Annotated in this window: 130 protein-coding genes, 1 pseudogene, 1 riboswitch and 1 other annotated feature (1 of these 133 cut by a window edge); of the genes and pseudogenes, 110 read left to right on the plus strand and 21 right to left on the minus strand. The window is 42.1% G+C overall.

Going from position 1 to position 114860, the window contains the following annotated elements; genetic code table 11:
* Positions 1-232: 232 nt before the first annotated feature.
* The 25 genes from C6347_RS10170 to C6347_RS10295 all read left to right on the plus strand — a co-directional run bounded on the left by C6347_RS10170 (position 233) and on the right by C6347_RS10295 (position 22663).
* A complete protein-coding gene (locus C6347_RS10170) occupies positions 233-517 on the plus strand; it encodes a YqhV family protein (RefSeq protein ID WP_066030673.1) in 285 nt (94 codons plus the stop codon).
* A 66-nt stretch (positions 518-583) separates the two neighbouring features.
* Positions 584-1507, plus strand: a complete 924-nt coding sequence (gene spoIIIAA, locus C6347_RS10175) for a stage III sporulation protein AA (RefSeq protein WP_066030674.1) — start codon at positions 584-586, stop codon at positions 1505-1507.
* Positions 1501-2016, plus strand: a complete 516-nt coding sequence (spoIIIAB, locus tag C6347_RS10180) for a stage III sporulation protein SpoIIIAB (protein WP_034661265.1) — start codon at positions 1501-1503, stop codon at positions 2014-2016. Before spoIIIAA ends, spoIIIAB begins: the two co-directional genes overlap by 7 nt.
* A gap of 19 nt (positions 2017-2035) precedes the next feature.
* Positions 2036-2242 (plus strand): stage III sporulation protein AC, encoded by a 207-nt coding sequence (gene spoIIIAC / locus C6347_RS10185; RefSeq protein ID WP_003153142.1) that lies wholly within the window; start codon positions 2036-2038, stop codon positions 2240-2242.
* A complete protein-coding gene (gene spoIIIAD, locus C6347_RS10190; protein WP_087978339.1) occupies positions 2239-2652 on the plus strand; it encodes a stage III sporulation protein AD in 414 nt (137 codons plus the stop codon). Before spoIIIAC ends, spoIIIAD begins: the two co-directional genes overlap by 4 nt.
* A gap of 19 nt (positions 2653-2671) precedes the next feature.
* Positions 2672-3865: a stage III sporulation protein AE gene (gene spoIIIAE / locus C6347_RS10195; protein WP_034661263.1), complete on the plus strand. Its 1194-nt coding sequence runs from the start codon at positions 2672-2674 to the stop codon at positions 3863-3865.
* A 13-nt stretch (positions 3866-3878) separates the two neighbouring features.
* On the plus strand, positions 3879-4511 hold the full coding sequence (spoIIIAF, locus tag C6347_RS10200) for a stage III sporulation protein AF (RefSeq protein WP_060596824.1): 633 nt from the start codon (positions 3879-3881) through the stop codon (positions 4509-4511).
* The gene (spoIIIAG, locus tag C6347_RS10205) at positions 4504-5175 is read left to right on the plus strand and encodes a stage III sporulation protein AG (RefSeq protein WP_034661260.1); all 672 of its coding nucleotides are present in this window, start codon (positions 4504-4506) and stop codon (positions 5173-5175) included. The genes spoIIIAF and spoIIIAG overlap by 8 nt, the downstream gene beginning before the upstream one ends.
* Positions 5175-5807, plus strand: a complete 633-nt coding sequence (locus C6347_RS10210; protein WP_034661997.1) for a SpoIIIAH-like family protein — start codon at positions 5175-5177, stop codon at positions 5805-5807. The genes spoIIIAG and C6347_RS10210 overlap by 1 nt, the downstream gene beginning before the upstream one ends.
* 194 nt (positions 5808-6001) lie before the next feature.
* Positions 6002-6478, plus strand: a complete 477-nt coding sequence (gene accB / locus C6347_RS10215; RefSeq protein ID WP_034661259.1) for an acetyl-CoA carboxylase biotin carboxyl carrier protein — start codon at positions 6002-6004, stop codon at positions 6476-6478.
* Between the two features lie 11 nt (positions 6479-6489).
* Positions 6490-7839, plus strand: coding sequence for an acetyl-CoA carboxylase biotin carboxylase subunit (gene accC / locus C6347_RS10220; RefSeq protein WP_034661258.1), 1350 nt, complete (start codon positions 6490-6492; stop codon positions 7837-7839).
* 25 nt (positions 7840-7864) lie between these two features.
* Complete coding sequence (locus tag C6347_RS10225) at positions 7865-8272, plus strand: Asp23/Gls24 family envelope stress response protein (RefSeq protein ID WP_034661256.1); 408 nt, start codon at positions 7865-7867, stop codon at positions 8270-8272.
* A gap of 211 nt (positions 8273-8483) precedes the next feature.
* The gene (gene nusB, locus C6347_RS10230) at positions 8484-8879 is read left to right on the plus strand and encodes a transcription antitermination factor NusB (RefSeq protein WP_034661255.1); all 396 of its coding nucleotides are present in this window, start codon (positions 8484-8486) and stop codon (positions 8877-8879) included.
* Between the two features lie 11 nt (positions 8880-8890).
* The gene (gene folD / locus C6347_RS10235) at positions 8891-9742 is read left to right on the plus strand and encodes a bifunctional methylenetetrahydrofolate dehydrogenase/methenyltetrahydrofolate cyclohydrolase FolD (RefSeq protein WP_060596823.1); all 852 of its coding nucleotides are present in this window, start codon (positions 8891-8893) and stop codon (positions 9740-9742) included.
* Between the two features lie 70 nt (positions 9743-9812).
* Positions 9813-11159: an exodeoxyribonuclease VII large subunit gene (gene xseA / locus C6347_RS10240; protein ID WP_106061666.1), complete on the plus strand. Its 1347-nt coding sequence runs from the start codon at positions 9813-9815 to the stop codon at positions 11157-11159.
* Positions 11156-11416: an exodeoxyribonuclease VII small subunit gene (locus tag C6347_RS10245; protein ID WP_003215880.1), complete on the plus strand. Its 261-nt coding sequence runs from the start codon at positions 11156-11158 to the stop codon at positions 11414-11416. Before xseA ends, C6347_RS10245 begins: the two co-directional genes overlap by 4 nt.
* Complete coding sequence (locus C6347_RS10250) at positions 11400-12296, plus strand: polyprenyl synthetase family protein (RefSeq protein ID WP_374955735.1); 897 nt, start codon at positions 11400-11402, stop codon at positions 12294-12296. The genes C6347_RS10245 and C6347_RS10250 overlap by 17 nt, the downstream gene beginning before the upstream one ends.
* Positions 12297-12446: 150 nt before the next feature.
* A complete protein-coding gene (gene dxs / locus C6347_RS10255; protein ID WP_060596820.1) occupies positions 12447-14348 on the plus strand; it encodes a 1-deoxy-D-xylulose-5-phosphate synthase in 1902 nt (633 codons plus the stop codon).
* Positions 14345-15199, plus strand: coding sequence for a TlyA family RNA methyltransferase (locus C6347_RS10260; RefSeq protein WP_060596819.1), 855 nt, complete (start codon positions 14345-14347; stop codon positions 15197-15199). The genes dxs and C6347_RS10260 overlap by 4 nt, the downstream gene beginning before the upstream one ends.
* Positions 15200-15361: 162 nt before the next feature.
* A complete protein-coding gene (ahrC, locus tag C6347_RS10265; RefSeq protein WP_034661246.1) occupies positions 15362-15811 on the plus strand; it encodes a transcriptional regulator AhrC/ArgR in 450 nt (149 codons plus the stop codon).
* Between the two features lie 33 nt (positions 15812-15844).
* Entirely contained in the window at positions 15845-17578 is a 1734-nt protein-coding gene (gene recN, locus C6347_RS10270; protein ID WP_060596818.1) for a DNA repair protein RecN, read from the plus strand.
* A 198-nt stretch (positions 17579-17776) separates the two neighbouring features.
* On the plus strand, positions 17777-19054 hold the full coding sequence (gene spoIVB, locus C6347_RS10275; RefSeq protein WP_034661244.1) for a SpoIVB peptidase: 1278 nt from the start codon (positions 17777-17779) through the stop codon (positions 19052-19054).
* A gap of 285 nt (positions 19055-19339) precedes the next feature.
* Positions 19340-20143, plus strand: a complete 804-nt coding sequence (spo0A, locus tag C6347_RS10280; protein ID WP_012010520.1) for a sporulation transcription factor Spo0A — start codon at positions 19340-19342, stop codon at positions 20141-20143.
* A gap of 455 nt (positions 20144-20598) precedes the next feature.
* Positions 20599-21699 carry a Rap family tetratricopeptide repeat protein gene (locus tag C6347_RS10290; RefSeq protein ID WP_066030680.1) on the plus strand — a complete coding sequence of 367 codons (1101 nt, stop codon included), beginning with the start codon at positions 20599-20601 and terminating at the stop codon, positions 21697-21699.
* Between the two features lie 226 nt (positions 21700-21925).
* Positions 21926-22663, plus strand: a complete 738-nt coding sequence (locus C6347_RS10295; RefSeq protein WP_060596816.1) for a glycerophosphodiester phosphodiesterase — start codon at positions 21926-21928, stop codon at positions 22661-22663.
* 34 nt (positions 22664-22697) lie between these two features.
* Here C6347_RS10295 and C6347_RS10300 read toward each other — a convergent pair whose 3' ends face one another.
* Positions 22698-22934: a DUF2627 domain-containing protein gene (locus tag C6347_RS10300; RefSeq protein ID WP_034661240.1), complete on the minus strand. Its 237-nt coding sequence runs from the start codon at positions 22932-22934 to the stop codon at positions 22698-22700.
* A 149-nt stretch (positions 22935-23083) separates the two neighbouring features.
* Here C6347_RS10300 and C6347_RS10305 point away from each other — a divergent pair, with 149 nt between their 5' ends.
* From C6347_RS10305 to C6347_RS10345, 9 genes are all read left to right on the plus strand, one after another.
* Positions 23084-25156, plus strand: a complete 2073-nt coding sequence (locus tag C6347_RS10305) for a sigma-54 interaction domain-containing protein (protein WP_034661239.1) — start codon at positions 23084-23086, stop codon at positions 25154-25156.
* 125 nt (positions 25157-25281) lie between these two features.
* A complete protein-coding gene (gene yqiS, locus C6347_RS10310; protein WP_034661238.1) occupies positions 25282-26175 on the plus strand; it encodes a phosphate butyryltransferase in 894 nt (297 codons plus the stop codon).
* 25 nt (positions 26176-26200) lie between these two features.
* Positions 26201-27295 (plus strand): branched-chain amino acid dehydrogenase, encoded by a 1095-nt coding sequence (gene bcd, locus C6347_RS10315; RefSeq protein ID WP_003215658.1) that lies wholly within the window; start codon positions 26201-26203, stop codon positions 27293-27295.
* Between the two features lie 33 nt (positions 27296-27328).
* Entirely contained in the window at positions 27329-28450 is a 1122-nt protein-coding gene (gene buk / locus C6347_RS10320) for a butyrate kinase (protein WP_060596815.1), read from the plus strand.
* Positions 28440-29864 (plus strand): dihydrolipoyl dehydrogenase, encoded by a 1425-nt coding sequence (gene lpdA / locus C6347_RS10325; RefSeq protein WP_060596814.1) that lies wholly within the window; start codon positions 28440-28442, stop codon positions 29862-29864. Before buk ends, lpdA begins: the two co-directional genes overlap by 11 nt.
* Positions 29865-29881: 17 nt before the next feature.
* Complete coding sequence (locus C6347_RS10330) at positions 29882-30874, plus strand: thiamine pyrophosphate-dependent dehydrogenase E1 component subunit alpha (RefSeq protein ID WP_060596813.1); 993 nt, start codon at positions 29882-29884, stop codon at positions 30872-30874.
* 12 nt (positions 30875-30886) lie between these two features.
* Complete coding sequence (locus C6347_RS10335; RefSeq protein ID WP_034661229.1) at positions 30887-31870, plus strand: alpha-ketoacid dehydrogenase subunit beta; 984 nt, start codon at positions 30887-30889, stop codon at positions 31868-31870.
* 18 nt (positions 31871-31888) lie between these two features.
* A complete protein-coding gene (locus C6347_RS10340; RefSeq protein WP_106036850.1) occupies positions 31889-33145 on the plus strand; it encodes a dihydrolipoamide acetyltransferase family protein in 1257 nt (418 codons plus the stop codon).
* 65 nt (positions 33146-33210) lie between these two features.
* Positions 33211-33504, plus strand: a complete 294-nt coding sequence (locus C6347_RS10345) for a YesK family protein (protein ID WP_034661226.1) — start codon at positions 33211-33213, stop codon at positions 33502-33504.
* A 15-nt stretch (positions 33505-33519) separates the two neighbouring features.
* Here the strand turns inward: C6347_RS10345 and C6347_RS10350 are convergent, their stop codons facing one another.
* Entirely contained in the window at positions 33520-34413 is an 894-nt protein-coding gene (locus tag C6347_RS10350) for a YegS/Rv2252/BmrU family lipid kinase (RefSeq protein WP_060596809.1), read from the minus strand.
* 171 nt (positions 34414-34584) lie between these two features.
* Between C6347_RS10350 and C6347_RS10355 the strand changes: the two genes are divergently transcribed.
* From C6347_RS10355 to C6347_RS10380, 6 genes are all read left to right on the plus strand, one after another.
* Entirely contained in the window at positions 34585-35022 is a 438-nt protein-coding gene (locus tag C6347_RS10355; RefSeq protein ID WP_034661224.1) for a BrxA/BrxB family bacilliredoxin, read from the plus strand.
* Positions 35023-35217: 195 nt separating this feature from the next.
* Entirely contained in the window at positions 35218-35982 is a 765-nt protein-coding gene (locus C6347_RS10360; RefSeq protein WP_012010505.1) for a transporter substrate-binding domain-containing protein, read from the plus strand.
* A gap of 126 nt (positions 35983-36108) precedes the next feature.
* Entirely contained in the window at positions 36109-36765 is a 657-nt protein-coding gene (artQ, locus tag C6347_RS10365; protein ID WP_003215691.1) for an arginine ABC transporter permease ArtQ, read from the plus strand.
* Positions 36758-37480, plus strand: a complete 723-nt coding sequence (artM, locus tag C6347_RS10370) for an arginine ABC transporter ATP-binding protein ArtM (protein ID WP_034661222.1) — start codon at positions 36758-36760, stop codon at positions 37478-37480. The genes artQ and artM overlap by 8 nt, the downstream gene beginning before the upstream one ends.
* Positions 37481-37600: 120 nt before the next feature.
* Positions 37601-38554: an aromatic acid exporter family protein gene (locus C6347_RS10375; RefSeq protein WP_034661221.1), complete on the plus strand. Its 954-nt coding sequence runs from the start codon at positions 37601-37603 to the stop codon at positions 38552-38554.
* A gap of 52 nt (positions 38555-38606) precedes the next feature.
* Positions 38607-39116: a L,D-transpeptidase gene (locus tag C6347_RS10380; protein ID WP_060596807.1), complete on the plus strand. Its 510-nt coding sequence runs from the start codon at positions 38607-38609 to the stop codon at positions 39114-39116.
* 38 nt (positions 39117-39154) lie between these two features.
* On the opposite strand, the gene prli42 is transcribed toward C6347_RS10380, so the two are convergent.
* Positions 39155-39247, minus strand: coding sequence for a stressosome-associated protein Prli42 (prli42, locus tag C6347_RS19250; protein WP_149865350.1), 93 nt, complete (start codon positions 39245-39247; stop codon positions 39155-39157).
* Between the two features lie 102 nt (positions 39248-39349).
* Here prli42 and mce point away from each other — a divergent pair, with 102 nt between their 5' ends.
* From mce to C6347_RS10400, 4 genes are read left to right on the plus strand one after another with little or no spacing between them, the layout of a single operon-like run.
* On the plus strand, positions 39350-39772 hold the full coding sequence (gene mce, locus C6347_RS10385; RefSeq protein ID WP_060596806.1) for a methylmalonyl-CoA epimerase: 423 nt from the start codon (positions 39350-39352) through the stop codon (positions 39770-39772).
* The gene (locus tag C6347_RS10390) at positions 39759-41228 is read left to right on the plus strand and encodes an acyl-CoA carboxylase subunit beta (protein ID WP_060596805.1); all 1470 of its coding nucleotides are present in this window, start codon (positions 39759-39761) and stop codon (positions 41226-41228) included. Before mce ends, C6347_RS10390 begins: the two co-directional genes overlap by 14 nt.
* Positions 41229-41244: 16 nt before the next feature.
* Positions 41245-42366: a M20/M25/M40 family metallo-hydrolase gene (locus C6347_RS10395; RefSeq protein WP_060596804.1), complete on the plus strand. Its 1122-nt coding sequence runs from the start codon at positions 41245-41247 to the stop codon at positions 42364-42366.
* Positions 42367-42380: 14 nt separating this feature from the next.
* The gene (locus C6347_RS10400) at positions 42381-42845 is read left to right on the plus strand and encodes a chemotaxis protein CheW (RefSeq protein WP_060596803.1); all 465 of its coding nucleotides are present in this window, start codon (positions 42381-42383) and stop codon (positions 42843-42845) included.
* Positions 42846-42881: 36 nt separating this feature from the next.
* Here C6347_RS10400 and C6347_RS10405 read toward each other — a convergent pair whose 3' ends face one another.
* Both C6347_RS10405 and C6347_RS10410 read right to left on the minus strand, forming a co-directional pair.
* Positions 42882-43700, minus strand: a complete 819-nt coding sequence (locus tag C6347_RS10405; protein ID WP_034661213.1) for a membrane protein insertase YidC — start codon at positions 43698-43700, stop codon at positions 42882-42884.
* A gap of 27 nt (positions 43701-43727) precedes the next feature.
* Positions 43728-44009: a hypothetical protein gene (locus tag C6347_RS10410; protein WP_003215677.1), complete on the minus strand. Its 282-nt coding sequence runs from the start codon at positions 44007-44009 to the stop codon at positions 43728-43730.
* 106 nt (positions 44010-44115) lie between these two features.
* On the opposite strand from C6347_RS10410, the gene C6347_RS10415 reads away from it, so the two are divergent.
* The 9 genes from C6347_RS10415 to C6347_RS10455 all read left to right on the plus strand — a co-directional run bounded on the left by C6347_RS10415 (position 44116) and on the right by C6347_RS10455 (position 53077).
* A complete protein-coding gene (locus C6347_RS10415) occupies positions 44116-45372 on the plus strand; it encodes a DNA polymerase IV (RefSeq protein ID WP_106042371.1) in 1257 nt (418 codons plus the stop codon).
* Between the two features lie 98 nt (positions 45373-45470).
* Positions 45471-46880: an NADP-dependent phosphogluconate dehydrogenase gene (gene gndA, locus C6347_RS10420; RefSeq protein WP_060596800.1), complete on the plus strand. Its 1410-nt coding sequence runs from the start codon at positions 45471-45473 to the stop codon at positions 46878-46880.
* A gap of 122 nt (positions 46881-47002) precedes the next feature.
* Positions 47003-47851, plus strand: coding sequence for a GRP family sugar transporter (locus C6347_RS10425; protein WP_181185461.1), 849 nt, complete (start codon positions 47003-47005; stop codon positions 47849-47851).
* 12 nt (positions 47852-47863) lie between these two features.
* Positions 47864-48649, plus strand: a complete 786-nt coding sequence (locus C6347_RS10430; RefSeq protein ID WP_034661209.1) for a glucose 1-dehydrogenase — start codon at positions 47864-47866, stop codon at positions 48647-48649.
* A 143-nt stretch (positions 48650-48792) separates the two neighbouring features.
* The gene (locus C6347_RS10435) at positions 48793-49104 is read left to right on the plus strand and encodes a PTS sugar transporter subunit IIB (RefSeq protein ID WP_003215713.1); all 312 of its coding nucleotides are present in this window, start codon (positions 48793-48795) and stop codon (positions 49102-49104) included.
* 3 nt (positions 49105-49107) lie between these two features.
* Positions 49108-49440, plus strand: coding sequence for a PTS sugar transporter subunit IIA (locus tag C6347_RS10440; RefSeq protein ID WP_060596797.1), 333 nt, complete (start codon positions 49108-49110; stop codon positions 49438-49440).
* A 25-nt stretch (positions 49441-49465) separates the two neighbouring features.
* Positions 49466-50812, plus strand: coding sequence for a PTS cellobiose transporter subunit IIC (gene celB, locus C6347_RS10445; protein ID WP_034661207.1), 1347 nt, complete (start codon positions 49466-49468; stop codon positions 50810-50812).
* Positions 50796-52202 carry a glycoside hydrolase family 1 protein gene (locus C6347_RS10450; protein ID WP_106056066.1) on the plus strand — a complete coding sequence of 469 codons (1407 nt, stop codon included), beginning with the start codon at positions 50796-50798 and terminating at the stop codon, positions 52200-52202. The genes celB and C6347_RS10450 overlap by 17 nt, the downstream gene beginning before the upstream one ends.
* Before the next feature lie 152 nt (positions 52203-52354).
* Positions 52355-53077, plus strand: coding sequence for a GntR family transcriptional regulator (locus C6347_RS10455; RefSeq protein ID WP_034661205.1), 723 nt, complete (start codon positions 52355-52357; stop codon positions 53075-53077).
* Positions 53078-53124: 47 nt separating this feature from the next.
* Here C6347_RS10455 and zwf read toward each other — a convergent pair whose 3' ends face one another.
* Positions 53125-54600, minus strand: coding sequence for a glucose-6-phosphate dehydrogenase (gene zwf / locus C6347_RS10460; protein ID WP_034661204.1), 1476 nt, complete (start codon positions 54598-54600; stop codon positions 53125-53127).
* A 221-nt stretch (positions 54601-54821) separates the two neighbouring features.
* Here zwf and rnz point away from each other — a divergent pair, with 221 nt between their 5' ends.
* Together rnz and C6347_RS10470 are read left to right on the plus strand one after the other, a co-directional pair.
* Positions 54822-55751, plus strand: a complete 930-nt coding sequence (gene rnz / locus C6347_RS10465; RefSeq protein ID WP_034661203.1) for a ribonuclease Z — start codon at positions 54822-54824, stop codon at positions 55749-55751.
* A gap of 139 nt (positions 55752-55890) precedes the next feature.
* On the plus strand, positions 55891-57198 hold the full coding sequence (locus tag C6347_RS10470; protein WP_066030694.1) for an aspartate aminotransferase type Ic: 1308 nt from the start codon (positions 55891-55893) through the stop codon (positions 57196-57198).
* Positions 57199-57245: 47 nt separating this feature from the next.
* Here the strand turns inward: C6347_RS10470 and C6347_RS10475 are convergent, their stop codons facing one another.
* Positions 57246-58010: an alpha/beta fold hydrolase gene (locus C6347_RS10475; protein ID WP_106048349.1), complete on the minus strand. Its 765-nt coding sequence runs from the start codon at positions 58008-58010 to the stop codon at positions 57246-57248.
* Between the two features lie 119 nt (positions 58011-58129).
* Positions 58130-59146, minus strand: a complete 1017-nt coding sequence (namA, locus tag C6347_RS10480; protein WP_106071630.1) for an NADPH dehydrogenase NamA — start codon at positions 59144-59146, stop codon at positions 58130-58132.
* 140 nt (positions 59147-59286) lie between these two features.
* Between namA and C6347_RS10485 the strand changes: the two genes are divergently transcribed.
* Together C6347_RS10485 and C6347_RS10490 are read left to right on the plus strand one after the other, a co-directional pair.
* The gene (locus C6347_RS10485; RefSeq protein WP_106071631.1) at positions 59287-60900 is read left to right on the plus strand and encodes a M20/M25/M40 family metallo-hydrolase; all 1614 of its coding nucleotides are present in this window, start codon (positions 59287-59289) and stop codon (positions 60898-60900) included.
* A 126-nt stretch (positions 60901-61026) separates the two neighbouring features.
* Entirely contained in the window at positions 61027-61509 is a 483-nt protein-coding gene (locus tag C6347_RS10490) for a DinB family protein (protein ID WP_060596791.1), read from the plus strand.
* Between the two features lie 46 nt (positions 61510-61555).
* Here the strand turns inward: C6347_RS10490 and proC are convergent, their stop codons facing one another.
* Positions 61556-62383: a pyrroline-5-carboxylate reductase gene (gene proC, locus C6347_RS10495; RefSeq protein ID WP_060596790.1), complete on the minus strand. Its 828-nt coding sequence runs from the start codon at positions 62381-62383 to the stop codon at positions 61556-61558.
* A gap of 41 nt (positions 62384-62424) precedes the next feature.
* Positions 62425-62636: a binding site (T-box leader), on the minus strand.
* Between the two features lie 169 nt (positions 62637-62805).
* On the opposite strand from proC, the gene C6347_RS10500 reads away from it, so the two are divergent.
* Both C6347_RS10500 and C6347_RS10505 read left to right on the plus strand, forming a co-directional pair.
* Complete coding sequence (locus tag C6347_RS10500; RefSeq protein ID WP_034661196.1) at positions 62806-63756, plus strand: MBL fold metallo-hydrolase; 951 nt, start codon at positions 62806-62808, stop codon at positions 63754-63756.
* Positions 63757-63768: 12 nt separating this feature from the next.
* On the plus strand, positions 63769-64545 hold the full coding sequence (locus C6347_RS10505) for an SDR family NAD(P)-dependent oxidoreductase (RefSeq protein ID WP_066030699.1): 777 nt from the start codon (positions 63769-63771) through the stop codon (positions 64543-64545).
* 65 nt (positions 64546-64610) lie between these two features.
* On the opposite strand, the gene C6347_RS10510 is transcribed toward C6347_RS10505, so the two are convergent.
* Positions 64611-65939, minus strand: coding sequence for a CoA-disulfide reductase (locus tag C6347_RS10510; RefSeq protein WP_060596787.1), 1329 nt, complete (start codon positions 65937-65939; stop codon positions 64611-64613).
* Between the two features lie 187 nt (positions 65940-66126).
* On the opposite strand from C6347_RS10510, the gene coaA reads away from it, so the two are divergent.
* A complete protein-coding gene (gene coaA / locus C6347_RS10515; RefSeq protein WP_034661193.1) occupies positions 66127-67086 on the plus strand; it encodes a type I pantothenate kinase in 960 nt (319 codons plus the stop codon).
* A gap of 30 nt (positions 67087-67116) precedes the next feature.
* Here coaA and C6347_RS10520 read toward each other — a convergent pair whose 3' ends face one another.
* From C6347_RS10520 to C6347_RS10535, 4 genes are all read right to left on the minus strand, one after another.
* Positions 67117-68352: an MDR family MFS transporter gene (locus tag C6347_RS10520; RefSeq protein ID WP_060596786.1), complete on the minus strand. Its 1236-nt coding sequence runs from the start codon at positions 68350-68352 to the stop codon at positions 67117-67119.
* Between the two features lie 188 nt (positions 68353-68540).
* Complete coding sequence (locus tag C6347_RS10525; protein WP_060596785.1) at positions 68541-68885, minus strand: YolD-like family protein; 345 nt, start codon at positions 68883-68885, stop codon at positions 68541-68543.
* Positions 68886-68900: 15 nt separating this feature from the next.
* On the minus strand, positions 68901-70133 hold the full coding sequence (locus C6347_RS10530; RefSeq protein WP_060596784.1) for a DNA polymerase IV: 1233 nt from the start codon (positions 70131-70133) through the stop codon (positions 68901-68903).
* 150 nt (positions 70134-70283) lie between these two features.
* Positions 70284-70733 carry a YfmQ family protein gene (locus C6347_RS10535; protein ID WP_060596783.1) on the minus strand — a complete coding sequence of 150 codons (450 nt, stop codon included), beginning with the start codon at positions 70731-70733 and terminating at the stop codon, positions 70284-70286.
* A gap of 278 nt (positions 70734-71011) precedes the next feature.
* Between C6347_RS10535 and C6347_RS10540 the strand changes: the two genes are divergently transcribed.
* Positions 71012-71491 (plus strand): GNAT family N-acetyltransferase, encoded by a 480-nt coding sequence (locus C6347_RS10540; protein WP_034661184.1) that lies wholly within the window; start codon positions 71012-71014, stop codon positions 71489-71491.
* Positions 71488-72462, plus strand: coding sequence for a GNAT family N-acetyltransferase (locus C6347_RS10545; RefSeq protein ID WP_106071632.1), 975 nt, complete (start codon positions 71488-71490; stop codon positions 72460-72462). The genes C6347_RS10540 and C6347_RS10545 overlap by 4 nt, the downstream gene beginning before the upstream one ends.
* A 17-nt stretch (positions 72463-72479) precedes the next feature.
* Here C6347_RS10545 and exlX read toward each other — a convergent pair whose 3' ends face one another.
* Positions 72480-73142: an expansin ExlX gene (gene exlX / locus C6347_RS10550; RefSeq protein ID WP_223251448.1), complete on the minus strand. Its 663-nt coding sequence runs from the start codon at positions 73140-73142 to the stop codon at positions 72480-72482.
* A gap of 257 nt (positions 73143-73399) precedes the next feature.
* Here exlX and C6347_RS10555 point away from each other — a divergent pair, with 257 nt between their 5' ends.
* From C6347_RS10555 to C6347_RS10565, 3 genes are all read left to right on the plus strand, one after another.
* The gene (locus tag C6347_RS10555; RefSeq protein ID WP_060596780.1) at positions 73400-73726 is read left to right on the plus strand and encodes an iron-sulfur cluster biosynthesis family protein; all 327 of its coding nucleotides are present in this window, start codon (positions 73400-73402) and stop codon (positions 73724-73726) included.
* A gap of 12 nt (positions 73727-73738) precedes the next feature.
* Positions 73739-73978 carry a YqkC family protein gene (locus C6347_RS10560; protein WP_003215790.1) on the plus strand — a complete coding sequence of 80 codons (240 nt, stop codon included), beginning with the start codon at positions 73739-73741 and terminating at the stop codon, positions 73976-73978.
* A gap of 275 nt (positions 73979-74253) precedes the next feature.
* Positions 74254-75516, plus strand: a complete 1263-nt coding sequence (locus tag C6347_RS10565) for a response regulator aspartate phosphatase (RefSeq protein ID WP_034661176.1) — start codon at positions 74254-74256, stop codon at positions 75514-75516.
* Between the two features lie 26 nt (positions 75517-75542).
* On the opposite strand, the gene C6347_RS10570 is transcribed toward C6347_RS10565, so the two are convergent.
* On the minus strand, positions 75543-76469 hold the full coding sequence (locus C6347_RS10570; RefSeq protein WP_106036838.1) for an alpha/beta hydrolase: 927 nt from the start codon (positions 76467-76469) through the stop codon (positions 75543-75545).
* 124 nt (positions 76470-76593) lie between these two features.
* On the opposite strand from C6347_RS10570, the gene C6347_RS10575 reads away from it, so the two are divergent.
* Positions 76594-76818, plus strand: coding sequence for a YqkE family protein (locus tag C6347_RS10575; RefSeq protein WP_060596778.1), 225 nt, complete (start codon positions 76594-76596; stop codon positions 76816-76818).
* Positions 76819-77140: 322 nt separating this feature from the next.
* On the plus strand, positions 77141-77425 hold the full coding sequence (locus C6347_RS10580) for an LCI fold-containing protein (protein ID WP_066030702.1): 285 nt from the start codon (positions 77141-77143) through the stop codon (positions 77423-77425).
* A gap of 85 nt (positions 77426-77510) precedes the next feature.
* Here the strand turns inward: C6347_RS10580 and C6347_RS10585 are convergent, their stop codons facing one another.
* Positions 77511-78434 (minus strand): aldo/keto reductase, encoded by a 924-nt coding sequence (locus C6347_RS10585; protein ID WP_060596776.1) that lies wholly within the window; start codon positions 78432-78434, stop codon positions 77511-77513.
* Positions 78435-78601: 167 nt separating this feature from the next.
* On the opposite strand from C6347_RS10585, the gene C6347_RS10590 reads away from it, so the two are divergent.
* The 23 genes from C6347_RS10590 (at position 78602) to lysA (ending at position 96565) form a co-directional block, all read left to right on the plus strand.
* Positions 78602-79159: an NUDIX hydrolase gene (locus tag C6347_RS10590; RefSeq protein WP_060596775.1), complete on the plus strand. Its 558-nt coding sequence runs from the start codon at positions 78602-78604 to the stop codon at positions 79157-79159.
* A complete protein-coding gene (locus C6347_RS10595) occupies positions 79156-80337 on the plus strand; it encodes a TIGR00375 family protein (protein WP_106071633.1) in 1182 nt (393 codons plus the stop codon). Before C6347_RS10590 ends, C6347_RS10595 begins: the two co-directional genes overlap by 4 nt.
* Complete coding sequence (locus C6347_RS10600) at positions 80324-80776, plus strand: GNAT family N-acetyltransferase (protein WP_034661163.1); 453 nt, start codon at positions 80324-80326, stop codon at positions 80774-80776. Before C6347_RS10595 ends, C6347_RS10600 begins: the two co-directional genes overlap by 14 nt.
* Positions 80777-80844: 68 nt before the next feature.
* Positions 80845-81066: a hypothetical protein gene (locus C6347_RS10605; protein ID WP_034661160.1), complete on the plus strand. Its 222-nt coding sequence runs from the start codon at positions 80845-80847 to the stop codon at positions 81064-81066.
* 109 nt (positions 81067-81175) lie between these two features.
* Positions 81176-82306: a S8 family peptidase gene (locus tag C6347_RS10610; RefSeq protein ID WP_081311399.1), complete on the plus strand. Its 1131-nt coding sequence runs from the start codon at positions 81176-81178 to the stop codon at positions 82304-82306.
* Between the two features lie 116 nt (positions 82307-82422).
* Complete coding sequence (gene spoIIM / locus C6347_RS10615; RefSeq protein WP_060596772.1) at positions 82423-83070, plus strand: stage II sporulation protein M; 648 nt, start codon at positions 82423-82425, stop codon at positions 83068-83070.
* A gap of 118 nt (positions 83071-83188) precedes the next feature.
* A complete protein-coding gene (gene fur / locus C6347_RS10620) occupies positions 83189-83641 on the plus strand; it encodes a ferric iron uptake transcriptional regulator (RefSeq protein ID WP_003215577.1) in 453 nt (150 codons plus the stop codon).
* A 118-nt stretch (positions 83642-83759) separates the two neighbouring features.
* A complete protein-coding gene (locus C6347_RS10625; protein WP_003215798.1) occupies positions 83760-83987 on the plus strand; it encodes a YqzK family protein in 228 nt (75 codons plus the stop codon).
* Between the two features lie 6 nt (positions 83988-83993).
* Positions 83994-84884 carry a site-specific tyrosine recombinase XerD gene (gene xerD / locus C6347_RS10630; RefSeq protein WP_106071634.1) on the plus strand — a complete coding sequence of 297 codons (891 nt, stop codon included), beginning with the start codon at positions 83994-83996 and terminating at the stop codon, positions 84882-84884.
* A gap of 151 nt (positions 84885-85035) precedes the next feature.
* A complete protein-coding gene (deoB, locus tag C6347_RS10635; protein WP_066030705.1) occupies positions 85036-86220 on the plus strand; it encodes a phosphopentomutase in 1185 nt (394 codons plus the stop codon).
* An 11-nt stretch (positions 86221-86231) separates the two neighbouring features.
* On the plus strand, positions 86232-87044 hold the full coding sequence (locus tag C6347_RS10640; RefSeq protein WP_034661149.1) for a purine-nucleoside phosphorylase: 813 nt from the start codon (positions 86232-86234) through the stop codon (positions 87042-87044).
* A gap of 157 nt (positions 87045-87201) precedes the next feature.
* Positions 87202-88356, plus strand: a complete 1155-nt coding sequence (locus tag C6347_RS10645) for a D-alanyl-D-alanine carboxypeptidase family protein (RefSeq protein WP_374955737.1) — start codon at positions 87202-87204, stop codon at positions 88354-88356.
* Between the two features lie 162 nt (positions 88357-88518).
* A complete protein-coding gene (gene spoIIAA / locus C6347_RS10650; RefSeq protein ID WP_034661146.1) occupies positions 88519-88872 on the plus strand; it encodes an anti-sigma F factor antagonist in 354 nt (117 codons plus the stop codon).
* Positions 88869-89309: an anti-sigma F factor gene (gene spoIIAB / locus C6347_RS10655; RefSeq protein ID WP_034661145.1), complete on the plus strand. Its 441-nt coding sequence runs from the start codon at positions 88869-88871 to the stop codon at positions 89307-89309. The genes spoIIAA and spoIIAB overlap by 4 nt, the downstream gene beginning before the upstream one ends.
* A gap of 13 nt (positions 89310-89322) precedes the next feature.
* Complete coding sequence (sigF, locus tag C6347_RS10660; protein WP_060596768.1) at positions 89323-90090, plus strand: RNA polymerase sporulation sigma factor SigF; 768 nt, start codon at positions 89323-89325, stop codon at positions 90088-90090.
* A gap of 114 nt (positions 90091-90204) precedes the next feature.
* A complete protein-coding gene (locus tag C6347_RS10665) occupies positions 90205-90825 on the plus strand; it encodes a stage V sporulation protein AA (RefSeq protein WP_060596767.1) in 621 nt (206 codons plus the stop codon).
* Positions 90815-91231, plus strand: a complete 417-nt coding sequence (locus C6347_RS10670; protein ID WP_034661142.1) for a stage V sporulation protein AB — start codon at positions 90815-90817, stop codon at positions 91229-91231. The genes C6347_RS10665 and C6347_RS10670 overlap by 11 nt, the downstream gene beginning before the upstream one ends.
* A 20-nt stretch (positions 91232-91251) precedes the next feature.
* A complete protein-coding gene (gene spoVAC / locus C6347_RS10675) occupies positions 91252-91704 on the plus strand; it encodes a stage V sporulation protein AC (RefSeq protein WP_034661140.1) in 453 nt (150 codons plus the stop codon).
* Between the two features lie 12 nt (positions 91705-91716).
* On the plus strand, positions 91717-92733 hold the full coding sequence (spoVAD, locus tag C6347_RS10680; RefSeq protein ID WP_060596766.1) for a stage V sporulation protein AD: 1017 nt from the start codon (positions 91717-91719) through the stop codon (positions 92731-92733).
* Positions 92733-93083 carry a stage V sporulation protein AE gene (spoVAE, locus tag C6347_RS10685; protein WP_007501045.1) on the plus strand — a complete coding sequence of 117 codons (351 nt, stop codon included), beginning with the start codon at positions 92733-92735 and terminating at the stop codon, positions 93081-93083. Before spoVAD ends, spoVAE begins: the two co-directional genes overlap by 1 nt.
* 6 nt (positions 93084-93089) lie before the next feature.
* Positions 93090-93698 (plus strand): stage V sporulation protein SpoVABEA, encoded by a 609-nt coding sequence (spoVAEA, locus tag C6347_RS10690; RefSeq protein WP_106036835.1) that lies wholly within the window; start codon positions 93090-93092, stop codon positions 93696-93698.
* Positions 93652-95124 carry a spore germination protein gene (locus C6347_RS10695; RefSeq protein ID WP_034661136.1) on the plus strand — a complete coding sequence of 491 codons (1473 nt, stop codon included), beginning with the start codon at positions 93652-93654 and terminating at the stop codon, positions 95122-95124. The genes spoVAEA and C6347_RS10695 overlap by 47 nt, the downstream gene beginning before the upstream one ends.
* A 115-nt stretch (positions 95125-95239) precedes the next feature.
* The gene (gene lysA / locus C6347_RS10700; protein WP_060596764.1) at positions 95240-96565 is read left to right on the plus strand and encodes a diaminopimelate decarboxylase; all 1326 of its coding nucleotides are present in this window, start codon (positions 95240-95242) and stop codon (positions 96563-96565) included.
* A 38-nt stretch (positions 96566-96603) separates the two neighbouring features.
* On the opposite strand, the gene C6347_RS10705 is transcribed toward lysA, so the two are convergent.
* A complete protein-coding gene (locus C6347_RS10705; RefSeq protein ID WP_106071635.1) occupies positions 96604-97488 on the minus strand; it encodes a DUF1002 domain-containing protein in 885 nt (294 codons plus the stop codon).
* A 322-nt stretch (positions 97489-97810) separates the two neighbouring features.
* On the opposite strand from C6347_RS10705, the gene C6347_RS10710 reads away from it, so the two are divergent.
* The gene (locus tag C6347_RS10710) at positions 97811-98248 is read left to right on the plus strand and encodes a peptidylprolyl isomerase (protein ID WP_008359679.1); all 438 of its coding nucleotides are present in this window, start codon (positions 97811-97813) and stop codon (positions 98246-98248) included.
* 30 nt (positions 98249-98278) lie between these two features.
* On the opposite strand, the gene C6347_RS10715 is transcribed toward C6347_RS10710, so the two are convergent.
* Positions 98279-99541 (minus strand): MFS transporter, encoded by a 1263-nt coding sequence (locus C6347_RS10715; RefSeq protein ID WP_106071636.1) that lies wholly within the window; start codon positions 99539-99541, stop codon positions 98279-98281.
* Between the two features lie 269 nt (positions 99542-99810).
* Here C6347_RS10715 and C6347_RS10720 point away from each other — a divergent pair, with 269 nt between their 5' ends.
* The 7 genes and pseudogenes from C6347_RS10720 to C6347_RS10755 all read left to right on the plus strand — a co-directional run bounded on the left by C6347_RS10720 (position 99811) and on the right by C6347_RS10755 (position 104163).
* Positions 99811-100392 carry a TetR/AcrR family transcriptional regulator gene (locus tag C6347_RS10720; protein ID WP_034661130.1) on the plus strand — a complete coding sequence of 194 codons (582 nt, stop codon included), beginning with the start codon at positions 99811-99813 and terminating at the stop codon, positions 100390-100392.
* Between the two features lie 220 nt (positions 100393-100612).
* On the plus strand, positions 100613-100846 hold the full coding sequence (locus tag C6347_RS10730) for a DUF2164 domain-containing protein (protein ID WP_003215556.1): 234 nt from the start codon (positions 100613-100615) through the stop codon (positions 100844-100846).
* Between the two features lie 224 nt (positions 100847-101070).
* A complete protein-coding gene (locus tag C6347_RS10735) occupies positions 101071-101415 on the plus strand; it encodes a hypothetical protein (protein ID WP_034318777.1) in 345 nt (114 codons plus the stop codon).
* Between the two features lie 105 nt (positions 101416-101520).
* Positions 101521-101662: riboswitch (FMN riboswitch) on the plus strand.
* A gap of 254 nt (positions 101663-101916) precedes the next feature.
* Positions 101917-102567: a riboflavin synthase gene (gene ribE, locus C6347_RS10740; protein ID WP_060596762.1), complete on the plus strand. Its 651-nt coding sequence runs from the start codon at positions 101917-101919 to the stop codon at positions 102565-102567.
* A gap of 11 nt (positions 102568-102578) precedes the next feature.
* A pseudogene (gene ribB, locus C6347_RS10745) lies at positions 102579-103184 on the plus strand (3,4-dihydroxy-2-butanone-4-phosphate synthase); the annotation flags it as partial.
* 47 nt (positions 103185-103231) lie between these two features.
* A complete protein-coding gene (ribH, locus tag C6347_RS10750) occupies positions 103232-103696 on the plus strand; it encodes a 6,7-dimethyl-8-ribityllumazine synthase (RefSeq protein WP_060596841.1) in 465 nt (154 codons plus the stop codon).
* Positions 103697-103809: 113 nt separating this feature from the next.
* Entirely contained in the window at positions 103810-104163 is a 354-nt protein-coding gene (locus C6347_RS10755) for a GNAT family N-acetyltransferase (protein WP_003215830.1), read from the plus strand.
* Between the two features lie 24 nt (positions 104164-104187).
* Here the strand turns inward: C6347_RS10755 and C6347_RS10760 are convergent, their stop codons facing one another.
* Together C6347_RS10760 and C6347_RS10765 are read right to left on the minus strand one after the other, a co-directional pair.
* Complete coding sequence (locus C6347_RS10760) at positions 104188-104712, minus strand: DUF309 domain-containing protein (protein WP_034661127.1); 525 nt, start codon at positions 104710-104712, stop codon at positions 104188-104190.
* Positions 104713-104800: 88 nt separating this feature from the next.
* Positions 104801-104893 carry a YjcZ family sporulation protein gene (locus tag C6347_RS10765; RefSeq protein ID WP_106048330.1) on the minus strand — a complete coding sequence of 31 codons (93 nt, stop codon included), beginning with the start codon at positions 104891-104893 and terminating at the stop codon, positions 104801-104803.
* Positions 104894-105103: 210 nt separating this feature from the next.
* Here C6347_RS10765 and C6347_RS10770 point away from each other — a divergent pair, with 210 nt between their 5' ends.
* The 12 genes from C6347_RS10770 to C6347_RS10825 form a co-directional block, all read left to right on the plus strand.
* Entirely contained in the window at positions 105104-105862 is a 759-nt protein-coding gene (locus tag C6347_RS10770) for a segregation/condensation protein A (protein ID WP_034661986.1), read from the plus strand.
* Positions 105852-106445 carry an SMC-Scp complex subunit ScpB gene (gene scpB / locus C6347_RS10775; protein WP_034661126.1) on the plus strand — a complete coding sequence of 198 codons (594 nt, stop codon included), beginning with the start codon at positions 105852-105854 and terminating at the stop codon, positions 106443-106445. Before C6347_RS10770 ends, scpB begins: the two co-directional genes overlap by 11 nt.
* A 113-nt stretch (positions 106446-106558) precedes the next feature.
* Positions 106559-107038 (plus strand): YpuI family protein, encoded by a 480-nt coding sequence (locus C6347_RS10780; protein WP_106071637.1) that lies wholly within the window; start codon positions 106559-106561, stop codon positions 107036-107038.
* Between the two features lie 111 nt (positions 107039-107149).
* A complete protein-coding gene (locus tag C6347_RS10785) occupies positions 107150-108301 on the plus strand; it encodes a D-alanyl-D-alanine carboxypeptidase family protein (RefSeq protein WP_060596760.1) in 1152 nt (383 codons plus the stop codon).
* The gene (locus C6347_RS10790) at positions 108289-108876 is read left to right on the plus strand and encodes a nucleoside recognition domain-containing protein (RefSeq protein ID WP_012010425.1); all 588 of its coding nucleotides are present in this window, start codon (positions 108289-108291) and stop codon (positions 108874-108876) included. The genes C6347_RS10785 and C6347_RS10790 overlap by 13 nt, the downstream gene beginning before the upstream one ends.
* Positions 108877-108880: 4 nt before the next feature.
* Positions 108881-109417, plus strand: a complete 537-nt coding sequence (locus C6347_RS10795; RefSeq protein ID WP_003216139.1) for a spore maturation protein — start codon at positions 108881-108883, stop codon at positions 109415-109417.
* Between the two features lie 135 nt (positions 109418-109552).
* The gene (rluB, locus tag C6347_RS10800; protein WP_034661122.1) at positions 109553-110287 is read left to right on the plus strand and encodes a 23S rRNA pseudouridine(2605) synthase RluB; all 735 of its coding nucleotides are present in this window, start codon (positions 109553-109555) and stop codon (positions 110285-110287) included.
* Between the two features lie 90 nt (positions 110288-110377).
* Positions 110378-110908 carry a thiol-disulfide oxidoreductase ResA gene (gene resA, locus C6347_RS10805; protein WP_060596759.1) on the plus strand — a complete coding sequence of 177 codons (531 nt, stop codon included), beginning with the start codon at positions 110378-110380 and terminating at the stop codon, positions 110906-110908.
* 1 nt (position 110909) lies between these two features.
* Positions 110910-112589, plus strand: coding sequence for a cytochrome c biogenesis protein ResB (resB, locus tag C6347_RS10810; RefSeq protein WP_060596758.1), 1680 nt, complete (start codon positions 110910-110912; stop codon positions 112587-112589).
* Positions 112573-113751 (plus strand): c-type cytochrome biogenesis protein CcsB, encoded by a 1179-nt coding sequence (gene ccsB, locus C6347_RS10815; RefSeq protein ID WP_050943828.1) that lies wholly within the window; start codon positions 112573-112575, stop codon positions 113749-113751. The genes resB and ccsB overlap by 17 nt, the downstream gene beginning before the upstream one ends.
* An 86-nt stretch (positions 113752-113837) precedes the next feature.
* Positions 113838-114560, plus strand: a complete 723-nt coding sequence (locus C6347_RS10820) for a response regulator transcription factor (RefSeq protein WP_003215596.1) — start codon at positions 113838-113840, stop codon at positions 114558-114560.
* On the plus strand, positions 114557-114860 hold the start of the coding sequence (locus C6347_RS10825) for an ATP-binding protein (protein ID WP_060596757.1). The gene runs 1478 nt beyond the window's last position; only the first 304 of its 1782 coding nucleotides appear in the window; the start codon lies at positions 114557-114559; the stop codon falls past the right edge of the window. Before C6347_RS10820 ends, C6347_RS10825 begins: the two co-directional genes overlap by 4 nt.

A 114860-nucleotide genomic window follows, 5' to 3' on the forward strand; every position in this document is an offset into this window, starting at 1 on the left:
AATTTGCCATTCGTGAGCATCGGCGCGCAGGACTGACACCGAATGCGAGGGTTTGTCTACACGCTTTGACTGTAAACGTCGTGTTTACAGTCTTTTTTTATTGTAAAACATGTAAGACTCCTCAAAAGGCAGACCTTCTCTCAATTCTCTCATTCATCTCTTTTCCTTTCTGAAAAACAAGACTACTTCCATCTAGACAAGCATATAGTGTAAAAAAAGCTGGAGGTTCTATATGAAACCATTTCTTTTCCCAGGCATCCATCCGTCAGTAGCTGCAATGGCCGGCATGAGGTTCTTATCGGCAGCGATTGAACTGACGGCCGCCATCCTCATTTTAGTCACAAATGACGTTCGAAAAGCGGTTGTCATCAATAGTATATTGGCGATCATTGGGCCGCTCATTTTTATTATCACGATGACGATTGGAATCTATCAAATTGCAGGGCAGTTATCCTATGCCAAGCTCGTCTTTATTTTCATTGGTGTCGTGTTTATTCTTGTTGGGATCTATAAGTGAAACGGCTTGGCATAATTAACGGCTCCCATCATACATTTTAGAGAAGAAAAAAAGGAGGGGAATTCGTTGCGGAGTTTGTTGGATATTCTCCCGCACTCGATTGGACAAGAACTTAGACTGCTAAAAGAAGCAGAATGGGATCAAATAGAAGAAATCCGCATTCGCACGGATCGTCCTATTGAATTGATGCAAAGAGGAAAACCGCGCTTTCTTTCTTATCGCACAACAGGAGAAGATGCGTCTCAGCTATTAGGCAGGCTGAGCAATTACAGCATGTACACACTTGAAGAGGAGCTAAAGCAAGGCTACATCACCATATCTGGCGGACACCGGGTGGGAATTGCAGGAAAGGTGATCGTTGAAAACGGCATTGTCAAAGGATTAAGAGATATCTCTTCATTTAATATCCGCATCGCAAAAGAAAAAATCGGGATTGCGCTTCCCTTTCTTCCTTATTTATATGACGAGCACTGGTGCAATACACTCATCATCGGTCCACCGCAAACAGGGAAAACGACATTATTGCGGGATGTAGCAAGACTGGCTAGTACTGGCACAAAAGCAATTCCTCCTAAAAAAACAGGCATTATAGATGAGCGTTCCGAAATCGCTGGGTGTATAAGAGGGGTGCCGCAGCACCAGTTTGGACACCGGGTTGATGTGCTCGATGCGTGTCCAAAGGCTGAAGGTTTGATGATGATGATTCGGTCTATGAGTCCAGAGGTCATGATTGTCGATGAAATCGGAAAAAGCGAGGATGTACAGGCACTTTTAGAAGCGATTCATGCCGGAGTCACCATTATCGTCTCAGTTCATGGCTATTCACTTGAAGATGTGTATAAACGTCCATCATTGAAGCCGTTATGGGAGCTTCGAGTATTTGAACGATATGTTGAATTAAATCGCAAGAATGGTCCCGGCACGATTAGGCGGATATATGACCAAGACGGACAAGAGATGAAATGGAGGCGGGGAGTGGACGTATGTTAAAGCTCATTGGCGCTATCTTGATTGTCGCGGCTACGACTTGGGGAGGGTTCGAGTTTGCCAAACGATATAGCGATCGGCCGAAACAAATTCGGCAGCTTCGGTTTGCGCTCCAGTCTCTTGAAGCTGAAATTATGTATGGGCAAACGCCTCTAGCGCGGGCTGCAGAGCAAATTGCGTCGCAAGTAGGTCCTCCTGTGAATCGGTTATTTGAACAATTTGCAGAAAAACTCAAAGTCGGAACTTTTTCGGCACGGCATGCATGGAATGAGAGTCTTGAGGATGTTTGGAAAAAAACCGTTTTGAAAAAAGGCGAATATGAGGCACTGAAGCACTTTGGAGAAACACTTGGTCAGCATGATGTCACTTCTCAGCAAAAGTATATCAAGCTTGCTTTAGGTCATTTGGAATCGGAGGAGAAGGAAGCTGAAATCGCCCAAGCAAAAAATGAAAAAATGGTCAGAAGCCTCGGATTTTTAAGCGGATTACTACTGATTCTTTTATTGATGTGAGAGGAAGGGAGTCGAGAGCATGGGCGTTGATGTAAACGTCATTTTTCAAATTGCGGGAGTAGGCATCGTTGTGGCATTCCTCCATACGATTTTAGATCAAATGGGGAAAAAGGAGTACGCTCAGTGGGTCACGCTGCTTGGGTTTATCTACATTTTGTTTATGGTGGCAACCATTGTAGATGATTTGTTTAAAAAGATTAAAGCCGTATTTCTATTTCAAGGATAGGGGAGGGCTTACAAATCGAAATCATACAAATTGTTGGACTTGGTTTAATCGCTACTTTTTTAGCATTAATCGTCAAAGAACAAAAGCCGACCTTCGCCTTTATGCTTGTTGTTTTTACAGGATGTGTGATTTTTCTTTATTTAATTGATCAAATCTATGCCATTATCTCGATGATTGAAAAAATTGCGGCAAGCGCCGGCGTCAATATGAAGTATGTTGAAACCATTTTAAAAATTATTGGCATTGCCTATATTGCAGAATTCGGCGCCCAGCTGACAAAAGATGCTGGACAAGGCGCCATTGCATCAAAAATAGAGCTTGGCGGCAAAATTCTCATCTTGGTCATGGCAGTCCCTATTTTAACAGTCATCATTGAGACCATCTTAGGTATGATCCCGTCCATGACGTAATTGAAAAGAGGTGATGACAATGAAACGGGTGACAGCTGTTATGGGACTGATGCTTTTCTTCTGGCTGATCGCTCCGCATGCAGGTGCAGAAGAGAAAGTACCTTTATCAAATGAAGAACCAGCAGCAGAGGAAGTGGCGAATGGACAGGCTGATGCACTAGAGCTTCAATCCATCAATGACTTTTGGGAAACCATATTGGACGAGTATGGCGGCTTTCTGCCAGAAAGCCAAAAAGGCACAGTGAAGGAAATGATTGATGGCGATAAAGAGCTGTCTCCCCAAACATGGCTGAAAGCCTTTGTTCATTATCTTTTTCACGAGGTCATAGCAAACGGAAAGCTCCTAGGTACACTGATTTTACTCACCATCTTTTGTTCGCTTTTGCAGCTTTTGCAGAATGCGTTTGAGCAAAGCACCGTCAGTAAAGTCGCATACGCTCTTGTTTATATGGTGCTGATCATTATTGCACTCAACAGCTTTCATGTGGCGATTTCTTATGCAACAGAAGCCATTCAAACGATGACCAGTTTTATTCTTGCTCTTATTCCTCTTTTATTAGCACTTATTGCTTCATCAGGCGGGCTTGTCTCAGCCGGATTCTTTCATCCCGTTATTTTATTTTTGATGAATACGAGCGGCGTTTTTATTCAATATGTCGTTCTTCCCCTTATCTTTTTATCTGCGATATTGAGCATTGTCAGTACGCTGACCGAACAATACAAGGTCACCCAGCTTGCCCAGCTGTTAAGAAATGTGGCGATAGGTGGGTTAGCCGTTTTTTTAACTGTCTTTCTTGGCGTCATTTCTGTGCAAGGTGCATCTGCTGCAATTACGGATGGAATCGCTCTTCGTACAGCCAAATTTATTACCGGAAATTTCATCCCTGTCCTTGGCAGAATGTTTACAGATGCGACGGATACCGTGATCAGTGCCTCTGTGTTACTCAAAAATACGGTCGGACTTGTTGGCGTCGCCATTCTCATTTCAATTGCCGCCTTCCCGGCGATTAAAGTGCTCTCACTAGCCCTTATATATAAGCTTGCCGCAGCCATTCTTCAGCCATTAGGAGGCGGACCGATCATCAGCTGTCTTGATGTCATTTCAAAAAGTGTTCTTTATATCTTTGCCGCACTTGCTGTCGTGTCGCTCATGTTCTTTTTAAGCATTACCGTCATTATCACTGCTGGCAACTTGACCATGATGATGAAGTAAGGAGGGACACCTTTTGAGTTTTCTCACGGAATGGATCACAAGTATTATTCTCTTTATCTTATTTGCGATTGTCATTGATCTTCTGCTTCCCAATTCAAGCATGCAAAAGTATGCCAAAATGGTCGTCAGCCTGCTATTGATTGTGGTGATGCTCAATCCGATCTTTGCTTTATTTCGGGCAGACCCTGACCAAATTTTTTCGGAATTGATGAAGGGGAAGGAAGAAGCACAGTCAGAAGAAATAAAAAATCAGATGAATTTAGAAAAAAAAGAAATACAAGCCTCTCAGCGTGCATATATTTTAAAGCAAATGGCTGTCCAACTAGAAAAAAGCGCAAAGGAGCCACTGGAGAAGGAGAGCTATGAAATGAAACACGTAGAAGTGCTGGCAGATGAGGAGCACCTGGATCAGAATATGGAGGCGGATCAATTTCGCATCAAAGCAGTTCTTTCCCCGCTCACAGGTGATGCTGTAGAAACGGTGGCAAAGGTGGACATTGATCTCTCCACGCAAAAGGAGGAAAGCGCTGAATCTTCTAGCAAAGAGATCACGAGGTTGAAAGAGACACTTGCTGATGTTTGGAATACGAGTCCTGAGCACATTGCGCTGAACATTGAGGGAGGTGACGCAGCAGATCATGAATAACAAGGACTGGAAACAAAAGCTGAAATCATTCTTGCAGCCGCCTGAAAAAGGTGAAGGGAAACCAAAATTAACGAAGCACCATTACTTGCTGCTTGTATTCATCATCGGCGTATCTTTCATGTTAGTCAGTCAGATCTTGTCACCGCCATCAAGCAAAGAACAGGCTGCTGTTCCTGCTTCTAAAAAAACATCCTCACAAGAGCAGGAGGTATTCAAGCCGGCATCGTCAAGTAAATCAAAGAATTCGATTGAGGATGTGGAGCAAGAATACGAAAATCAGCTGAAAGAAATTTTAGAGACCATCATTGGCGTTGAGGATGTATCGATTGTGGTCAATGTAGACGCAACTTCTTTAAAAGTGTTTGAAAAAAACAAATCCAATAAAAGCACAACGACCGAGGAAACAGATAAAGAAGGTGGCGTACGAAGTGTCACTGATCAAACAAAAGAAGAAGAAATTGTCATCATCAAAAATGGCAATGAAGAAACACCTGTAGTGGTTCAAACGAAAAAACCAGATATTCGCGGTGTCCTCGTTGTTGCTCAAGGAGTAGACAACGTTCAAATAAAGAAAACCATCATTGAAGCGGTTACACGAGTGCTTGATGTACCGAGCCATAGAGTGGCTGTTGCCCCTAAAAAAATCAAGGAGGATTCGGAATGATGTTAAAAAAACAAACGGTTTGGCTATTAACGATGCTAAGTTTAGTTGTCGTCTTAAGTGTGTACTATATCATGTCTCCACAAGGTGAAAATGCAGTGACAGTAGAAGATATGAAATCAAAAGGAACGGAAGAGAAAAAGACTGAAACAGAAAAAGGGACGGACAAAGGAACGGAAAAAGGCACTGATGAGAAGTCCACTGACAAAGAAACAAATGGCAAACAAGAGGATATCGAAACAAGCGGTGAAGAAGGAAAGGCTGTGTCGGAGCAAACAGACGATGAGCTTTTTACAACATACAGATTAGAGCTTGAAGATAAACGAAGCAAACAGCGCGAAGAGTTCAACGAAATCGTATCCAGTGATGATGCAACAGCACAAGAAAAAAGTGAAGCGTATGATCAAATGACAGCGCTTAGTGAGGCAGAAGGGACGGAGCGTCAGCTCGAAACCTTAATTAAAACAAAAGGATATAAAGATGCGCTAGTGAGTGCTGAAGGAGATAAAGTGAGCATCACGGTTCGTTCTGACAAAAAATCAAAGTCCCAAGCGGCCGATATTATTGATATGGTCACAAAAGAAATGAGAGGTCTTGATAACGTAGCTGTCACTTTTGAGCCCTCCAATCAATAAAAAATGAACAGGCGCCCTTGCCGAAAAGGGCGTTTTTTGATGCGGTTTGGCGCCCTCTCCAAGGTGCTTTCGCGAGGCGCTTCGCCACAATAGTAGTTGAATTCATTGAAATCCTCCTGTAAGATGGTTATAGTATGTACTTTTAGTACTAGCCTATAAGAAAAAGATAAATCCATACATAGGGGTGCAAATCCATGTTAAAAATTGAAGAAATTCATGAACTGATTAAATTAATTGACGAATCTACAATTGATGAATTTACGTACGAAAACGAAGGTGCAAAAATCAAACTGAAGAAAAATAAAGAAGTCGTTCAGCAAGTTGCGGCACCAGTGGCTCCTGTCCAAGCAGCTCCAGCTCAACAAGCTCCTAAAGCACAAGCTCCAGCTCAGACCGAAGCCCCTGCACAAGAGGCAGCTGCGTCTGAAAATCTGCATAAAATCACATCCCCAATGGTTGGCACATTTTATGCTTCATCTTCACCAGAAGCAGGTCCATACGTGACAACAGGTTCTAAGGTGAAGGAAAACACAGTTGTGTGCATCGTAGAAGCGATGAAACTGTTTAATGAAATCGAAGCAGAAGTAAAAGGTGAAATCGTCGAAGTATTAGCTGAGAACGGTCAGCTTGTAGAATTCGGACAACCCCTCTTTCTAGTGAAAGCAGAGTAAGGAGTACGATCATGATTAAAAAGCTATTAATTGCAAACAGAGGAGAAATCGCAGTTAGAATTATCCGCGCTTGTAAAGAGCTTGGAATTGAAACAGTTGCGGTATTTTCTGAAGCGGATCGCGATGCGCTTCATGTTCAAATGGCTGATGAAGCATATTGCATCGGACCGACTGCTTCAAAAGATAGTTATTTAAATGTCACGAATATTGTCAGTGTAGCAAAATTAACAGGGACAGATGCCATCCATCCAGGATACGGCTTCCTTGCTGAAAATGCAGACTTTGCAGAGCTTTGCGAGGAATGCAATGTCATCTTTGTTGGTCCAACTGCGTCAGCGATTTCCAAAATGGGAACGAAAGATGTCGCAAGGGAAACAATGAAAGATGCCGGGGTTCCGATTGTTCCTGGTTCTCAAGGAATTGTAAAAGATCTTGATGATGCTGTTTCAACAGCAGCAAGTATTGGGTATCCTGTCATTATTAAAGCAACTGCCGGCGGAGGCGGTAAAGGAATCCGTGTGGCTCGTACCGAAGAAGAGCTCATTAATGGTGTTACCATCACGCAGCAGGAAGCAGCGCAAAACTTTGGTAACCCTGGCGTCTATTTAGAGAAGTTCATTGAAGACTTTAGACACGTGGAAATCCAAGTGCTTGCAGATCAGCATGGCCATACCATTCACTTAGGAGAGCGTGATTGCTCGATCCAAAGAAGAATGCAAAAGCTTCTTGAAGAAACGCCATCACCAGCGCTGAATGCAGACATCCGTGAGCAAATGGGTGAAGCAGCCGTAAAAGCAGCAGAAGCTGTTGAATACACTGGTGCTGGAACAGTCGAATTCATTTATGATTATAATGAAGAGAAATTCTACTTCATGGAAATGAATACCCGTATTCAAGTAGAGCATCCTGTAACAGAAATGGTCACAGGTGTTGACTTGATCAAAGAACAAATTAAAGTTGCATCAGGTGAAAAACTTTCTCTTACACAAGAGGATGTCGTATATGCAGGATGGGCGATCGAATGCCGTATTAATGCAGAGAACCCAGAGAAAAACTTCATGCCATCAGCTGGTGAAATTAAAATGTATCTTCCGCCAGGCGGTCTAGGAGTACGTGTTGATTCTGCCGCTTATCCGGGCTATGTGATTCCGCCATATTACGATAGTATGATTGCAAAGGTGATCACATATGGTAAGACGAGAGAAGAAGCGATTGCGAGAATGAAACGCGCGCTTCAAGAATTCGTCATTGAAGGAGTCTACACAACGATCCCATTCCATCTAAGATTGCTTGAGCATGAAACATTTGTGAGCGGTAATTTTAATACGAAGTTTTTAGAAACATACCAAATCATGAAATAATCATAGCTTTCGGAGGTGAATGATCGTGTCAGAAAACAATTTGCTTGAAATGAACCTTGATGAAGATCAATTGGGAAAAGTGCAAATTGCACCAGAAGTGATTGAGGTCATTGCTGGGATCGCCGCTTCAGAAGTCGAAGGCATTGCCGAAATGCGCGGCAATTTCGCTGCTGATGTAGCAGAACGCTTTGGTAAGAAAAATCACCGTAAAGGTGTGAAAGTAGATGTCTCTGATGAAGGCATCACAATCGATGTATACTGTGTGGTTCAATTTGGCCTATCCATTCCAAAGGTATCCACTGCTGTCCAAGAAAATATCCGTCAAACTCTTTTGAACATGACTGCCTTGACGATTAATGAAATCAATATTCATGTCGTTGGTATTCAATTTGATACTAAAGCATCTGAGGCTGAAGTAGATCAAGAAATGTAAAAAAAGAGTTCAAGTGAAACCAAGGAGGCATTGCCTCTTTGGTTTTTTAAAGCCCATTTTTGGGTCATTTCCGAATAATAATGATCTCACGCGTTGATTGATTCGTTTTTCGTCACAGCTCGCATGGATCTTGGTGCGACCACGGGCAAAATATGTTATGATCTCTGTATGGCTTAACGACAAGCGGATAAAGTGGTTAAAGGAGTAAATAATGAAAAGAAGAACTGCAAGAGAAAAGGCGCTACAAACATTATTTCAAATTGATGTGAGCAATATTGATCCGAAAGAGGCCATTACACATGCGCTGGATGAACAAGAATCAGATCCTTTTTTCGAGGAACTGGTTTTCGGTGTGCTTGAACAAAAGGACAAGCTCGATGACATGATTTCACAGCATCTAGTGAATTGGAAACTCGATCGTATTGCAAACGTAGACAGAGCCATTTTAAGGCTGTCTGTGTACGAGATGGTGTATCAAGAAGATATCCCGCTTAGTGTTTCGATGAATGAAGCGATTGAATTGGCCAAATTATTCGGTGATGATAAAGCACCGAAATTTGTAAATGGTGTACTTTCAAACATTAAAAACGACCTAAAGCAGCAATAGGAGGATTCGACATGACAGCAACAATCATCGATGGGAAAGAAACAGCAAAAGAAAAGCGTGAGCAATTAGCAAAAGAAGTAGAAGAGCTAAAACAAAAAGGTGTCACACCTGGTCTTGCCGTTATTCTAATCGGTGATGATCCGGCTTCACTTTCTTACGTGCGCGGGAAGAAGAAAGCAGCAGAAGCAATGGGGATGCATTTCCAGCTTGACCATTTAGATGCTTCTTTAACAGAAGAAGAATTGCTTCAGCTGATTGATCAGTACAATGCGAACGACCAATTCCACGGGATTCTTGTTCAGCTTCCACTGCCAAAACATATTTCTGAAAAAGCCGTTATTGAACGTATTTCACCTGAAAAAGATGTTGATGGTTTCCATCCATTGAATATCGGGAAAATGCTGCTTGGGGAGGACACATTCCTTCCATGTACACCAGCAGGCATTGTTGAATTACTAAACAAAACGGGTGTTAATCTTTCTGGAAAAGAAGTCGTTGTTGTGGGACGCAGCAATATTGTCGGTAAACCAGTAGGGCAATTGCTGTTAAACGAAAACGCAACGGTTACTTATTGCCATTCAAGAACAGTGAATATTTCAGAACATACGTTGAAAGCGGACATTTTAGTTGTTGCCGTCGGTCGAGCAAACTTTATTAAAGCTGACCAAATTAAAGAAGGCGCTATTGTTATTGATGTAGGAGTCAATCGTTTAGATACTGGGAAGCTTGTTGGAGATGTTGATTTTGAAGAGGCAAAAGAAAAAGCTTCTTATATCACACCAGTCCCTGGCGGAGTCGGTCCAATGACGATTACGATGCTTGCACACAATACGGTTAAATCAGCAAAACGTACATTAGCATAAGCTTTATCCATTCATCCACCTGCATGCTGCTGGTGGATGAATGTGCGTTTTTGAAGAGGAGGAATACGTCATGAGTGAAAAAGCCTTTGTGACGGTCACAGCCCTTACAAAATACATAAAAAGAAAATTTGATGTTGATCCGCATTTAGAAGATATTTGGATCAAAGGTGAGCTATCCAATGTAAAGATTCATTCAAGAGGACATGTGTACTTCACCTTAAAAGACGAAAACGCACGCATGCAAGCTGTCATGTTCCAGCGCTCTGCGTCTAAGCTGCCTTTCTCTCCTAAGAGCGGAATGAAGGTGTTTGTACGCGGCGGGATTCAAGTATATGAACCAAGCGGCAACTATCAATTATATGCAAAAGAAATGCAGCCTGATGGTGTTGGTGCTCTTCATCTTGCTTATGAAGAGCTGAAGAAAAAGCTGGCAAGTGAAGGCTTATTTGATGCGCGCTATAAAAAAATGATTCCTGAATATCCAGAGGTTGTTGGTGTGATTACATCTCCAACAGGAGCGGCTGTTCGAGATGTCATTACGACCATCAACCGGCGCTATCAGCAGGCGAAAATCATTGTGCTTCCGGCGCTTGTCCAAGGTGAACATGCGACCCGTTCCATCGTAGAGCGGATCAAGGAAGCGAATGAAAAACAGCTCTGTGATGTCTTGATTGTCGGAAGAGGAGGCGGTTCGATTGAAGAGCTTTGGGCTTTTAATGAAGAAGCTGTCGCAAGGGCCATCTTCGCATCAGACATTCCAATCATATCTGCAGTTGGGCACGAAACAGACTTTACGATCAGTGATTTCACTGCAGACATGAGAGCACCCACACCAACAGGAGCAGCCGAACTTGCTGTTCCAAGCACGACCGATTTAATTGAACGAATCAAATCAATCGATATACGGCTGACAAGAGCGGTAAAGAATCAAACCTCACAAGCGAAAGACCGTCTTGTGGCGCTGCAATCCTCGTATGCCTTCCGTTTTCCAAAACGATTACAGGAGCAAAAAGAGCAGCAATTTGATTTGGTATTTGACCGTTTTCAAAAACAGCTGACGAGACAAATTGAGCAAAAACGCAGTCAACTAGACAGACAAACATACAGGCTGAAGCCGCTTCATCCTAAAGAGCAGCTGCTTCAGGCGAAAAAACGCCACGCCAATGAATCAGAACAGCTCATCCGCAGTATGAATGTGCAAATGAAAACAATTCATTCGCAGTTCCAATCGGTTCTTGGTAAACTAAATGCATTAAATCCACTTCAAGTGATGGAAAGAGGCTACAGCTTAGCCTATAAAGAAGAAGAACTGATAAAAAGTGTGAACCAAGTAGAGACGAAGGATCAGCTGACTATCACGATGAAAGATGGACGTCTGATTTGTGAGGTTATTGAGAAGGAGGGGCAATCATCATGACAGAATCCAATAAACAAAAAGAAGAACAAATGACATTTGAAGAGGCGATGAAAGGTCTTGAGGAGATTGTGGGAAAGCTCGAGGAAGGAGATGTACCACTTGAGCAGGCCATTCATTATTTCCAAGAAGGCATGACCCTTTCGAAGCTTTGTCATGAAAAATTACAGCATGTTGAAAAGCAAATGGATTTCATTTTAAAAGAGGACGGTGAGCTGGCTCCCTTCTCAGTGAAGGAGGCAGATGCTGGTGACAAGTAATTTAAATGAATTTTTAACAACACGAAAACAGGCCATTGAAGATTATTTATTTACATATGTTCAGGAATTGACGATTCCAGAAGACCTGAAATCTTCTATGCTCTATTCTCTTAAAGCGGGCGGGAAAAGGCTTCGACCTGTTCTCGTTCTTGCTCTATTACATGCCTACGGTAAAAACGAAGAAGACGGTATACCTGTCGGCTGTGCAGTTGAGATGATTCATACGTATTCATTGATACATGACGACCTTCCTTGCATGGACGACGATGACCTTCGCAGAGGAATACCGACAAATCATAAAGTGTACGGAGAAGCAACAGCGGTTCTCGCAGGTGATGCCCTTTTAACAGAAAGCTTCCGCCTGATTACATCACAGCTGTCTAGCAGCGTCTCAGCTGACAAAAAGCTCAGAATTGTAGAGGAGCTTGTAAAGTCAGCAGGTGCACTAGGAATGGTTGGCGGTCAATTTGACGACATGGAAGCAGAGCAAAAACAAGTATCGCTTGCTGAACTAGAATCCATTCACGCCCGTAAAACAGGAAAGCTTCTTACGTTCAGCGTCGCGGCAGGTGCAATGCTGGCAGGAGCATCAGATGACGATATCGAAAAGCTAAGGGAATTCAGCTATCATATTGGCATTGCGTTTCAAATCCGTGATGACATTTTAGATCTTGAAGGAAACGAAGAAAAAATCGGCAAACGGGTCGGCTCTGATACAGCAAATGAAAAGTCGACATATCCTTCTTTATTAACGCTTTCAGGAGCAAAAGAAAAACTGCATGAGCACATCACACGTGCAAAAGAAATTGTCTCAAATCTTCAATTAGAGCAGCAATTGCTGCATGATTTATGTGATCTAATTGCCTCAAGAGATCATTAAAAACAGCCTAGATTTGAGGGTCCTCGAGCAATTGTGGTAAACTGTAAACAGTTTATTATGATGAGACAACTCTTATTCCCTATTGGTTTTCAAAGGAATAAGGCATTATAGCTGTATATAGAAATTTTGTTGAAAGCGAGTTGATCCTAATTGGATCTTTTATCAATAAAAAATCCAACGTTTCTAAAAGGAATGTCAAATGCAGAATTAGAGGAGCTTAGCGCTGACATTCGCATGTTTTTAATTGAGTCCTTAGCTAACTCTGGCGGGCATATCGGTCCGAACCTGGGAGTCGTTGAACTGACTGTTGCGCTTCATAAAGTATTTGACAGCCCAAAAGACAAATTCCTCTGGGATGTTGGACATCAGTCTTACGTTCATAAGCTGTTAACGGGAAGAGGGTCGGAGTTTGATACACTTCGTCAATATAAAGGGCTTTGCGGTTTTCCTAAACGAAATGAAAGCGAACATGACGTTTGGGAGACAGGTCACAGTTCAACCTCGTTATCTGGTGCGATGGGTATGGCGGCAGCGCGTGATATTAAAGGGACAGATGAATATATCCTGCCGATTATCGGAGACGGTGCACTAACCGGAGGGATGGCGCTGGAAGCTTTGAATCATATCGGTGATGAAAAGAAAGATATGATTGTCATATTAAACGACAATGAAATGAGTATTGCACCAAACGTTGGTGCGATTCACACAATGCTTGGCAGATTACGTACAGCAGGCAAATACCAATGGGTAAAGGACGAGCTCGAATATTTATTCAAGCGCATTCCAGCTGTAGGCGGAAAGCTTGCTGCCACAGCAGAGCGTATCAAAGACAGCCTCAAATATTTACTTGTATCTGGCATGTTTTTTGAGGAAATGGGATTTACTTACTTAGGTCCTGTAGACGGACATTCGTATGAAGATCTTTTTGAAAATCTTGAATATGCAAAGAAAACAAAAGGTCCAGTTCTTCTGCATGTCATTACGAAAAAAGGAAAAGGCTATCAACCGGCAGAATCCGATAAAATCGGGACTTGGCACGGTACTGGTCCATACAAAATCGATACCGGTGATTTTGTAAAACCGGCAGCAGCAGCTCCGTCTTGGAGTGGTCTCGTCAGTGAAACGGTCAGAAAGCTGGCGCGGGAAGATGAGCGGATTGTTGCGATCACGCCTGCGATGCCTGTTGGTTCAAAGCTTGAAGGCTTTGCGAAGGAATTTCCAGAGCGGATGTTTGATGTAGGAATTGCCGAACAGCATGCAGCCACAATGGCAGCTGGGCTTGCGACGCAGGACATGAAGCCATTTTTAGCGATTTATTCAACGTTCCTGCAAAGAGCCTATGACCAAGTGCTGCACGATATTTGCCGTCAGAACCTCAACGTATTTATTGGCATTGATCGTGCGGGACTTGTCGGTGCAGATGGAGAAACCCATCAAGGTGTGTTTGATATTGCTTTTATGCGTCATATGCCGAATATGGTACTTATGATGCCAAAAGATGAAAATGAAGGACAGCACATGGTCAATACAGCCATTCAGTACGATGACGGTCCTATTGCTATGCGTTTCCCGCGCGGTAATGGGCTGGGCGTGAAAATGGATGAACAGCTGAAAACCATTCCGATTGGGTCCTGGGAGGTTCTTCGTCCAGGGAAGGACGCTGTCATTTTAACATTTGGTACTACGATTAAAATGGCGCTTCAAGCAGCAGAAGAACTTCAAAAAGAAGGGAAATCAATTCGTGTCGTCAATGCTCGTTTTATTAAGCCTCTTGATGAAGCGATGTTAAATGACATTCTTTCTGAAGGTATTCCGATTTTAACGATTGAAGAAGCTGTGCTCCAAGGCGGATTTGGCAGCAGCGTCTTAGAATATATACACGATAAGAAAGCATCTCATATCAAAGTAGAGCGTATGGGCATTCCAGATGAATTTATTGAGCATGGAAGTGTTGATGCCCTGCTTGAAGAAATTGGTCTGACGAAAGCACACGTTGCTGACTCTTTACGTGACCTGCTTCCCGCAGCACCAAGAAAAGGAATTGGATCATGACATCAAAGAAAGAACGACTTGACGTTTTATTAGTCGAACAAGGACTAATGGAAACGAGAGAGAAAGCAAAGCGTGCCATCATGGCAGGGATCGTTTACTCAAATGAAAACCGTTTGGATAAACCAGGAGAGAAAATCGCTCGTGATACTCCGCTCACTGTGAAGGGGAACCCTCTGAAATATGTGAGCCGCGGCGGGTTAAAGCTCGAAAAAGCACTCAAAGAATTCGACTTAACCGTTGAAGGGAAATTGCTAATCGATATTGGTTCATCAACAGGCGGATTTACAGATTGTGCTCTTCAAAATGGAGCGGTCAAATCATATGCTGTTGATGTTGGCTACAATCAGCTTGCGTGGAAATTAAGGCAGGATGACAGGGTAATCGTCATGGAGCGCACCAATTTCCGTCACTCCGTCCCAGCAGATTTTACTGAAGGGTTGCCAGAAGTAGCATCAATTGATGTCTCTTTTATTTCACTTAAACTCATCCTGCCGGCTTTAAAGCACATTCTTGTCCCAGGCGGAGACTGTATTGCACTCGTCAAGCCTCAATTTGAAGCAGGCAGAGAGCTTGTTGGGAAAAAAGGCATTGTGCGAGATCCGTCCGTCCACCTCGGTGTACTGGAAGAGATGAATCAGTTTGCTGCAAAAGAAGGCTATGATGTAAAGGATGTATCATTTTCGCCTATTACTGGTGGAGACGGGAATATTGAGTTCCTTCTTCATTTAGTGCTTCATTCCGATCAAGAAGAGAATGCGGCACTTCCGGCTTCAGAGCTTGAAAAGGTCGTCAAGGAAGCCCATTCTGTATTGAAAGAAAAGAAAAACAGCCCTGAGCCGGCTGACACATGAGATCATCGAAACAAAAGGAATAATAGCTCGCTATTATTCCTTTTTACATGGTCAAAAGACGAGAATTGACCGATTCTCACGTAATGCTTGTTTTTTGAACTGTGGTTCATATAACATAGAACGTAAAGACAAACTGAGATCAAACGCCTAGGGGGGTCAAACATGAATAAAGGTCAAAGGCATATTAAGATTAGGGAAATCATTGCGGGCCAAGAGATTGAAACACAGGATGAACTAGTCGATATTTTAAAAGCCGATGGATATAACATCACACAAGCGACCGTTTCAAGAGATATTAAAGAATTACATTTAGTGAAAGTGCCGACGAACAATGGAACATATAAATACAGTCTTCCTGCGGATCAGCGGTTTAACCCGCTGTCTAAACTGAAGCGATCCTTAATGGATGCATTTATCAAAATGGATGCTGCCAGTCATTTAATCGTCCTCAAAACCATGCCCGGTAATGCTCAGGCCATTGGGGCTTTAATGGATAATTTAGATTGGGAAGAAATCATGGGAACCATTTGCGGAGATGATACCATTTTGATCATTTGCCGCACACCAGATGATACGGAGACAGTTTCGAGCAAAATTTTAGAGCTTCTATAAAGAATCAGGTTTACAAAAAGAGGTGTCAAATGAGTGTTAGCAGAACTAACCATTAAAAACTTTGCAATCATTGAAGAGTTAACGGTTTCGTTTGAAAAAGGACTCACAGTCCTAACAGGGGAAACAGGTGCTGGAAAATCCATCATGATTGACGCAGTCTCACTTCTTGTAGGAGGGAGAGGGTCGTCTGAATTTGTTCGTTATGGTGAAAAAAAGGCAGAGCTGGAGGGGCTTTTTCTTGTGCCAGCCGATCACCCTGTATTTGCTTTATGCGAAGAGCAGGGAATTGACGCATCGGATGAAATGATGATTCTTCGCCGTGATATTAACAATAACGGAAAAAGCATCTGCCGCATCAATGGCAAACTTGTCACGATCTCACTTTTACGCGAGGTAGGACGCCTTTTGCTCGATATACATGGGCAGCACGATAACCAGTTATTGATGGAGGATGAAAATCATCTGCATTTGCTCGATCAATTTGGAGCAGAAGAAATTGCACCTGCTTTGTCACAATATCAAGAAGCATATGAGCAATATACAAAGACAGCCCAAAAGCTAAAACAGCTCTCTGAGAATGAGCAAGAGATGGTGCACCGGTTAGATTTACTGCAATTTCAGCTAGAGGAGATTGAAGCGGCACAATTAGAGCCGGGAGAAGATGAGAAGCTTCAAGAAGAGCGCCATCAGATCAGCAACTACGAAAAAATCTTTTCCTCACTTCAAAACGCATATAATGCCTTGCGCAATGAGCAGGGAGGACTTGATTGGGTTGGCATGTCATCAAGCGAGCTCGAGCAGGTTTCTGAGATCAACGACGATCTGAAAAAGCTATCCGAACAAGTGTCGAACTCCTATTACTTATTAGAGGATTCGACGTTCCAAATGCGAAGCATGTTGGATCAATTAGAGTTCGACCCAGCACGTCTTGATTTTATTGAATCTAGGCTGAATGAAATGAAGCAGTTAAAACGAAAATATGGGACAACGGTTGAGGAAATTTTGGAGTATGCGGCGAAGATAGAAGAAGAAATAGATCAAATTCAAAATCGAGACAGCCACCTGCAGACGCTTAAAAACAAACTGGATGCAATGAGCCGTGATGCCCTGCTTGAAGCACTTAACGTTTCAGAGCTTCGTAAAAAATGGGCGAAAAAACTAGCGAAGCAAATTCAAACAGAACTAAAAGATTTGTATATGGAGAAGTCAACGTTTGATACATCCTTTTCCATTCGGTATGCGCCTTTTAGCAGCACGGATAATCCGCTGCTAGATGGAAAGCCCGTCCAGCTTGGAAAAAACGGAATCGACCAAGCTCAATTTGTGATCTCTACTAATCCTGGCGAACCGATGAAATCTTTATCAAAAGTTGCCTCGGGTGGAGAAATTTCACGTGTCATGCTCGCCGTGAAAAGTATTTTCTCAGCCAAACAAGAAGTCACGTCCATTATTTTCGATGAGGTGGATACGGGCGTAAGCGGCAGAGTGGCACAGGCGATTGCCGAAAAAATTTACAAAGTGGCGGCTGGCTCACAAGTGCTCTGCATTACGCACCTCCCGCAAGTAGCAGCAATGGCTGACACGCATCTCTTCATTTCTAAACGCTCTAAAGCCGGCAGAACACTGACAAGCGTCAAACCATTAAGTCATGAAGAAAAAGTGAGTGAAATTGGCAGGATGATTGCGGGTGTGGAAGTCACTGAGCTGACAAAACAGCACGCAAAAGAATTGCTTCATCAAGCAAATGATGTCAAAACAACAGGGTAGCTGAAAAATCAGCTGCCTTTTTTATATTGTGTCAAAATCGCTGTATATACCCGTGAAATCGTCTTTTTCTTTTATCAATTTATCCAATCATTTTCTATAGGTGCCGGTTATAAATCCTAGCGAAGAAGGCAAAAGTAAAGATGTAGCCAAAACATGAGTGTTCTGGTGTGGGTAAGGAGCGAGGAGAGTGAAAAATGAATGCCCGAAAAGATGAGAAAAGCCATTGGTGTGATTCTCCTTGTTTCTTTAATAAGTACAGGGTTTATGAGCATAGTGAAGGAATACATCAGCATTCCAACAAATGTTGCTGTATTTGAAAAACAGAAGCACTCAATTGACACATCAATAGAAGCGTCAGCCAATGCTTCTTCACAAGCCTTTAGTCTTTCAGAGAAAAAGAATCAGCTTGAAGTGACAGGACAAAAGGCGGGAAAAGCCGAAATTGTTTATGATTTTAAAGGATTTCCTATTAAGAAAACAAAAGTCGACGTTCTCCCTGAATTAAAAGTAGTTCCTGGAGGACAATCCATTGGCGTCAAGCTCCACTCTGTAGGAGTTCTCGTTGTAGGTTTTCATCAAATCACAACAGCAGACGGCAAAAAATCACCAGGCGAAGCCGCAGGCATTCAATCAGGGGATATGATCATTGAAATCAATGGTCAAAAGATGGAGAAAATGAATGACCTCACCCCATTTATCCAGAAAGCAGGAAAAACAGGTGAAACGCTTCGTTTACTCATAAAAAGAGACCATAAAACCTTTCAAACAACATTAACACCCGCAAAAGATGCAAGTGAAGGCACCTATCGAATTGGTCTTTACATTCGAGATTCCGCAGCAGGAATCGGCACGATGACCTTCTTTGAACCATCTTCTAAAAAATATGGTGCCCTTGGGCATGTGATTTCTGACATGGATACAAAAAAACCAATCGTTGTCAACAATGGTGAAATTGTCAGATCAACCGTGACATCAATTGAAAAAGGCACAGGAGGCAACCCTGGAGAAAAATTGGCGAGATTCTCTTCCGAACGAAAAACGATAGGGGATATCTCCCGCAACAGCCCATTTGGTATCTTTGGTACGTTAACCGAAAAGCTTGAAAATCATGTATCAGACAAACCGCTTCCAGTCGCTTTATCAAATGAAGTAAAAGAAGGTCCAGCAGAAATTTTAACCGTTGTGGATCATGATAAAGTGGAGAAGTTTGATATTAAAATCGTCAGCACGACACCGCAGAAATTCCCGGCAACAAAAGGGATGGTATTGAAGATAACAGATGAACGTCTTTTAAGTAAAACGGGCGGTATCGTCCAAGGCATGAGCGGAAGCCCCATCATCCAAAACGGAAAGGTCATTGGAGCGGTCACACACGTATTTGTCAATGATCCGACAAGCGGGTACGGCGTACACATTGAATGGATGCTGTCAGAAGCAGGAATCGATCTTTATCAAAAAAACAAAAAAGCAAGCTGATCATCAAACTGCCGCGAATCTCCCGGCAGTTTTTTTCTCCCCTTTCTTTCTCTGCCATCATGTTATAAAATAAGGAAAAAGAGATTTTTCGACAAAATGGAAAATAGTATGTTGTCAAATTGCAATAATCGTCGATTCGTTAAGAAAAACGTAGAAAAAGCTAGATAATGCTCTATTATTCGGAAAATTAAAGTTTTTTAAAGGGGATAGCATGGTTTTGTCGAATTGAACACTCAGAAGAGAAATGCAAAAGACTAAAGGAATCGACATTGGGGAGGAAAGAACGTGGAGAAAATTAAAGTGTGTGTAGCTGATGACAATCGAGAGCTTGTTGGCCTTTTGACAGAGTATATTGAGGGACAGGAAGATATGGAAGTACTTGGCGTGGCGTATAATGGTCAGGAATGTCTGACATTATTTAAAGATAAAGAGCCCGACGTTCTCCTCTTAGATATTATCATGCCTCATTTAGACGGTCTTGCTGTACTGGAACGCCTCCGTGAAAACAATGACATGACCAAACAGCCAAGTGTGATTATGCTAACGGCGTTTGGACAAGAAGATGTCACGAAAAAAGCAGTTGATTTGGGCGCATCCTATTTCATCTTAAAGCCATTTGATATGGAAAACCTAGTCGGTCATATTCGTCAAGTCAGTGGAAACGGCACACAAGTCACACATCGATCTTCATCTATCCAAAACAGTGTCCTTCGGAACAAACCTGAACCGAAACGTAAAAACTTAGATGCGAGCATTACGACGATTATTCATGAGATTGGCGTACCCGCTCATATTAAAGGATATTTATACTTAAGAGAAGCGATTTCGATGGTGTACAATGACATTGAGCTTCTCGGAAGCATCACAAAAGTGTTGTACCCAGACATCGCGAAGAAATTTAACACGACTGCCAGCAGGGTAGAACGAGCGATTCGTCATGCGATTGAAGTTGCTTGGAGCAGAGGAAACATCGATTCCATTTCCTCACTCTTTGGTTATACAGTCAGCATGTCTAAAGCGAAACCAACCAATTCTGAATTTATTGCTATGGTGGCTGATCGTCTGCGCTTAGAGCATAGAGCTAGCTAGTTCATTCTCTTAAAAAAACGTTTCTGCAAAGAGGCGTTTTTTTATTTCGAAAAATATTGTTAAAAATTGGTTGTATTGATACAATCATCTTATTGTTTCATTTGGACAACTCGGCTTGCTTTATTTTCGGAATAAAATGAAAAATAAAGCATGAAAGAAATGGGTATGTCATAAATTAGTGGTAATCAGCTACGCCAATCAATTGTTTGGTCTTCAAATAGAAGAAGAAAAAGCTCATTCGTAAGGAAAAGGATGAGAGGAAAAGGTCTGATGGATTTGGTAAATAAAGCAAATAAGATCGAAAGTTCTATTTCTATTGACCTGATTGGTTGGCGTTTTAAAGTCACTGGCTTCTTAGAGATTGTGCCATTTGAACTGAATATTCCCATTGTCGAATTTAATAATTTTCACATTCTTTTACTATGCTATAATAATGAGAAGAAGAGGGTGAGGTTATGGGAAAGCTGAAAATCCACTCTGCTGAGGTAGCGAACGAAATTAGCAAGTGGACGAGGGTCATTTCTCAGAATGACCTAGAAAAATCTGCTGTCTATAAAGAGAAAATTCAGAATTTGCTAAAAAATACAGATGAAGACCGTGAAGTTCTCCTTTATTATCAGCTTGTTAATGGCAGACATGAAATGTTACTTGGAAATATTGAAAAAGCCAATCACATTATGAAGAGTGTCGGAACGCTCGATGAGAAAGCAGATGACATTATTAATTTTTATTTTTACTTTTACAAAGGCCAATATGCTGCATATGTGAAAAAGTATGATGAAGCCATCAGTTTTTACAAAATTGCAGAACAGCGCCTAAAACGTGTGAATGAAGACCTGGAAGTAGGAACTTTTCACCATAAGGTTGCTTCAATCTATTACGAACTGAAACAAAATTTCATATCCATTAATCATATTAAAAAAGCCATCGATACGTTCAAAGCGCATGAAGAGTATACAGCGCAGGCGATTGACAGTTTGATTTTACATGCAAGTAATTGTATTGATTTGTTTCAATTTGAAGAAGCAGAAGAAAAATACCAAGAAGCACTTGAGAAAAGTAAACGCATTAACAATGAAGTGCTGATTGGGAAATGCTATCACAATTTAGCCGTTCTTTATTATGCGAAGCCTGATTATGAAAAAAGCGCACAATATGCCAAAAAAGGGATGGGCATTCAAATTCACCGTGACAATAGCCATTATTACATCCAATCTTTATATGTTCTGGCAAATGCCTTGGTTCATCTAGGAGATCAAGAGGCGAAGGAATATATTAAAGAGGGTATTCAGTATAGCTGCGATATCCAAAATAATGAATATATAGTAAAATTTGAAATTTTGGATTTGATGTGCGAAAATAGTGGAGCAGCAGACGTATTCTCTGAAAAATTAGACTACATAGAAAAAAATAGATTATATGTGGAGCTTGAGGATTTGTCTGAACAAATATCGAAATACTTCAAGGAACGAAATGACTATCAAAACGCCATTCGTTTTCTTGAAAAGAAATTCGATGCACAAATACTTCAAAAGAAAGTGGAGGTTATCTTATGAAAAAGTTGTTGTTAGGTGTAACCGTCGTTACAGCAGTCGCAGTTGTTTCTTCCCTTTTTGCTCTTGACGCAGAGACGACAGAGCAAGCCATCAGAGCGATTACGTGATCGAATTTACCTGTGAGCCTCTTCGTACTAATCAGAAGAGGTTTTTTTATGTGCTCAAACTGGAAAAATGAAAAGAGACACGTCATAATGAAAGGAAGCATCATACTTAGAGGTGACCTATGACGAAAATTTTTGCACACAGAGGTTTTAAAGGAATCTACCCTGAAAATACCATGATAGCCTTTGAGCATGCACTCCATTCTGGAGCTGACGGAATTGAGCTCGATGTTCAGCTGACGAAAGATGGCAAGCTTGCTGTCATTCACGATGAGAAGCTGAACAGAACAACGAATATGAAGGGCTTAGTGAAAGACCATACATATGAAGAGTTAAAAGCAGGAGATGCGAGTCATTCTTTCTATGAAGAAACCGGTGCTGTATCCATTCCTCTTTTAGAGGAAGTATTGGAGTTAGTGACGCAGCAACCATCACTCATCATCAATATTGAACTGAAAAATTCCATTTATCGATATCCTGGTATTGAAGAGAAAGTAAAGGAGCAAATTGAACACTTTCAAATAGAAGATCGTGTACTTGTCTCATCGTTTCATCATGGGAGTTTAGCTCTTTTTCACAAGCTGATGCCGCATGTTGAGCTTGCTGTTCTCACAATGGATGTGATTCATCAGCCGGAGATGTACTTGAAAACAGTACCTGCAAGAGGTTATCATCCGAATATAAAGGGCGCAGGGGTGACAAAAGAAGTCGTGTCGGCTCTCCGTGCCGCTCAGCAAGTGATCAGGCCATTTACGGTAAACAGTGAAAAGCAGATGAAAAGCATGTTTTCCTTAGGTGTCGATGGAATTTTCACTGATTTTCCTGACAGAGCCGTCAAAATAAGAGAAGAAATGAAATAAAGACCTGCTATCAGAAGCGGGTCTTTTTTCATGTCTATCTCTGCTTAAAGCGGGTGGTCACTTTATTGCGTTTGCGGTCTCTATATAAAATAAAGCCAGCGACTACATAAAGACCTCCTCCTAAAAATAACAACCCTGCAATTCCTTGCAGCCATAAAAATGGAAATGGTGCAATGATGATGCCGAAAACCGTGTCACGCAGCAGCTTAATCCCAAGTGCAGCAAGCGCGCCAGGTATTAAAATAATCACTAATGCAAGTATTCTCCCCATCAAATGTCCCCTTAAACGTCATTTACTTCCATTGTCTAATTCAAAAAATATTTTGTCAAGAAAGGAAAACGTGGTAATATAAGAGTTGTGCAATTTTTTGCAACGGAAAAATATGGTGTGCAAATTTTTTCATATAAAGGGGTAACGGGATGCAGAGAGTCTTGATTGTCGGTGCAGGACACGGTGGATCAATATTGCTTGAAACATTGCTGAAAACAAATATGATTCAAATCGTTGCGATCGCCGACCTTGATCTTGGGGCACCGGGGATGGTAGAAGCGAAAAAGAATGGAATCGATACGACAACGGATTGGAAAGAATACATAAAAGATGACATTGATATCATCATTGAAACAACGGGCAGTTCAGCTGTGCTTAAAGAACTGATGAAAGAAAAACGAGAGCATGCTGTCATTGTTCCGAGTTCGATGGCATACGTCATATCAGAATTAATGTCAGAAAAGCATCAGCTCATTCAAATATTAAAGGAACAAACCTATAAACATGACCGCATTTTTAATGCAACGAACGATGGCATGATTTTTATTAATATGGATGAAGAAGTCGTCCTATTTAATCGGTCGGCTGCCAAAATGGTTGGATGTTCGCAAAAAGATGCGATTGGCCGTCACATACGTGAAGTCATTCCAAACACAAAGCTTCCCGATATTTTAAGATCGAGGGAGCCTGAATTTAATCAAAAACAATTTCTGAATCAGCAAATACAAATTGTCACAACGCGTTTGCCAATTATTGATGACGCAGGAAGAATGCTGGGCGCTTTATCGATCTTCAAAGATATTACAGATGCGGTGGAGCTTGCGGAGGAAGTCACAAACCTCAAAGAAGTGCGGACAATGCTTGAGGCTATTATTCAATCATCGGATGAAGCGATATCCGTCGTAGATGAGCAGGGGAAAGGAATTTTAATCAACCGAGCTTACACGAAAATGACGGGGTTAACAGACAAAGAAGTTGTGGGCAAACCAGCAGGTGCGGATATTTCTGAAGGCGAAAGCATGCATTTGAAGGTGCTTGAAACGAGAAGGCCGGTTCGAGGCGTTAGAATGAAAGTCGGACCAAATAAGAAGGATGTGATCGTCAACGTAGCGCCAGTGATCGTTGATGGCATTCTAAAAGGCAGTGTCGGCGTCATTCATGACGTATCAGAAATTCAATCACTCACCAATGAATTGAATAAAGCAAGACAGCTCATCCGGACACTTGAGGCAAAGTACACATTTGAAGACATTATTGGAGAAAGTGAGCAAATGCTTGTGGCACTTGAGCAGGCAAAGCTAGGGGCAAAAACACCAGCCACCATCTTACTCAGGGGAGAATCAGGTACTGGGAAAGAGCTGTTCGCGCACGCTATACACAATGAAAGTGACCGGAAATATAATCGCTTTGTAAGAGTCAACTGTGCGGCCTTATCGGAAACCCTTTTAGAGTCAGAGCTTTTTGGCTACGAGGAAGGAGCGTTTTCTGGTGCAAGGCGCGGCGGTAAAAAAGGGCTGTTTGAAGAGGCAAATCACGGCAGTATTTTTTTGGATGAAATTGGTGAAATGACGCCAAGTACACAAGCGAAATTATTACGCGTCATGCAGGAGAAAGAAATTGTCAGAGTAGGCGGAACAAAAGCCATCCCTGTTGATGTACGTGTGATCACCGCAACAAATGTCAATATTGAAAAAGCGATGGCGGAAGGAAAGTTCAGAGAGGACTTATATTATCGCATGAACAGATATCCGATCTCTATTCCGCCGCTAAGGCAGCGCCTTGAAGATATTGACTCCTTAAGCAAACGTCTCATCCAGAAGATCAATTTAGACTATGGACGAAATGTGAGCGGCTTAACGGAAGGGGCGCTCGATAGACTTCGATCCTACAGCTGGCCTGGAAACGTAAGAGAACTGGAAAATGTCCTTGGACGAGCCATGATCTTTTTGAACCCGCAAGAAGAATGGATCGATGAAGATCATATTTCCTTCATGGAGTCAGAAGAGCAGGAAGAAAAAGAGCAGCAGGAACTGGCTGTCAGTCAATTTGAGGGAGAGACACTTTCGGATGCTGTTGAGGCATTTGAAGCGCAGCTGATTAAACAAACCCTTGAAAAGCATCAATTCAACCGCACGAAAACAGCGAAAACGTTAGGGATTAGCATTCGAAACCTTTACTATAAAATGGATAAATATCAACTTGCAAAAGATAGCATGCAATAAAATGCATGTTACCTGCAAAAAATTGCATGTATTTCATGCGAAATGCCTTATGTCGCTGCATTTCAAGCTGGCACAGAACTTGCATATGAAAACCATGAACCGAGCATAAGGAAAGGTGGACATATATGAAGCTTGACGATCTGATTATGAAAGCCGCCCAGCTGCAAAATAAAACTGCTGCTGTGGCTCATGCAGAAGACGAAGAAGTGCTTCATGCCATCAAGATGGCAATTGAACGAAAGGTCGCTCGCTTCCTGCTGGTTGGGAACAAACGCAACCTGAAGGAGCTGGTGAAACAGCATGAGATCAATGAGGACTGGATAGATATTATTCATTCGGATTCTCCTGAAGAATCAGCCAAAATTGCCGTGCAGGCAGTGAGTGAGAAGCATGCAGATATATTGATGAAGGGGCATGTCCCGACAGCCGTTCTTTTAAAAGCGGTACTGAATAAAGAGTACGGGCTGCGGACAGCGAGTGTCCTATCACATGTCGCGGCATTCGAAGTGCCGGGCTTTGATCGTTTTATTTATGTCACGGATTCTGCGATGAACATCGCGCCCGATTTAAATATGCTCAAAGAGATCACGATCAATGCTGTTCAAGTAGCACAAGCTGTCGGAAACGACATGCCAAAGGTGGCAGTGTTATCTGCGGTAGAGGTCGTGAACCCGGCAATGGATTCAACTTTGACAGCGGCAAGTCTGGCACAAATGAATAGGCGAGGTCAAATTTCTGGCTGCCTCATTGATGGACCTCTTGCTTTAGACAATGCCATTTCTCAAACGGCAGCTTCTCATAAAAATATTACGAGTGATGTCGCCGGTCATGCAGATATTTTGCTTGTGCCAACGATTGAAGCAGGGAACATTCTTTATAAATCTCTCATCTACTTTGCACATGCAAAGGTGGGAGCTGTGGTGGCAGGAGCGAAGGCGCCGATTGCCTTAACAAGCCGATCGGATACAGCTGAAAGTAAGCTTTATTCAATTGCACTTGCCATCTGTACATCAAATTAAGCGGAAGTCATAGGAGGAATAAACAATGGAACTTTTTAAATATATGGAACGATACGATTATGAGCAGCTTGTGTTTTGTCAGGATGAACAGTCTGGCTTAAAAGCCATTATTGCTATTCATGATACAACACTTGGGCCAGCACTAGGCGGGACGAGAATGTGGACGTATGAAAACGAAGAAGCAGCGATCGAAGATGCGTTACGTCTAGCAAGAGGGATGACTTATAAAAACGCAGCAGCAGGCCTGAATCTTGGCGGCGGGAAAACAGTCATCATCGGTGACCCGAGAAAAGATAAAAATGAAGAAATGTTCCGTGCGTTTGGACGCTACATTCAAGGATTGAATGGCCGCTATATCACAGCGGAGGATGTCGGTACAACGGTAGAAGACATGGATCTTATTCATGAAGAAACAGACTTTGTGACAGGTATTTCTCCTGCATTTGGTTCTTCCGGAAATCCGTCTCCTGTTACGGCTTACGGTGTATATAAAGGGATGAAAGCTGCTGCCAAAGCTGCATTTGGGACCGATTCATTAGAAGGAAAAACAATTGCTGTCCAAGGTGTTGGGAATGTGGCCTACAATTTGTGTAAACACCTGCACGAAGAAGGTGCACAGCTAATTGTCACAGATATCAACAAAGACTCTGTAAAGCGAGCTGTTGAAGACTTTGGTGCAAAAGCAGTAGACCCTGACGATATTTATGATCAAGCATGTGATATTTATGCACCATGTGCACTTGGTGCAACGATTAACGATGTAACGATTCCTAAGTTGAAAGCAAAGGTCATCGCAGGTGCAGCCAATAACCAGCTGAGAGAAACGCATCACGGCGATCTTATCCATGAAATGGGCATTGTCTATGCACCTGATTATGTGATCAATGCAGGCGGCGTGATTAACGTTGCTGATGAGCTTTATGGCTATAATGCAGATCGTGCGATGAAAAAAGTGGAAGGTATTTACCAAAATATTGAACGTGTCATTGAAATTTCAAACCGTGATGCCATTCCAACTTATAAAGCGGCAGACCGATTGGCAGAGGAGCGAATTGAAAGAATGCGCAAATCAAGAAGCCAATTCCTGCAAAATGGTCAACATATTTTAAGTCGTCGCTAATTTGAAGAATGAGTTGAAACGGAGGTTTTGTTTTTGCTGACAAAAGAATGGCGTATTCTCACAATTAATCCTGGCTCTACTTCAACAAAAATCGGTGTGTTTCACAATGAACGATCTATTTTTGAAACGACACTCAGACATACAGATGAGGAATTAAAGCAATTCCCACATATCATTGATCAATTTTCATTTCGTAAAGAAACAATCCTGAAAACGCTGCATGAACAAGGGATGAACATCTCAAAGTTTGATGCAGTGTGCGCACGCGGCGGCCTTCTCCGGCCTATCGAAGGAGGCACATATGAAGTCAATGAGCAAATGGTGGAAGACCTGAAAGAAGGATATGCCGGCCAGCATGCATCAAATCTGGGCGGTATCATTGCACGAGAAATTGCACTTGGCCTGAACATCCCAGCTTTTATTGTCGATCCAGTTGTGGTGGATGAACTAAAACCAATTGCTCGTATTTCAGGGCTGCCAACGATTGAAAGAAAAAGCATCTTCCATGCATTAAATCAAAAAGCAGTCGCAAGAAAAACGGCTGCATCCTTTGGGAAGCGTTACGAAGATTTGAACATGATTATTACGCATATGGGCGGCGGCATCACCATTGGTGTACATGAAAAAGGAAAAGTCATTGATGTCAATAACGGACTGCATGGCGAAGGACCTTTCAGCCCGGAGCGAGCGGGGACCCTGCCAACAGGTGACCTCGTCAATCTTTGCTTTTCTGGTGAGTATAGCCAAGAGGAAATGCTGAAACGCATTATTGGTGAAGGCGGACTTGCGGGCTACCTTGGCACGACAGATGCTGTGAAAGTGGAGCGCATGATTGAAGCAGGCGATGAACGGGCGGCGCTGATTTATGAAGCGATGTGCTATCAAATTGCCAAGGAAATCGGTGCGGCTAGTGCTGTCTTAAAAGGAGCAGTTGACGTCATTGTGTTAACAGGCGGACTTGCGTACAGCAAACAAATTACATCAAGTATTAGAGGATACATTGACTGGATTTCAGATGTTGTCGTGTATCCAGGCGAAAATGAACTGCAATCCTTAGCAGAAGGTGCACTTCGTATTTTAAAAGAAGAAGAATCACCGAAAGAATACCCAAATGATCAACGAATGAAGAAAGGAGTGACAAGTCATGGCAACTGAATATGACCTCGTCATTCTTGGTGGAGGCACAGGCGGCTATGTAGCGGCCATCCGTGCCTCACAGCTTGGATTGAAAACAGCAGTTGTAGAAAAAGAAAAGCTTGGCGGAACATGTCTGCATAAAGGATGCATTCCGTCTAAAGCGCTGCTTAGAAGTGCAGAAGTCTATCAAACCGTCAAACGTGCTGCTGATTTTGGCGTTGAGGCAAACGGCATTGCCTTGCAATTTGCCAATGTGCAGAAAAGAAAAACAGAGATTGTAGAGAAACTAGCAGGCGGCGTCAAACACTTAATGAAACAAGGAAAAATTGATGTCTATGAAGGGATCGGCCGTATCCTTGGTCCATCTATCTTTTCGCCAATGCCAGGAACCATCTCCGTAGAAATGGCAAATGGAGATGAAAATGAAATGCTCATTCCAAAGCAGGTCATTATTGCGACAGGTTCAAGACCACGGGTGCTGCCTGGGCTTGAAGCAGATGGGACGCACATTCTTTCATCAGATGATGCACTTGAACTGCCAGAGCTTCCACAGTCAATGCTCATTGTCGGCGGCGGGGTGATCGGAATTGAGTGGGCTTCCATGCTCAATGATTTTGGTGTGAAGGTGACTGTGATTGAATTTGCAGATCGCATATTGCCAACAGAGGATCATGACATTTCTAAAGAAATGGAAAAGCTTTTATCTAAAAAAGGCATCACCTTTGTGAAAAATGCGAAAGTACTGCCAGATACCATCAAAAAGCAGGAGAATCTCGTGACGATTCAAGCAGAAAAGGATGGAGACATTCAGACTTTTGAAGCGGAAAAACTTCTTCTTTCAGTCGGCAGAGTACCAAATATTGAAGGCATTGGTCTTGAAAACACGGACATCCAAACAGAAAAACAAGGCATTGTCGTGAATGAACATTATCAAACGAAAGAATCGCATATTTACGCAATAGGAGATGTCATTGGCGGGCTTCAGCTGGCACATGTGGCTTCACACGAAGGCATGATTGCTGTGGAACATATGGCTGGGAAAGATCCAAAGCCGCTCGATGAAACGCTCGTATCTAAATGTGTCTACTCTCACCCAGAAACCGCTAGTGTTGGACTCACTGAACAGGCGGCAAAAGAGCAAGGCTTCGAAGTGAAAATGGGAAAATTTCCATTTATGGCGATCGGTAAAGCGCTTGTGTACGGGGAATCTGATGGATTCGTCAAAATCATTGCCGATCAAAAGACAGATGATATTTTAGGGATTCATATGATTGGTCCTCATGTAACAGATATGATATCTGAAGCTGGATTAGCCAAAGTACTTGATGCAACGCCGTGGGAAGTGGGGCAAACGATCCACCCGCATCCAACCTTATCAGAGGCGATTGGTGAGGCAGCTCTTGCTGTTGACGGGAAGGCGATCCATTTTTAATCAAGGAGGGAAATAGGATGAGTAACATGCGTCATCAGGAATTAGGATTATCAGATGAACAAGCAATTGATATATATAGAACAATGCTTCTAGCAAGGAAAATTGATGAACGGATGTGGCTTTTAAACCGTTCTGGTAAAATTCCATTCGTGATTTCTTGTCAAGGGCAGGAAGCGCAGCAAGTCGGTGCTGCTTTTGCTCTCAATAGAGAAGAGGATTACGTCTTACCTTACTACCGTGATATGGGGGTTGTCCTCGCATTTGGGATGACAGCCAAAGATTTAATGATGTCTGGTTTCGCAAAACAAGACGATCCAAACTCGGGCGGAAGACAGATGCCAGGTCATTTTGGACAAAAATCAAATCGAATTGTGACGGGATCTTCACCTGTCACAACGCAGGTTCCTCATGCAGTGGGGATTGCACTTGCTGGACGTCTGGAGCAGAAAAACTTTGTCAGCTTTGTCACGTTCGGTGAGGGCTCTTCAAACCAAGGTGATTTCCACGAAGGTGCTAACTTCGCTGCTGTGCATAAGCTGCCTGTTATTTTCATGTGTGAAAACAATAAGTACGCGATTTCCGTGCCGTATGACAAACAAGTGGCATGTGAACGCATTTCAGATCGTGCAATTGGGTACGGAATGCCTGGTGTAACCGTTGATGGCAATGATCCGCTTGAAGTATATGCCGCTGTCAAAGAAGCGAGAGACCGTGCGGCAAGAGGCGAAGGGCCAACGTTGATTGAAACGATCTCTTACCGTTTAACTGCGCATTCAAGTGATGATGATGATTCAAGCTATCGAGAAAAAGAAGAAGTGCTCGAAGCGAGAAAGAAAGATCCGCTCATCCAATATGAAACGTATTTAATTGAAGGAAACGTCATGACTTCTGAAATGAAAGAAGAGATGACAAAAGAAATCATGCAAATCGTAAACGAAGCGACTGATGAAGCGGAAAACGCTGCTTATGCTGATGCAGAAAGCGCACTTCGTTACGTGTATGCGGAGTAAGGGGGAAGAAAAATGCCTGTTATGTCATATATAGACGCCATTACACTGGCGATGAAAGAAGAAATGGAACGAGATCCAAAAGTGTTTGTGCTCGGAGAGGATGTCGGGAAAAAGGGCGGCGTATTTAAAGCGACAGCGGGTCTTTATGAGCAATTCGGAGAGGCGCGCGTCATGGATACACCTCTTGCAGAATCAGCCATTGCTGGTGTAGGTATTGGGGCAGCGATGTATGGAATGCGCCCAATTGCGGAGATGCAATTTGCGGATTTCATTATGCCTGCAATCAACCAAATCATTTCAGAGGCTGCGAAAATCAGATACCGCTCAAATAACGATTGGAGCTGTCCAATGGTCATCCGCGCACCTTACGGGGGCGGTGTACACGGGGCGCTTTATCATTCACAATCGGTTGAAGCGATTTTTGCCAATCAGCCTGGTTTGAAGATTGTCATGCCTTCTACACCTTATGATGTAAAAGGTCTTTTAAAGGCTGCGGTGCGTGATCCAGATCCTGTATTGTTCTTTGAACACAAACGTGCCTACCGTCTCATCAAAGGAGAAGTACCTGAGGAGGATTACACACTCCCTATTGGAAAAGCAGATGTGAAACGTGAAGGCGATGATATCACGGTCATTACATATGGCCTCTGTGTCCATTTTGCGCTGCAAGCAGCAGACCGCCTTGCGAAAGACGGCATTTCTGCGCATATTCTCGATTTGAGAACAGTGTACCCGCTCGATCAGGAAGCCATTATTGAAGCGGCATCAAAAACAGGCAAAGTGCTTCTTCTAACGGAAGATACAAAAGAGGGCAGCATCATGAGTGAGGTAGCGGCGATCATATCGGAGCATTGCTTATTTGATTTAGACGCACCAATCAAACGTCTAGCCGGACCAGAAATCCCGGCAATGCCTTATGCGCCGCCAATGGAAAAATTCTTCATGGTCAATCCAGATAAGGTAGAAGCTGAAATGAGAGAGCTAGCGGCGTTTTAAGAAAGAGGAGGGTTTCAAGTGGCAATTGAACAAATGAAAATGCCTCAGCTAGGTGAAAGTGTAACAGAAGGAACCATTAGCAAATGGCTCGTTTCACCTGGCGATCATGTGAATAAATACGATCCGATTGCGGAAGTCATGACGGATAAAGTGAACGCAGAAGTCCCGTCATCTTTTACAGGAACGATTACAAAGCTATCGGCTGAAGAAGGCGATACGCTGCAAGTAGGAGAAGTGTTCTGTGAAATTGAAGTAGAGGGCAGCTCGCAGCAGAGTGCGAAAGAAGAAGCGGCACCTGAGCAAAGTGAAGCACCTGAAGCAGATCAAACAAAAGAGAATCAAAGTCAAAAGAAACGCTACTCTCCAGCAGTCCTTCGTTTAGCAGATGAGCACAGCATTGATTTAGCGGCTGTTCAAGGAACCGGAGCAGGCGGACGAATCACAAGAAAAGATTTACTTCAGCTCATTGAAAACGGCGGCGTACAAGAGAAGGCAGCACCTGTTAATGAACAGGCGGTAAAGCCGGAGCCTGCGCAGCCATCAAAACCAAAAGCGGCCCCTTCCGTCTCTACAATGCCTGGTGATGTTGAACTGCCAGTCACGCCAATTAGGCAGGCGATTGCGGCAAATATGCTGAGAAGCAAACATGAAATTCCGCACGCATGGACGATGATGGAAGTCGATGTGACAAACCTTGTGACAAGAAGAAATCAGCTCAAGGACCAATTTAAAGCAAAAGAAGGCTTTAATTTGACGTTCTTTGCGTTCTTTGTCAAAGCAGTGGCTCAGGGCTTAAAGGAATTCCCAGAAATGAACAGCATGTGGGCTGGAGATAAAATTGTTCAAAAGAAAGCAATCAATGTCTCGATTGCTGTTGCGACTGATGACGCTCTTTTTGTTCCAGTCATTAAGGATGCGGATGAAAAAACGATTAAGGGCATCGCCAAAGAAATTCATGAGCTTGCTTCCAAGGTGAGACAAGGAACGCTGAAGCAAAGTGACATGGAAGGCGGCACCTTTACTGTAAACAACACGGGATCATTTGGTTCTATACAATCCATGGGAATCATTAATTACCCGCAAGCGGCGATTTTACAAGTAGAATCGATCGTGAAGCGTCCAATGATTGTAAACGGCATGATTGCAGCAAGAGACATGGTCAACCTTTGTCTTTCATTAGATCACAGAGTACTTGATGGTCTTGTATGCGGCAGATTCCTTCAACGAATAAAACAAATCCTTGAAGGCATTGACGAGCAGACATCTGTTTACTAAAACAAGAATGTCCCCCTCCCGATATGGAGAGGGGGATTTCTACATAATGAGAAAGGAGCGGTGATATGTCTGGATTAGACTTTTTTGCGTTTTTAACGGTTGGGCTCATGTTTATCACAGCAATTGCGTTCGCTTTTCTTCGATATATTTCTAAATCACGCAATCATCCTGAAAGATTACTACTCATCATATCAATCGTTTCAATGATTCAAATTGTGTATTGCTTGCTGATTGTCGGTGGATTTAAAGGAGCAGCAAATAGCCTCTTAGGAATTTCTCTTCTTGCTGGGACGCTGCTTGGCTATGCACTTGAATATTTATACAGACGCTATATCAAAAAAACGCCCGAAAAAGAATGATCTCGGGCGTTTTCTTTATTCTGCTGGAACAATAAAGGTCAAATGCTGTTTTAACGCTTCTAAAGAAGTTGGGGCTGTCATATACACTTCGCCATCTGTATCAGCATCCATTTCCTCCTTTGTATGGATCTGAATATTGGATGCTTGAATGAGGGAGAGGTCCCCGGTGAAATCCTCCAGTTCTTCCCGGTTCATAGAAAAGATTTCTTTTAGAGCAGAGAAGCTCGTATTTCTGCAAATTAAGATTTCTGCTTTCCCATCATCAATTGCTGCATTGGGCAAATCAATTTTATTTGTCCCGATGAAATGTCCATTCATGACAAGAACGATGACGGCTTCTTCTTCCCAGCTTTCCTCCTCTGTTTCAATTCGTACGTGAAAAGGATCTGTTTGCTGCAAGGTGCGCAGGGCACTTGTGAAGTAGCTGATTTTGCCGAGTACAGCTTTTTCCTTGTCATTAATATTGTTGGATGTGTCTGCAATCAGCCCGATGCCCCAAAAGTTTAACAAGTATCGATCTCCTGCTTTGATTAAGTCGACCTTCTTTTCTATGCCGTCTACAATTATTTGAGCGGCTTTTTGCATTTGTTGCGGAATACCAAGCGTTCGAGAAAAGTCATTGCATGTCCCGCCTGGTAATATCGCTACAGCCGGCCTTTTTTCTAAACCGCCGATGCCATTCATGCATTCATGCACGGTTCCATCTCCGCCTAATATGATCAGCAATTCTATCGTCTCATCAATTGCACGACAGAATTGATAAGCATCATTTGGCTGTTTTGTTGGTTTAAGAATGAGTTCATCAATATGTAGAGAAAGAAGAGGTACTGTTTGACCGAGAATTTTTTCCATGTTTTTTTGTCCAGCATTTCCATTATAAATGAGCATCGCTTTTTTGAATTGTGCCATCACGCAGTTCTCCCTTTCATCTCTTTATCATCACTTTTCCCCAATTTGACAGCTCATAAACGATGTTCGGAAAAAGTGGGGGGATGAAAAGACAACACATTTGCCCGCAGGCGTTTTCCTTGATATGATGTTGTTAAAATGGTTTTGGCATGCTAAAGGAGTGGACGGACAATGAATATTGATTTTAATTTATTTATGAATGATATTGTGAAACAAGCGAGAGAAGAGATCAAACAGGCAGGCTATACTGAGCTTACATCATCTGAAGAGGTAGATGAAGCACTGTCTAAAAAAGGCACAGCACTTGTGATGGTGAATTCAGTATGCGGATGTGCTGGCGGTATTGCAAGACCAGCTGCAGGCTATTCTGTTCATTACGATAAGCGTCCAGATCAATTGTTGACAGTGTTTGCTGGACAAGACAAAGAGGCAACAGCAAGAGCCCGTGAATACTTTGAAGGCTTCCCGCCATCTTCACCATCCTTTGCATTATTAAAAGATGGAAAGATCATTAAAATGGTCGAACGTCATGAAATTGAAGGACACGAGCCAATGGAAGTCGTGTCAAAGCTTCAAGCTGCATTCGATGAGCATTGCGAAGAAATTTAACGTGTGACGTTTGAATGATGAAATATAAAGCAGTCCGGTCTTTAGATCGGTCTGCTTTTTGTTTTATAAGACCATTGAATCAAAATAATTTTAGCAAAATACTATTGCATCTTAAAAAGAAAGTGTTTAAAATACATTATAGTGAATAAATATTCAAAACAATACATGATTTTAAAAACTGGGAGGCATTATCTTATGAAAAAGTGGTTATTATTACTTATGACAGCTGGTCTTGCAGCTGCACTCGCAGCTTGCGGAACTTCTTCTAATAATTCAAACGCATCAGGAGATGACAAAACACTCGTTATGGCGACATCGGCAGATTATCCGCCATTTGAATCAAAAGACGGAGATAAAATTGTCGGTTTTGATGTCGATCTTGCAACAGCACTAGCGAAAAAGAACGGCTACAAGCTAGAAATTCAAGATATGGATTTTGCAAGCCTTGTATCAGCCCTTAAAACAAATAAAGCTGATATTGTCCTTGCAGGCATGACCCCTACAGAAAAACGAAAAAAACAATTAGATTTCTCTGATGTTTATTACAATGCTAAAAACTTAGTTGTCTCAAAGAAATCTAGCGGAATGAAAACAGAGAAAGACTTAAAAGATAAAACAGTCGGCGTTCAATTAGGTTCAATCCAGCAGGATGAAGCAAACGGTTTGCAAAAGAAATATAACTTAAAAGTGGAAGACCGTAATAAAATCTCTGATATCATTCAAGAAATCAAAGCAGGTCGTTTTGATGCAGCCATTATTGAAGATAAAGTAGCTGCTGGTTATTTGAAAAAAGAAAAAGACTTCCAAGCATTTGGATTGAATAGTTCAAACGAAGGTTCAGCCATTGCATTCAAGAAAAATAGCGACTTAACAGCTAAATTTAATAAATCATTAAAAGAAATGCAAGACAATGGCGAACTTGATAAATTAATTAAAAAATGGTTTGCTGATGAAAAATAAGTCAGGAAAAGGATCAGCGTCATTCATGAAAATTCAGTAGAAAGCGCTGAAAAGTTCAACTTATGTTGAACTTTTTTCCTGTTTTATTTTTTGATTTCGTATGAAGGCATAAAAAAGGAGACTGTCATGTTAGATTTTAAAGATGTAATACCTCAGATGCCCTTTATTTTAGAAGGGCTTAAGGTCACACTTTCTATTGTTGTGGTATCACTTTTTCTTGGATTTATCTTAGGGATTTTATTAACGCTTTGCAAAATTAGTGTATTTAAGCCGCTCATTTGGCTTGCAGATTTTTATACATCCATCTTCCGAGGCACACCGCTTGTGCTTCAATTGCTCATTATTTATTTTGGTCTGCCTCAGCTTCTCGGGTTTCAAATCGATCAATACTGGGCTGCTGTAGCCGCATTTTCACTAAACTCTGCGGCATACGTATCTGAAATTATTCGTGCTGGTATTAATGCGATTGATAAAGGTCAAAAAGAAGCAGCCGTTGCTTTAGGCATCCCTTATGCTAAAATGATGAAGGACTTATTGCTTCCGCAGGCGTTTAAAAATATTTCACCTGCACTTGTGAATGAAACGATTACACTGACAAAAGAATCAGCAATTGTGACAGTTATTGGACTGGGAGATGTCATGAGACGAGCCTATCAAGCAGGTGCCGTCACGTATAATTATCTTGAACCGCTTATTTTTGCGGGTCTCATCTATTATGTCATCGTGCTTGTTCTCACCTTTGTCGGCAAATCGGTGGAAAGGAAGTTAAAATCAAATGATTAACATAGAGAAACTCACAAAATCTTTTGGCAAAAATGAAGTATTAAAAGGGATCGACACCACCATTAAAGAAGGGGAAGTTGTCGCAGTCATTGGACCATCTGGTTCAGGAAAATCGACGTTTCTTCGCTGCATCAACTTGCTTGAAAAGCCGACTTCTGGTGTCATTACAATTCAGGATACCGAAATCACAAACCCAAAAACCAATGCACTCAAAGTGCGTGAGAACATCGGAATGGTGTTTCAGCATTTCCACCTGTTCCCGCATAAAACCGTGCTGGAAAATATCACGTATGCGCCAATGAATGTGAAGAATCAATCGAAGGAAGACAGCATCAAACAAGCTGAAGATCTGCTGAAAAAGGTAGGGCTTTTAGAGAAAAAAGATGATTTTCCGAACCGTTTGTCAGGCGGTCAAAAGCAGCGTGTGGCAATTGCACGTGCGCTTGCGATGACTCCAGACATCATGCTGTTTGACGAACCAACTTCTGCACTAGATCCAGAAATGGTCAAGGAAGTCCTAGAGGTCATGAAAGAGCTTGCTCAATCTGGAATGACACTTGTGATCGTCACACATGAAATGGGCTTTGCAAAAGAAGTGGCTGACCGCGTGATCTTTATGGATGATGGGAAAATTGTAGAGGATGCAAACCCTGTGCAATTCTTTGAATCGCCGTCGTCACAGCGCGCGCAAGACTTCTTACAAAAAATATTATAAAGAAAAAAGAGAAGGCGACTTAACATCTCCTTCTTTTTTTGATTATAATGGGGAAAGTAAAAAAAGTTCATCATTTCACAAAAGTGAATGGAAACAAGACAGAAAAGAGTGAATCACATCATGTTTAAAATCGGCTACCGAACGCTGAAAACAGCACTAGGAACAGCGATCGCCATTTATATTGCACAACTGCTCGGCCTTCAAAATTATTCGGCTGCCGGGATTATTACGATTCTGTGTATTCAGGTGACAAAGAAAAGGTCCCTCTTAGCATCGGGAGCCCGCTTTGCAGCATGCAGTCTTGCCATTTTATTTTCTTATCTATTTTTCGATCTGATTGGGTATCATCCTTTTGTGATTGGTCTGATGCTGCTTGTCTTTATTCCGACAACCGTTTTGCTCCGCATTAAAGAAGGGATTGTCACAAGTTCAGTCATCATTCTCCATTTATACATGTCTGGCGGGATTACCCTTCACCTCATCTGGAATGAGCTGCTGCTGATAACAATTGGTGTTGGCGTAGCACTTATCATGAACTTGTATATGCCAAGTGTCGATAAAAAGCTCAAACGCTACAGCGAACAGATTGAAGCCAACTTTGCAAAAATCTTTGAGGAAATCGAGCAATACTTAATGACAGGGAAACAAGACTGGACAGGAAAAGAAATACCAGAGACACATCAATTGATCAAAGAAGCGAAAGCTCTCGCATATCGTGATGTTGAAAACCATGTCCTAAGACATGAAAACCTGTATTATCATTATTTTAATATGAGGCAAAAGCAATTCGAAATCATTGAGCGTGTGCTTCCGAAAATCACGTCCATTTCCATCACAACAGAGCATGGGCAAATGATTGCCGAATACGTCAGAGACTTACGCGAACATATTCACCCAGGGAACACGGCGCATAAATTTTTAAGACGTCTCATTGATATGAAAGAAGAGTTCGATAAGCTTCCGCTGCCGCAAACACGAGAAGAGTTTGAGGCAAGAGCTGCACTTTTTCATTTCCTCGGAGAAATGGAACAATATTTAGTACTGAAAAGCTATTTTAAAGGGATGAAAGAATAGAGACGCATGAGTTCCTCCTTCATTGGTCAATCTAATGAAAAAGGAGGAGCCTATGCGTCTTTTATTTTATACCGTATTGACCATGTCCCTTTCACCTATCTGGCCGCTCGGACAAAACCCGCTTCCAGGAGACCCGTATGTCATTATTAATAAACAAACAAATGAACTTGCCTATATTGATCAAGGACAAATCCAAAAAATATATCCTGCTTCTACAGGGAAAACAGCCGATTTAACACCAGAAGGGGAATTTACCATTATGATCAAAGCGAAAGATCCCTATTACAGAAAAAAGAATATTGAAGGCGGTGCGAAGAATAACCCTCTTGGCCGAAGGTGGATTGGATTTGATGCACGAGGAACAGATGGCAGAACGTACGGAATTCATGGGACGAGTGACGAAACATCGATTGGGAAATTTATCACGGCAGGCTGTGTGAGACTTCATAATCAAGATGTAGAGCTTCTATTTGACCAGCTTCCGGTTGGAACAAAAGTATGGATTACAACATCAAGCGATTCATTTGAAAAGCTTGCCAAAGACAAACAGGCCATTCGTTGATTGAACGAATCACCTGCTTGTCTGCTTTTATTGAAACCTTATAAAAAGGTTGCTGCTCCTGCTAAAAGTGAAGAAATTAACAGCAGGCTAATCATGAGCAATACCATGAATTTCATAAATTTCTGAGACATATCGCACCCCTATAACCGAAGATTTTTTGCGACGAACGCACCTTTCTTTATTCTAGCTGGTTTTTTCAAATGCGACAAGTGATCAACAAAGGAAGTGAACGGATGAATCAAATCGATCATATTGCCATTGCGGTCTTTTCTATTAAACAAACATCTCAACTTCTTCATCAGCTGTTTAACTGGCATTTTTCAGACATACAAGAGATTCCTGAGCAGGAGATTAAAGCGTCCTTCGCTTCACTTGATCATGTGCACATTGAATTAATTGAACCAATGTCAGACAGCAGTAAACTACATACCTTTTTAACAAAAAGAGGAGAGGGGCTCCATCATATTGCGTTAAAGTCAGGAGACATTCAGGCAGATCTTAACCATCTTGAACACCTTGGCGTGCAGCTTCTCCAAAAATCAGCACAGAAGGGCGCAAGCGGCAAGCAGATTGCATTTATTTCACCTAAAGAAACGTCTGGTGTGTTATTCGAATTGTGCGAGCCCTTGAAAGGAGAAAAACATGGCAATGAATGAATCGTTCAATGACTTGTCTAAATGGCGGGAAAAAGCGTTAATGGGCGGCGGTGAAAAACGAGCAGCCGCGCACAGAAACAAAGGAAAGCTATCGGTATGTCAGCGGCTGCATGAACTTCTTGACGTGGGCAGTTTCATGGAAATTCAGAGGTTTGCAACAGGCCGCATGTCAGAGCATGTCGGTGATGGCGTCGTCATTGGAACGGGACTTATTCATGGAAAGCCAGTATGTGTTTATGCACAAGATGCAACAGTGCATGGGGGCTCTTTAGGCGAAATACATGCCAAAAAAATTGCTTCTCTAATGGATCTCGCTGCTAAAAATCAGATGCCGGTCATCGGTCTAAAAGACTCAGGTGGTGCGAGAATTCAAGAGGGTGTGGTATCATTAGAAGGATACGGACAGATTTTTAAACGGAATGTGCTGTACTCTGGTCAAATCCCGCAAATATCCGTTATTTTAGGCTCATGTGCTGGAGGTGCAGTCTATTCTCCTGCTTTGACTGATTTTGTCTTCATGACAGAACAAACAGCTCATATGTTTTTAACAGGTCCGAAAGTAATAGAAAAGGCAACAGGAGAAACGGTCTGTCCTGACCGTCTTGGCGGTGCAAGTGTTCAGCATCAGACAAGCGGGAATGTGCACTATACTGGGAAAGATGAGCAGGACGTGTTAAAGGCGGTTCGAACACTTTTAACGTACATACCAACGACTAAACAGCCTGACATGCACACTGAAGTGCAAAAGCATGACGCCGTTGATCCAGGCAAAATCTTGCCAAAGGATCCATCACGCACCTATGATGTCAAACAAGTGGTGACAGCGATCATCGATCCAGGCTCATTCTTTGAGACCCAGCCTTGTTTCTCAAAAAATATCGTCACAGGGTTTGCCAGATTAAAAGGGGCTCCAATTGGCGTAGTTGCCAATCAGCCAAAGGTGTTGGCAGGAAGCCTTGACCTTGACGCTGCCGATAAAGCGGCCAGGTTTATTCGATTTTGCGATGCGTTTCATATTCCGATCTTAACGCTTGTCGACGTCCCTGGTTTTTTACCAGGGGAGAAAGCCGAGCATGCGGGAATTATCCGTCACGGCGCAAAGCTTTTATATGCGTACGCTGAAGCGACCGTTCCAAAAATCACGGTGATTTTAAGAAAGGCGTTTGGCGGTGCATATGTCGCGATGAATAGCAAGGGCTTAGGCGCTGACTTTGTTTATGCATGGCCAGCGGCAGAAATTGATGTCATGGGGAAAACGTTCGCAGACGAAATCGTTCATCCTGCTTCGCGCGAGGTTGAGACGGAACCAAGTGTATTAAAAGCGGCTCAGGCAGGGCTGATAGACGATATTTTCATGCCGGATGAAACGAGAGAGCGATTGATTCGCTCGTTTGATTTGCTTCGCAGGAAGGAAGAAGATAGACCGTTAAAAAAGCATGGCAACATGCCGCTATAAGAGGAGGAGCATCATCATGATCAATGAAAAACGTTTACTAGACGAATTTTTAGAACTGGTTCAGATCGATTCGGAAACAAAACACGAAGAGAAAATTGTGGAAGTCTTAAAAGAAAAATTCTCGCAGCTTGGTCTTAAAGTGGTGGAAGACGACTCAAAAGCGAAAACTGGCCACGGTGCAGGCAACCTCATCTGTACACTGGAAGGCAATCAAGAGGCTGATACTATCTATTTCACTTCTCATATGGACACAGTTGTTCCCGGCAATGGCGTAAAACCAGTCATTGAAGACGGCTATGTGAAGACAGATGGAACAACCATTCTTGGTGCTGACGATAAAACAGGGCTTGCGGCTATGTTTGAAGCCATCCGCGTGCTGAAAGAGAAGAATTTACCGCATGGAACGATTGAATTTGTCATCACAGCAGGTGAGGAATCAGGACTTGTTGGAGCAAAAGCGTTAGATCCAAAATTGATGACAGCAGCATACGGCTATGCCCTTGATTCAGATGGCAAGGTCGGGACAATTATCGTAGCTGCGCCAACACAGGCGAAAGTACGCGCAACCATTTACGGAAAAACAGCTCACGCAGGTGTGGCACCTGAAAAAGGCGTGTCTGCGATTACCATTGCATCAAAAGCCATTGCCAGCATGCCGCTTGGCCGAATTGATGAAGAAACAACGGCGAATATCGGGCGTTTTGAAGGTGGAACGCAAACGAATATTGTGTGCGATCAAGTCGATATCCTTGCTGAAGCACGCTCTTTAGAACCTGCAAAAATGGAAGCACAAGTAGCGAAGATGAAAGAAGCCTTTGAAAAAACCGCTAAAGAAATGGGCGGAAGTGCCGATGTACAAATTGACATCATGTATCCAGGCTTCAAATTCTCTCACGGCGATCAAGTCGTAGAAGTGGCGAAAAAAGCGGCTGCGAAAATTGGCCGTCCATCAGAACTACAGACGAGCGGCGGAGGCAGTGATGCAAACGTCATTGCAGGAAACGGCGTCCCAACTGTCAACCTAGCTGTTGGATATGAAGATATTCATACGAAAAATGAGAAAATGCCGATTGAAGAATTAGTCAAAACAGCTGAAATGGTTCTCGCCATTATCGAAGAAACGACAAATCTATCGTAAAGGCAGGAGACTCTGTGAGCACGCAAAAGATCATTATTTTCCAAGTGGGGCAAGAGGATTTTGGCATCAGTGTAGAGCATATTCGTTCGATTGAGAAGGTCCCTTATTTACAAGAAGTATCGAACCTTCCAAAAGAAATTAAAGGACTGATGTCATTAAGAGGAGAAGTCATCCCTGTAAGTGACACAGGCGTGATGCTTCACGGAAAGCCTCTTGATGTGAACGAACAGTCCAAGGTGTTGCTATTTGAATTAAACGATCAAATGATTGGCTGTCTTGTCTCAGATGCAAAAGATATTATCGATATCGAGCTAAGCGAGATCAAGCCATTTCATATGAACACGAAAGCCTCCGAATATTTCTTCGGCGTTGTGGAGAGAGAGAACAAGATGATTTTACAAGTGGACCCTAATAAGTTCCTTGGGAGAATTGATGACCTCGATCAACTGCCAAAGCGGTTAAAAGAAGAGTTGGCATAAAGAAAATCCCCCTATCTGATGATAAGGGGATTATTTTTATTCAGCAGCTGGGCTAGCTTGGTCGTTTGCCTCAGCTTTCGATTTTGATTTTTGGTACATAACATTCAAAATAATTGTTTGGATTGTGAGTAGTAATCCGCTTGTCATCCAGTATAAAGGAAGGGCAGCGGGTGCATTGATTGAAATAAACAGCATCATGATTGGGAAAATCATGCCCATGACTTTGGCTTGCTTCAGCGCAGCTTCTGTCTGGGTGCCTGATTGCTTCGCAAATCTTTGCGTAACATAAAATTGCAAGAAATACATGGCGCCTGCAAAGATCGCGACCAATAGATCGGTTTGTCCTAAGTTAAACCATAGGAACGAATGTGTTGCGATCTCAGGTGTTGAGCGGATCGCTGAGTAAAAGCCAAGAACAATTGGAATTTGAATCAGCATAGGCAGACAGCCCATTGCCAGCGGGTTCACATTGTTCTCTTTGTATACTTTCATCATTTCCATTTGTAGTTCTTTTTGTTTTTCAGGTTCTTTCGTTTTCTTCAATTTGCTTTGAATTTGGTCAATTTGAGGCTTCACCAGTGCCATTTTCTCCTGCATGACTCTTTGTTTCTTAAATTGGTTCGCAAAAAGAGGGAAAATCAGCAGGCGGACGATCAAGGTCACGAACATAATCGATAAACCATAATCATCATGGAAGAAGTTCGCAAGCCAAATGATCAGCTCCGAAAAAGGCTGGACAAAATAATGATGGAAAAACCCATCAGAGCTCGCATTCGTTTGCCCACTCGCTGCAAAAGCAGGTGAGGCAATCATCATTAAACATAAAGTCGTACAAATCGTCAATAAACGTTTCAATTCGTTTCCTCCTCATTTTTTAAAAAATTAATTAGAGAGAGGAAGCGAATGGTCTTCATCATCATTTGATGATCGTTTCATTCGAATGACTTTACTAATCCAAGTTGTAATGCGATCATATATGATAAACAGAAAGTCTGTTCGGTTCAATAAAGATGCGTCCAACTCTTCCAAACGATGTCCACCGAGGTGTTCGTTCATACGGCAGTCTTTTAATAAAAACGCAATGCCGATAGCCGTCAGCGCTGGAAGAATAATCGTAAAGAATTCAACAAGGAAAAAGACTTCATTGAATGTATCAATAATCATGATTATCACATCCATTTCATTACTCACAGTGTACTATACACTATATGAAATGTCTATTGGAACAAACATGAAGTAACAAGAGTCAATAAATGTAGGAGGCAGGCAAATGGGTGATTCTCAAAGGAAGGGTCGAATTATTTTTCATATTGATATGAATAGTTTTTATGCATCTGTCGAAATGGCGTATGATCCTTCTTTGAGAGGGAAACCTTTAGCCATTAGCGGAAATGCGAAAGAGCGTAAAGGGATTGTTGTGACGTGCAGCTACGAGGCAAGAGCACTAGGTGTAAAGCCCCCGATGCCGTTATGGGAAGCGAAGCGGCTTTGTCCGGGGCTGATTGTCCGTACACCTAACTTTGACCGGTACCGCAGCTCCTCACAAGAGATGTTTACGATACTAAGAGAATACAGCGATTTAGTCGAACCCGTATCCATTGACGAGGGCTATATTGATTTAACGCATACGCCTTATGCCGAGCACGCGGTGAAAACGGCTCATGATATTCAAACGAGGCTTGTAGAGGAGCTCATGCTTCCTTCAAGTATTGGCATTGCACCGAATAAATTTTTAGCGAAAATGGCGTCTAATTGGAAAAAACCAATGGGCATCACCATTTTACGTAAACGAGATGTGCCCCAAATGCTCTGGCCGCTGCCAGCGGGTGACATGCACGGAGTTGGACAGAAAACGGCAGATAAATTGAAAACGATTGGCATTCATACCATTGAAGATTTAGCGAAAGCAAATGAGTATACGCTAAAGGAATTACTGGGCATCAATGGACCGAGATTAAAGCAAAAGGCGAATGGTGAACATGACAGTATCGTGGACCCAGAAAGGATATACGAATTTAAATCCGTCGGTAATTCGTCAACCCTTCCTCATGATTCTGACGATCCAGATGAACTTGTCACGTTAATTGATAAGCTGTCACAATCTGTGAGTGCAAGATTAAGGAGAAAAGAAGTGATGGCAAATCGGCTTCTCATCATGATACGGTACGCAAGCTGGAAAAATATCACGCGAAGTGTCACACTCACGAATCCAACGGATCGAAAGGAAGACTTATTTGAGGCAGCAAAGCAGTTATTCCTTAAACATTGGAATGACCAGCCCGTGAGGCTCTTGGGTGTGACGGGGACAGACCTTGTAGAACGAAAAGCAGCTGTTAAACAGCTTGATTTATTTTCCTATACAGAAGATGCAAAAGAAGAGCCTCTCCAAACCGTTTTAGAAGGGCTGAAAGAAAAATATGGCAAATCACTCATTCAAAGAGGAATGACTATCAAGGAAAAAGAGAGCAAAACAAGCGGAACAAGTTTTAATAAAGACTTTTTTCAGGACGAAAAAGGAAATGACTAGCCTGAAAACTTGATAAAAGAGGTGGTGTTGTGGTAATTTCAAAGGGTACATCATTTCAGCAGTAATCAATATAGTGTGTTAGAAGGGACGTCAGAATTATGTCAAAACAACAAATCGGTGTGGTTGGACTAGCCGTTATGGGGAAAAACCTTGCCCTTAATATTGAAAGCCGCGGTTTCTCCGTGTCCGTTTATAACAGATCTAGCAGCAAAACGGAAGAGTTTCTCGAAGAATCAAAAGGAAAAAACGTTGTAGGCACATACAGCATTGAAGAATTTGTTCAGTCGCTTGAAACACCGCGTAAAATTCTTTTAATGGTAAAAGCTGGTGCAGCAACGGATGCAACCATTCAATCATTACTTCCTCACCTAGAGAAAGGTGACATCTTAATTGATGGTGGAAATACATATTACAAGGATACGCAAAGACGTAATCAAGAGCTTGCGGAAAGTGGTATCCACTTCATTGGTACAGGTGTTTCTGGCGGTGAAGAAGGTGCACTAAAAGGTCCATCTATCATGCCAGGCGGTCAAAAAGAAGCGCATGAGCTAGTGAAACCAATTTTAGAAGCGATCTCTGCGAAAGTAGATGGCGAGCCATGTACAACGTATATCGGCCCAGATGGAGCAGGACATTATGTCAAAATGGTCCATAACGGCATCGAGTACGGAGACATGCAATTGATCTCTGAATCATACTTTATCTTGAAGCATGTGGCTGGCTTATCAGCAGAGGAGCTTCATGAAGTATTCTCAGAGTGGAATAAAGGCGAGCTTGACAGCTATTTAATCGAAATTACAGCGGATATTTTCACAAAAGTGGATGAAGAAACAAACCAGCCGCTTGTGGATGTCATCTTAGATAAAGCTGGTCAAAAAGGAACTGGAAAATGGACGAGCCAAAGTTCTCTTGATCTAGGTGTCCCGCTTCCAATCATTACTGAGTCTGTTTTTGCGCGCTATATTTCAGCAATGAAAGATGAGCGTGTAGAAGCAAGTCAATCAATTCAAGGTCCTGAGCCAACGCAATCAGCTGAGAATAAACAAGAGCTGATCGAAGCTGTTAGAAAAGCCCTATTCATGAGTAAAATCTGCTCGTATGCTCAAGGTTTTGCGCAAATGAAAGCAGCATCTGATGAATATAACTGGGATTTAAAATACGGTGAAATTGCGATGATCTTCCGCGGTGGATGTATCATTCGTGCAGCCTTCTTACAACAAATTAAAGAAGCATATGACCGTAACCCTGAACTGAAAAACCTATTGCTAGATCCTTACTTTAAGGATATTGCTCAAAGCTATCAATCATCACTTCGTAAAGTCATTTCACTTGCAGTGGAGCAAGGAGTTCCTGTTCCTTCATTCTCAAGTGCACTTGCTTACTTTGATAGCTATCGCACAGCTGTCCTGCCAGCGAACTTAATTCAAGCGCAGCGTGACTATTTCGGTGCACATACGTATGAGCGCACAGATAAAGAAGGCGTCTTCCATACGGAATGGATGAAATAAAATAGAACGTCAGAAAAACCTTACCATTGGATTGGTAAGGTTTTTTTGTGTTTGCATCTTTTCGGCTAAAAATGCGAAAAAGAGGGATGCTATGTAAAAAAGAAAAGAAAGTAGGGATAGAAGTGGGCATCTTATATGCACTTCTCCCAGCAATATTTTGGGGAAGTATTGTTCTGATCAGTGTCAAACTTGGCGGGAATGCATACCAGCAAACGCTCGGCATTACGCTTGGCGCATTTTTATTTTCAATTGCAGCCTTCTTCATCAAAATGCCAGAGCTGACACCGTTTATTTTTGCGGTTTCTGTGATTTCAGGCATCTTTTGGAGCATTGGACAAATGAATCAGCTTTCAAGTGTTGCGTTTCTCGGAGTCTCGAAGGCGGTTCCTTTGTCAACAGGCATGCAGCTTGTGAGCACTACTTTATTTGGTGTCATGGTTTTTAAAGAATGGCAAACGATGACGGTCATACTCATTGGTTCTTGCGCCATTTTACTGATTATTGCAGGTGTTGTGATGACATCGCTCGGTCAAAAGAAGAATGGCGGCGGGAACGGTGGAGGCAATTTCAAAAAAGGGATCATTATTCTGCTCATCTCAACGGTTGGCTATGTCGGATATGTCGTCATTTTAAGATGGTTTCATATTGATGGGTGGTCTGCCCTCGTTCCGCAATCGGTCGGTATGCTGCTTTCATCCTTGGCGATTAGTCTAAAACAGAACCCGTTTAGTAAATATACGTTTAAAAATATCATTGCCGGTTTGGTTTGGTCGACAGGAAATCTTGGGCTTCTTTTGGCCATTCCGCTCATTGGCGTAGCCGTAAGCTTTTCGATGTCACAGACAGGGATTGTCATCTCAACATTAGGCGGCATTTACTTATTAAAAGAGAAAGCATCCAGAACAAGCTTTGTCATTGCAGGCTGCTTGATGATCATTGCAGGCGGCGTGCTGCTAGGCTTTACAAAATAGGAGGGTAAACGAATGTATCCAGATTTAGAAGGAAAAACAGTCCTGATTACAGGAGCCGGCACAGGAATAGGGCAAGCAATGGCGCGCCGGTTTGGACAAGAAAAAGCCAATGTGGTGATCAATTATTTCTCAGATCAAGAAAATCCGGATGACACCATTGCGGATATTCAAAAAAATGGCGGCCAGGCTGTGAAAATCAAGGGAGATGTATCAAAGGAAGAGGATATGCGGGCAATGATTGATAAAGCCATTCATACGTACGGCAGCCTTGATGTCATGATCAATAACGCAGGTATTGAAAACGAAGTGCCTTCCACAGAAATGACGCTGGATAATTGGAACAAAGTCATGTCGACTAATTTAACAGGTATGTTTCTCGGCTGCCGTGATGCACTGAAGTATATGACAGATCACGGGATAGAAGGATCGATCATCAATATGTCGTCGGTTCACCAGCAAATCCCTTGGCCTCATTTCGTTCATTATGCAGCAAGTAAAGGGGGCGCCAAGCTGCTGACAGAAACGCTGGCACTAGAATACGCCCCTAAAAAAATCCGTGTAAACAGCATTGCACCAGGCGCCATCGATACCCCGATCAATGCGGAAAAATTCGATGATCCCGCATTGAAAAAAGGCGTGATTGAATTGATCCCCATCGGCTATATTGGAAAGCCGGAAGAAGTGGCAGCATGTGCTGTCTGGCTGGCGTCAAAAGAGGCAAGCTATGTCACAGGCTTGACGCTCTATGTGGACGGCGGCATGACAAAGTATCCTGGCTTCCAGGCAGGAAAAGGATAGGGAGAAAGACAAAGAGCGTACACACATGACGCTCTTTTTTTATATAAAATACAGACAAATAAAATTAAATGTCTAGACATTTAAAAATAAAAATATATAATATTAAATGGAAGCGCTTTTATTACAACAATGGGGTGAGAGAAATGAAACGTATTTTATTAGCATGCAGTTCAGGAATGTCTACGAGTTTACTAGTTACAAAGATGAAGGCTCATGCCGACTCAATAGGGGACGAGGCAGAAATTTGGGCAGTTGGGCAAGATCAAGCGAGAAAAGAAATGGCGAATGCGGATGTTGTGTTAATTGGACCGCAAATGAGCTTTTTAAAAGGGGATCTTCAAAAAGAAGCAACAAAATACGGGATTGCAGTAGAGGTCATAGATATGCAGGCGTACGGGCTTGCCGATGGACAAAAAGCGTATGAACAAGCCGTTACATTGATGGAGGAATCGTAAAGAATGGAAAAGAAAACACTCGAAGGGCTCACAGAGGAACAAGTCAGTTTTCAATTGATCTTACACAGTGGAAATGCACGCAGCAAATTGCTTCAATCTCTTAAACAATTTCGAGAAGGTCAAGAAGATGAGGCATTTGGTCTCATGAAAGAAGCGGAAGAAGATTTACGTCATGCACATGGTATCCATTTTCAACTCGTGCAGCAAGAGGCAGGCGGGGAGAAAACGCCTTTCTCCTTATTGCTCATGCACGCCGAAGATCACTTAATGTCCACCATTACGATCAAGGAGCTTGTGGGAGAGCTCCTGCCGATTTTCCAATCGCTTAAACAATAAAGGGTGTAAACAAGGGGGGAAACCAATGTTTGATAAAATAAGTGCCATTTTGGTTCCGATTGCTGGGAGATTGAACAACAACCGCTATTTAGGCGTATTACGGGATGCTTTTATGCTTGCGTTCCCGCTCACCATTTTTGGTTCCATTATGGTTGTGCTAATGAATTTGCCATTTTTAGATAAAATCATGAGTCAAACCGCACTGGAAGGAGTCCAGTCTGCACTGAATATCGCGCCAAGTGCGACCATCAGCATTATGAGCGTGTTTGTTGTATTTGGGATTGGCTACTATTTATCGAAAAGCTATGATGTGGAAGCTGTATTTGGCGGCGTGATTGCTTTAGCCTCTTTCTTGCTTCTGACGCCATTTTTACTAGAACAAGAAGGCGGTGCATCTATTGCAGGTGTGATCCCAGTCGATCGTTTAGGAGCAAAGGGGATGTTCCTAGGAATGATCACAGGCTTTTTGTCTGCTGAAATTTATCGTTATTTTGTCCAAAAGAAATTTGTCATCAATATGCCGCAAGGGGTTCCGCCAGCTGTTTCAAAGTCTTTTGCTGCACTGATCCCGGCTACTTTGACACTCACAACCTTTTTACTGATCAATATCATCATTACACAAGGCTTCAAAACAAACATGCATGACCTGATTTATCATGCCATTCAGGCGCCGCTTGTTGGTCTTGGAAGCGGTATCATCCCGACCTTGATCGCTGTTTTCTTTATACAAATTCTTTGGTTCTTTGGGCTCCACGGCCAAATTATTATCAACTCTGTCATGGACCCGATTTGGAATACATTGTCCATTCAAAACCTAGAGAGCTACACAAAAACTGGTGAGGTTCCGAATATCATCAGCAAGCAGTTTATCGAAATCTATACGGTTGGCATGGGCGGAACCGGTATGACGCTGGCTGTTGTGTTTACGATTTTAATTTTCCTGAAAAGTAAGCAATTAAAACAAGTAGCAAAGCTCGGCTTAGGACCAGGATTATTTAACGTCAATGAACCGATTATTTTCGGTTTACCGATTGTCATGAATCCACTTATTCTCATTCCATGGATTTTGGCGCCAATGGTCATTACATGTATTTCTTATTTTGCGATGGCAACAGGCATTGTACCGCCGCCGACAGGCGTGAATATTCCATGGACGGTGCCGATCTTTATTAGCGGAATAATGGCAACAAATTCACTAGCGGGCGGTCTGCTTCAGCTGTTTAATCTGATGATTGTGTTTGTCATTTGGTTCCCGTTCCTGAAGTTTATTGACCGTATGAATGTGAAGAATGAAAAAATAACCCCAACGGAAAAAACGAAGACAACAAACATCAAAGGCGAAGGAGACTCAATACATGTCGATGGAAAATAACAAGCAATCATATACATTTCCAGAAGGTTTCTGGTGGGGATCTTCTGCCTCTGCCACGCAAACAGAAGGCAGTGTCCCTGGAGATGGTAAGGGACCGAATATTTGGGATCATTGGTTTGAACAAGAGCCGACTCGTTTTTTTGATGGTGTAGGCCCAAACGTGACATCCCAATTTTATCGAAAATATAAAGAGGATATCCGTCTGATGAAAGAAATTGGGCACAATTCATTTCGGCTGTCCATTTCATGGTCACGTCTTTTACCTGAAGGGAAAGGTGTGGTCAATGAAGAAGCAGTATCTTTTTACAATGATGTGATCAATGAACTGATTGCACATGATATTGAGCCGTTTGTGAACCTGTACCATTTCGATATGCCAATGGCGCTGCAGGAAAAAGGCGGATGGGTGAACAGACAGGTAGTAGATGATTATGTCAGCTATGCGGAATTGTGCTTTCAATTATTTGGCGACCGGGTGAAAAAATGGTTTACCCATAATGAACCGATAGTTCCTGTAGAGGGCGGGTATATGTATAGCTTTCATTATCCAAACGAAGTCGATTTCCAAAAGGCTGTACAGGTCGGTTTTCATGAACTTTTATCAAATGCTAAGGCGATTGCGGCTTATAAAAAGCTGCAGCAAGGCGGGAAGATTGGCATCATCCTAAATCTAACCCCATCTTATCCGAGAAGCCAGAATCCGTGCGATGTAGAAGCAGCTGAGATGGCTGATGCTTTCTTTAACCGTTCCTTCCTAGATCCTGCGGTGAAGGGACATTTCCCAGAAAAACTAGTAGAGGTCTTAAAGAAAGAAGGCTTTATGCCAAGTATTGAAGAAGGAGACCTTGAGCTCATTCAAGAGAATACCGTCGACCTCCTTGGGATCAACTATTATCAGCCAAGAAGAGTGAAAGCGAAAGAGCATATGCCGCATCCGAAAGCACCATTTATGCCAAATCATTATTTTGATGCGTTTGACATGCCGGGAAGAAAAATGAATGTGTATCGAGGCTGGGAAATCTATGAAAAAGGTATTTATGATATATTGAAAAAAGTTCAAACAGACTATGATAATATTGAATGCTTTATTTCTGAAAATGGAATGGGTGTCGAAGGAGAAGAGCGGTTTAAGGATGAAGAAGGAATGATTCATGACGATTACCGCATTGACTTTATTTCTGAGCATCTCAAATGGGTGCATCAAGCCATTCAAGAAGGAAGTAATGTAAAAGGCTATCATCTGTGGACGTTTATGGATAACTGGTCATGGTCGAATGCCTATAAGAATCGTTATGGATTTGTCTCAGTTGATCTTCAAGAAGACGGGAAACGAACCATCAAGAAAAGCGGATACTGGTTTCAATCGGTATCAGAGAATAACGGTTTTTAATCAAGATACTTGCTCTTTCCTGAAAAGGGCAAGTATTTTTCTTATGTGACGGTAAGTGGATGAAACAAAAATGGCTGGTACCTTTTAAGCTCACTAGGCTTAGTGTAGAATGAGAGGAAGCTATGAAAAAACAAGTCAGTTGGTGGTGTGAGATGAAAAAGTACGAACTCATTTCAGAAGAAATCAGAAAACGAATAGGAACAGCTTATTATCCAGAAGATCAACCCATTCCAGATGAAAACTCGCTTGCCGCTGAATTTCAATGCAGCCGAATGACGATGAAGCGTGCGCTCGATCTTCTCGTAGCAGAAGGTCTGCTCTTTAGAAAAAGAGGCCACGGCACATTTATTGTGAAGGCAGCGCTAAACCAAGGGGCTATTAATGTATCTGGTCATGAAAATAAAGGATTCACGAAAGTCATGGCGGACAAAAACGTCACGAGCCAAATCATTCGCTTTGATGTCCATTTTCCAAGCGAAGAAGTGGCAGCCCACCTATCCATTGACTTAACCACACCCGTTTATGACATCATCCGGCTCCGCCTCGTGGATGAGGAGCCATATGTATTAGAAAAAACGTTTATGCCGGTCAATGTCATTAAGGGCATAGATGAAGAGGTTTTATTGGGATCGATTTATGGCTACATATCAAATGAACTCCATTTAAAAGTGGCAGGAGCGCACAAGAAAATTAGAGCGGCTAAATCAGATGAGCTGGACCAGCAATATTTAGGCTGTGACCCAACGGATCCTGTGCTCGAAGTCGAGCAGGTTGCTTATTTAAACACAGGCCGCCCGTTTGAGTACTCCTTTAGTCATCACCGCTATGATAAGTTCGACTTTTCAACGGTTGAAATTACGAAAACAGGACGTTAAAAAAAGAGCAGAACCCCCGAGGGAGACTGCTCTTTTTTTATTTCATTTTATATATTCCACCAATGATATCCGTCTTTTTCTAGAAGCTGATCGGCTTCTTTTGGTCCCATTGAACCAGCAGGATAATTTGGTTTTAATGTTTTGTTTTCTGCCCATTTTTCAGAAATCGGATCAACAAAGTTCCAAGAAAGCGCCACTTCATCCCAGTGAGCAAAGTTCGTTGCATCGCCTAGCAAGCAGTCATGAATCAGCTTTTCATATGCTTCTGGTGTATTCATGATGTCGTTATAGTTTGTTTGGTAGTCGAGCTTAATCGGTTTCGCATACGTACCGCCATCAAGCTTGCGAGCGTTCAGGTGAAGGGTAATGCCTTCATCTGGCTGAATGTGAATGACGAGTAAGTTTGGATGCATGGAATTTCCGTTTCCATAGTACAGGTTCATTGGAATGTCTTTAAATTGAACAACGATTTGAGTAGATTTCTTTTCTAATCGTTTTCCTGTACGAATGTAAAATGGCACCCCGGCCCATCTAAAGTTATCAATGAGCAGCTTCCCTGCAACGAAGGTTTCTGTGTTTGAGTTCGGGTCTACATTTTGCTCTTCAAGATAGGAAGGAACCATGCTGCCATCAACCGTACCAGCATCATACTGTCCGCGGACAAAGAATTGATCGACCTCATCTTTAGAGAAAGGACGAAGAGCGCGTAATGCTTTCCGTTTTTCGCTGCGGATCTCCTCTGTATTCAGCTTAATTGGCGGCTCCATTGCTAAAAGTGCCACCATTTGAAGCATATGGTTTTGGACCATATCTCTTAGTGCACCTGAACTTTCGTAATAGCGAGCCCGGTCTTCAACCCCTAATGATTCACTAGATGTAATTTGAATGTTTGAGATATATCGGTTTGTCCAAAGTGGTTCAAAGATGGCATTCGCAAAACGGATGACCTCAATGTTTTGAACCATTTGTTTACCGAGATAGTGGTCAATACGATAAATTTGATCTTCAGAGAATGCATCTCGAATTTCTTCATTTAATGTTTTGGCACTTGGCAGGTCATGGCCAAATGGTTTTTCAATGACAAGTCTTGACCAGCCGGTTGTTTTTGATACGCCTTCACTTTTTAGGAACTTCGCAATCGTTCCGAAGAATTCCGGTGCCATCGCTAAATAGAACATCCGGTTATTTGGGATACTGTACGTATCTTCAAGGCCTGCTAAAAGTGTGTTAAGCGATTGATAGGAAGCAGGGCTTGATACGTCAAAGTCGTGATAATAAAAATGCGAACTGAATTCCTCTATTTTCGCTTCTGCATCATCAGAAGAAACAGATTCTTTCACCACAGCTCTGAGATCCTCATGAGACCACGGACGGCGTCCAACACCGACGACGGCGAATTGATCACCAAGCTTTCCGCTATGAAAAAGTCTATGTATAGAAGGGTAGAGCTTGCGTTTGGCAAGATCTCCTGTTGCGCCAAAAATGACAATGACTGCTTTTGGATTGTTAGTTTCTGTATTCACGAAAAGTACCTCACTTTATTCGTAGCATTGTTGTAAAAACCGAGATTGTATGTACATTTTCTTTATTTTAAAGGTTCATTGTTCGTAAAGCAAACATTTGATTCGACTTTTTCTGCTCTCGTTTGACTTTTTTCGAAAATTCCGCTGAATTCACATTTACCTTGTCTTCATGTATTCTATATGAATGAAGATATTGTATACCGGCTTTAGGAGGAAAAGTAATGGAACTGCTCTTTTTAGGAACAGGTGCAGGCATTCCTGCAAAAACTAGAAACGTCACTTGCACTGCGCTAAAGCTTTTAGAAGAAAGAAAAGCAGTGTGGCTTTTTGATTGCGGAGAAGCGACGCAACATCAAATATTACATACAACGATTAAACCGAGAAAGATCGAGAAAATATTTATCACTCATATGCATGGTGATCATGTATACGGTCTCCCAGGACTGCTTGGCAGCAGATCCTTTCAAGGCGGAGAGGATGAACTAACGATCTATGGGCCTAAGGGCATCAAAGCGTTTGTGAACGCAGCACTTTCAGCTACACAAACGCATTTGACATATCCGCTGCATATCATAGAGATAGATGAAGGGATCATATTTGAAGATGATACCTTTCAAGTAGAAGCAAGACGAGTATCTCACGGTATTCCAGCTTACGGCTATCGGGTAGTGGAAAAAGATGTACCAGGTGCATTAAAAGCCGAAGACCTGAAAGAAATCGGTGTAAAACCTGGACCTTTGTATCAGAAGTTAAAAAATGGGGAAACCGTGACACTCGAAGATGGAAGAATCATTGATGGAACCGATTATTTGGAACCCCCTAAAAAAGGGAGAATCGTTGCATTTTCAGGAGATACCCGTTTATGCGAGAATATAACAAGGCTTGCCAAAGATGCGGATGTGTTAGTCCATGAAGCAACATTCGGTAAAGAAGATGCTGATCTAGCCTACAATTATTATCACAGCACGACAGAACAAGCAGCGAAAACGGCGCAGGAAGCAGGCGCAAAAAGATTAATTTTGACCCATATTAGTGCACGTTACCAAGGAGAAGAGGCACTGAAACAACTATTGAAAGAAGCCCGCGATATATTCCCGCTGACAGAAGCTGCACATGATTTCTTTTCTTTTTCCATTGACCGCACGCTGTAAAAATTGGATGAATCGTCAAAAAAAGTTGTGTGATTTTTTTGATATTTATAATGACTCTCTTTTTCAGGTAGTGGTAAAATGGTGAAGAAAAAACAAATGACGAATGAAACTATGAAGAATACGGGAGGCACAATCAAAGATGAGCGGTTTTACAGCGTTAAGTGAAGCAGAATTAAATGACCTATATGCAGCACTACAAAATGAGTACGAAACTTATAAAAGTAAAAACTTACACTTAGACATGTCTAGAGGAAAACCTTCACCAAAACAGCTCGATTTGTCTATGGGCATGCTCGATGTTGTGACATCAAAGGATGCGATGACTGCTGAAGATGGCACAGATGTGCGAAACTATGGCGGCTTGACAGGGCTTCCTGAAACGAAGACATTTTTTGCAGATGTACTCAATCTGAAGCCAGAACAAATCATCATCGGCGGTAATTCCAGCCTTAATATGATGCACGATACCATTGCCCGTGCCATGACTCACGGCGTATATGACAGCAAAACACCTTGGGGAAAGCTGCCAAAAGTAAAATTCCTTGCACCAAGCCCAGGATATGACCGTCACTTTGCCATTTGTGAGCTATTTAACATAGAGATGATCACAGTCGATATGAAGGCTGATGGACCTGATATGGATCAGGTAGAAAAATTGGTCGCAGAAGATGAAGCGATTAAAGGCATTTGGTGTGTACCGAAATATAGCAACCCAGATGGCATTACGTATTCAGATGAGGTTGTTGACCGCCTCGCTTCTATGAAAACAAAAGCAGACGACTTCCGCATTTTTTGGGATGATGCATACGCAGTCCATCATCTAACTGATACGCCTGATACGTTAAAAGATATTTTTCAAGCAGTAGAGGAAGCAGGGCACCCAAATCGTGTGTTTATGTTTGCGTCTACTTCTAAAATTACATTCCCAGGATCAGGTATTGCACTGATGGCGTCTAGCCCGGACAATGTAAGCTTCACTCAAAAGCAATTATCGGTTCAAACGATCGGACCAGACAAAATCAATCAATTAAGACATCTTCGTTTCTTCAAGAATCCAGAAGGCTTGAAGGAACATATGAAAAAACATGCAGCGATCATTAAGCCAAAGTTTGACCTCGTTCTTTCCATTCTTGATGAAACACTTGGCGGGAAAGACATTGCTGAATGGCACAAGCCAAATGGCGGATATTTCATTAGTTTAAATACGCTCGATCATTGTGCAAAAGCTGTTGTGCAAAAGGCAAAAGAAGCAGGTGTTACAATGACAGGTGCAGGCGCGACATATCCTTATGGAAAAGACCCGCTTGATCGTAACATTCGCATTGCGCCAACGTTCCCAACACTTGAAGAGCTAGAGCAAGCGATTGACATCTTTACATTATGTGTTCAGCTTGTCAGCATTGAAAAGCTGCTTTCTAAAAAAAGTCAGTCTGCTCCAACGGCATAAAGAAAAGAAAACTCCTTGACTGATAACTAGTCAAGGAGTTTTTGTTTTTAATTGGCTGTTTGATAATAGGAAACAGGTTGTTTGGCTGCGCACCATACATCATAGATCGCAAGCTGCACAATATGCGGTTCATCATGATGAATATAGTGCGAGCTGTTCTGCGCCTGAATCCATCCGCTTTGGGATGACAAAGACAGCATCCGTTTATGAAGTCTGAGCCAAGCTTCATGCGCTGGATGAAACAATCGGCTCTTACCTGAGGAAATGACAAGGAGCGGCATCATCCCATAATGGGTTTGCTCCTCTTTCATTGTACTTAGCATTTGCTGAAAGTCCTCATGTGTACATTCTGCTGTGAATTGCGCCATATATGAGGTGCGTTCTTCCTTTGATAAAAGCGGCAGGATGACCTGTTCTTGCTCCTCACTTGCTGGGTCTAACATCACCATGCCAATGACGTCATCTCCTCTGCGACTTGCCCATAACCGGCTGACAAGAGAGCCAAATGAGTGAGCCACAATGAGAAAGGGTGGCTGAATATTGGCTTCTTCTAGCAGCGCATCTAAATCATCTGCAAGATCATGCAATGTTCTTCCTTCACTGCTGTCACTGCTCTTTCCATTTCCTAATCGATCGTATAAGAAAACCCCAAGCTCAGGATCAATATCGCGGGCCATATTCGACCACGTATCACCCGAAATGCCGTAGCCTGCTTCAAAGATAATGGTGGCTTGCCTTTTGCCTTGACGATGTTTTGTATAAAAATGATGTCCATCTATATGATACATTCTTTCAATCATTGCCGAGTTCATTCTTCCATCTCCTCTAAGTGGTTCTTTAGCTAAAAGACGGCACAAAAGGCTGATATGTTTCTCTTAAAAACAAAAAAGATGCCTATTTCAAAAAATAGACACCTTTTTTCTATGAGCTTTTACCAAGCGCGATCATATTGACGCGGGCCTTCGATAGATGTATGAAGTTCTTGAGCAGCTGTTTTTGGAAAGTATGGATCCCGTAAAAATTCTCTGCCTATAAAGATTAAGTCTGCACGCTGATTTCGTAAAATTTCCTCTGCCTGTACACCAGATGTGATCAGACCGACTGCCCCTGTTTGAATACCGGCACCTTCTTTTATTTTTTCTGCGAAGGTCACTTGGTAGCCAGGGAATGTGTTGATTTTCGCCTGTACGACAGCGCCTGAGCTGACATCGATTAAGTCGACACCTTGTTCCTTCAGCCATGTAGCAATGCCAATGTAATCTGCAATATCAAGTCCTTTTGTCGTGTAATCAGAAGCAGACACACGGACAAATAATGGTCCGTCCCATACTTCATTGACTGCATCGATGACTTCTCTTAAGAAACGATAACGGTTCTCTGGTGAACCGCCATAGTCATCTGTTCGATGATTTGCCAGCGGTGAAAGAAATTCATTGATCAAATAGCCATGCGCCCCATGAATTTCAATGATGTCAAAGCCGGCCTTTTTTGCTCGGACAGCTGCATCCTGAAACGCCTGAACGGTATCTTTGATTCGATCGATAGACATCTCGGCAGGGGTTTTAGACTGTTCATCAAATGGAATGCTTGATGGTGCCAGGATGTCACCACCTAGTTCAGCCTTACGCCCTGCATGAGCCAGCTGGATAGCTGTCTTGGTTCCGTATGCTATGATTTGTTCGTTTAATGAAGCAAATCCTTCAATGTGCTCATCACTCCAAATACCGAGGTCTTGATCACTAATTCTTCCCTCGGGAGAAACAGCACTTGCCTCCACCATGATCAGGCCAGCCTGACCTTGGGCACGGGAAATATAATGTGTAAAGTGGAAAGGCTGTAATTTCCCATCATGGTCATAGGATGAATACATACACATCGGGGACATCACGATGCGGTTTTTCAGTGTAACACCTTTTAATGTCCAAGGTGAAAAGAGTTTTGTTTCCAAATACCTTCGCCTCCTCATGGAATTGTATAGCCGATTATAACAGCCATTCAAACTTTCGTCATAAAAGGTGCTCAAAGAATATAGCTTTTATACGCGTTTTTGTATAATGGAGAGATAGAGACAACAAAGGGGGAAAAGGGATGAAATGGCAAACAGAGAGTGAACTAAAGGAACTGCTCACCGCTCTTATGCAGTATGAAAGCATATCGGGTACAACTGGAGAAGTCGCGTTAGCTGAATATTTATATTATTTGCTGAGGGAGCGGCCTTATTTCAAGCAGAACCCTGATCATTTGGCTTTGCATCCGATGAAAGATGGCCGGTATTATTTAACGGCGCTTGTAAAGCGCAGCACGCTGCCACGTACCGTTTTGCTGCTTAGTCATTTCGATGTCGTCGATACAGAAGATTACGGTGAATTTCAAAACATGGCATGCAAGCCAGAAGAGTTAATGGCGTCATTTTCTCAAAAAAGTGCGCTTCTCCCAAAAAGAGCAAGAGAAGATCTAGCTTCAGGTGACTGGTTGTTTGGAAGAGGTGCCATGGATATGAAAGCAGGTCTTACTGTACAGCTTTCTATGCTGGAAAGAGCGATGACAGAAACCTTTCATGGAAATGTCCTGCTCGTCACAGTCCCTGATGAAGAAGTGAATTCTCAAGGAATGCTTGAAGCTGTTCCGAAACTAAAGGAGCTTAAGGAAAAGCATGACCTTGACTATACCGCGTGCTTAAACAGTGAGCCCATGTTTGAAAAATATCCAGGTGATGAACACAAATATATGTATACAGGCAGTATAGGGAAGGTGCTGGCCGGATTTTTCTGCAAAGGAATTGAAACGCATGTAGGAGAGCCATTCTCAGGCTTAAATGCGAATTTTATGGTATCTGAATTAAACCGGCTGTTAGAGCTGAATAGTGATTATTGTGAGGAAGTAGACGGTGAAGTCACGCCGCCGCCCACCAACTTGATGCAAAAGGACTTAAAAGAAGCCTATTCCGTTCAAACACCTCACACAGCTGTTTCTTTATTTAATGTGCTGATGATGAATCGTTCAAGTGAAGAACTGCACGGGCTTCTCTATGACACTGCGAAACGAGCAGCAGGCGAAATCGAGGCAAATCTCAAACAGAAAACAGTTGAATTTCAGCGCTTTAAACCTTTTACACCGATTGATACGAAGATTACGGTTCTTACGTATCATGAGCTGTATCAAAAAGCTGCAGAACGCTCAGGTAAACAGGAGGTTGAACGCATTGTTAACTATGCGTTCGCCAATCGAGGTGAGCTTGGAGATCGTGATTTTTCAACCAAAATCATCTCTGAGCTGACGACGCTTTGTAAGGAAGAAGGGCCGCTGATTGTTCTATTTTATAGTCCGCCATTTTATCCTGCGGTTTCTTCAACGGAAGATCCGCATATCCAAGCAACCTTAAAGAGGATTCAAATAGAGGCAAAAAAGAGTTATGGACTTGAAATAGAAGAAGTGAAATATTTCCCTGGATTGTCTGATTTAAGTTACTTACAGCTCGAAAAACAGGAAGTAGGTCATTACACGACCAATATGCCGCTTTATCAAAAAGGCTATTCTTTACCGGAAGGAGAAAAGGGAGCACTTTACGTTCCAGTTATCAACGTGGGGCCATTAGGAAAGGACCCGCACAAATGGACAGAGCGGCTGCACATCCCGTTCTCATTCGGCATTTTGCCAGAATTACTAGAATCAGCGATTCATGCTTTGTTAGAGAAAAAGTAAGTATATGATGAAGAGCCCTATCGTGATGATAGGGCTTTTATTTTTAAATAGACGATCCATCGACTTAGATAGAGTATGATAAAGAATAAGACTTACACTTATTTGAAGGGAGATTGTGAGGATGAAATGGAAACTGGAAAATTAACAAAAACATACATCATTACATCGCTTCAGGAAAGTATCCGTGAACTAGAAAAGCTAGTGGAAATATGTGATGAGCACACGCTAGATCAATCTTTGGGAGAGGGCAAGTGGTCGATCAAGCAAATCGCAGGGCATTTGTATGATACAGAAGAAGTCTGGTCAGAGCGGATAGAGCAGGCGATATCAGATGAGCAGACGCCTTTTCAATCGTATGATCCTGAAATATATGTGAAGGAAAGAGGCTATGAAAGGTATAACGAACAGGAGATCAAAGCACTGATCAAACGATTGAAAGAGAGAAGAAACAACACACTTCATCTATTAGAAAAGGATACATGGGAGCAATCGGGTGTGCATCCTGAAGAAGGGGTGATGACAGTGCAAATATTAGCTGAAACCATCGCTTTACATGAACAACATCATCTGGATCAAATCAAAGCCATCATGTCAAAGAGTGAACGATAGCAGTATGTAAAAAAGCACCTGTCATCAAAACAGGTGCTTTTCTCTATCATTTATACGTGCTTGCTGAAAACATTTCGTTTAATTCTGCTGCGCGTTTTGTTGCCGTTTTAACACAATCGACAACGGCTTCTTCAAATTGATAGGCAGCAAGTGTGTTCAGGCCGGCTTCTGTCGTTCCGCCTTCACTTGTGATTTCTTTGCGCAATTCAGCAGGTTCTTTACCGCTGCTTTGAAGCATGTTGGCGGCGCCCGCAATCATCTGGCAAATGAGTAACTTCGCTGTTGCTTGGTCCATCCCAAGTTCCGAGGCGCCTCGCTCCATTCCTTCAATCAAATGATAAATGAAGGCAGGGCCGCTTCCTGCAATAGCTGTAACAGCATTCAGCTGTGATTCATCCAATACCGTCACATGACCGATCGTTTCAAACAGCTCGATTGCTTTATTCTTTTGATCCTCTGTCACTTCTTGACTTACGGCAATGCCTGTTGCTGATTGCTGAATCGCCGCTGATGTATTTGGCATTGCGCGAACCACCGCAATCTTCTCGCCAGCATAGTGCTGAATCGTTTCAATGGAGATGCCAGCTAAAATCGAAATGATCAACTGTCCTTGTAAATGAGGCCGCACATCAGATATCCCGCTTTCCGCATCTTTCGGTTTTAAAGCAAATACGAGAATATCCGCTTCTTCATAAATAAAAGAACGAGAGAAATCCGTTTTGACCCCATAACGCACCTTTAATTCTTCTAGACGTTTTTCATTCGTTTTGTTTGTGACAATAATATCTTCATTTGACATGATGCCGCTTTTTAATAAACCTTTTATCATCGACTCTGCCATCGAGCCTGCACCAATAAATCCAATTTTACTCATAAGCTGCTCCTCCTTGTAGAAAATAAAAAAACCTCTCGCCTGAAAAGGACGAAAGGTTTTTCGCGGTACCACCCTCAATTAGCATGCAGACATGCATACTCAGCTCTAGTCCCTTAACGCGGGAAACGTTTAGGTTTGCCTAACAGCTCAAAGGGCAGGTTCAGCAAATAAGAGGACGGTGAGGCCTTACAGCCGGCGGACCTCACTCTCTTTCATCATTATTTTGCTTACTAATCCTTGTCATCGCGCATCTTATATTTGTTGTTCATTATGCAACGATGGACAAGTTTGTGTCAATAGGGACAGATAAAAAAATTGACCGCCTAAACCGCATGACAGTCTGCCTTTTGCAAGATACAATGAATAAAGAAGACAGAGTTACAATGAACCATGAGTCAAAAAGCAGGAGATGACATATAAAAGTGAAAGAAGACATCATTCAATTATCCATCCCTACACCGTTTGCTGTTGGGGATGTACATGCATATATATTAAAAGGAGAAGCCGTGACCTTAGTGGACTGCGGGCCGATGACAGAAGAGGCGGAGCACGCCTTTGTCGCGCAACTACAAGAGCATCGTTTATCGATAGACGATATTGATCAAGTGGTGTTGACCCATCATCATGCAGATCATGTCGGTCTTTTAAATCTGATGAAACCTCATGTCCGTGTAATCGGACACGAGTTAAATGAGCCGTATATTAGCCAGGACCCTGTGTTTAAAGAGCGTCAAATTGCTTTTATGGAACGCTTTTTTCAGCAGTTAGGTGTGCCGCTTCGTCAAGGTGAGTGTGAAAGAATCGTGAAGCAATCTTATACATATTCCTGTACTGCACATGTAGATGACGTCATCAAAGAAGGCGATCGGTTGAAAGGGCATGAACACTTCTTCGTGATGGAAACACCGGGACATGCACAATCTCATCTTTCCTTTCTAGATGAAACAACGGGCCATTTCATTGGTGGAGACCTGCTTTTGACGACCATTTCCTCAAACCCGTTAATGGAAGCGCCGTTTGAAGGGGAGGAACGCCAAAAATCGCTGCTTCAATATAAAGCATCACTCAATCGATTATTGCATCTGCCAATCAAGACGATTTATCCAGGACACGGTGAGCTCATTACCTCTCATCATGAATTGATCGAAGAAAGATTTAAGAAACAAGAGAAAAGGGCAAATACGATGTATCAGCTGCTCAAACGAAAAGAAATGACTGCCTTTCATCTTTGCCGCAAGCTATTTCCAGTGCTGTATGAAGAGGCCTTATTTTTAACGATGTCGGAGACAGTTGGGCAGCTGGATGTCCTCTTAGAAGCTGGACAAATTGAAGAAGTGCAAAAAGACGGAATTCTCTATTACAGGGCAAACTAAGGAGTGAAACGCATGGGGAGATTAACAGGAAAGAGGATATGGATTACAGGCGCATCTGGGGGCATTGGTGAAAAAATGGCGTACTTGGCAGCAGAAGAAGGCGCAGAAATCATTATTTCAGCAAGACGAATCGAAAAGCTGACGGGTGTAAAAGAAGAGATTATGAGTGCTGGCGGGGTGTGTCACATCGTGGAGTTAGATGTCAGTCACCTTGAGGACATTGATCGCGCATATCAAGAAGTGGGGGCTGTTGATATTTTGGTTAACAATGCCGGTTTTGGTGCGTTTGATCTCGTTGAAGATGCGTCCATTGAGGAAATGGTGTCGATGTTTGAAGTAAACGTGTTTGGCTTAATCGCCTGCACGAAAAAGGTCATTCCAGAGATGAAACAAAGAGGACATGGACATATTATCAATATTGCTTCTCAGGCAGGAAAGATTGCCACTCCGAAATCAGCCATTTATTCGGCATCAAAGCATGCCGTCCTTGGATTTTCAAACAGCCTTAGAATGGAGCTGGCAGACTTCGGCATTCACGTCACCACGGTGAATCCAGGACCGATCGCCACTGACTTTTTTACCATCGCCGATCGCAGCGGTGAATATGTGAAGAATGTTGAATTCATGATGCTTAGTGCGGACAAGGTGGCTGGGAAGGTCGTATCCGCTATGATGACGAATAAAAGAGAGATTAATCTGCCCGGATGGATGAACGCTGGCAGTAAATTGTATCAATTATTCCCGTTTTTATTTGAAAAAGCAGCACGCAAAGCGATGATGAAAAAATAACAAAAAAGAAACCGGTCGTGAGCTGGTTTCTTTTTTTGAGATAAGACGCCATTGTGACCGTCTTTTTATCTCCGCCTTGCTGCTTGTTGAAGCGGGTCCCACACACTGTTAAAAGGCGGTGCATAGCTAATATCTAAATCTTCAAGATCTGTTATGGTCAGCTGTTGGTAAAGGGCAGTTGCCATCACATCGATCCGTTTATCTACACCGTTTCTTCCGATGATTTGGGCACCGAGCAAGGTGTAGTCATCACTTCTGTAAATCAGTTTGACTTTCATTTTCTGCGCATCTGGATAATATCCAGCGTGATCCGTACTGTCAATGGTGATGGTGGAATAAGGAATGTCAGCTGCTTGTGCTTCCTTTTCTGATAAGCCCGTTCGTCCTGCTGTCATGCTCATAAATTTCATCACTGCTGTTCCAGTCACGCCTTGAAACGCCCGGTTTGTTCCCGTCATATGAAAACCAGCGATTCTTCCTTGTTTATTCGCCGTTGTGCCGAGCGGAATATAATCTAGTGATTGTTTGATGCGGTGATAAGTTGCTGCGCAATCCCCCGCAGCATAGATGTCTTTTACATTGGTTTGCATGTATTCGTTTACAACAATGGCGCCATTTGGCAGACGCTTGATTCCTGTTTTGTCTAAAAAGGATGTTTGCGGTGTGACGCCGATGGCCATGATGACCATATCCGTTTTAATGGTTTGTTTGTCTGTTTGAACAGCTGTTACATGTGACTCGCCCTCTAATGTCTGCACGGTTTCCCCAAGTGTCACGTGAATACCTTGGGCATCCGCCTCTTCTTTCAGGTGCTTCGCCATATCGGGGTCAAAGCCCGGACCTAGTGTTGAACCCCGCTGAATGATATGTACTTTTTTTCCCAGCGCTTTTAAATTTTCAGCCATTTCTAAGCCAATATACCCGCCGCCAATGATGGTGACATGTGTGATATTTTGTTTTAAATGGTCTAAAATGGACAGCGCATGCGGAATGGTTTTTAATACGTGTACGCCTTCTAGCGGCTGATTGTCTAAACCCAGTGTGACGGGGCTTGCTCCTGTCGCAATTAAGAGGCGGTCATAGCTTTCGGTAAATGGTTCTTTTGTTTTCGTATGATGACCTGACACCGTTTTTTGCTTTGGGTCAATGGAGGTCACGTCGTGTAAGCATCTAGCATCAATTCCATATTTGTCGCGAAAGGTTTCAGCGCTGCGTGCAATCAGCTTGCTGTGATGATCAATGAGACCGCCGATCAAGTAGGGAAGGCCGCACTGTCCATATGAGAAAATCTCTCCTTTTTCAAAAGCGACAATATGTGCCTCTGGATCCTCTCTATATATTTGCATAGCACAGCTCATTCCTGCTGCATCTCCGCCAATCATCACATATTTCATTTGGTGTGCTCCCTTCTATCTATCGAAATGAATACTCTTATTTACCCTCATTTTCCTTTTTTTAATGCTTTTTTTCGCAAAAGAAGCAAACTTTAGTTGAAAAATAAAGACAGCGCCTTCATTTTAAGCTACAATCGGATTATCGTCTTTTTGGTTACGAGTTTAGTGAAGATTGGTGGGAAAGACTTTGAGTGACACACGACTAGATTTTAATACTTTATATACACGGCATACAAGAGAGGCTTGGTCTGCTCTTGGGGAATATATGCCGGTATCTGTTTCAGAAGAGGAAGCGAGAGCACTTCAAGGATTAAATGACTATTTATCGCTTGAAGAAGTTCAAGATATTTACATACCACTTATTCGTTTTCTGACATTGCATGTCTTTGCAGAAAAACAAAAAAATCAGCATGTGAATGCCTTTTTAAACTACCCGCATCATGCGAAAATCCCTTTTTTAATTGGGATTGCTGGAAGTGTGGCTGTCGGGAAAAGTACAACGGCTCGTATCATTGAAACGCTCTTATCGAGACTTGGAGATGGGCTGAAAGTGAGTCTTGTGACAACAGATGGCTTTTTGTATCCTCAAAAAGAATTAAAGGATCGAGGACTCATGGAAAAGAAAGGCTTCCCGGAAAGCTATGATGTCAAAGCCTTGTTATCTTTTTTAAACGAATTAAAATCAGGCAAACAAACTGTTCATGCCCCGGTATATTCGCATCTGACCTATGACCGGCTTGAAGGGGTGTATGAAACAGTGGAGGATGCCGATATTGTCATCATTGAAGGAATCAATGTGCTGCAATCACCAGCGCTGGATGATCTGAAGGATGAACCGCGTGTGTTTGTATCAGATTTCTTTGATTTTTCGATTTATGTAGATGCTGCTGAAACGCAAATTCAATCATGGTATAAAGAACGGTTCCGTTTGCTAAGGGAAACAGCTTTCCAAGACCCTGAATCCTTTTTTCATCAATACAAAGATTTGACGGATGAAGAGGCAGATCACATGGCAAGCACGATTTGGAATACCGTCAATCGCCCTAATTTATATCAAAATATTTTACCGACAAAATATCGAGCCGATCTCATTTTGAAAAAAGGTGATCAGCATAAGGTGGAAGAGATTGCTATCCGCCGAGTATAAAGAAAAACCGCTCAAACGAGAGCGGTTTTTTTAATGATCTCCACTGACTTTAACAGCGACCGCAGCTGCGGATCGCTTTTTCAGGCGGTAGTATCCAATGAGTAAGAACGGGACACCTGCGATGGTGACCATCGACAAGACTGAAAAAATGGAGAAGGGATGGGCTGCGCCAAAATAGTCAATGCACAGTCCGCCGATAAATGGTCCGATGACGCTGCCGAGCTGAGAAAATCCCATCGCACCAAAGTACGATCCCTTTACTTCTGGCTTTGCCACATTGTCTACAAAAAGATCCATCATCGCAAACAGCAGAACCTCTCCAATTGTAAACACGACAATGATGAAAGCAAGCATGCCGAGACTCTGTGAAAAAGCAATGGCAAACAAACTGCCGGCAAGAAGAATATTCCCAGTGGTCAGCGACAAAATGGTGGAGTAGCGCTTGGCGATCATGATGAGCGGATATTGTACGACAATGACAACAACTGCATTTAAAGATAAAAGGTATCCAAACAGTTTCGGACCATCCTCAATCATAGGCGAAGCGGATAAATATTGAGGCAGCGTTGAGCTCAAATGCGAATAACCGAACGAACATAAGGTCACGCCGATGAGGATAATGCTAAAGACCGTATCTTTTTGGATAATGGAAAGGGCTTTTTTGACACCAATTTGTTTCGTGCTTTCTGGAGCAGCAACTGGATGTTTCTGAAATTGCCAGACCAGCGTTAATCCGTATAACAAGTAAATGAAGGCAGCAACGAGAAATGGGAACGTTGTTTTCGATGACCCGAGATATAAGCCAAGAAGAGGACCGAAGATGACCCCTATGTTAATGGCTGTATAGCGTAAATTAAACACAAACAACCGAATACTTGATGGGGTGACATCAGATAAGAGCGCCTTAGATGTTGGTTCAAAAAGTGCCCGGCACAGTCCGTTTAAAGCGTTCATGATAAAGAAGACCCAAATGGCATCTGCAAATGCAAAGCCAACAAAGACAAGTGACCAACCGAAGATCGATAGAAGCATGACCTTTTTTCTGCCGATACGATCAGAAATATATCCGCCGTAAAAACTCGCAACGATCCCAATCAGAGAGCTAACGGCAATGATTAATCCAGCAGAAGACGCTGAGGCGCCTTTGACTTGTGTCAAATAAACGGCCAAAAAAGGAATGCTCATGGACGTCGCCATTCGGCCAAATATGGTGCCGATGATGATCGTCCAACTAAGCGGATGTAACGTACGTAAGTTATTTTTCATGCTGTTTCTCCCCTGAGTTTGTAAGATGTTCCAATCATACATGAAAAATTGTGCAAATTAAATACACAATTTGATGGAGGAGACATCTGCCATATGGCAAAGAAGCAAGATTGGCTCGCCATTTGGAGGTTTGCTTTTTGCTGCCAGTGCTTCTATGTCACTGATTCGCGCGGTCATTTGGCGACCATTTAATCAAGGTCGATCGCGACGATTTGCTGCAAGGACAGGTTGAGAACATCCTCATCATTGACGATTTTTATGCGCTGCGTTTCATAATGAATGGTTTTTACCCAGCCCCAAAACTGCTCTTTCATACCTGCTGCGGCATATGTCACGCAAATCGCTTGATCCTCGGTAATCGACTGTGTGATCAAAAAATTCATTTCCTCCAGCTGATCGGTGCTCAGCGGGGGAGGGGTGTACTCTTTTTTCTTCCGTTTTTGAGCAAGCAGCTGCTCCCGGTGCTCTGGAAGCATCATTCGGCTTGATTCCCACATGAGGTTGTATCCAGGTGTTAATTTATTGGGATTCATGGCTGTTCGCCTCCGTTATTTGTAATGTCCGCCAATTTTTTCGGCGCGGTGATACGCCTGCCCTGCGCTTGTCAGTGACGAAGCGTGCAGCAGGGCAGCAGGTCCATACTTCATGTGGATCGCATCAAATACTTTGCTGAGTTTGTCTTTTTGAACATGGTGATCAAATAAAGTCAGCTGATATTGGCTGTCAGACTGCAGCTGTGAGAGAGTAATCCCCACACTGCGAATGGGCTGGCCATCCCAGTGCTGCTGGCATAGCTGAATGGCTGCGTCTGCAATATCTGTCCCGTACTGTGTAGGTGAATGAAGCTTGATTTGTCTATGAAATCCAGTCGGATGAGAAAAATCAGCGCCTCTCACGCCAACAGACACTGTTTGCCCAAGATAATGCTTAAAGCGTGCACGTCTTGCCACTTCTTCACTCAATTCAAGAAGAGCGACTTTGATATCCTCAAAAGACGCATAATCATGGGGAAGAGTCATATGATGTCCAACCGCTTTTTGCTGATCATGTGTGTGAATGGTGACCGGAGAGGGATCATGCCCTAAAGCTGTTCGCTGCAAAAGCTCTCCGTTGATTCCCCAGCGTTTTTTAAGCCGGTCTAACGGATAAGCAGCAAGCGTCCCAATGGTACTGATGCCCATTCGTTTTAAATGGTGCTCCATTCGTTTGCCGACGCCAAATAATTTTCCAATCGGAAGCGGCCATAAATCAGCCGCAACACTGTCTGTACGAAGTTCATAGATACCAGATGTGTTTTTTTTAGCAAAATGGTCACAGGCCATTTTAGCGAGCACTTTATTAGGACCGATGCCAACACGTGCGTAAATGCCAGTCTGGTTCATAATGGTTGTTTGTATATTTTGAGCGATCTCGCGGGGAGACCCGAGTAGTGTCAGACTGCCTGTAATATCAAGAAATTGTTCATCAATTGAATAGGGTTCGACAAGATCTGTGTATTGTTCGAGCAGCTCTGTTATCATGACAGAGATATCAAGATAGCGCTGCATACGGGGGCGTACGACGACAGCTTCGGGGCATTTCTCCTGCGCTTCCCATAATCTTGATGCATTTTGTACGCCTCGTTTTTTAGCGAGCGGGCAGGCGGCAAGTACGACCCCGCTCCGCCGCTCAGGATCTCCAGAGACGATGAGCGGCACATCCTTCAAGTGGGGAGCCTCCACTTTTTCGACTGACGCATAAAACGATTGCATATCCACAAGCAGAATGGCTCGTTCATTCATTATTTTCACCTCTTAGAACATATGTTCCGTTTATATTGTAACCGTCAGGAGGCGAAATTGATACTGGTAAATCATTCAAAGAAAAGAGTGTAAATCCATACAAAAAAGACGAAGTGTCTTCCACTTCGTCTCATTTGATGCAACATTATTTTAAGCATGTGCCAAGTTGTGAGATGTTTGGAGCGGCTCAGAACGCAAACGATAGGCCGTCAGTTTTTTCTTAGGCTTATGTGTAAACTGCCGCACCACATCCACGTGGTCATCGTAATGATACAGATAAAGGGTCACATCATGTTTGCCAAGCTTTGTTTGCATGGTAAGCGGCGCAGGCCCTTCCTGCGGATGAAGAAAACGCTCTTCATCACCAGGATAAATATAATAGCGTTCAATAAAGATCGCATCATTAAAATGTCGAATAATTTCAGATACTTGCTGATCATTGAGCGGACGATCTTCAAACATGATCGTTGTTTGATCACTTGTTACTTTTGCATGCACCGCATAACGACTAAAAAGGCGTTCCACAACACCAGAAGGCAGCGAAGTGACAAGAAGCTTTAAAAGACTAAACACAACAAGTGAAGTAACAATCCAAACCAATATCATCATCTCCAATAAACATTTGTTACATTTCCTATATGAACCATCTTAACATACCAAAAGAATGAAACTTTCGCACAAAAAGTGAACTTTTTGAAATAAGTGTGAAGATTTAAAAGGAGATGACGGCGAAAGAACGAAGAATCAACAAAGCTGAAAGGAAAAAAGGCTGACACGTGATCTTTACAAACAATTAATCGAACAGGTAGACTATTGAAACAAACAGTTTTTTTAAAAAAGAGAGCGGTAAGCCAAAAATGAAAAGGGGCGAGGTCATCATGATACGTCAAGTGAAGCCGTCAGATTTTTACGCCGTCACATCCGTCATCCAAAGCTGGTGGGGAGGCAGAGATTTGCGCGCAAAATTGCCGAAGCTATTTTTTGAACATTTTCAGCAAACAAGTTTTGTCGTCGTTGAAAAAGGTGAACTGATTGGCTTTTTAGTCGGTTTTTTATCGCAATCTCATTCAGATGAAGCGTATATTCATTTTGTAGGTGTACATCCAGACCATCGGAAATTAAAGATAGGAAAAATCCTATATCAAGCCTTTTATGATGTGGCAAAACAGGAAGGAAGAACAACCATTAAAGCGGTAACAGCACCTGTAAATAAAGTATCGATTGCCTATCATGCAAAATTGGGCTTTCAAATTGAAAAAGGGGACAAAACTGTAGAAGGAATCTCCGTGTTTTCAGACTATGATGGAATAAATGAAGATCGTGTTTTATTTGTGAAAAAATTAGAGGCAATGCAATGATTGTCAATTTAGATCAAACAATAAGTGATGTAGCAAAGCAGATCTTACATATTCAACTAGCTGCATACCAACAAGAAGCTGAACAAATTGGCTATGCCGATCTCCCACCATTAAAAGAGACCATTCAAAATGTAATGAAAGCAAAAGAGCAATTTATTGGTTTTGAGCAAAAGGGAATCTTACTAGGTGTTGCCTCTTATGAAGAGCAGAAAGATTATTTGATCATTAGTCGATTGGCTGTACATCCAAAAGCGCTAAAGCAGGGTATTGGAACAAGACTTATGTCCACAATTATGGAGAAAAATGTCCCTATAGAACTGACCACAGGGCAAACAAACACCCCTGCAAAAAGGCTATACGAAAAGTTGGGATTTCTTGAAACAGATGTGATTCATGTTGCAAAAGAGCTCACCTTATCAAAAATGAAATGGAGACCAAGGCGAAAGGTTGAGGTTGTCGAATTCAAAAAAGAGTGGCATGAAGAATTCCATCAAGAAAAGCAGCAACTCAAGCAAATCATTCAAAAGAACTGGATAGAAGGACATCATATTGGTAGTACGTCAGTTGAAGGGCTTGTTGCCAAACCAATTATTGATATCTTAATAGAAGTAAGTCATATAAAAGAGATCGATAGAAAAAGAGAGAGCTTTGAACATCTTGGATATCAAGTGCTAGGTGAAAATGGCATAAAAGGGAGACGTTTTTTTCAAAAGGGTGGCTTGAATCGTACGCATCATGTCCATGTTTATGAGAGAAATCACCCTGATGTGAAAAGGCATTTATTGTTTCGAGATTACTTAAGGGCACATCCAGAACGAGCTGAAGCGTATGCGTCTGTCAAGGAACAATTAGCAAATCAGTATCCGGAAGATATACAAAGCTATATGGCAGGAAAGAATGAAATCATAAAAGAAATAGAAAATGAGGCATATCACTGGGATAGAGAAGGAAGAGAGGAAGCTCTTAAATAAGCTACCTCTTTTCCTCGTTAATTAGGAAGCTGAACATTGCCTTTTACAATATAGGCCTGTGAAGCAGCAGTAGATGGAAGAGCGGGTAATTTATCCTTTACTATGGCCCCGCGAATATCTGTGATTCGAACAGGAAGAGATTTAGACCCCATATTAAATCCAAGGAAATGGTTGTAGTCTGTCTTTTCCATGTTCACCCATTGTCCATCTTTGTAATATTCCATTTTCATAATCGGATATTTATGATTGCGCACTTGAATCGCAGCCCACCACTCACTGCTGCCTTCTTTTATTCTGTAAGCTACATTTCCGCTAATCGGTGCTTTTACAATTTTCCAACTAATTGGGATTTTTCCATCTGCCATATTACCGATTTTGGCAAAGGCATTAGGAGAAAGATCAAGAGCTCCTTTTGCTCCTTCTGGATATTTATCGGTTACATACACAACGGTTTTTCCTTTTGGACCCTTTACTTCAAGGTAAGCACCTGCAAGTGCCGCATTTACCCCTTTATAGTTATAGTCATGAGGATTTAAAGCCGTAATTTTCATGTCAGATGGAATAGGATCTAATAATGCGGCGCCCCCTGAGTAACCAGATCCCGTATAAGTCGCATAGCTTTCTCGTACTTCATCAAGGACAGATGCCGCTTTCATGTTTGGCACAGCAAAACTCAACATAAATATCAGTGCCCCGATGAAGCAGAGAGATAATCTTTTTTTCACGATCTAAAACCTCCTGTTTATTCTTTTAAAATTGGTAGCGTCATAAGTATAATTCTAAAAAACAAGAAGCGAAAAGAGCCAATAGATAGATATAATCCTAGTGAGAAGAGCGTGTATTTCAAAGAATATGACTTTCGGATTTAGTCGTGTGTCATGTTTTATGGTGTTTTATGTGTTACAATGTAAGCATCAATTTAAAAAGGATGTTCGCCATGTATATTCACATCACAAAACTGGCTAAAACATATATAGAAAAACAGCAAATAGGAAACGAAACTAAGGAATTACTGCTTCGCTACGATTCAGAAGGTTGTGGCTGTGCAGTGAGTGGCGTACCAATGCTTTGGTTAACAAGTGAAAGAACAGGTGAATGGGAACAACTGAATAATAGCCAACATTTAAAACTATATATACACATTGCACAGAAGGTATTTTTTGATGAGGAAATGACCATCGATTTTAATGAAAAAGCCAATACATTGATGCTGAAAAGTCCTCAGCAAATACTCAGTCCAAGAATGGGCATACTTGTAAAGTAAGGTGGAAACGTAGTGGATCAGAAGCTTAGAGTGATACAAAACACGGCACAAAATAAAACATGGGTGTCGTTTTTAAATAACAATCATCCCTATACCCTTTTGCACTGGTCAATAGGTGGAATGGATTCGGTGAAAAAGGACGTTTGGCTTCTTCAAGATGAAGTCACATTTGAAACGGAAGAATTTCCAACGCTCGAATTAGCTGTCAATTGGATCAAAGAGAATATGGAACAGGTAACAGATGTATTATAAAAGCCCTTTTTTGACAAAAGGGTTTTTTTCGTGCCTTCATCATCTCATCAAACAGCAGGGATGTCTAATCTGAAAAATGATCTTTTAAAACGCAAAAAAACCGTTTTATAACAACCAATTCGACAATTTATAAATGCCGAAAAATAGGCAATGAAAGCGTTTATTGCGGGATACCGAAAACTTTGCGAAAAATGACATTTCATATTTCTTCCATTCGAGGGAATGTGATAGAATACAACATGTATCGTATATGAGAAGGGAGGTGCTAAAGTGAATTGAAGCTCAAGCTGTCATCGCCTCAGGTTGGAATCAAAATAAACGAATGGTATAGGCAGATTTGCGGATTTCATGTCATGAAAGCAGAGAAGCTGAAGGCCGAGATCGAGCAGGAAATTCTGGAGATGGAACAGGATCAAAACTTGTTGCTGTTTTACCAGCTGATGGATTTTCGCCATAAGGTGATGCTTGAATATTTTGAACCGGCAAAGAAAGCCTCAAACGATGAAGAAATTAAGAACCTGCTAGAAACGATCGAACATTCGCAAACGAAATTAACGGACATGCTTGAATACTATGTTCATTTTTTCACAGGAATGTTTGAGTTTGAACAGCAAAACTATTTAAGTGCCATTGCTTATTACCGTTCAGCAGAAAAAAAGCTCAATCTTATATCAGATGATATAGAAAGAGCAGAATTTTACTTTAAATTAGCTGAAATATACTACCACATGAAACAAACCCACTTTTCGATGCACTATGCCTTGCAAGCGTTAGATACGTACTCTGCCTACAGAACGTACACGCTGAGAATCATCCACTGTGAATTTGTCATCGGTGCAAACTATGATGATTTGAAATGCTATGAACATGCATTACCCTACTTTAAAAATGCTCTAAATCGAGCACGCTCAATTGGAAACCCTCGAGTCATAGGTTCGGCCCTTTTCAACTTAGGTAACTGTTATTACCAAATGAACGATCTTGCGGAAGCAAGCCGTTATCTGAAAGACTCTCTTGAAGTGTTTGAAAAGGAGAATTTAACCCATCTTAATCGCTCTCTAGACCCACTATTTATGCTGACCCAAATCCTGTTTAAACAAAAACAAATAGAAGAGTCGTTAACCCTCTATCAACAAGGTATTATGAAAGCCTGTGAATTAGAAGATGAAATTTACATCTGCAAATTTCAGTTCTTAAAAGCATTATACGTTGATGCAGAAATAACGATCATAGACGATACATTAGACCTGCTCGAGGACAAGCGCTTATACCCAGATATTGAGGAATTGGCACTTGATGCGGCTCATTATTACAATGAGCTTGGACTGTATGAAGCATCTACACGGTTTTACGAAAGGAAGATTCAAGCCATATCAAAAATTCAAAATGGGGGTCATTTATATGAAAACGAGTTTGATAGTTCTTTTATTGGCAGCAACTGCAGGATTATCGGTCATGAGTCAGCAGCAATCGGAAGAGAGTCATATGGAGCTGGCGGGCAGACATCATACAACAGTGGTGACTATCGCATAAGTTAGCTCAAAAAGAGGAGACGAACCGCTGTTCATTCTCCTCTTTTATCTTCATTCGATTCAAATTGTTGAAGAAATCCTTGAACTTCTTGTTCATAAGCTGCCTTATTTTCGCTAAAAGACATCGCATGTGCCCCGTGCGGCGCTATAAATAGCTGTTTATCACCTTTTTTTCGAGCATATAGCTGCTGACTCTGCTCGCATGGAATATAGTCATCATGAAGACTATGGATAAAAAGCACAGGTTCTTTCACCTGATCGATCACATCCAGCGGTGAAACTTGCCGAATGCTGTATCCATCCCGCCATTTTAACACTCGATCACTTAGTGGAAGAATCCATTGCCCTGAAAGACGAAAATCTGTTTTTAATCGATAAAGAAGCTGATCCTCAAAAGAAGCAAAAGGACAGTCAGCTATGTAAAAATTGGCGCTTGCTTCCGGCTTTGCAGCATATAACAAAGTCGTGACTGCACCCATTGATTCTCCATGTATGCCGATAATGGCATTTTCCCCGAGTCTTTGTCTGAGCCACTTCACGACCTGCGCTAAATCTTCTTTTTCATAGTATCCATAACTCGTGGTTTTCCCGCCGCTCATTCCATGTCTTCTATGATCATAAAGCATCACATTCCATCCGAGCTTTTGGAATAATTTCATATACTTAACGGAATTAATCAAACTGACTGTGACGCCATGACAAAGTACAATGGTGCGTGTTGTATGTGGATGCGGCACAAAATAGCCATGAAGATCATAACCAAATGCTGAAGGAATACACACTTTCTCTTTTTTAAGCTGTTGAAACTCTTCGTGATGATAGTGTCCTTCATCTGATTCTCTTTTGATGAGCTCTTCATCCGTTAATTTTCGAATATACATCATTTTATTGGTGAAAAAAATGCCGATTGCAGCGAGCGGACATAATATCAAGGCAAGTATAGCGATCCATTTCTTCATCCAGCTGATTCTTCCTTTCCGAAGTTTTTCCTATGACGATCATACCACATGTTGGGAGATTGGCGTGACTCTTGCTCAGCAAATAAAACGGATGATACACTTAGGGCAAAAGGAGAGAGGCACAATGAAAAAGACCAATCAAGATCAAGCGAAATTAAAGGACGGCATAAACGAGGATCTCAAACAGCAGCTCCTTCAAATGAAGCAGAACCTTGCCGCCCAGACAGAAAAAAGAGAAGAACAAAAACGACAAGACCTCCTTCGGCAGCAGAAAGAAAAAGAAAAAAATAAAAGCTTCTCCGAGCTGCTAGATGAAAGTCATTTGGACTGGAGAAAATATAAAAGCTAAAAAAAGGGAGCTCTGATGCTCCTTTTTTTCATGTCATCATTGAGATTGATCAACACGAAATGAACTTGTTCAAAACATAGGTGCTTTGAGAGCAGACTCTTCTGACTCCTTCGAATTTCACTTCATTTCAGCTTCGTGACAATATGATTTAAAACTAAATCCCATCACCTATTTTATACGTGATCAAAATAGAAGAAACGGGAGTATTGATTTATTAAAATCCCTTTTTATTACAAATATAGTAATTAAGACCCTTTAAATAAAGGAGCATTCTTCTTATAATGAAGATGCATTGAAAAATTTGGAAATGGAGATGATTCACATGAAATTGAGAAGAACAATGACTGGAGTTGCTTTATCTTTAGGATTGCTTTTACCTGTTTCTGGACAAGCTCTTGCTACAAATGATTCAACGGAAGCGGATTTTCGTACGTCGGTGACTACAATTGTTGATTGTTCTGTAACTCCTTTTAAAGGTGGAGGTAATCGATTATGTATGCATTCAGATAATGGCGTATTTGCAAATAATTTTCAACGTTTTGGTACTACATTTCACCTTAAAGGCAAAGCCGGAAATTATGCGTATTATGAAAGTGCAAATAGATAAGAGTACAGGGGCTTTTAGCCCCTTCTCATTTTTAATAGAGAAAAACACGATAAAAAGAGATCACATAAAGCGATCTCTTTTTATCTTATTTAAACCGGTGCGCCTCATACACAGATGGTTTTGTATAGTAAGTCAATGCTTTTACTTCTTGGTCACTTAAAGAACGTGCATTTGCCGCTGCAACATTTTCTTTTAACTGTTCCACCGAGCTTGCGCCAAATACAACGGAACTGACCGCAGAATGCTTAAGCAAATATTGAATGGACAGCTCTGTGAGTGATAGGTCATAAGCGACTTTCTTTAAAGAAGGAATGACCTGCTGGAGATCGTCAAATGAATATTGAAGATAGCCGTTTTTTTGAATCGCTGCACTTGCTTGCGAAAGTGGTTTTTCAGTTAAAAGCCCTTTTGCTAAAGGTCCTCTTGCGACGACACTAATGCCTTGTTCTTCAAGAAGAGAGAACCATTCCTCTGGACGGCGGTCGAGTAAACTATATTGCATCATCACACTGACGATGTTCGATTTTTTGGCGTATTCTTTAATGACGTTAGGACGGATAGAAGAGATGCCATAATAGCGAATAACGCCTTCTTCCACTAATTCTTCAAAAGCCTCAATCGTCTCATCGATAGGATCATCTATCGTGCCTCCGTGCAGTTGGTATAAATCAATATAATCTGTTTGCAGCCGCTTGAGGCTTTGTTTCACGGCCTTTTTTATGTACGCCTTTGAAGGGTCCCAGTCCCAGCCAGATTTGCCTTTTTCAAAGCGGTTGCCGCCTTTTGTGGCCAAAATCAAATCTTGCCGCCTGTTTTTAATAGCCTCCCCGACAATTTCTTCATTTGTCCCAAAATCATATAAATCGGCTGTATCCAAATAATTAATTCCAAGGTCTATAGCCTCATCTAATAAAGAGAGCGCTTTTCCTTTTTCCGTTCCAAGGGACATACATCCTAGTGCTGCCTCACTCACCAAAAGATCCGAGGTACCAATTCGTCTTTTTTTCAATTCCATCACACTCCTATCCCTTCACATTAAGTGAAAAAAATCTGGAATTCAAGCTAGGTGATTTCAAGTGGCGCATTGAAGCAAGCGTTCGCATTTCGCTTCTCCTAAATCATCTATGTTAAAATGAATGAAGTAAAAAGTGAAAGTAGAACGAGGAGCTGACAAAATTGAAGGACTTTGAAGAAAAAACATTATCGACTAAAGAATTATATAATGGAAAAATCATTGATTTGGTTCTTGAAGATGTAGAATTGCCAAACGGAAAACAAGGCAAACGCGAAATCATCAAACATCCTGGTGCAGTAGCCGTCATTGCTCGTACAGACGAAAATAAAATCATCTTGGTCAAGCAATACCGTAAAGCACTAGAGAGAGCCATCGTTGAAATTCCGGCTGGAAAATTAGAGCCAGGAGAAGAGCCGGCACATACAGCACTGCGAGAATTAGAAGAAGAAACAGGGTACACCACTCAGCAGCTCCAAAAGCTGACGGCCTTTTATACATCACCTGGTTTCGCAGATGAAATCGTCCACATTTATCTTGCAGATCAGCTGGTTCCGCTTGAAGAAAAAAGAGAGCTGGATGAAGATGAATTTGTTGAAGTGATGGAAGTTTCATTAGAAGAAGCCTTGCACCTCATTGAAAAGCAGCACATTTATGATGCAAAAACAGCCTATGCCATTCAGTACTTACAATTGCAAGAGGTACTTAAGTCAACAAAATGAGGGAGTTTTTTGCAGACATCCATATTCATATTGGCAGAACCAGAACAGGCAGAGCTGTTAAAATTACAGGTGCAAGGTCACTGACAATTGACCAAATTCTCATTGAAGCAACGCAAAGTAAAGGGATGGGGATGATTGGTGTGATTGATGCACAATCTCCAGAAGTCCTAGAAGAATTAATAGAGGGTGTAGAGGAAGGCAAGTACACTGAACTAAATGATGGCGGTCTATCATTTGGACAGACCGTGCTGCTTTTAGGCAGTGAATTAGAAATTAACGATAACCATTCAAAAGGTCCAATTCACGTGCTTGCATTTATGCCCACACTTCACAAAATGTCTGAGTTCTCCGCATGGCTCGCGCTTCATATGAAAAATGTGCATTTGAGTTCACAGCGCCTCTATGTTGATGGGAAAACACTTCAGCGCAAGGTCAAGGAGCTAGGAGGCTTGTTTATTCCTGCTCATATTTTCACGCCGCATAAAAGCTTATTTGGCAAAGGAGTCAACACGTCTTTAACGGAAGTATTCGACCCAGACCTCATTGATGCTGTTGAACTAGGTCTTAGCTGCGATACGTCAATGGCGTCCCAAATAAGTGAGCTGAACCGTTATCCCTTTTTAACGAATTCAGACGCTCATTCTTTAGGGAAAATTGCGCGAGAATATACAAAAATCCGAATGGATCATGCCTCTTTTGCCGAATTCAAACTAGCCCTTGAAGGGAAAGAGGGCAGAGCCATTACAGGAAATTATGGACTCGCTCCGCGGCTTGGGAAGTACTATCATACAACCTGCGAGAAGTGCGGAGTAAGACCTCGCGCGCTAGATCAAGAAAAGTGCCACACATGCGGACATACCCGGATGACAAAAGGGGTGAGTGAGCGTTTAAAGGAGCTTGCTGACCAAGAAAGTGACAAAGGAACAAGACCTCCTTATGTTCATCAGCTCCCGCTTCAATTTATTCCGGGTGTCGGAGTCAAAACGCTGGAGAAGCTAAAAGCCGTGTTTCACACAGAGATGAATATCCTTCATCGAGCAACAGAACAAGAACTAAAAGCTGTCCTGCCAGAAAAAACAGCCAATTACATCATCAAAGCAAGAAAAGGTGAAGTCGAACTGATCGCTGGCGGGGGCGGAGTGTACGGTAAGGTGGATATCAATCATGAATCAAGTTAACTGGACATGTCAAACGTTTGACCAATTAACAAAAGAGGATCTTTACCTGATTTTAATGGAAAGAGTCAATGTGTTTGTTGTTGAACAAACATGCCCTTACCCTGAAATTGATCACCGGGACCAAGAAGCGCTTCATCTGTCTGCAAAAGAGGACGGCACGATTGTGGCTTATTGCCGAATTTTTCAAAGCGGAATCATGTACGAAGAGGCGTCCATTGGCCGCGTTCTTGTGACGCAGGCAGGCCGAAAAAAAGGCTATGGAAAAATGCTGCTCAGCAAGGCTTTGGAAAAGCTGAGTGAATTAGGTGAAACAAGTGTCAAAATTCAGGCGCAGGCCTACCTGAAGTCGTTTTACGAATCATTTGGTTTTAAGGCCGTTTCAGATTGTTATGATGAAGATGGGATTCCTCATCTTGATATGGTGAAAACAGAAAGATAGGCGTGTATACGTCTATCTTTTTTATGTCACATCGTGTATCATAACGTCAACGATAGGGGTTTTGCCAAATGGGAAAAAGCAATGCAAAGAAAAAACGAGAACATATTCAAAGGCAGCACAGCCGAAACCCGGAACTGTCGAGAGGAAACATGCCGCATTTTAGCACACATGAAAGAAAGACAAAAACAAAACAAGAAGCCTTGCAGCACATGATGAAAAAACATAAAAGAAGGAATGCTTATGATCACTATCAAGAGGATCATAAGCATTTTTATTTTGCTTTTTTGTGACAACTAGTTCAAATAAATGGAAAAATTTTAAAAAATAGGACAAACGGTCGTTTCTTTTTGTCTGAAAATGTAGTTAAATGACAAAAAGATGAAAGGGAGAGTGAGTATTGTGAACGTCAAGTCAATTGGAGCAAGGCTTTGTATGGCAAGTATGATGCTGGCATCGGTCACGTTCGGCGCCTCACATATTTCTGCAAAGGAGCAAGCAAAAAAAGAGTACATGATCGGCTTTTCTTCTTCCGTTCAAGATCATACACAAAAACAGCTTGTCGAAGAAGCTGGTGGGCATGTAAAAGAATCCATAGAGCAAATAGATATGATGAAAGTTTCCTTGAATGAGGCATCGAAAGAGAAACTGAATCAGGCAAAAGAAGTGACCTTCATTGAGGAAGACCAAAAGGCAAAAACAAGCGGTCAAACGATCCCATATGGCATCAAAAGCATCAAAGCACAAAAGGTACATAAACGGGGATACGCCGGACAGAATGTCAAAGTAGCCGTTCTTGACAGCGGCATCGATGGCAAACATGAAGATTTACATGTCACCGGCGGAGTCAGCTTTGTTCCAACAAAGTCAGATCCGCTTGTTGACCCGCATGAACACGGAACGCATGTGGCAGGCACAATTGCAGCGTTAGATAATAAGGTAGGTGTCGTTGGTGTTGCGCCAAAGGCTTCTATCTATGCGGTCAAGGTGGCAGATGAAAATGGTGACGGCTACTATAGCTGGATCATTAAAGGAATTGAATGGGCCATTGAGAATGACATGGATGTCATCAATATTAGTATGGGAGGAGCAAGTGAATCTGAAGCGCTGAAAGAAGCGGTAGATCGAGCATACGACAAAGGGATTCTCATTGTGGCTTCTGCTGGGAATGCAGGAAGTTATGGCTCTCTCAACACGGTTGACTATCCAGCTAAGTACGCCTCAGTGATGGCGGTTGCCTCTGTTGACGAAAGAAAACAAAGAGCCTTTGATTCATCTGTCGGCGAAGAAGTGGAAGTCTCAGCACCGGGCGTTTCAACGCTCAGCACCATTCCTCATAATGAATATGGCTATAAGAGTGGAACATCCATGGCATCACCGCATGTAGCGGGCGCTGCGGCTGTCATTCTATCAAAACATCCGAATTTGACAAACGATGAAGTGCGCGAGAGACTTTCAAAAACGGCTGCAAAGCTTGGAGATCCTTTTTATTATGGTGCCGGGCTTGTGAACGTACAAAAAGCCGCCCGATAAATGATAAGAGAGAGCAGTGTTTAGGCTGCTTTCTCTTTTTTCTTTCAATAAAACTGTCATGTTTCGTAATCTCTCTCATAGAATCTAGTAACCTTTACTATTTGGGAGGAAGACGCATGCGGAAAAAGTCTTGGAAGGAACATCTTCTTCAGCACGTAAAAGACCATCTATCGATTTATTTGTTTGTCTCTGTACTCTTTTTAATGGGCGTGATCTTTGGGGCCATCATCGTCAATAGTATGACAATTAGTCAGAAAGAGGATTTATTCTATTATTTAAATCAATTTTTTGGTCAGCTGACGAATGAGAAAGCAGCAGAATCAAAAGAAATGTTTTTGCAAAGCTTTTTGCATCATATGAAATATTTAGGTCTTATGTGGATACTAGGAATATCTATCATTGGCCTGCCGCTCATCTTTCTCATGATCTTTTTAAAAGGAATTGTCGTTGGGTTTACAGTTGGTTTTCTAGTAAATCAAATGGGGCTGAGTGGTTTTTTCCTTTCGTTCGTATCGGTTCTTCCGCAAAACATATTGCTTATTCCAGCCTATTTAGTGATTGGTACATGTGCGATTGCGTTTTCCATCCGTCTCATTGGGCAGCTGTTCATGAAAAAAACCATCAGTCAAGCACCTGTTCAGTGGTTCGCCCGGTATGCATCTGTTTTGCTGATGATTTTAACGCTTGCTGCACTTTCGTCCTTTTTTGAATCTTACGTATCTTTCATGCTCATGAAAAAGCTGGCAGGTGTTCTTTTTTCATAATTTTATAATCGTTATTAAATAATAATCAATTTATTTATCAATTTAAAATGATTATAGTTGGCTCTCAGCACATCATTTGATATAATGATCAAGTAATGTGGCGTAGGAGGGAAAGTCAATGGAAAATCGGATTGATCGAATTAAGAAACAGCTTCATTCTTCCAGCTATAAGCTCACGCCACAGCGTGAAGCAACAGTAAGAGTACTGCTTGAGAATGAAGAAGACCATTTAAGTGCAGAAGATGTATACCTCCTCGTAAAAGAGAAGTCTCCTGAAATTGGTCTTGCTACTGTTTATCGAACGTTAGAATTGCTAACTGAACTGAAAGTTGTTGATAAAATTAACTTTGGAGACGGCGTTTCGCGATATGATCTTCGCAAAGAAGGAGCCGCTCACTTCCATCATCATCTTGTCTGCATGGAATGCGGGACAGTCGATGAGATAGAAGATGATTTATTAGAAGACGTTGAAGAGATTATTGAACGTGACTGGAAATTTAAAATTAAGGATCATAGATTGACATTCCATGGTATTTGCCACCGGTGTCATGATGATGAATCCGGCAAATAATCCGAATTGGAACCTTTTCATTTAAGATGAAGAGGTTTTTTGCATTTTCGCTGTATATTCCTTGTCCCACCTGGCATATGCTGAAGTAATGAGAAGCTTGAGAAAGGACATGAAAATCATGCGAAAATGGCTCAAAACAACAGGTGAAGTGATGAAAGTATTCATCTTGTTCACTGGTTTTACCGTCTTGTTCTATTATGCTATGATATGGATAAATTCAGAATATGAAAGCTACCATCGTTATGATAAACCAGAGGGTGCAGCAATTAAAGTGATGGAAATGGATCAGCCGAATCAAGACAACTGGCAAGACCGATTGATTTATTTTTATCAAAACGGGGAGTAGAAATCATTGAACGATCAATTATCCGACTTTATTCATTTTATGACAGTAGAGAGAGGACTCTCTGAAAATACCATTGTTTCTTATAAACGAGATTTACAGAACTACCTTTCTTTTTTAATGACACATGAGCAGCTGACGGATATCAAAGATGTCACGCGCCTGCATATCATTCATTATTTAAAGCAGCTAAAGGAGGAAGGGAAATCGAGCAAAACGTCAGTGCGGCATCTATCCTCGATCCGTTCCTTCCATCAATTTCTGCTCCGGGAAAAAGTGACAACAGATGATCCGTCGTGGAACATTGAAACGCAAAAAACAGAGCGGAAACTACCGAAAGTTCTATCACTAGGGGAAGTCGAAAAGCTGCTTGATACACCAAATCAGCACACTCCGTTTGACTACCGTGACAAAGCGATGCTCGAGCTCTTATATGCAACAGGCATTCGCGTCAGTGAAATGCTAGATCTGACTCTTGCTGATGTTCACCTCACAATGGGCTTTATCCGTTGTTTTGGAAAAGGAAGAAAAGAGCGGATTGTGCCAATTGGTGAAGCTGCTGCAAGTGCGATTGAAGAATATATCGAAAAGGGAAGAAGCAAGCTGTTAAAAAAACAGCCGGCAGATGCCTTATTTCTCAATCATCACGGAAAAAAAATGTCGCGGCAAGGTTTCTGGAAGAATTTGAAAAAAAGAACCATCGAAGCAAGGATTCAAAAGGAACTCACACCCCATACACTCAGGCATTCATTTGCAACACATCTGCTTGAAAACGGTGCAGACCTAAGAGCCGTGCAGGAGATGCTCGGACATGCCGATATCTCAACAACACAAATTTATACACATGTGACGAAAACAAGACTGAAAGATGTGTATCACAAATTCCATCCAAGGGCATAAGTAAAGCATGACACAGTGAACGTGTGTCATGCTTTTTCATGTTTGCACCGTTTATGGTTGTCAACCGGCTTGTAAACGGTTTATACTTGAGATGTCAGACCTCTCTTTTTGAAAGGTCAAAAGACAAGAATATTGAAGGAGGCGCTTTTTAATGCCTGATTATCAGTATAAACGCATTTTCCTCGTCGTAATGGATTCAGTAGGAATTGGGGAAGCACCCGATGCTTCTGAATTTAATGATGTAGGTGCAGATACACTAGGACATATTGCTGAAAAAATGAACGGGCTTCATATGCCGAATATGGCGAAGCTTGGGCTGAGCCATATTAAAGAAATCAAAGGAATTCCAGCGGATGAAAAACCGCTTGCGTATTATGGAAAAATGCAAGAAGCATCAAATGGTAAAGACACAATGACAGGACACTGGGAAATCATGGGTCTTTACATAGACACACCGTTCAAAGTCTTCCCAGACGGATTCCCAGATGAACTATTAAATGAACTAAAAGAAAAAACAGGCAGAGGCATTATTGGAAATAAACCTGCGTCTGGTACTGAAATTTTAGACGAGCTTGGCGAAGAGCACATGAAAACAGGCGATCTAATCGTCTATACATCTGCGGATTCTGTGCTGCAAATTGCTGCGCACGAAGAAGTGGTGCCATTAGATGAACTTTACCGTATTTGTGAAATTGCACGTGAACTCACATTAGATGAAAAGTATATGGTTGGACGTATTATCGCTCGTCCGTTTGTCGGGGAGCCTGGCGCATTTGTCAGAACACCAAACCGCCATGACTATGCTTTAAAACCATTTGACCGTACAGTTATGAATGAGCTGAAAGATGATGGGCTCGATGTGATTGCAATCGGAAAAATCTCTGATATTTATGATGGTGAAGGAATCACATCTTCTCTTAGAACAAAATCGAACATGGATGGAATGGACAAGCTGGTCGATACACTTAAAACAGACTTTACAGGACTCAGCTTTTTAAACCTTGTTGATTTTGACGCTCTTTACGGACATAGAAGAGATCCAGAGGGCTACGGAAAAGCATTAGAGGAATTTGACGCACGACTTCCTGAAGTGTTTGACCTGTTGAAAGAGGATGATCTCCTTGTGATCACAGCAGATCATGGAAATGACCCTGTTCATCACGGAACAGATCATACAAGAGAATACGTTCCGCTCATTGCTTACAGCAAAAAGCATCAGGGAGCAAATGAACTGCCAACAGCAAAAACCTTTGCTGATCTTGGAGCAACAGTTGCAGACAATTTCAAGTCAGCCATGCCAAAATACGGCACAAGCTTTTTATCTAAACTCAAATAGGGGGAAATCTCGTGGGAGCACAGTTTTCAGAAGCGGCGGCATACATTAAACAAGCATCGACAAACGTACCAACAGTTGGATTGATCTTAGGTTCAGGGCTTGGCATTTTAGCAGATGAGATTGAAAATCCAATCAAATTGAAATATGAAGATATTCCTGGATTCCCTGTTTCAACAGTAGAGGGTCATGCAGGACAGCTCGTCATCGGGACGCTGAAAGGCACTGTCGTATGTGCTATGCAAGGACGTTTTCACTTCTATGAAGGATATGATATGAAGCAAGTGACGTTTCCAGTCCGTGTGATGAAAGAAATTGGCATTGAGACATGCATTGTGACAAATGCAGCCGGCGGTGTGAATACATCCTTCCATCCAGGCGATCTCATGCTGATTACAGATCATATCAATATGATGGGGACCAATCCATTAATTGGACCAAATGACAGTCAAGGTGTTCGTTTCCCTGATATGTCTGCCCCATACGATAAAGATTTGCTGGCACTTGCAGAAGAAACAGCTCAGCGCTTAGGTATATCTGTACAGCATGGTGTTTATGCAGGGATGACAGGTCCTTCATATGAAACACCGGCTGAAGTTCGTTTCCTCAGAACACTTGGAGCAGATGCTGTAGGCATGTCAACTGTTCCAGAGGTGATTGTTGCGCGTCATGCAGGAATCAAAGTGCTTGGTATTTCATGCATTTCTAATGCGGCATCAGGTATTTTAGATCAGCCGCTGTCTCATGATGAAGTCATTGAAGTAACGGAAAAAGTGAAAGCGAGTTTCCTTGATTTAGTAAAAGATGTAGTCAAACAACTCTCATAGCATGTTTCAAGAAGCCTTCTGTTTTATCGACAGAAGGTTTTTTTATGGCAATCATACGATCTCTGAATAAAACAGCCTGTATGAGGAAAAAATAGAAAGGATTACGATAATGGAGGTCTGCCACTTGAAACGTCATATATGTGCATTGTTTATTTTAATGATCCTTATCTCAATGGTTTCACCATCAGCGATAGCAAAAGAAAAGATTGAAAAACCAGGAGAAAAACAAACATCAGAATTGGTGCACGAAGCCAAATCAGCGATCTTAATAGAACGTGACACGGGAAAAGTGCTTTACAACAAAAACAGCGATGAAAAGCTTGCACCCGCAAGTATGACCAAAATCATGACGATGCTTCTCATCATGGAAGCCATTGATCAAGGAAAACTGAAAATGACTGACAAGGTTAGAACAAGTGACTATGCAGCATCAATGGGAGGGTCACAAATCTTCCTTGAGCCTGGAGAAGAAATGACCGTGAAAGAAATGATGAAAGGCATTGCGATTGCGTCAGGAAATGATGCTTCAGTTGCCATGGCAGAGCATATTGCAGGGTCTGAAGAACAGTTTGTGGAGCAAATGAACAAAAAGGCAAAAGAACTCGGCCTCACCTCTACGGTCTTTCAAAACCCAACAGGACTTCCTGAAAAAGACCATTACAGTACAGCTCATGATATGGCAAAAATGGCAAAAGAGCTGTTGAAATATGAACAAATCACTAAATTCACAGGGGTCTACGAAGACTATCTCCGTCAAAACACGGATAAAAAATTCTGGCTTGTGAATACGAACCGATTGATTAAATTTTATCCAGGAGTCGATGGGTTGAAAACAGGTTTTACAGGCGAAGCCAAATACTGTTTAACTGCATCCGCTAAAAAAGGCAACATGCGCGTCATTGCAGTTGTCTTCGGCGCAAGTACACCGAAAGACAGAAACGCTCAAGTGGTCAAAATGTTAGACTATGCATTTAGTCAATACACCACTCACCCGCTTTACAAACGAGGACAAGACGTAGCGGAGATCAAGGTAAGCAAAGGGAAAAAGAAAAAAATTCAGCTTGTCACCTCTGAGCCAATCTCCCTTTTAACGAAAAAAGGCGAAAATGTGGATCAGATTAAAAAAGAAATCAAATTGTCTCAGGATGTCACGGCCCCATTCTCAAAAGGAACGGAACTAGGTACAATTGTCTTGAAAAAAGACGGAAAAGTGCTGCATGAAAGCCCTGTAGAAGCTAAAGAAGGAATGGAAAAAGCAGGCGTTTGGACTTTCTTGAAACGAGCGATGGCGGAATTTGTGAAATGGAAATAAAATGTGAAAGGCTGCTGTAATTGGCAGTCTTTTTGCTATGAGTAAGAAGAAAAGAACATCTAAATGTGACGAATGGTCACTAGTTTTGTCATGGTGAAGGATTTACTTGATAAAAAAGAGAAACAATCTTTATCCGAAATTAGAGCAAGGAGGAATAAAAAGATGAGCCTTGAAATTGATTTTCAAGTAAAAGAGAGCGTACTTTGCATTCGGTTAACAGGAGAGCTTGATCATCACTCCGCAGAAACATTGAGACAAAAGGTGACGAATTATTTGGAAACAGAGGACATTCGCCACATCGTGCTGAATTTGGCTGATTTAACGTTTATGGACAGCTCAGGTCTCGGAGTGATTTTAGGAAGATATAAAGAAATTAAGCAGCTTGGCGGAGAAATGGTCGTCTGTGCTATCTCGCCAGCAGTGAACCGATTATTTGATATGTCTGGCTTATTTAAAATCATCCGTATGGAGCCTTCAGAGCAAACGGCATTGCAAACATTGGGGGTGGCATCATGAGGAATGAAATGAACCTGACCTTCTCTGCTTTAAGTCAAAATGAATCCTTTGCGAGGGTGACAGTCGCAGCGTTTATCGCCCAGCTTGATCCGACATTAGATGAATTAACAGAAATCAAAACCGTTGTGTCAGAGGCGGTGACAAACTCCATTATCCATGGCTATGATGGAAATCCAGATGGCAAGGTGCATATCCATGTCACACTTGATGACCATGTTGTGTACCTCACCATCCGTGACGAAGGCATGGGCATTACAGATCTTGAAGAAGCAAGACAGCCGCTATTCACCACAAAACCAGACTTAGAACGCTCTGGAATGGGCTTTACCATCATGGAGAATTTTATGGATGATGTCATGATAGACTCATCTCCAGAAATGGGCACGACCATCCGTTTAACAAAGCATCTATCAAAAAGCAAAGCGCTTTGTAATTAAAGGAGCTGCTCATATGGATGTGGAGGTAAAAAAGCAAGCAAAAAAAGCCCAGCTGTCAAATGATGAAGTCAAAGAGCTCATCAAAAAAAGCCAAGACGGTGATCAGCAAGCAAGAGACCTCCTCGTAGAAAAAAACATGCGTCTTGTTTGGTCCGTTGTTCAGCGCTTTTTAAATAGAGGATATGAACCAGATGATTTGTTTCAGATTGGCTGTATTGGACTGCTGAAATCTGTTGATAAATTTGATTTGTCATATGATGTGAAGTTTTCGACCTACGCTGTTCCAATGATCATTGGTGAAATCCAGCGATTCATTCGTGATGATGGAACAGTCAAAGTGAGCCGGTCACTAAAAGAACTTGGAAATAAAATTCGGCGGGCAAGAGATGAATTGTCTAAGTCTCACGGAAGAATGCCCACTGTCCAGGAAATTGCCGAATATCTTGATATCACACCAGAGGATGTCGTCCTCGCCCAAGAAGCGGTCCGCTCACCGACATCGATTCATGAAACCGTGTATGAAAATGACGGAGACCCGATTACATTGCTTGATCAAATTGCGGATCATTCAGAAGAAAGATGGTTTGATAAAATCGCTCTGAAAGAAGCGATCAAGGAATTAGAAGAACGAGAAAAACTCATTGTGTACTTAAGATATTATAAAGACCAAACACAATCTGAGGTAGCAGAGAGGCTCGGTATTTCACAAGTACAAGTCTCGCGGCTTGAAAAGAAAATTTTAAAACAAATCCAAATGCAAATGGATCAAAAAGACAGCTAGCCAATTAGGCTGGCTTTTTTTGTGTGGTAATTACCGGTAAATCAAGTTCTATCAGTATGAGAACCATTTTTCACCACATACTATTTTTAACCCATCGTATAGGAAGTGACTTGGATGGACGGACAAATCTTTCTTCGGCTGCGCCATCGAATCAAGACCGGTAATGATCAGCTTGTTTATTTAGAAGATATCGCCCAAATCACTGGTGATGAGTTTGCTGTGCAAAAGCTTAGCAAAATGCCGATATATCATGTCAGTAAAAAGGATCGTCACATCGCCGTTCTTGATATCATGCATGTGGTCAAAACGATCAAAAAAACATGGCCAGACATCGACATTCAAACCGTTGGAGGCGCTGAGGCCATTGTCGAAATTGATACAGGCAAACGCCAGCTTTCTCCCGTTTTATTTGTGTTTGTATGGCTCCTGTTATTTGTCGGAGCGGCGCTTGCCATTATGAATTTCCACGAGGATGTCAGTATGCGGCTCGTTCATATCCGCCTATATGAAATGATCACAGGAAAAACGGTTGAGCATCCTTATTTATTGCAAATTCCATATAGCTTCGGACTAGGCTTCGGCATGATTTTATTTTTCAATCATGTATTTAAAAAGCGTTTAAATGAAGAACCAAGTCCGCTTGAAGTGGAAATGTTTAAATATCAGCTCGATCTCGATCATTATGTCGCCCTCAAAGAAAATAAAGAGACAATGAAAGACATTCATGATCGGTAAGTGGCTTTTTGTCGTGCTTGTTGGACTTGGCGGCGGTTTAACGGTAGGAGCAGGGTTTGTGGCATTTCTCACAGTGCTGGGCATCATCCCTCGTTTAATGCAATTAACCAAAACGCAGCGCTTCATACAAGGGTACGAGGCGGCTGTCATCAGCGGGGCGGTCGTTGGCGGCTGGGCAACCTTAAGTCCAATACATTTGCATTTATCCAAATGGCTGGCACTTCCGATCGGTCTTTTAGCGGGCATCTTCGTCGGCATGCTTGCAGCTGCGCTGACTGAAGTATTAAATGTACTTCCTATATTAACGAAAAGAATTGGAATGGACGGGAAAATTGTTTTGCTTCTCATGGCCATTGTCTTAGGAAAGGTATTTGGTTCACTATTTCATTGGCTAATTTATATTTAAGAATTTGGAGGGAACAACACGTGTCGAGTTTAAAAGAGAACTATCCATCTAAGGTGAAAACGTATCAGCCTAAACCTCCTTATGTCCTCAACTGCATCAAGGCTTTTCTTGTTGGTGGATTGATCTGTGCCATAGGCGAGGGGCTGCAAAATTTCTATATTCACTTTTTTGATTTTAATGAAAAGACAGCAGGGAACCCAACCGTAGCGACCCTCATTTTAATTTCTTCTATATTAACTGGTATCGGTATTTACGATAGAATCGGCCAGTTTGCTGGAGCGGGATCCGCTGTCCCGGTGACAGGGTTTGCAAACAGCATGACAAGTGCTGCTCTTGAACATAGAAGTGAAGGGCTTGTGTTAGGTGTAGCCACGAACATGTTTAAGCTTGCTGGGAACGTCATTGTTTTTGGTGTCGTCTCGGCATATGTCGTAGGGATCATTCGATACATCTTGGAAAAGGCGTTTTCGTAGGAGGAATGAAACGTGAAACTAACAGGTAAACAATCTTGGGTATTTGAGCACAAGCTTTATGTCAATGCAGAAGGAACAGCTGCAGGACCGAAAGAAAAAGAAGGCCCGATCGGTCATCTTATTGATAAAACATACGACGAAATGCATTGTTATCAAAAGAACTGGGAAATGGCTGAAAGGCAGCTCATGGATGATGCGATATCAACCGCTTTATCAAAAGCAAATTTGCAAAAAAGCGATGTTGATCTTTTGCTGGCAGGAGACTTACTGAATCAAAACGTCACAGCAAACTATGTGGCAAGAGAACTTAAAATCCCGTTTCTTTGTTTATTTGGAGCATGCTCCACATCAATGGAATCGGTCGCCATTGCTTCGGCATTAGTAGATGGTGGTTTTGCAAAAAGAGCCATTGCTGCGACAAGCAGTCATAATGCGACGGCAGAACGCCAATTTCGTAATCCGACAGAATACGGCGGACAAAAACCAGATACAGCGACAAGTACAGTGACTGGGAGCGGGGCCGTTATTATCAGCCAAGAGCCCTCCCAAATTCAAATTACAAGCGCAACCGTGGGACGAGTTATGGATCTTGGGATTACAGATCCATTTGACATGGGGTCCGCAATGGCACCGGCAGCAGCAGATACCATCAAGCAGCATTTAGAAGATCTAGAGAGAACGGTTGACGATTACGATCTTATTTTAACAGGTGATCTATCTGGCATTGGCTCACCGATCTTAAAGGATCTGCTCAAAGAAGACGGCATTCAGCTCGGCCGAAAGCACGATGATTGCGGATTAATCATCTATACACCCGATCAAAACGTGTTCGCTGGAGGCAGCGGGTGTGCTTGTTCAGCTATTGTGACATTCAGTCACATCTTTCAAGAAATGAAGGCAGGGAATTTGCAAAGAGTACTGGTTGTCGCAACCGGGGCACTTCTCAGCCCGACGATGGTCCAGCAAAAAGAGACCATTCCAACCATTGCGCACGGTGTCGTATTTGAGCGTGCAGGAGGAGAGAGCTAATGGATTATCTTATCGCTTTTGTTGCAGGCGGACTTATTTGCGTCATTGGCCAGCTTTTACTAGACGTACTCAAACTTACGCCTGCACATGTCATGACCACCTTTGTTGTGGCGGGTACCATCTTAGACGGATTCGGTATTTATGATAAATTTATTGAATTTGCAGGTGCGGGCGCAACCGTACCAATCGTTAGCTTTGGTCATAGCTTGCTTCATGGGGCGATGCATCAGGCAGATGTACACGGGTTCATCGGAATCGGGATCGGTATTTTTGAATTAACTTCTGCTGGAATTTCAGCTGCGATTTTATTCTCATTTATTATCGCTCTTATCTTTAAACCGAAAGGATAACCTAATATGGGGCAAAGACGGAAAGTCATTTTAGTGACAGACGGAGATATATATGCTGCCAAAACCATTGAGCTTGCTGCTAACAAAGTCGGTGGACGATGTATTTCCAGCTCAAAAGGAAATCCAAGCAAACGGACAGGGCCTGAACTTGTACAGATGATTTTAAAAACGCCGTATGATCCAGTGTTTGTCATGTTTGATGATTCTGGCCTGACTGGTGAAGGAACAGGGGAGACGGCGATGAAACATGTTGCGCGTCACCCTGAAATTGAAGTCATTGGGGCGATCGCCGTTGCATCCAAAACGCATCAAGCTGAATGGACAAAAGTTCATGTTTCCATTGACCGGGAGGGTGAACTGACAGAATACGGTGTCGACAAGCATGGTCTTCCTGAAATGGAGCCTCATAAAATGAGCGGGGATACAGTGTATTGTCTTGACTCGCTCCATCTTCCGTTTGTTGTTGGGATTGGAGATATTGGCAAAATGGGACGTAAAGATGATCTGAGCAAGGGATCTCCGATCACAATGAAAGCAGTTGAATTAATTTTAGAAAGGAGTGGTTTCCATGAAGAAAGACAAGGTAAACGTGTACCGAGACCCGAAGAAAAATGAAGATTACTTCAAGGAAAATGTCGGAATGGGTCTCAGCTTTGACCTTGGCGTGCGGAAAATTTATATACACGATCAGGAAATCCAACTTTACTATGTAAACGGACTGTGTGATACACAGTATGTCATCTACTTATTAAAAGAGCTAATTGAAATCAATGACAACGAACCTGAATCAGATGATCTGGCACGTGTGGTCGAGAACCGTCTAGTCAATCAGCAGGTTTCAAAGGTTGAAACGCTCGATGAAGCGGTAGACCAAGTACTGTCGGGGCTTGTGGCAGTTGTAGTAGAAGGTGAAAACTACGCATTTATCATTGATGTCAGAAGCTATCCTGGCAGAATGCCAGAGGAGCCGGATACAGAAAAGGTTGTCCGGGGCGCAAGAGACGGCTTTGTTGAAAACATTATTGTCAATACAGCGCTCATACGAAGACGGGTGCGAGATGAAAAACTGAGATACAAAATGCTCAAAGTAGGCGAACGTTCGAAAGCGGATGTATGTGTTTGCTACATTGAAGATATTGCGGACCCAGATCTTGTCGATATTATAGAGAAAGAAGTATCAGGAATCAAAGTCGATGGGCTGACGATGTCTGATAAAACGATTGAAGAATTCATTATTAAACAAGGATACAATCCCTTTCCCCTTGTACGCTACACCGAGCGTCCAGATGTCGCCGCTAACCATATACTAGAAGGTCATGTCATCATCATTACGGATACATCTCCTAGTGTCATCATTACGCCAACCACCATTTTTCACCACGTTCAGCACGCAGAAGAATACCGCCAGGCACCTGCAGTTGGTACGTTCCTAAGATGGGTACGCTTTTTAGGCATTTTATGTTCAACGTTTCTTTTACCAATTTGGTTTCTGTTTATCCTCGAACCAAGTCTTCTGCCGGATCATTTAAGCTATATTGGCTTTAATAAACCTTCTCATATCCCGGTCATATTACAAGTATTCCTTGCTGATTTTGGGGTGGAATTTTTAAGGATGGCAGCGATTCATACGCCAACCGCTTTGTCGACCGCTATGGGGCTGATTGCGGCTGTTTTAATTGGACAAATCGCCATTGATGTCGGTTTATTTACGCCAGAGGTCATCTTATACGTCTCACTAGCGGCTATCGGGACATTTACAACGCCAAGCTATGAGCTGAGTGTCGCCAATAAGATTGTACGACTCATCATACTAGCACTCGTGGCGATCTTTAAGCTGAATGGACTCATCATTGGTTTTACGTTGTTAATCATATATTTAACATCCATACGTTCATTGCAGACGCCTTATATGTGGCCGTTTCTCCCTTTTAATGGGAAAGCTTTATGGCAAGTGTTAATTCGGACGTCTGTTCCTGGCTCAAAAGTAAGGCCAAGCATCGTTCACCCTCAAAACAGATCAAAAATTCCGCCAAATTCTTAACGCTCATTGAAAGTGGCTGAAGATTGTGATATTGTATTTTTAACTTTGAGAAACGGCAAAAGGCAGCTCACGCAGCTGTCTTTTTTCAGCCGAGGCGGAGAAAGAGGGAATGACATTGTATTTACACGGCACTTGCAGACAAAATGAACTCGGTCATTTAGAAATTGGTGGTGTTGATGCCGTTTCTTTAGCTGAAACGTATGGGACACCACTTTATGTATATGATGTGGCTTTAATACGGGAGCGTGCAAAAAGCTTTCAAAAAGCATTTATAGAAGAAGAGTTAACAGCGCAGGTAGCATATGCGAGTAAAGCATTTTCCTCCATCGCCATGTTTCAGCTTGCCAAGGAAGAAGGATTATCTCTTGATGTCGTATCAGGAGGGGAGCTTCACACAGCCATTTGCGCCGGGTTTCCGGTAGAAAAAATTCATTTCCATGGCAACAATAAAAGCAGGGAAGAATTGAAAATGGCGTTAGAGCACGAGATCGGCTGTATTGTCGTAGATAATTTCTACGAAATGAAGCTCATTGAAGAGCTTGGTCAAGAGCTGTCAAAACAGGTGAAAGTGCTGCTCCGTATTACACCAGGTGTCGAAGCGCATACACATGATTACATTACAACAGGCCAAGAGGATTCCAAATTTGGCTTTGACCTTCACAATGGACAAGCAGATGAAGCGGTGAAACAAGTGCTTGGATCAGAAGTGATCGAGCTTTTAGGCGTTCATTGCCATATCGGTTCACAAATTTTTGATACGGCTGGTTTTGTCCTTGCAGCAGATAAAATCTTTTTGAAGCTAGATGAATGGAGAGAATCATTTGGTTTTATTTCGACCGTGTTAAACTTAGGCGGCGGCTTTGGTATCCGTTATACAGAAGAAGATGAACCACTTCCTGCGACAGAATACGTCGAGAAAATTATCCAAGCTGTAAAAGAGAACGTAGCCCGCTATGAGTTTGATATGCCGGAAATTTGGATTGAGCCAGGCCGCTCTCTCGTTGGAGATGCAGGGACAACGCTTTATACGATCGGCTCATCAAAACATGTACCTGGCATTCGCGATTATGTTGCGGTAGATGGGGGAATGAGTGACAACATTCGTCCAGCTTTATATCAAGCGAAATATGAAGCGGCAAGTGCCAACAAAATGAGCCAAACGCATGATCAAACGGTTTCCATTGCAGGGAAATGCTGTGAAAGCGGAGATATGCTCATTTGGGATATCGATTTGCCAGAGTTATCACAAGGAGATTTATTAGCTGTCTTTTGTACCGGAGCTTACGGCTACAGTATGTCAAACAACTATAACCGCATCCCGCGCCCGGCTGTTGTATTTGTAGAAGACGGGGAAGCGCAGCTTGTCGTTGAACGCGAAACATATGCTGATATTGTCAAACTTGATTTACCGTATCAATCAAAAGTGAAATCATCTACGTAAAAAAGCTGCCTGATGTACAGGCAGCTTTTTATGATGACTTATTTTCCTCCAGTAAATACAGAGACGATTGCGTTCCAAATGGAGACAAAGAAATCCCAAATCTTTTGAAGAAGGTTTTTCCCTTCATCTGATTCTATGAATTTCGTAATCTTGTCTTTTGCTTTATCGATTTGAGATCCTACTTGGCTCCAATCGATATTGATGTTCTTCATTTTATCGAATAGTGAAACAAGCTGATCCTTTTGAACTTGCGTTAGATTTAAGTTTAAATCAGAAGCAGCCTGATCCACTTTTTCTTCTACTTCTTTTGTTGTTTTAGGGACACCATTTTTCGCAATGTCATCCTTGATTTTTGCAATAAGGGCAGAAGCATTGTCTTTCCCGATGGAGTCACCCAATTTAGAAGTTGTCACAAGCTCTTCGTTTGCTACCTGTTTCACATCTTCTGGAATGGCTTTGTCGCTTGACACTTCATAGGCTTTTAATAGACCCGTCAGTGCGGCTGTACCAGAAACTTCAAACGGCGCAGTCACGACAACCTTGGCATCCTTGACACCGGCTGTCATTAAAGCATTTAAATACATCTCATCTGTAATGGTCTTGATGTTATGTGTATCCACAGTCAGACCAGTACCTGATTTTTCAATGGTGATAGATGAAGATGATAATGCTCTCGTCCCGATAGAAGAACGAGGGATATACTTTCCTAAATATTCATGCTCTTCTTTATTGGTTACTTCAATTTTTGTCGCATTTTCAGGTGGATTCAACTCGTCAAGCACCTTCTGGCGATCAGCCGGAGTTAAGTCTTGCCCAAGTGTGACGATGACATCGCCGACAGCTGCATCCGCTAAGCTGACTTTTGGCGCACCAATTAGGAAAAGGAGCGCTGCCATCATACCAAGCATTGATTTTTTAAACATGTGGACCTCCTTCAAGTCGAAAGGGTTCCTCTTTCAAGAGAAACTCATCTTTTGAGCACACGTAAAGAAATGCACTCCATCATATAGACGTAACAAATCGATTCGACGTTTCAATTTTCTTTTTAAGATGTTTTCCTTTTCCAATATAATGAAGACATGTTGCACAGTCTGTCATCAATTTAATAGGAAAAAAGGATCAAGCTCTTCCATTGTATCAATCCTAAGAAAAGAGGTAAATCACAATCAAAGAGCAGGGGATGTTTAACATCACCGAAAATGTGCTATAATGAGCGTTGTTTAACCTGAAAGGAGAATGTGAAAAATGGCGAAAAAAGGATACATACAACTAACGAATGGTAAGAAAATTGAGTTTGAACTATACCCAGAAGCTGCTCCAGGTACAGTAGCAAACTTTGAAAAATTAGCGAATGAAGGCTTCTACGATGGATTGAAATTCCACCGCGTCATCCCAGGCTTCGTAAGCCAAGGCGGCGATCCAAACGGTAATGGAACTGGTGGTCCTGGTTACACAATTAAATGTGAAACAGAAGGGAATCCACATCAACACGAAAGAGGTTCATTATCAATGGCGCATGCTGGTAAAGATACAGGCGGCAGCCAATTCTTTATCGTACATGACCCTCAGCCGCATTTAAACGGTGTTCACACTGTTTTTGGCAAAGTAACATCTGGTATCGAGGCTGTTCTAGATATGGAACAAGGCCAAGGTATGGAAAAAGTCGAAGTTGTCGATGCTTAATCCAAAACACCGCTTAATCGCGGTGTTTTTTTATGTTAAATCTGATTTTACGGTTATTTGTTCCGTGAGGCGGTAGGTGATGATCCAATACAAAAGGGCAATGGCACTGACAGAGGCACCAAATAAACATACCCCGATCCAGCCATCGTTTGCGTAGATGCTGGTTGAAACAATAGAACCAGTCGCACTGCCGATGGAGTAAAAAATCATATAAGCAGCAGTAAGCCGGCTTCTCGCCTCAGGCCGCACAGTGAAAATCATACTCTGATTGGTCACGTGTACGGCCTGCACAGATAGGTCAAGAATGATAATACCAATGACTAATGCAATAAGTGAATGCTTAACCAAACCGATGAAAAACCATGAAACGAGCAATAGGACAAGGGCAATGCAGGTTGTGAACTGTCCTAAACCTCGATCAGCAAGACTCCCAGCCCGAGCAGCACCTAATGCTCCGGCTACTCCAGCAAGGCCAAATGCGCCAATAGCAGTATGTGAAAGAGAGAATGACGTGGTACTGAGGGGCAGCACGAGCGAAGTCCATAACGTACCAAACACAATAAAAATAAGAAGAGCCAGAATTCCACGGATGCGCAGGATTCGTTCTTGTCTGAACAATGTAAACATTGAACGAAGCAGGTTTGCATAGGATAATGACTCTCTTTCGCTGTCATCACCCGGGAGAATTCGGAACAACACGCCAGTTATGATAAGCATCATAATGGCAGAAACTAGGTAGACTGACCTCCAGCCGGCGAGATCGGTTAGTACACCAGCAAACGTTCGTGCGAGAAGAATCCCGATCACGATTCCACTTTGCACCAAGCCAACAATACGACCGCGCTCTTCTGGAGCGGCCCAAGTCGCTGCGAACGCTACGAGTACTTGAGTGACCACAGCAAGCAGTCCGACCACAGCTAATCCTATAAAGAGGACGGTGACGATAGGAGCGATGCCGACTAGAATGAGAGACAACACGGATAAAAGCATCTGACCAATGATGAGCCGGCGTCTATTCAATAGATCACCAAGTGGTACTATCAGTAGCAGCCCCAGCGCATAACAAAGCTGAGTAATCGTAATGACCATGCCAATGAATGAATAGGTGATACCAAACTCGGATGCGAGGGAGTCTAATAACGGTTGTGCAAAGTATATGTTTGCAACTGCCATCCCGCAGGCTATCGCAAACAGCAGTGCCATATAGCGAGTCATCGTTGATCTCGGTTTGATTGGTAAATGAGTCGTTTCCATATCAAGATGTTCAATGGAAGTGATTTTTTCTTTCACCATGCATTTCATCGTCTCCTTTTTTACTAAAAAGTATAATATACTGTTCGGTATATTATGATTCCTGTTAAGGATAACCAACAAAACGTTTTAAAGTCAAGACTTTGATACAGTTAATTGATGCTGATCTTGAGAGGGTAAGGCAATTTGACATTAGTATGTCAATAAAATAAAATTATAATGTACCAATTGGTAACCAAATAGAGAATAATATCAAGAAATAGATGGCTGACTTTGTGAAGAAATTTTATTGTTGAAATGAGGAATTGCTGATGGTTCGACAACGGGAATTTGATAAGGAAAAAGCGTTGGATGAGGCAATGGTGCTTTTTTGGGAAAAGGGGTATAGGGCCACTACATTAAGCGATTTGACTGCAAAAATGGGAATACAGCGGCCAAGCTTATACTCAGCTTTTGGAGATAAAGAGGAATTATTTGAGGCCGCATTACGCAAATATACAAAGCAGCATGCTGGCCATATTCGAACAAAACTTCAAAGCAATCTTTCTGCAAAGGAAGCATTTCATGCATTATTTGCAGATTTAGTAGAAGAGGAATATAGAGATGGTCCGAGTAAAGGATGTTTTTGCATCAATACAATAGTGGAACTTGCGCCACACGAAGAGAAATTTGAAATTCTTACAAGAGAGCATCAGATGTATCTTTCGGTCATTTTTGAAGAAAGGATTGTTCAAGGTATTCGCTCGGGTGAGCTCGAAAGCAGTCTGAATGCTAAAGCTTTAGCACAGACACTGGTCGTTTCTTTCATTGGACTTACCGTCCTCATGAAATCTCGTCCAGAGCGTTCATTTGTAGATCATTCTGTAGCGACGATACTTTCCATATTGAAATAAACAGTCTACGTGTAAAACAGTCAATATAGGGAAAGCGTATTTTGATCAAGCTATCAAAACACGCTTTTTCTTTTAGGACAGTTATGGACAGAACTCGATTTTGTGATATGATAAGAGAACAAATATTCGCATTTGTGGGTGTCGCCACATTCAACTGAAAAACAGATGTCAGTGCAAATTAAAAAAGCGTGTTTCATGCTGAAAGAAAGCAGGAGATAATTTGAAACCATTAACAAAAGAAGAAAAAAATCAAATGATGATTGCCATTCAGCGTTACTTTGCCGAAGAACGAGAAGAAGAGATTGGTGAATTAGCAGCCATTAATATACTAGAATTTATCACAAAAAATCTTGGAAGTTACTATTATAATCAAGGGGTTCGTGACAGCCGGAACATTGCTGTTCAGAGATCGCAATTGTTAGAGGAAGATCTATTCGCACTCGAAAAAAGATGATCATCAATGGTGTGCGCCCTACTAACGGATAAAGAGGAAAGAGACCCCCTTAATAAAGAACGCATATTCGTATCATATGTAATGATGAAAAGGTGGAACCAAAGGTCCAACTCAATCGTTATATAAGTAACCATTAATGGAAATCAGCTTTTTTGGTTTTATTTCATCAAAAGAAGGAATAAAACATACAAATAGGCGAAGTGCAGATGATGGAGGTTCTAAATATGGGGAAAATTAAATTGAAAATTGCCGTCTTATTTGTTTTACTGCTTTGTTTAGGCGCAGGTTATTTATACATGAATGGCATGAAAATTGAAGATGTGCCAACAGCCATTGGTGAAAGCTTAACAAATAATGATAAAGATTATACCATCTATGAATATACCATTACGAAAATTGATGGAGATGAATATTACGGTCAAGCAAAAAACGGCACAAAAATCATTTTTAATGGAAAGAAATTCGAAGATGATGTGGCCGACTTGAAGAAAGGCGATCGTATTAAAGCCTACTTTAGTAATGAAAAAAGAATAGATGGACTTATAAAAGTAGTAAAAGTCGTTAATTAACAAGTCTCCTTTCCTATAAGGAGACTTTTTTTGTGAGAAATCTTGATTGTTGCATTTGACAACAAGGATCGCTATAATAGCCCCTAAGGACAGCTAAATATCGATTGTATCCTTCGGGGCAGGGTGAAAATCCCGACCGACGGTAATAAAGCAAATGCTTTACAGCCCGTGACCCGTTAATTTATTAACGGTTGATTCAGTGAAAAGCTGAAGCCGACAGTGAAAGTCTGGATGGGAGAAGGATAAAGAAAGCTATGAACGAAAAATATTTGTTGATCATAGTTTTATTTCTGATGCAAAAAAGCCAAAGCCCCGGAATTTTTTCCGGGGCTTTCTGTATGTACATGTAGTTAATAGACCGGCATGCAGTGTTTATTAGGTGATCCCTCATCTACCTTGTATGGACCTTAAAAAGCGACGAAGGTGCTCAATCGATCACATGTCCCTAACATCGCTTTTTTATAAAGTGAGAAATACAAATGAAAAGAAAGGGAGGATCACATGTTTACGGGGATAATTGAAGAAGTTGGCACCGTACAGTCATTAAGTAAAAAGTCAGCAGATGCCATGGAAATTGTCATTAAGTGCAGCCGTGTGCTGGAAGATGTTCACCTTGGAGACAGTATTGCGATCAATGGTGTATGTCTTACAGTCACAAGCTTTACAAAAGCACAGTTCGCAGCAGATGTGATGCCAGAGACGGTCAAAGCGACATCACTGGATCAGCTGACATCAGGCAGTCCAGTGAATTTAGAGCGGGCCATGTCCTCGAATGGACGATTCGGCGGCCATTTTGTCTCAGGCCATGTTGACGGAACGGCAGTCATTACCCGAATAGAAAAGAAAAGTAATGCTATTTACTATGATTTGGAGATGGACAAGACCCTCACAGATATGCTCACGCAAAAGGGTTCGATCGCAATAGATGGTGTCAGCTTAACCATTTTCGATTTGCAAGATTCACACGTCACAGTCTCTATTATTCCTCATACGCTTGAAGGAACTATTTTCCCGACTAAATCTATGGGAGAGATTGTGAATATAGAGTGTGACATGATCGGCAAATACATTTATCGCTTTTTAACAAAAGAACAAGGCGAAAAGCAGCCATCCCGATTGACCCCATCATTTTTAAAAGAGCACGGATTCTAGGAGGCGATTGTATGTATCATTCAGTAGAAGAAGCAGTATATGCTCTAAAAGAAGGAGAAATCATTATCGTAGTGGATGATGAAGACAGAGAGAATGAAGGAGATTTTGTGGCACTTGCTGAGCATGCCACGCCTGAAGTTATTAACTTTATGGCTTTACATGGAAGAGGCCTCATTTGTACACCGGTCCATACGTCGATCGCCAAACACCTGAACCTGCATCCAATGGTAGAACAAAATACAGATGCACACCATACAGCGTTTACAGTGAGCATTGATCATGTGACAACGACGACTGGTATTAGTGCTTTTGAGCGCTCTGCGACCATGCTTGCCATGTTAAATAAAGACGCAACACCAGAAGAATTTGCCCGCCCAGGTCATGTGTTTCCGCTCATTGCAAAAGAGGGCGGTGTACTAGAAAGACCAGGTCATACAGAGGCGGCGGTAGATCTTGCGAAACTGGCAGGTTCAGAGCCAGCGGGTGTCATATGTGAAATTATGAATGTAGATGGCACAATGGCGCGCGTCCCCGAACTAAAAGAGATCCAAAAACAGCACGGTTTAAAGATGCTGACAATCGAAGCATTGCAGACCTATTTAAACAATAACGAAACAGCAACTATCGAAACAAAATAAAAATCACAAAAAAGGATGATCAACATATGAATACAATACAAGGGCATGTAGTAGCAGAAGGACTAAAATTTGCAATCGTCGTCGCGAGATTTAATGACTTTATTACAAGTAAACTGCTTGACGGAGCAGAAGATACATTGCTCAGACACGGAGCAAACGGTGACGATATTGATGTCGTGTGGGTACCGGGTGCTTTTGAAATTCCGTACATGGCAAAAAAACTAGCTGAAACAAAGAAATACGATGCCGTCATTACACTAGGAACCGTAATCCGGGGCGCAACAACTCACTACGATTATGTTTGTAATGAAGCCGCTAAAGGAATTGCTCAAAGTGCCATGTCAACAGGAGTACCGATTATCTTTGGTGTACTAACAACAGAATCCATTGAACAAGCCATCGAAAGAGCCGGCACAAAAGCTGGAAATAAAGGCAGCGAATCGGCTGCAGCTGCCATTGAAATGGCGAATCTCAATCGAACCTTTCGTTAATTTAGTGAAAAAGAGTTTAAAAACGGTATAAAAATGTTTATAATGTGTGATGAGCAAATGATTCGTGAGACATTTGCTGGACATTAGGATAATTTGAATATTGAGGGGTATATATGTTAATTCGTTATAAGAGGTCTTTTGAAAAAATTGCCATGGGGCTACTCTCCTTCATGCCGGGTGAGAAAGACGTCAAACAGCTTCAGCAGACGATGAAGTCATATGAAATGGATGAAAATCGGCAGCTGTTCCTTTGGAAAGATGGCGAGGATATCGTAGGTGCCATTGGTGTGTTGAAAACAGACGACCAAGTACAAATCGAGCATATTAGTGTGAATCCATCCCATCGAGATCAAGGAATCGGCAAGGAAATGGTTTTAGCCGTGGAAGAGGTATTCAAAACCAAAACACTCATTCCAAATGAATTAACGCAAGGCTTCTTTCATAAGTGTCACAGCGAAACAAATTAAATATCACACATGTAAAAGCAGAGGTTACAGTCCTCTGCTTTTTTTACGTTCGATCTGCTTTTTTCGTTCAAGCAATACATCTGTCCGGTCACGCAGTCTATGTTTTTCGATCAAAAATGTGTGGGATAAGTTGCTCTCCTGTCCAAAGGTCAGTCCTTCTTTTTGAGCCATTTCTTGGCATAAAGAAAGAAGCGCTTGATCTTTGATCGGGAGCAACACACTTTCGTAGGGCATGTCTTCATTCATTTTCTTCTTTAGCGTTCTCAGAAGTATGAGAAACGCCTCATCATCTAGACCGAGGTTCGCTAATACGGGCCGGTTTGCTTCCAGCAAGTGGAGGCTGTTTGAAATGAGCCGTTTTGCCCCTTTTCCATTTCCCCGTCTTTGATGATACAAAGCAACGGCAAGCTGAATGAAACCAACCCAATATTCTTTGCGCTGCTCAGGCGGGTCTTCCTTCCAATATTCCTCAAGAATTTCATGACACTCAAAATAATCTCTTGTCGTATGAAATTCATGTAAAAAAGCCACGTACGCTTCAGGATACACAGTGGTCATCTCCTTTTCCACTCTCAGTCTAACATATTGAAAAGAAAAGAAGAAAGAGCGCCCTTCGTGAAAAGGACGCTCTGTTTCTTTAATAAACCCAAGCCGCGCCAACGATGATCAGCAAGATGAAAAGCACGACAATAAGCGCGAAACCTCCGCTAAAGTTATAGCCATCTCCCATAATGATACGGCCTCCTTTTTCATCAGTTCTGTTTTACAATGGTATTCTATGTATAAATGCCCTGAGTGGTATGGGCGGAACCACTGTTTTTCTTGTTTTGCCTAGGACATCATGGTCGAAATTATATTGGACGAGAGCTTTATCCTGTCTTATACTAAAGGTTAGCCGGTGAAACGGTACTTAGAAGACAGTAGAAATGGTGAGAAAAAAATGCTGGAATATCAGGTGAAAATAGATTCGTTTGAAGGTCCTTTGGACTTACTTTTACATTTAATCAACCGGTTGGAAATCGATATTTATGATATTCCCGTTGCTAAAATTACGGAGCAGTATTTATTATATGTCCACACAATGAGGGAGCTTGAACTTGATGTGGCAAGTGAATATTTGGTGATGGCTGCAACCCTCCTGAGTATTAAAAGCAGAATGCTCCTTCCGAAACAAGAGGAAGAGCTATTTGATGAAGACCTGCTCGAAGAGGAAGAGGACCCTCGAGAAGAGCTGATTGGCAAATTGATTGAATACCGCAAGTATAAAAATGCAGCACAAGAACTAAAGGAACGCGAGGAAGAAAGGCAAAATGCCTTTACAAAACCTCCGAGTGATTTAAGCGAATTTGCAAAAGAATCGGAAGTGAAGGACACAAACTTACATGTCACGGTGTATGATATGTTAGGTGCGTTCCAAAAGGTATTGAACCGAAAAAAAATAACGAAACCAGCACCATCTAAGATTACAAGACAAGAAATCCCGATTGAAGACAAAATGAATGAGATTATGAACCATTTAAGAAAAACGAAAAAGCGGACCAATTTCATGACTCTATTTCAACATGATCAAAAGGAGCACCTTGTCGTGACGTTTCTTGCTGTTCTCGAATTGATGAAAAGTCATCAAATCATGTTAGAGCAGGAAGGAAACTTTGAAGACATTTATATAATAGGGAGTGAAACGATTCATGACGCTTGATATCGTGAATTGGAAAGCCATCATAGAAGCGCTGCTGTATGCAGCAGGTGACGAAGGCTTAACAAAAAAACAGCTCATGTCTGTTCTTGAAGTAGAAGAGGCAGCATTACTCGACATGATGTCTGCCGTAAAGGAAGAATATCAAAAACAAGAACGAGGGATTGAGCTCATTGAATATGCAGATTCATATATGCTGCTGACGAAAAAAGAATACAGCATTTATTTGAAAAAATTAGTCGAGACCCCATCCAAAGGTTTGTCACAGGCAGCGCTTGAGGTACTCGCAATCGTTTCTTATAAACAGCCGATCACACGCAGTGAGGTAGAGGAGATCAGAGGAGTCAAATCAGAGCGGGTGCTTCATAGTTTAGTAGCCAAAGCACTGCTCTGTGAAGTAGGACGTGCCGATGGCCCGGGGCGAGCGATTCTTTATGGGACAACACCTACCTTTTTAGAGCAGTTTGGCTTAAAGGCCTTGGATGAATTACCTCCGCTGCCAGAGAATGTGGAAGCAGATGGTGTACAAGAAGAGGCTGATCTATTTTTTGAAAACTTCAATCAAACATTCGAAGAGATAAAATAGTTCAAAAGAATTAAAAATGTATGATAAAATATAAAAAAGATTTTAGGTCTAACATCTATTGATGTCAGATAAAATGGTAATAAAGCCATGAGGGGAAGGTAAACACGAAACAAATGGCACATATGAATGTAAAGGCTCAAGTTGATCAAGCAGGCGTCTTTTTATCAAAGGTTGCAACTGAAATGAATGGTTTTTTGAACGAAGCTACCTTATCAAGCATGAAACGATTAAACCCTGAAGCGGAAGCCTATTATTGTGACATATTGAGTACATTACGGAAGCTTGCAGTGTACAGCGAGGATGCAGCGGCAGTTTGCAGGAAAATCAGCCAGCAGCAGACATTCCCTCAGCAAGCCGCGCAGCAGACGCTTCACCGTATTTATCATCAATGTATTGAAGAATTTTTTGCGCCGAAAAAGGATACATGGTATGAAGACAGCCGTTCCGCGTATACAGGAAAGGGCAGCATTGTTTTCCACCATGAAGTATCCGCTGATATGAAACGATTATTTTCTTCATTAGAAAACGATTTTTTAGCGATGAGAGAAGAGCTAGAATATACGACATCTCATCAGCAAATGAAAATGGTATAGCAAGAGGAAAAAGTGTCTCTACATATAGAGACGCTTTTTTTATGGACGAGGCATCATAACTTTTTAAGGCGCGCATACACTTGTACAAAACGGACAAGGACGTGAATGAACATGCCCTATTTAAAAATTGGAACAGCAGTCCTTCTTCTATTTACACTCTTACTGCCTTTTTCCTCACATGCCAAAGCAGACATATCATTATCTGTGAGTGCAAGAAGCGCCATTTTAATAGATGGACAGTCAGGCAGAGTCCTATTTGGAAAGGACGAGCATGAAAAAAGGAGAATCGCCAGTATTACGAAAATTATGACGGCGGTATTAGCCATTGAATCAGGAAAAATGAAAGACACCGTCAAGGTATCAAAACGCGCGATTCAAGCAGAGGGCTCATCGCTCTATTTAAAAGAAGGGCAGAAGGTGAGTTTAGAAGACTTGACGTACGGGCTTATGCTGCGTTCTGGAAATGATGCAGCTGTTGCCATTGCAGAGCATGTGGGCGGCAGCTTAGAAGGATTTATTTTTATGATGAATCAAAAAGCGTCTGAACTAGGAATGGAGAATACAAATTTTCAAAATCCGCATGGACTCGATGATCATAAACATCATTATTCATCAGCGTATGACATGGCCATTTTAACAAAATATGCCATGGAGCATAAACAATATCAAAAAATTGCGGGCACGACTTTCTATAAAGCGAAAACGATGGAAGGCTATTGGAAAAATAAAAACAAGCTCCTCACTGGTTTATATCAATATTCAACTGGGGGGAAAACGGGATATACGAAGCTTGCAAAACGCACACTTGTCTCTACAGCTGCAAAAGGGGATGCGGCGCTGATCGCTGTGACCATTAATGCGCCAGATGATTGGAAGGATCATATCTCTATGTTTGAATATGCATTTGATCACTATAAAACGTACGTACTTGCTGAAAAAGGAAGACTCGCTTCGTTAAAAGGAACCTTTTACGAAAAAAAAGCATTTATCAAGCGTGATGTGGACTATTTTTTAAATGAAGATGAGAAAAAGCTAGTGGAAATTGAAACGGAAATGCTTACCCCTCAAAAGAAGTGGGAAAAAAACGCCGAAGCCATCCCGGATGTTGTAGGGAAAATGACATTTTTATTAGATGGCCAGGTGATCGAGCAAGTTCCGATTTTTTATGAAAATAAACGAAATCGAATGCCTCAAAAAAGCTTTCAAGAAATGTTTAAGTCTGTCTTTCAGACATCTATAGGCGGATCTTCATGGTCAATCTAATTTGGGTATTCCTCACTGTCATCGGTCTTGTCTATGCGATGTTCAACGGAACGATGGAGGAAGTAAACGAAGCTGTATTTAAGGGCTCAAAAGAAGCAGTTACCATTTCAATTGGTCTGATTAGTGTCCTCGTTTTTTGGCTCGGACTGATGAAGATTGCAGAAGAGGCAGGTTTGTTAAATTTCTTTAGTAAATTGTGCCGTCCCTTTATTTCAAAGCTATTTCCGGATATTCCGCCTAACCATCCCGCAATGGGGTATATTTTGTCCAACCTTATGGCGAATTTCTTTGGTCTCGGGAATGCTGCTACACCGCTTGGGATTAAGGCAATGGAGCAGATGAAAGCATTAAACGGCGGAAAAAATGAGGCAAGCCGGTCCATGATTACATTTTTAGCGGTCAACACATCCTCTATCACACTTGTGCCAACAACCGTCATTGCGATTAGAATGACCTATGGTGCAGATCAGCCAACAGACATTGTAGGCCCAACCATTTTGGCAACACTCATTTCAGGAATCGGTGCAATTCTCATTGATCGCTATTTCCACTATCGCAGAAGCAGGCGGGGGTGATCTCGTGTCATTTATTAACTGGCTGTCACTTGCTTTGATCCCACTGATCATCGCAGGAATTTTGATTGCGGGAACCATTAAAAAGGTACCGACCTATGAAACATTTGTCGAGGGCGGGAAAGAGGGGATTCAAATTGCCTTTTCAATCATTCCTTATTTAGTCGGCATGCTTGTGGCCATTACGATATTCCGTGCGTCTGGTGCGCTTGACTTTGTCATGGGACTGTTAAAACCTGTGTTTACAGCGATCGGCTTCCCGGCAGAAGTGGTGCCGCTTGCGTTTATTCGTCCGATATCTGGCACGGCCGCACTCGGGATGACATCAGACCTCATTGCGACATATGGACCAGATTCTTTTATCGGACAGCTCGCAGCTGTCATGCAAGGGTCAACAGATACCACCCTATACATTTTAACGGTCTATTTTGGAGCAGTCGGTATTAAAAAGATGGGGGATGCGCTGAAAGTAGGACTGTTAGCGGACCTCATTGGAATCATTGCATCTGTCATCATCGTCAGTTTGTTATTTAGCGGCGCCTAATGAGGCGCTTTTTTGTATTTCGTGGATGGAAAATCGCTTTTTAGCTGAAATTAGACAGACGAATCGCTTATTTTTCCACGAATGCTTGTTTGTTTTAAGTCAAGCAAGTAAGATAGTACATGAGGTGAAAGACAAATGGAACGTTTACAGAAAGTAATTGCACATGCCGGCGTCGCTTCTAGACGAAAGGCAGAAGAATTAATTAAAGAAGGACGAGTTACCGTTAATGGTCAAACAGTGACAGAGCTCGGAGTAAAAGTGGGCTCTTCAGATAAAATTGAAGTCAACGGATTAAAGCTTGAAAGAGAAGAACCGGTTTACTTTATGCTTTATAAACCGCGCGGCGTCATTTCAGCTGCTGAGGATGATAAAGGACGTAAGGTCGTCACAGATTTCTTTGATGACGTCCCGCAGCGCCTTTATCCAATCGGCCGCTTAGATTATGATACGAGCGGTTTGATTTTAATTACAAATGACGGGGAATTTGCCCATAAGCTCATGCATCCGAAATATGAAATTGATAAAACGTATGCAGCGAAGCTAAAAGGCATCCCATCAAAGGAATTGCTTAGAAAGCTAGAAAAAGGGATCATGTTAGATCATAAAAAGACAGCACGTGCTCGTGCCAAAATGCTTTCTATCGATAAACGAAAGCAGACATCTATCGTTCAATTAACCATTCATGAAGGCAGAAACAGACAAGTGCGCCGCATGTTTGAAGCGATCGGTCATGATGTGTTAAAGCTAAAAAGAGAGCAATATGCGTTCCTTCATATTGAAGGCATGAGACCAGGAGACCGCAGAGAATTGTCTCCGCATGAAGTCAAGCGCCTAAGAGCGATTGCAGATCATGGGAAAAGCGCTTTTTAATTTTCACATAAACTTCAAAAAATGAAGAAGCATCAAAAGAAGGAGAATGCTATAATTTACCTGAATGTCTATGGGGAAGGGGTACTTCAGATGAAGAAAAGACGGTTTTTCATACGGACGGGCATTCTCCTCGTGATGCTTGCTGCACTTTGTTATACGATGTATAACTCAGTATTTGCCAAACAGGATCAAGTCAAAGAAGGATCTATTGCGCCAAACTTTGTCCTTCAATCAGTGGATGGGGAACGGATTGAATTAAAGGAATTAAAAGGCAAAGGCGTCTTCCTTAATTTTTGGGGGACCTGGTGTGGTCCGTGTAAACAAGAATTTCCTTACATGGCAAATCAATATGAAGTATTCAAGGATCGCGGTGTGGAAATTGTTGCAGTCAATGTTGGGGAATCCAATATTGCCGTGAAAAATTTTATGGAAACCTATGGCGTGAATTTTCCTGTTGCGATGGACAAAGATCGTCAAGTGACAGAGGCATATGATATTACGCCGCTGCCAACCACATTTTTAATTAATCCTGAAGGCAAGGTAATCAAAGTCATAAAGGGAACCATGACAGAACGTAATGTCTATGAATATATGAATTTGATTAAACCAAAGGGGTCATAGAATGAAAGAGGTAAAGTGCGAGTGTGGACATATTAATCCAATCGGTACTGTTTTATGTGAATCATGCGGGAATCCAATTGCAGCTATAGAGAAAAACTCTTCAAAGCTGCTTGATATGAGATATGACGGCAGTGCAAGACGCTCGCAAACATACAACAAAACGATTGTGGATAAAGTATGGAACTTTTTTTCTTCCGTTAAAGTGGGTGTGTGGCTGATTGTTATTACACTGCTTGCTTCCTCACTAGGAACCATTTTTCCGCAGGAGCGGTTTATTCCGCCAGGTGCATCTGCTTCCACCTATTATGAAGAGCAATATGGGTCGTTTGGTAAGCTGTATTACATACTTGGATTCCATGATCTTTATAATTCTTGGTGGTTTTTAGCTTTAGTCGCATCAATCGGAATCTCCCTTGTCATTTGCAGTCTCGACCGGGTCATTCCTCTTTATCGGGCACTTAAAAATCAAGGGGTTATCAAAAAAGAAGGCTTTATGAGAAGACAGCGTCTGTTCAGTGAAACAGACAAAACGTTAGATCAGCATACATATGAAGGCATCATAAGAGCAATGAAACAAAAGCGTTACCGCGTGCGAGAAGAAAACGGACATATTTTAGCTGAAAAAGGCCGCTTTTCACGCTGGGGGCCTTACGTCAATCACATTGGATTAATCATCTTTCTCATTGGATCGATGCTCCGGTTTGTCCCGGGCATGTATGTGGATGAAACGCTCTGGGTCAGAGAAGGGGAAACGGCCCCAATCCCAGGCACAGATGGTCAATACTTCTTGAAAAATAATGCGTTTTCAATTGACCGCTATGAAACTGGAAATGAAAAAGAAGTGTTTGAGAATGCGATTGAAAGAGCTGGCGACGGTCAAGTGGTGAAAAGTTATAAAACCGATGCCACTTTATACAAACGTGAAGGGGAAGTTGTTTTTGGTGAAAAGCCCAAGCTGAAGCAGGTAACAGAACACGATATCAAAGTGAACGAACCGCTCAAGTTTGATCATTTCTCATTATATCAAGTGGATTTTAAACAAAATGAACTCGATCAAATGGTCTTTCAGCTGATTCGTAAAGATACAGAAAAATCTTTCGGAACAGTGAAGATTAATCTGCTGGAGCCTAAGTCAGAATATGATCTTGGTAGCGGTTACAAAGTCAAAGTGATGAGCTATCTCCCTGATTTTTATTTTGACGATGATGGAACGCCGAGTACGAAAACAAGGAATCCAAATAATCCTGCTTTCGTGTTTGAAATGATTTCTCCTGAAAAGCCTAAAGGTGAAAAAAGTTTTGTGGCGATTCAAGAGACAGTAGAAGGCTCTGATAACAACATATATAAGATGAAGTTTGATCGAGTGGAAACGAAAAACGTCACGGGATTGACGGTTAGAAAAGATTTAACTCTCGGGGTGCTCATCGTAGGCGGGATTATCTTCATGATTGGTGTCGTGCAGGGGATGTATTGGCAGCATAGAAGAATTTGGCTGTCTGCAAAGGATGGAAAAGTATTTGTGGCAGGACACACAAACAAAAACTGGTTCGGCTTAAAGTCTGATCTCAACGTGTTACTAAGTGACAGTGGCATCAAACAGCCAGTTGATCAAAAAGAACTGCCTGATACAACAAGTATCAGCAAAAGCAAGGGGGAAGGATTAGATGGCAGCAGTCAGTGAAAACCTGTTATTTGCAGCTTTTCTATTGTATTTAGCGGCAGTTCCTTTTTTTGGTGGTGCCATTAAAGGAAAAAAGAAAGTTGATGGACCGCGCAGGAATAAGGCGGCACTTATCGGCATTACGCTCACCATCATCGGTTTTTTAAGTCAATTTGGCTATTTTATTTCAAGATGGATGGCGTCTGGTCATGCACCAGTCAGTAATTTGTTTGAATTCACAACCGCTTTTGGCATGATGCTTGTGCTCGCATTCATCATTTTATATTTTGTGTATCAAGTGTCTGTACTTGGTTTATTTACACTTCCAATCGCTTTATTGATTATTGCCTATGCAAGTATGTTCCCATCAGATATTTCACCGCTGATTCCTTCACTACAAAGTAATTGGCTTTATATTCACGTGACAACAGCAGCACTTGGGCAAGCCATTTTAGCGATCAGCTTTGTGGCAGGTGTCATCTTCTTATTAAAGCATGTCGACCAAACAAAGCCAGGGAAGAAGACATTTGGTTTAGAGCTCGTCATGTTTATGATTGTCGTCACACTTGCATTTATCGCTGTCACGTCCATCTTTAGAATGACAGGATACGAGGCGAAATTTAATTGGGTCGATAAAAATAAAGAGGAAAGTGTGATGGTCTATGAGCTGCCAGCTCTAGTTGGACCTCATAAAGGAGAGCTTGTGACGCAAGATCGTTTGGAACCATTTGTTGATTTGCCGCCTGTTTTTTCAGGAAGAAAGGTCAATACGGTGTTATGGTCATTCGGCACGGGGCTGATCTTGTATGGACTGATTCGGTTGATCATTCGCAAACGACTCAGCGCTCTGCTTCAACCGCTTGTGAAGCAGGTGAACCTAGATTTAGTCGATGAAATTGGATACAGGGCTGTTTCCATTGGTTTCCCTGTATTTGCGTTAGGCGGGCTGATTTTTGCAATGATCTGGGCGCAAATTGCCTGGACTCGGTTCTGGGGCTGGGACCCGAAGGAAGTATGGGCATTGATTACGTTTCTCTTTTATGCAGCCTACCTTCATCTTCGCTTATCAAGGGGCTGGCATGGCGAAAAGTCCGCTTGGTTAGCTGTCATCGGATTCGCCATCATTATGTTTAATCTCATCTTTGTCAATCTTGTGATTGCAGGGCTTCATTCTTACGCGTAATCACATGAAAAAGGCCAACTTTTATGAATCGATTCGGCTTTTTGTTAAAATGAATGTAACAACGGAGAAAGCAGGAGGATTGTCTAATGGAACACACAACTCAAACGAAAATATTAGTCGTAGATGATGAGGCAAGAATTCGCCGCCTTTTAAAAATGTATTTAGAACGTGAAAATTATGAAATCGATGAAGCAGAAAATGGAGATGAGGCGATTCAAAAAGGACTCCAAACAGATTATGACCTCATTTTACTCGATTTAATGATGCCTGGGACAGATGGAATCGAAGTGTGTAATCAAATTCGAGACAAAAAAGCGACTCCAATCATTATGCTGACGGCAAAAGGAGAAGAAGCCAACCGCGTCCAAGGGTTTGAGGCAGGAACGGATGACTATATCGTAAAACCTTTTAGCCCGCGTGAAGTTGTTTTACGTGTGAAGGCATTGCTCAGAAGATCTTCTCAAACGTCTTATCTCAATACTGGGACAACAACAAAAGATGTACTTGTGTTTTCTCATCTTTCAATTGACCACGATGCGCATAGAGTGACGGCTGATGGCAAAGAAGTCAGTCTCACGCCGAAGGAATATGAGCTTTTATATTTCCTTGCGAAAACACCGGATAAGGTTTATGACAGAGAGAAGCTGTTAAAAGAAGTATGGCAGTATGAATTCTTTGGAGACTTGAGAACAGTCGATACCCACGTCAAACGACTTCGCGAAAAGCTGAATAAAGTGTCACCAGAAGCTGCGAAAAAAATCGTGACGGTATGGGGTGTCGGGTACAAATTTGAGGTCGGCGCTGAATGAAACTGTGGAAAAGTGTCGTTGGAAAGCTATGGTTAACCATTCTCTTCCTCGTCCTGATCGTTTTATCTATTTTAACCGTGCTTCTTTTAGAGTTCATTGAGAATTACCATGTAGAAGAAGCAAAGTCAGATTTAACTCAAATGGCAAACAAAGTAGCGGTCATTTTAGAAAGCCATGAGGATCAATCGCTCGCAAGGTCGATTACATCAGAGCTTGCTGACAAATTGACGAGTATTGCGATTATCCAAGAGGACGGGCTAGAGTGGTATTCGTCTGAAAAAGACGGGAAGCTTCCTGCGA

The sequence above is a fragment of the Bacillus sp. NMTD17 genome (genome assembly GCF_002998735.1).
Lineage (GTDB): Bacteria > Bacillota > Bacilli > Bacillales > Bacillaceae > Bacillus.

Excerpts from the sequence above, each read along its gene's own strand:
- C6347_RS10170 (WP_066030673.1), top strand. The coding sequence starts at position 233 with ATGAAACCATTTCTTTTCCCAGGCATCCATCCGTCAGTAGCTGCAATG.
- spoIIIAB (WP_034661265.1), top strand. The coding sequence starts at position 1,501 with ATGTTAAAGCTCATTGGCGCTATCTTGATTGTCGCGGCTACGACTTGG.
- spoIIIAC (WP_003153142.1), top strand. The coding sequence starts at position 2,036 with ATGGGCGTTGATGTAAACGTCATTTTTCAAATTGCGGGAGTAGGCATC.
- spoIIIAE (WP_034661263.1), top strand. The coding sequence starts at position 2,672 with ATGAAACGGGTGACAGCTGTTATGGGACTGATGCTTTTCTTCTGGCTG.
- spoIIIAG (WP_034661260.1), top strand. The coding sequence starts at position 4,504 with ATGAATAACAAGGACTGGAAACAAAAGCTGAAATCATTCTTGCAGCCG.
- C6347_RS10210 (WP_034661997.1), top strand. The coding sequence starts at position 5,175 with ATGTTAAAAAAACAAACGGTTTGGCTATTAACGATGCTAAGTTTAGTT.
- accB (WP_034661259.1), top strand. The coding sequence starts at position 6,002 with ATGTTAAAAATTGAAGAAATTCATGAACTGATTAAATTAATTGACGAA.
- accC (WP_034661258.1), top strand. The coding sequence starts at position 6,490 with ATGATTAAAAAGCTATTAATTGCAAACAGAGGAGAAATCGCAGTTAGA.
- nusB (WP_034661255.1), top strand. The coding sequence starts at position 8,484 with ATGAAAAGAAGAACTGCAAGAGAAAAGGCGCTACAAACATTATTTCAA.
- folD (WP_060596823.1), top strand. The coding sequence starts at position 8,891 with ATGACAGCAACAATCATCGATGGGAAAGAAACAGCAAAAGAAAAGCGT.
- xseA (WP_106061666.1), top strand. The coding sequence starts at position 9,813 with ATGAGTGAAAAAGCCTTTGTGACGGTCACAGCCCTTACAAAATACATA.
- C6347_RS10245 (WP_003215880.1), top strand. The coding sequence starts at position 11,156 with ATGACAGAATCCAATAAACAAAAAGAAGAACAAATGACATTTGAAGAG.
- C6347_RS10250 (WP_374955735.1), top strand. The coding sequence starts at position 11,400 with ATGCTGGTGACAAGTAATTTAAATGAATTTTTAACAACACGAAAACAG.
- C6347_RS10260 (WP_060596819.1), top strand. The coding sequence starts at position 14,345 with ATGACATCAAAGAAAGAACGACTTGACGTTTTATTAGTCGAACAAGGA.
- ahrC (WP_034661246.1), top strand. The coding sequence starts at position 15,362 with ATGAATAAAGGTCAAAGGCATATTAAGATTAGGGAAATCATTGCGGGC.
- spoIVB (WP_034661244.1), top strand. The coding sequence starts at position 17,777 with ATGCCCGAAAAGATGAGAAAAGCCATTGGTGTGATTCTCCTTGTTTCT.
- C6347_RS10290 (WP_066030680.1), top strand. The coding sequence starts at position 20,599 with ATGGGAAAGCTGAAAATCCACTCTGCTGAGGTAGCGAACGAAATTAGC.
- C6347_RS10295 (WP_060596816.1), top strand. The coding sequence starts at position 21,926 with ATGACGAAAATTTTTGCACACAGAGGTTTTAAAGGAATCTACCCTGAA.
- C6347_RS10300 (WP_034661240.1), bottom strand. The coding sequence starts at position 22,934 with ATGGGGAGAATACTTGCATTAGTGATTATTTTAATACCTGGCGCGCTT.
- C6347_RS10305 (WP_034661239.1), top strand. The coding sequence starts at position 23,084 with ATGCAGAGAGTCTTGATTGTCGGTGCAGGACACGGTGGATCAATATTG.
- yqiS (WP_034661238.1), top strand. The coding sequence starts at position 25,282 with ATGAAGCTTGACGATCTGATTATGAAAGCCGCCCAGCTGCAAAATAAA.
- bcd (WP_003215658.1), top strand. The coding sequence starts at position 26,201 with ATGGAACTTTTTAAATATATGGAACGATACGATTATGAGCAGCTTGTG.
- lpdA (WP_060596814.1), top strand. The coding sequence starts at position 28,440 with ATGGCAACTGAATATGACCTCGTCATTCTTGGTGGAGGCACAGGCGGC.
- C6347_RS10330 (WP_060596813.1), top strand. The coding sequence starts at position 29,882 with ATGAGTAACATGCGTCATCAGGAATTAGGATTATCAGATGAACAAGCA.
- C6347_RS10335 (WP_034661229.1), top strand. The coding sequence starts at position 30,887 with ATGCCTGTTATGTCATATATAGACGCCATTACACTGGCGATGAAAGAA.
- C6347_RS10345 (WP_034661226.1), top strand. The coding sequence starts at position 33,211 with ATGTCTGGATTAGACTTTTTTGCGTTTTTAACGGTTGGGCTCATGTTT.
- C6347_RS10350 (WP_060596809.1), bottom strand. The coding sequence starts at position 34,413 with ATGGCACAATTCAAAAAAGCGATGCTCATTTATAATGGAAATGCTGGA.
- C6347_RS10355 (WP_034661224.1), top strand. The coding sequence starts at position 34,585 with ATGAATATTGATTTTAATTTATTTATGAATGATATTGTGAAACAAGCG.
- C6347_RS10360 (WP_012010505.1), top strand. The coding sequence starts at position 35,218 with ATGAAAAAGTGGTTATTATTACTTATGACAGCTGGTCTTGCAGCTGCA.
- artQ (WP_003215691.1), top strand. The coding sequence starts at position 36,109 with ATGTTAGATTTTAAAGATGTAATACCTCAGATGCCCTTTATTTTAGAA.
- artM (WP_034661222.1), top strand. The coding sequence starts at position 36,758 with ATGATTAACATAGAGAAACTCACAAAATCTTTTGGCAAAAATGAAGTA.
- C6347_RS10375 (WP_034661221.1), top strand. The coding sequence starts at position 37,601 with ATGTTTAAAATCGGCTACCGAACGCTGAAAACAGCACTAGGAACAGCG.
- C6347_RS10380 (WP_060596807.1), top strand. The coding sequence starts at position 38,607 with ATGCGTCTTTTATTTTATACCGTATTGACCATGTCCCTTTCACCTATC.
- prli42 (WP_149865350.1), bottom strand. The coding sequence starts at position 39,247 with ATGTCTCAGAAATTTATGAAATTCATGGTATTGCTCATGATTAGCCTG.
- mce (WP_060596806.1), top strand. The coding sequence starts at position 39,350 with ATGAATCAAATCGATCATATTGCCATTGCGGTCTTTTCTATTAAACAA.
- C6347_RS10390 (WP_060596805.1), top strand. The coding sequence starts at position 39,759 with ATGGCAATGAATGAATCGTTCAATGACTTGTCTAAATGGCGGGAAAAA.
- C6347_RS10395 (WP_060596804.1), top strand. The coding sequence starts at position 41,245 with ATGATCAATGAAAAACGTTTACTAGACGAATTTTTAGAACTGGTTCAG.
- C6347_RS10410 (WP_003215677.1), bottom strand. The coding sequence starts at position 44,009 with ATGATTATTGATACATTCAATGAAGTCTTTTTCCTTGTTGAATTCTTT.
- C6347_RS10415 (WP_106042371.1), top strand. The coding sequence starts at position 44,116 with ATGGGTGATTCTCAAAGGAAGGGTCGAATTATTTTTCATATTGATATG.
- gndA (WP_060596800.1), top strand. The coding sequence starts at position 45,471 with ATGTCAAAACAACAAATCGGTGTGGTTGGACTAGCCGTTATGGGGAAA.
- C6347_RS10430 (WP_034661209.1), top strand. The coding sequence starts at position 47,864 with ATGTATCCAGATTTAGAAGGAAAAACAGTCCTGATTACAGGAGCCGGC.
- C6347_RS10435 (WP_003215713.1), top strand. The coding sequence starts at position 48,793 with ATGAAACGTATTTTATTAGCATGCAGTTCAGGAATGTCTACGAGTTTA.
- C6347_RS10440 (WP_060596797.1), top strand. The coding sequence starts at position 49,108 with ATGGAAAAGAAAACACTCGAAGGGCTCACAGAGGAACAAGTCAGTTTT.
- celB (WP_034661207.1), top strand. The coding sequence starts at position 49,466 with ATGTTTGATAAAATAAGTGCCATTTTGGTTCCGATTGCTGGGAGATTG.
- C6347_RS10450 (WP_106056066.1), top strand. The coding sequence starts at position 50,796 with ATGTCGATGGAAAATAACAAGCAATCATATACATTTCCAGAAGGTTTC.
- C6347_RS10455 (WP_034661205.1), top strand. The coding sequence starts at position 52,355 with ATGAAAAAGTACGAACTCATTTCAGAAGAAATCAGAAAACGAATAGGA.
- rnz (WP_034661203.1), top strand. The coding sequence starts at position 54,822 with ATGGAACTGCTCTTTTTAGGAACAGGTGCAGGCATTCCTGCAAAAACT.
- C6347_RS10470 (WP_066030694.1), top strand. The coding sequence starts at position 55,891 with ATGAGCGGTTTTACAGCGTTAAGTGAAGCAGAATTAAATGACCTATAT.
- C6347_RS10475 (WP_106048349.1), bottom strand. The coding sequence starts at position 58,010 with ATGAACTCGGCAATGATTGAAAGAATGTATCATATAGATGGACATCAT.
- C6347_RS10485 (WP_106071631.1), top strand. The coding sequence starts at position 59,287 with ATGAAATGGCAAACAGAGAGTGAACTAAAGGAACTGCTCACCGCTCTT.
- C6347_RS10490 (WP_060596791.1), top strand. The coding sequence starts at position 61,027 with ATGGAAACTGGAAAATTAACAAAAACATACATCATTACATCGCTTCAG.
- proC (WP_060596790.1), bottom strand. The coding sequence starts at position 62,383 with ATGAGTAAAATTGGATTTATTGGTGCAGGCTCGATGGCAGAGTCGATG.
- C6347_RS10505 (WP_066030699.1), top strand. The coding sequence starts at position 63,769 with ATGGGGAGATTAACAGGAAAGAGGATATGGATTACAGGCGCATCTGGG.
- C6347_RS10510 (WP_060596787.1), bottom strand. The coding sequence starts at position 65,939 with ATGAAATATGTGATGATTGGCGGAGATGCAGCAGGAATGAGCTGTGCT.
- C6347_RS10520 (WP_060596786.1), bottom strand. The coding sequence starts at position 68,352 with ATGAAAAATAACTTACGTACGTTACATCCGCTTAGTTGGACGATCATC.
- C6347_RS10525 (WP_060596785.1), bottom strand. The coding sequence starts at position 68,885 with ATGAATCCCAATAAATTAACACCTGGATACAACCTCATGTGGGAATCA.
- C6347_RS10530 (WP_060596784.1), bottom strand. The coding sequence starts at position 70,133 with ATGAATGAACGAGCCATTCTGCTTGTGGATATGCAATCGTTTTATGCG.
- C6347_RS10540 (WP_034661184.1), top strand. The coding sequence starts at position 71,012 with ATGATACGTCAAGTGAAGCCGTCAGATTTTTACGCCGTCACATCCGTC.
- C6347_RS10545 (WP_106071632.1), top strand. The coding sequence starts at position 71,488 with ATGATTGTCAATTTAGATCAAACAATAAGTGATGTAGCAAAGCAGATC.
- exlX (WP_223251448.1), bottom strand. The coding sequence starts at position 73,142 with ATGTTGAGTTTTGCTGTGCCAAACATGAAAGCGGCATCTGTCCTTGAT.
- C6347_RS10555 (WP_060596780.1), top strand. The coding sequence starts at position 73,400 with ATGTATATTCACATCACAAAACTGGCTAAAACATATATAGAAAAACAG.
- C6347_RS10570 (WP_106036838.1), bottom strand. The coding sequence starts at position 76,469 with ATGAAGAAATGGATCGCTATACTTGCCTTGATATTATGTCCGCTCGCT.
- C6347_RS10575 (WP_060596778.1), top strand. The coding sequence starts at position 76,594 with ATGAAAAAGACCAATCAAGATCAAGCGAAATTAAAGGACGGCATAAAC.
- C6347_RS10580 (WP_066030702.1), top strand. The coding sequence starts at position 77,141 with ATGAAATTGAGAAGAACAATGACTGGAGTTGCTTTATCTTTAGGATTG.
- C6347_RS10595 (WP_106071633.1), top strand. The coding sequence starts at position 79,156 with ATGAGGGAGTTTTTTGCAGACATCCATATTCATATTGGCAGAACCAGA.
- C6347_RS10600 (WP_034661163.1), top strand. The coding sequence starts at position 80,324 with ATGAATCAAGTTAACTGGACATGTCAAACGTTTGACCAATTAACAAAA.
- C6347_RS10605 (WP_034661160.1), top strand. The coding sequence starts at position 80,845 with ATGGGAAAAAGCAATGCAAAGAAAAAACGAGAACATATTCAAAGGCAG.
- spoIIM (WP_060596772.1), top strand. The coding sequence starts at position 82,423 with ATGCGGAAAAAGTCTTGGAAGGAACATCTTCTTCAGCACGTAAAAGAC.
- fur (WP_003215577.1), top strand. The coding sequence starts at position 83,189 with ATGGAAAATCGGATTGATCGAATTAAGAAACAGCTTCATTCTTCCAGC.
- C6347_RS10625 (WP_003215798.1), top strand. The coding sequence starts at position 83,760 with ATGCGAAAATGGCTCAAAACAACAGGTGAAGTGATGAAAGTATTCATC.
- deoB (WP_066030705.1), top strand. The coding sequence starts at position 85,036 with ATGCCTGATTATCAGTATAAACGCATTTTCCTCGTCGTAATGGATTCA.
- C6347_RS10645 (WP_374955737.1), top strand. The coding sequence starts at position 87,202 with ATGATCCTTATCTCAATGGTTTCACCATCAGCGATAGCAAAAGAAAAG.
- spoIIAA (WP_034661146.1), top strand. The coding sequence starts at position 88,519 with ATGAGCCTTGAAATTGATTTTCAAGTAAAAGAGAGCGTACTTTGCATT.
- spoIIAB (WP_034661145.1), top strand. The coding sequence starts at position 88,869 with ATGAGGAATGAAATGAACCTGACCTTCTCTGCTTTAAGTCAAAATGAA.
- sigF (WP_060596768.1), top strand. The coding sequence starts at position 89,323 with ATGGATGTGGAGGTAAAAAAGCAAGCAAAAAAAGCCCAGCTGTCAAAT.
- C6347_RS10665 (WP_060596767.1), top strand. The coding sequence starts at position 90,205 with ATGGACGGACAAATCTTTCTTCGGCTGCGCCATCGAATCAAGACCGGT.
- C6347_RS10670 (WP_034661142.1), top strand. The coding sequence starts at position 90,815 with ATGATCGGTAAGTGGCTTTTTGTCGTGCTTGTTGGACTTGGCGGCGGT.
- spoVAE (WP_007501045.1), top strand. The coding sequence starts at position 92,733 with ATGGATTATCTTATCGCTTTTGTTGCAGGCGGACTTATTTGCGTCATT.
- spoVAEA (WP_106036835.1), top strand. The coding sequence starts at position 93,090 with ATGGGGCAAAGACGGAAAGTCATTTTAGTGACAGACGGAGATATATAT.
- C6347_RS10695 (WP_034661136.1), top strand. The coding sequence starts at position 93,652 with ATGAAGAAAGACAAGGTAAACGTGTACCGAGACCCGAAGAAAAATGAA.
- C6347_RS10705 (WP_106071635.1), bottom strand. The coding sequence starts at position 97,488 with ATGTTTAAAAAATCAATGCTTGGTATGATGGCAGCGCTCCTTTTCCTA.
- C6347_RS10710 (WP_008359679.1), top strand. The coding sequence starts at position 97,811 with ATGGCGAAAAAAGGATACATACAACTAACGAATGGTAAGAAAATTGAG.
- C6347_RS10715 (WP_106071636.1), bottom strand. The coding sequence starts at position 99,541 with ATGGTGAAAGAAAAAATCACTTCCATTGAACATCTTGATATGGAAACG.
- C6347_RS10720 (WP_034661130.1), top strand. The coding sequence starts at position 99,811 with ATGGTTCGACAACGGGAATTTGATAAGGAAAAAGCGTTGGATGAGGCA.
- C6347_RS10735 (WP_034318777.1), top strand. The coding sequence starts at position 101,071 with ATGGGGAAAATTAAATTGAAAATTGCCGTCTTATTTGTTTTACTGCTT.
- ribE (WP_060596762.1), top strand. The coding sequence starts at position 101,917 with ATGTTTACGGGGATAATTGAAGAAGTTGGCACCGTACAGTCATTAAGT.
- ribH (WP_060596841.1), top strand. The coding sequence starts at position 103,232 with ATGAATACAATACAAGGGCATGTAGTAGCAGAAGGACTAAAATTTGCA.
- C6347_RS10755 (WP_003215830.1), top strand. The coding sequence starts at position 103,810 with ATGTTAATTCGTTATAAGAGGTCTTTTGAAAAAATTGCCATGGGGCTA.
- C6347_RS10765 (WP_106048330.1), bottom strand. The coding sequence starts at position 104,893 with ATGGGAGATGGCTATAACTTTAGCGGAGGTTTCGCGCTTATTGTCGTG.
- C6347_RS10770 (WP_034661986.1), top strand. The coding sequence starts at position 105,104 with ATGCTGGAATATCAGGTGAAAATAGATTCGTTTGAAGGTCCTTTGGAC.
- scpB (WP_034661126.1), top strand. The coding sequence starts at position 105,852 with ATGACGCTTGATATCGTGAATTGGAAAGCCATCATAGAAGCGCTGCTG.
- C6347_RS10780 (WP_106071637.1), top strand. The coding sequence starts at position 106,559 with ATGGCACATATGAATGTAAAGGCTCAAGTTGATCAAGCAGGCGTCTTT.
- C6347_RS10785 (WP_060596760.1), top strand. The coding sequence starts at position 107,150 with ATGCCCTATTTAAAAATTGGAACAGCAGTCCTTCTTCTATTTACACTC.
- C6347_RS10790 (WP_012010425.1), top strand. The coding sequence starts at position 108,289 with ATGGTCAATCTAATTTGGGTATTCCTCACTGTCATCGGTCTTGTCTAT.
- rluB (WP_034661122.1), top strand. The coding sequence starts at position 109,553 with ATGGAACGTTTACAGAAAGTAATTGCACATGCCGGCGTCGCTTCTAGA.
- resA (WP_060596759.1), top strand. The coding sequence starts at position 110,378 with ATGAAGAAAAGACGGTTTTTCATACGGACGGGCATTCTCCTCGTGATG.
- resB (WP_060596758.1), top strand. The coding sequence starts at position 110,910 with ATGAAAGAGGTAAAGTGCGAGTGTGGACATATTAATCCAATCGGTACT.
- ccsB (WP_050943828.1), top strand. The coding sequence starts at position 112,573 with ATGGCAGCAGTCAGTGAAAACCTGTTATTTGCAGCTTTTCTATTGTAT.
- C6347_RS10820 (WP_003215596.1), top strand. The coding sequence starts at position 113,838 with ATGGAACACACAACTCAAACGAAAATATTAGTCGTAGATGATGAGGCA.